118 protein-coding genes (2 of these 118 cut by a window edge) are annotated in these 109,209 nt (G+C 63.9%); 50 read left to right on the forward strand and 68 right to left on the reverse strand.

Annotated features, from left to right (window positions below; translation table 11 throughout):
• A protein-coding gene (locus tag RTP54_RS11310) for a LysR substrate-binding domain-containing protein (protein WP_312362659.1) crosses the window boundary here: on the reverse strand, positions 1-695 show its 5' portion. It extends 256 nt beyond the left edge of the window; only the first 695 of its 951 coding nucleotides appear in the window; the start codon lies at positions 693-695; the stop codon falls past the left edge of the window.
• A gap of 130 nt (positions 696-825) precedes the next feature.
• Between RTP54_RS11310 and RTP54_RS11315 the strand changes: the two genes are divergently transcribed.
• A complete protein-coding gene (locus tag RTP54_RS11315) occupies positions 826-1,638 on the forward strand; it encodes an aminotransferase class IV family protein (protein WP_312362660.1) in 813 nt (270 codons plus the stop codon).
• Between the two features lie 103 nt (positions 1,639-1,741).
• Complete coding sequence (locus RTP54_RS11320; protein ID WP_112810879.1) at positions 1,742-2,110, forward strand: DUF4180 domain-containing protein; 369 nt, start codon at positions 1,742-1,744, stop codon at positions 2,108-2,110.
• A 63-nt stretch (positions 2,111-2,173) separates the two neighbouring features.
• On the opposite strand, the gene RTP54_RS11325 is transcribed toward RTP54_RS11320, so the two are convergent.
• Positions 2,174-2,944 (reverse strand): siderophore-interacting protein, encoded by a 771-nt coding sequence (locus RTP54_RS11325; protein ID WP_312362665.1) that lies wholly within the window; start codon positions 2,942-2,944, stop codon positions 2,174-2,176.
• 290 nt (positions 2,945-3,234) lie between these two features.
• On the reverse strand, positions 3,235-4,464 hold the full coding sequence (locus RTP54_RS11330; protein ID WP_112810877.1) for a PLP-dependent aminotransferase family protein: 1,230 nt from the start codon (positions 4,462-4,464) through the stop codon (positions 3,235-3,237).
• 332 nt (positions 4,465-4,796) lie between these two features.
• Here RTP54_RS11330 and RTP54_RS11335 point away from each other — a divergent pair, with 332 nt between their 5' ends.
• Positions 4,797-6,425: an arylsulfatase gene (locus tag RTP54_RS11335; RefSeq protein ID WP_112810876.1), complete on the forward strand. Its 1,629-nt coding sequence runs from the start codon at positions 4,797-4,799 to the stop codon at positions 6,423-6,425.
• A gap of 109 nt (positions 6,426-6,534) precedes the next feature.
• Here the strand turns inward: RTP54_RS11335 and RTP54_RS11340 are convergent, their stop codons facing one another.
• Positions 6,535-6,948 (reverse strand): VOC family protein, encoded by a 414-nt coding sequence (locus tag RTP54_RS11340; RefSeq protein WP_112810875.1) that lies wholly within the window; start codon positions 6,946-6,948, stop codon positions 6,535-6,537.
• Positions 6,949-7,290: 342 nt separating this feature from the next.
• Here RTP54_RS11340 and RTP54_RS11345 point away from each other — a divergent pair, with 342 nt between their 5' ends.
• Positions 7,291-7,890 carry a class I SAM-dependent DNA methyltransferase gene (locus tag RTP54_RS11345; RefSeq protein WP_112816228.1) on the forward strand — a complete coding sequence of 200 codons (600 nt, stop codon included), beginning with the start codon at positions 7,291-7,293 and terminating at the stop codon, positions 7,888-7,890.
• Between the two features lie 708 nt (positions 7,891-8,598).
• Positions 8,599-10,116 (forward strand): arylsulfatase, encoded by a 1,518-nt coding sequence (locus RTP54_RS11350; RefSeq protein ID WP_312362670.1) that lies wholly within the window; start codon positions 8,599-8,601, stop codon positions 10,114-10,116.
• A 135-nt stretch (positions 10,117-10,251) separates the two neighbouring features.
• Here RTP54_RS11350 and RTP54_RS11355 read toward each other — a convergent pair whose 3' ends face one another.
• The 5 genes from RTP54_RS11355 to RTP54_RS11375 all read right to left on the reverse strand — a co-directional run bounded on the left by RTP54_RS11355 (position 10,252) and on the right by RTP54_RS11375 (position 13,546).
• Positions 10,252-10,650, reverse strand: coding sequence for a hypothetical protein (locus tag RTP54_RS11355; protein ID WP_312362672.1), 399 nt, complete (start codon positions 10,648-10,650; stop codon positions 10,252-10,254).
• A gap of 99 nt (positions 10,651-10,749) precedes the next feature.
• Positions 10,750-11,061, reverse strand: a complete 312-nt coding sequence (locus tag RTP54_RS11360; RefSeq protein WP_312363241.1) for a hypothetical protein — start codon at positions 11,059-11,061, stop codon at positions 10,750-10,752.
• A 201-nt stretch (positions 11,062-11,262) separates the two neighbouring features.
• Entirely contained in the window at positions 11,263-11,922 is a 660-nt protein-coding gene (locus tag RTP54_RS11365) for a L,D-transpeptidase (protein ID WP_162703626.1), read from the reverse strand.
• A 32-nt stretch (positions 11,923-11,954) separates the two neighbouring features.
• Entirely contained in the window at positions 11,955-12,884 is a 930-nt protein-coding gene (locus RTP54_RS11370) for a glycine betaine ABC transporter substrate-binding protein (RefSeq protein WP_112833118.1), read from the reverse strand.
• Between the two features lie 461 nt (positions 12,885-13,345).
• Positions 13,346-13,546: a hypothetical protein gene (locus tag RTP54_RS11375; protein ID WP_312362674.1), complete on the reverse strand. Its 201-nt coding sequence runs from the start codon at positions 13,544-13,546 to the stop codon at positions 13,346-13,348.
• 155 nt (positions 13,547-13,701) lie between these two features.
• Here RTP54_RS11375 and RTP54_RS11380 point away from each other — a divergent pair, with 155 nt between their 5' ends.
• The 5 genes from RTP54_RS11380 to RTP54_RS11400 all read left to right on the forward strand — a co-directional run bounded on the left by RTP54_RS11380 (position 13,702) and on the right by RTP54_RS11400 (position 15,250).
• Complete coding sequence (locus RTP54_RS11380; protein WP_112810870.1) at positions 13,702-13,989, forward strand: hypothetical protein; 288 nt, start codon at positions 13,702-13,704, stop codon at positions 13,987-13,989.
• A gap of 25 nt (positions 13,990-14,014) precedes the next feature.
• Positions 14,015-14,230 (forward strand): hypothetical protein, encoded by a 216-nt coding sequence (locus tag RTP54_RS11385; RefSeq protein WP_112810869.1) that lies wholly within the window; start codon positions 14,015-14,017, stop codon positions 14,228-14,230.
• Between the two features lie 14 nt (positions 14,231-14,244).
• The gene (locus tag RTP54_RS11390; protein WP_312362675.1) at positions 14,245-14,460 is read left to right on the forward strand and encodes a hypothetical protein; all 216 of its coding nucleotides are present in this window, start codon (positions 14,245-14,247) and stop codon (positions 14,458-14,460) included.
• 101 nt (positions 14,461-14,561) lie between these two features.
• Positions 14,562-14,792 carry a hypothetical protein gene (locus tag RTP54_RS11395; protein ID WP_112810867.1) on the forward strand — a complete coding sequence of 77 codons (231 nt, stop codon included), beginning with the start codon at positions 14,562-14,564 and terminating at the stop codon, positions 14,790-14,792.
• A 59-nt stretch (positions 14,793-14,851) separates the two neighbouring features.
• Positions 14,852-15,250: a hypothetical protein gene (locus tag RTP54_RS11400; RefSeq protein WP_312362676.1), complete on the forward strand. Its 399-nt coding sequence runs from the start codon at positions 14,852-14,854 to the stop codon at positions 15,248-15,250.
• Between the two features lie 145 nt (positions 15,251-15,395).
• Here RTP54_RS11400 and RTP54_RS11405 read toward each other — a convergent pair whose 3' ends face one another.
• From RTP54_RS11405 to RTP54_RS11415, 3 genes are all read right to left on the reverse strand, one after another.
• The gene (locus RTP54_RS11405; protein ID WP_112810865.1) at positions 15,396-15,605 is read right to left on the reverse strand and encodes a cold-shock protein; all 210 of its coding nucleotides are present in this window, start codon (positions 15,603-15,605) and stop codon (positions 15,396-15,398) included.
• 375 nt (positions 15,606-15,980) lie between these two features.
• Positions 15,981-16,277, reverse strand: a complete 297-nt coding sequence (locus tag RTP54_RS11410; RefSeq protein ID WP_312362678.1) for a hypothetical protein — start codon at positions 16,275-16,277, stop codon at positions 15,981-15,983.
• Positions 16,278-16,608: 331 nt separating this feature from the next.
• Positions 16,609-17,010 carry a helix-turn-helix domain-containing protein gene (locus tag RTP54_RS11415; protein WP_312362679.1) on the reverse strand — a complete coding sequence of 134 codons (402 nt, stop codon included), beginning with the start codon at positions 17,008-17,010 and terminating at the stop codon, positions 16,609-16,611.
• Positions 17,011-17,057: 47 nt separating this feature from the next.
• Here RTP54_RS11415 and RTP54_RS11420 point away from each other — a divergent pair, with 47 nt between their 5' ends.
• The gene (locus RTP54_RS11420; RefSeq protein WP_312362681.1) at positions 17,058-18,020 is read left to right on the forward strand and encodes an NAD(P)-binding domain-containing protein; all 963 of its coding nucleotides are present in this window, start codon (positions 17,058-17,060) and stop codon (positions 18,018-18,020) included.
• 70 nt (positions 18,021-18,090) lie between these two features.
• On the opposite strand, the gene RTP54_RS11425 is transcribed toward RTP54_RS11420, so the two are convergent.
• A complete protein-coding gene (locus tag RTP54_RS11425) occupies positions 18,091-18,417 on the reverse strand; it encodes a hypothetical protein (protein WP_112833120.1) in 327 nt (108 codons plus the stop codon).
• Here RTP54_RS11425 and RTP54_RS11430 point away from each other — a divergent pair.
• On the forward strand, positions 18,389-18,874 hold the full coding sequence (locus tag RTP54_RS11430) for a hypothetical protein (protein ID WP_312362684.1): 486 nt from the start codon (positions 18,389-18,391) through the stop codon (positions 18,872-18,874). The two genes, RTP54_RS11425 and RTP54_RS11430, sit on opposite strands and share 29 nt — an antisense overlap.
• On the opposite strand, the gene RTP54_RS11435 is transcribed toward RTP54_RS11430, so the two are convergent.
• On the reverse strand, positions 18,844-19,503 hold the full coding sequence (locus tag RTP54_RS11435) for a peroxiredoxin (protein WP_112810950.1): 660 nt from the start codon (positions 19,501-19,503) through the stop codon (positions 18,844-18,846). The genes RTP54_RS11430 and RTP54_RS11435 overlap by 31 nt on opposite strands.
• Before the next feature lie 379 nt (positions 19,504-19,882).
• On the opposite strand from RTP54_RS11435, the gene RTP54_RS11440 reads away from it, so the two are divergent.
• A complete protein-coding gene (locus RTP54_RS11440; protein ID WP_312362686.1) occupies positions 19,883-21,655 on the forward strand; it encodes an adenylate/guanylate cyclase domain-containing protein in 1,773 nt (590 codons plus the stop codon).
• A gap of 37 nt (positions 21,656-21,692) precedes the next feature.
• Here RTP54_RS11440 and RTP54_RS11445 read toward each other — a convergent pair whose 3' ends face one another.
• The 4 genes from RTP54_RS11445 to RTP54_RS11460 form a co-directional block, all read right to left on the reverse strand.
• On the reverse strand, positions 21,693-23,240 hold the full coding sequence (locus RTP54_RS11445; protein ID WP_312362688.1) for a reverse transcriptase domain-containing protein: 1,548 nt from the start codon (positions 23,238-23,240) through the stop codon (positions 21,693-21,695).
• Positions 23,241-23,721: 481 nt separating this feature from the next.
• Entirely contained in the window at positions 23,722-24,666 is a 945-nt protein-coding gene (locus RTP54_RS11450; RefSeq protein WP_312362690.1) for an MYG1 family protein, read from the reverse strand.
• 166 nt (positions 24,667-24,832) lie between these two features.
• Positions 24,833-25,768, reverse strand: coding sequence for a helix-turn-helix domain-containing GNAT family N-acetyltransferase (locus tag RTP54_RS11455; protein WP_312362692.1), 936 nt, complete (start codon positions 25,766-25,768; stop codon positions 24,833-24,835).
• Between the two features lie 116 nt (positions 25,769-25,884).
• The gene (locus tag RTP54_RS11460) at positions 25,885-26,517 is read right to left on the reverse strand and encodes a LysE family translocator (protein ID WP_112816215.1); all 633 of its coding nucleotides are present in this window, start codon (positions 26,515-26,517) and stop codon (positions 25,885-25,887) included.
• 230 nt (positions 26,518-26,747) lie between these two features.
• Between RTP54_RS11460 and RTP54_RS11465 the strand changes: the two genes are divergently transcribed.
• Positions 26,748-27,131, forward strand: coding sequence for a hypothetical protein (locus RTP54_RS11465; protein WP_112816214.1), 384 nt, complete (start codon positions 26,748-26,750; stop codon positions 27,129-27,131).
• Between the two features lie 469 nt (positions 27,132-27,600).
• Positions 27,601-27,846: a helix-turn-helix domain-containing protein gene (locus tag RTP54_RS11470; RefSeq protein ID WP_112810853.1), complete on the forward strand. Its 246-nt coding sequence runs from the start codon at positions 27,601-27,603 to the stop codon at positions 27,844-27,846.
• Positions 27,847-28,049: 203 nt separating this feature from the next.
• Here the strand turns inward: RTP54_RS11470 and RTP54_RS11475 are convergent, their stop codons facing one another.
• The 4 genes from RTP54_RS11475 to RTP54_RS11490 form a co-directional block, all read right to left on the reverse strand.
• Positions 28,050-28,553, reverse strand: coding sequence for an NUDIX domain-containing protein (locus RTP54_RS11475; protein WP_312362696.1), 504 nt, complete (start codon positions 28,551-28,553; stop codon positions 28,050-28,052).
• A gap of 192 nt (positions 28,554-28,745) precedes the next feature.
• On the reverse strand, positions 28,746-29,765 hold the full coding sequence (gene ilvC / locus RTP54_RS11480; RefSeq protein ID WP_077505830.1) for a ketol-acid reductoisomerase: 1,020 nt from the start codon (positions 29,763-29,765) through the stop codon (positions 28,746-28,748).
• 158 nt (positions 29,766-29,923) lie between these two features.
• Positions 29,924-30,571 (reverse strand): TetR/AcrR family transcriptional regulator C-terminal domain-containing protein, encoded by a 648-nt coding sequence (locus RTP54_RS11485; RefSeq protein WP_112816211.1) that lies wholly within the window; start codon positions 30,569-30,571, stop codon positions 29,924-29,926.
• A gap of 245 nt (positions 30,572-30,816) precedes the next feature.
• A complete protein-coding gene (locus RTP54_RS11490; protein ID WP_312362704.1) occupies positions 30,817-31,704 on the reverse strand; it encodes a LysR family transcriptional regulator in 888 nt (295 codons plus the stop codon).
• Between the two features lie 159 nt (positions 31,705-31,863).
• Between RTP54_RS11490 and RTP54_RS11495 the strand changes: the two genes are divergently transcribed.
• The 5 genes from RTP54_RS11495 (at position 31,864) to RTP54_RS11515 (ending at position 37,658) form a co-directional block, all read left to right on the forward strand.
• On the forward strand, positions 31,864-32,760 hold the full coding sequence (locus RTP54_RS11495) for a DMT family transporter (protein ID WP_112833127.1): 897 nt from the start codon (positions 31,864-31,866) through the stop codon (positions 32,758-32,760).
• Between the two features lie 246 nt (positions 32,761-33,006).
• Positions 33,007-34,353, forward strand: a complete 1,347-nt coding sequence (locus RTP54_RS11500; protein ID WP_312362705.1) for an efflux RND transporter periplasmic adaptor subunit — start codon at positions 33,007-33,009, stop codon at positions 34,351-34,353.
• An 8-nt stretch (positions 34,354-34,361) separates the two neighbouring features.
• A complete protein-coding gene (locus tag RTP54_RS11505; RefSeq protein ID WP_312362707.1) occupies positions 34,362-36,305 on the forward strand; it encodes a MacB family efflux pump subunit in 1,944 nt (647 codons plus the stop codon).
• An 83-nt stretch (positions 36,306-36,388) separates the two neighbouring features.
• On the forward strand, positions 36,389-36,808 hold the full coding sequence (locus RTP54_RS11510) for a hypothetical protein (protein ID WP_312362709.1): 420 nt from the start codon (positions 36,389-36,391) through the stop codon (positions 36,806-36,808).
• A 151-nt stretch (positions 36,809-36,959) separates the two neighbouring features.
• Positions 36,960-37,658, forward strand: coding sequence for a Type 1 glutamine amidotransferase-like domain-containing protein (locus RTP54_RS11515; protein ID WP_312362711.1), 699 nt, complete (start codon positions 36,960-36,962; stop codon positions 37,656-37,658).
• A gap of 14 nt (positions 37,659-37,672) precedes the next feature.
• Here the strand turns inward: RTP54_RS11515 and RTP54_RS11520 are convergent, their stop codons facing one another.
• A complete protein-coding gene (locus tag RTP54_RS11520) occupies positions 37,673-37,915 on the reverse strand; it encodes a DUF1127 domain-containing protein (RefSeq protein ID WP_112810845.1) in 243 nt (80 codons plus the stop codon).
• 77 nt (positions 37,916-37,992) lie between these two features.
• Here RTP54_RS11520 and RTP54_RS11525 point away from each other — a divergent pair, with 77 nt between their 5' ends.
• Positions 37,993-38,916, forward strand: coding sequence for a LysR family transcriptional regulator (locus RTP54_RS11525; RefSeq protein ID WP_312362716.1), 924 nt, complete (start codon positions 37,993-37,995; stop codon positions 38,914-38,916).
• Here RTP54_RS11525 and RTP54_RS11530 read toward each other — a convergent pair.
• On the reverse strand, positions 38,896-39,303 hold the full coding sequence (locus RTP54_RS11530; protein WP_112810844.1) for a GFA family protein: 408 nt from the start codon (positions 39,301-39,303) through the stop codon (positions 38,896-38,898). The two genes, RTP54_RS11525 and RTP54_RS11530, sit on opposite strands and share 21 nt — an antisense overlap.
• 151 nt (positions 39,304-39,454) lie before the next feature.
• On the opposite strand from RTP54_RS11530, the gene RTP54_RS11535 reads away from it, so the two are divergent.
• Positions 39,455-40,204: an SDR family oxidoreductase gene (locus tag RTP54_RS11535; RefSeq protein WP_312362718.1), complete on the forward strand. Its 750-nt coding sequence runs from the start codon at positions 39,455-39,457 to the stop codon at positions 40,202-40,204.
• Positions 40,205-40,387: 183 nt separating this feature from the next.
• Positions 40,388-41,752, forward strand: coding sequence for a P-loop NTPase fold protein (locus tag RTP54_RS11540; RefSeq protein ID WP_312362720.1), 1,365 nt, complete (start codon positions 40,388-40,390; stop codon positions 41,750-41,752).
• Positions 41,753-41,768: 16 nt separating this feature from the next.
• Here the strand turns inward: RTP54_RS11540 and RTP54_RS11545 are convergent, their stop codons facing one another.
• Positions 41,769-42,221 carry an Lrp/AsnC family transcriptional regulator gene (locus RTP54_RS11545; protein WP_112816205.1) on the reverse strand — a complete coding sequence of 151 codons (453 nt, stop codon included), beginning with the start codon at positions 42,219-42,221 and terminating at the stop codon, positions 41,769-41,771.
• Positions 42,222-42,374: 153 nt separating this feature from the next.
• On the opposite strand from RTP54_RS11545, the gene RTP54_RS11550 reads away from it, so the two are divergent.
• Complete coding sequence (locus tag RTP54_RS11550) at positions 42,375-43,358, forward strand: nucleoside recognition domain-containing protein (protein WP_312362722.1); 984 nt, start codon at positions 42,375-42,377, stop codon at positions 43,356-43,358.
• Positions 43,359-43,374: 16 nt separating this feature from the next.
• Here the strand turns inward: RTP54_RS11550 and RTP54_RS11555 are convergent, their stop codons facing one another.
• Entirely contained in the window at positions 43,375-44,061 is a 687-nt protein-coding gene (locus RTP54_RS11555) for a Crp/Fnr family transcriptional regulator (RefSeq protein ID WP_112833132.1), read from the reverse strand.
• 544 nt (positions 44,062-44,605) lie between these two features.
• Here RTP54_RS11555 and RTP54_RS11560 point away from each other — a divergent pair.
• A complete protein-coding gene (locus RTP54_RS11560) occupies positions 44,606-46,228 on the forward strand; it encodes an arylsulfatase (RefSeq protein ID WP_112833133.1) in 1,623 nt (540 codons plus the stop codon).
• 170 nt (positions 46,229-46,398) lie between these two features.
• Here the strand turns inward: RTP54_RS11560 and ftrA are convergent, their stop codons facing one another.
• Positions 46,399-47,481, reverse strand: a complete 1,083-nt coding sequence (ftrA, locus tag RTP54_RS11565) for a transcriptional regulator FtrA (protein ID WP_409517101.1) — start codon at positions 47,479-47,481, stop codon at positions 46,399-46,401.
• A gap of 70 nt (positions 47,482-47,551) precedes the next feature.
• On the opposite strand from ftrA, the gene RTP54_RS11570 reads away from it, so the two are divergent.
• The 3 genes from RTP54_RS11570 to RTP54_RS11580 all read left to right on the forward strand — a co-directional run bounded on the left by RTP54_RS11570 (position 47,552) and on the right by RTP54_RS11580 (position 49,176).
• A complete protein-coding gene (locus RTP54_RS11570; RefSeq protein WP_312362723.1) occupies positions 47,552-47,986 on the forward strand; it encodes a rhodanese-like domain-containing protein in 435 nt (144 codons plus the stop codon).
• Positions 47,987-48,100: 114 nt separating this feature from the next.
• Positions 48,101-48,577 (forward strand): GNAT family N-acetyltransferase, encoded by a 477-nt coding sequence (locus RTP54_RS11575; RefSeq protein WP_312362725.1) that lies wholly within the window; start codon positions 48,101-48,103, stop codon positions 48,575-48,577.
• 158 nt (positions 48,578-48,735) lie between these two features.
• Positions 48,736-49,176 carry a DUF1801 domain-containing protein gene (locus RTP54_RS11580; RefSeq protein ID WP_312362727.1) on the forward strand — a complete coding sequence of 147 codons (441 nt, stop codon included), beginning with the start codon at positions 48,736-48,738 and terminating at the stop codon, positions 49,174-49,176.
• Between the two features lie 73 nt (positions 49,177-49,249).
• On the opposite strand, the gene RTP54_RS11585 is transcribed toward RTP54_RS11580, so the two are convergent.
• From RTP54_RS11585 to RTP54_RS11600, 4 genes are all read right to left on the reverse strand, one after another.
• Positions 49,250-49,615, reverse strand: a complete 366-nt coding sequence (locus RTP54_RS11585; RefSeq protein WP_162704249.1) for a DUF1801 domain-containing protein — start codon at positions 49,613-49,615, stop codon at positions 49,250-49,252.
• A gap of 211 nt (positions 49,616-49,826) precedes the next feature.
• Positions 49,827-51,059 (reverse strand): HlyD family secretion protein, encoded by a 1,233-nt coding sequence (locus RTP54_RS11590; RefSeq protein WP_312362730.1) that lies wholly within the window; start codon positions 51,057-51,059, stop codon positions 49,827-49,829.
• Positions 51,060-51,062: 3 nt separating this feature from the next.
• Positions 51,063-51,512, reverse strand: coding sequence for a hypothetical protein (locus tag RTP54_RS11595; RefSeq protein ID WP_162703607.1), 450 nt, complete (start codon positions 51,510-51,512; stop codon positions 51,063-51,065).
• A gap of 361 nt (positions 51,513-51,873) precedes the next feature.
• The gene (locus RTP54_RS11600) at positions 51,874-53,142 is read right to left on the reverse strand and encodes an NAD(P)/FAD-dependent oxidoreductase (protein WP_312362734.1); all 1,269 of its coding nucleotides are present in this window, start codon (positions 53,140-53,142) and stop codon (positions 51,874-51,876) included.
• Positions 53,143-53,487: 345 nt separating this feature from the next.
• Here RTP54_RS11600 and RTP54_RS11605 point away from each other — a divergent pair, with 345 nt between their 5' ends.
• Positions 53,488-54,834, forward strand: coding sequence for a sensor histidine kinase (locus tag RTP54_RS11605; protein WP_409517102.1), 1,347 nt, complete (start codon positions 53,488-53,490; stop codon positions 54,832-54,834).
• Positions 54,835-54,921: 87 nt separating this feature from the next.
• Here the strand turns inward: RTP54_RS11605 and RTP54_RS11610 are convergent, their stop codons facing one another.
• Complete coding sequence (locus RTP54_RS11610) at positions 54,922-55,434, reverse strand: MarR family winged helix-turn-helix transcriptional regulator (protein ID WP_409517103.1); 513 nt, start codon at positions 55,432-55,434, stop codon at positions 54,922-54,924.
• Positions 55,435-55,582: 148 nt separating this feature from the next.
• On the opposite strand from RTP54_RS11610, the gene RTP54_RS11615 reads away from it, so the two are divergent.
• Positions 55,583-55,978, forward strand: a complete 396-nt coding sequence (locus tag RTP54_RS11615; protein WP_312362738.1) for an Ohr family peroxiredoxin — start codon at positions 55,583-55,585, stop codon at positions 55,976-55,978.
• A 273-nt stretch (positions 55,979-56,251) separates the two neighbouring features.
• Positions 56,252-56,515, forward strand: coding sequence for a hypothetical protein (locus RTP54_RS11620; protein ID WP_112810828.1), 264 nt, complete (start codon positions 56,252-56,254; stop codon positions 56,513-56,515).
• Positions 56,516-56,542: 27 nt separating this feature from the next.
• On the opposite strand, the gene RTP54_RS11625 is transcribed toward RTP54_RS11620, so the two are convergent.
• Entirely contained in the window at positions 56,543-57,007 is a 465-nt protein-coding gene (locus RTP54_RS11625; protein ID WP_112810827.1) for an Lrp/AsnC family transcriptional regulator, read from the reverse strand.
• Positions 57,008-57,206: 199 nt separating this feature from the next.
• Here RTP54_RS11625 and RTP54_RS11630 point away from each other — a divergent pair, with 199 nt between their 5' ends.
• Both RTP54_RS11630 and RTP54_RS11635 read left to right on the forward strand, forming a co-directional pair.
• Positions 57,207-57,926, forward strand: a complete 720-nt coding sequence (locus RTP54_RS11630) for an aspartate/glutamate racemase family protein (RefSeq protein ID WP_312363245.1) — start codon at positions 57,207-57,209, stop codon at positions 57,924-57,926.
• 102 nt (positions 57,927-58,028) lie between these two features.
• Positions 58,029-59,402: an HD-GYP domain-containing protein gene (locus tag RTP54_RS11635; protein ID WP_312362742.1), complete on the forward strand. Its 1,374-nt coding sequence runs from the start codon at positions 58,029-58,031 to the stop codon at positions 59,400-59,402.
• Between the two features lie 75 nt (positions 59,403-59,477).
• Here RTP54_RS11635 and RTP54_RS11640 read toward each other — a convergent pair whose 3' ends face one another.
• The 3 genes from RTP54_RS11640 to RTP54_RS11650 form a co-directional block, all read right to left on the reverse strand.
• On the reverse strand, positions 59,478-59,852 hold the full coding sequence (locus tag RTP54_RS11640) for a glyoxalase/bleomycin resistance/dioxygenase family protein (RefSeq protein WP_112816191.1): 375 nt from the start codon (positions 59,850-59,852) through the stop codon (positions 59,478-59,480).
• Between the two features lie 181 nt (positions 59,853-60,033).
• Entirely contained in the window at positions 60,034-61,314 is a 1,281-nt protein-coding gene (locus RTP54_RS11645) for an NAD(P)/FAD-dependent oxidoreductase (protein ID WP_312362745.1), read from the reverse strand.
• Between the two features lie 396 nt (positions 61,315-61,710).
• Entirely contained in the window at positions 61,711-62,115 is a 405-nt protein-coding gene (locus RTP54_RS11650) for a helix-turn-helix domain-containing protein (protein WP_312362747.1), read from the reverse strand.
• A 160-nt stretch (positions 62,116-62,275) separates the two neighbouring features.
• Between RTP54_RS11650 and RTP54_RS11655 the strand changes: the two genes are divergently transcribed.
• On the forward strand, positions 62,276-63,163 hold the full coding sequence (locus RTP54_RS11655; protein WP_112816188.1) for an NmrA family NAD(P)-binding protein: 888 nt from the start codon (positions 62,276-62,278) through the stop codon (positions 63,161-63,163).
• A gap of 176 nt (positions 63,164-63,339) precedes the next feature.
• On the forward strand, positions 63,340-63,723 hold the full coding sequence (locus RTP54_RS11660) for a VOC family protein (protein ID WP_312362749.1): 384 nt from the start codon (positions 63,340-63,342) through the stop codon (positions 63,721-63,723).
• A 213-nt stretch (positions 63,724-63,936) separates the two neighbouring features.
• On the opposite strand, the gene RTP54_RS11665 is transcribed toward RTP54_RS11660, so the two are convergent.
• The 3 genes from RTP54_RS11665 to RTP54_RS11675 all read right to left on the reverse strand — a co-directional run bounded on the left by RTP54_RS11665 (position 63,937) and on the right by RTP54_RS11675 (position 66,863).
• Positions 63,937-65,151: a multidrug effflux MFS transporter gene (locus RTP54_RS11665; protein WP_312362751.1), complete on the reverse strand. Its 1,215-nt coding sequence runs from the start codon at positions 65,149-65,151 to the stop codon at positions 63,937-63,939.
• A gap of 121 nt (positions 65,152-65,272) precedes the next feature.
• A complete protein-coding gene (locus tag RTP54_RS11670) occupies positions 65,273-65,896 on the reverse strand; it encodes a histidine phosphatase family protein (RefSeq protein ID WP_312362753.1) in 624 nt (207 codons plus the stop codon).
• Positions 65,897-66,110: 214 nt separating this feature from the next.
• Entirely contained in the window at positions 66,111-66,863 is a 753-nt protein-coding gene (locus RTP54_RS11675) for a pyridoxine 5'-phosphate synthase (protein ID WP_112810818.1), read from the reverse strand.
• 418 nt (positions 66,864-67,281) lie between these two features.
• Between RTP54_RS11675 and RTP54_RS11680 the strand changes: the two genes are divergently transcribed.
• Together RTP54_RS11680 and RTP54_RS11685 are read left to right on the forward strand one after the other, a co-directional pair.
• Positions 67,282-68,394 carry a hypothetical protein gene (locus RTP54_RS11680; RefSeq protein ID WP_112810817.1) on the forward strand — a complete coding sequence of 371 codons (1,113 nt, stop codon included), beginning with the start codon at positions 67,282-67,284 and terminating at the stop codon, positions 68,392-68,394.
• Between the two features lie 430 nt (positions 68,395-68,824).
• Positions 68,825-69,505: a MerR family transcriptional regulator gene (locus RTP54_RS11685; protein WP_312362756.1), complete on the forward strand. Its 681-nt coding sequence runs from the start codon at positions 68,825-68,827 to the stop codon at positions 69,503-69,505.
• 123 nt (positions 69,506-69,628) lie between these two features.
• On the opposite strand, the gene RTP54_RS11690 is transcribed toward RTP54_RS11685, so the two are convergent.
• The 3 genes from RTP54_RS11690 to dmeF are packed head-to-tail and all read right to left on the reverse strand — an operon-like array spanning position 69,629 to position 71,161.
• A complete protein-coding gene (locus RTP54_RS11690) occupies positions 69,629-69,805 on the reverse strand; it encodes a DUF1289 domain-containing protein (RefSeq protein ID WP_112816185.1) in 177 nt (58 codons plus the stop codon).
• Positions 69,806-69,828: 23 nt separating this feature from the next.
• Positions 69,829-70,104 carry a metal/formaldehyde-sensitive transcriptional repressor gene (locus RTP54_RS11695; RefSeq protein WP_112810814.1) on the reverse strand — a complete coding sequence of 92 codons (276 nt, stop codon included), beginning with the start codon at positions 70,102-70,104 and terminating at the stop codon, positions 69,829-69,831.
• Between the two features lie 31 nt (positions 70,105-70,135).
• The gene (gene dmeF / locus RTP54_RS11700) at positions 70,136-71,161 is read right to left on the reverse strand and encodes a CDF family Co(II)/Ni(II) efflux transporter DmeF (protein ID WP_312362759.1); all 1,026 of its coding nucleotides are present in this window, start codon (positions 71,159-71,161) and stop codon (positions 70,136-70,138) included.
• A gap of 192 nt (positions 71,162-71,353) precedes the next feature.
• Between dmeF and RTP54_RS11705 the strand changes: the two genes are divergently transcribed.
• Complete coding sequence (locus tag RTP54_RS11705) at positions 71,354-72,028, forward strand: hypothetical protein (RefSeq protein WP_112810812.1); 675 nt, start codon at positions 71,354-71,356, stop codon at positions 72,026-72,028.
• A gap of 47 nt (positions 72,029-72,075) precedes the next feature.
• On the opposite strand, the gene RTP54_RS11710 is transcribed toward RTP54_RS11705, so the two are convergent.
• A complete protein-coding gene (locus RTP54_RS11710; RefSeq protein WP_112816182.1) occupies positions 72,076-73,203 on the reverse strand; it encodes an ATP-dependent RecD-like DNA helicase in 1,128 nt (375 codons plus the stop codon).
• Between the two features lie 394 nt (positions 73,204-73,597).
• Between RTP54_RS11710 and RTP54_RS11715 the strand changes: the two genes are divergently transcribed.
• The 4 genes from RTP54_RS11715 to RTP54_RS11730 all read left to right on the forward strand — a co-directional run bounded on the left by RTP54_RS11715 (position 73,598) and on the right by RTP54_RS11730 (position 76,535).
• Positions 73,598-74,686 carry an AbrB family transcriptional regulator gene (locus tag RTP54_RS11715; protein ID WP_112810942.1) on the forward strand — a complete coding sequence of 363 codons (1,089 nt, stop codon included), beginning with the start codon at positions 73,598-73,600 and terminating at the stop codon, positions 74,684-74,686.
• A 115-nt stretch (positions 74,687-74,801) separates the two neighbouring features.
• Complete coding sequence (locus RTP54_RS11720) at positions 74,802-75,173, forward strand: hypothetical protein (RefSeq protein ID WP_112810809.1); 372 nt, start codon at positions 74,802-74,804, stop codon at positions 75,171-75,173.
• The gene (locus RTP54_RS11725; protein ID WP_112810808.1) at positions 75,157-75,711 is read left to right on the forward strand and encodes an RNA polymerase sigma factor; all 555 of its coding nucleotides are present in this window, start codon (positions 75,157-75,159) and stop codon (positions 75,709-75,711) included. The genes RTP54_RS11720 and RTP54_RS11725 overlap by 17 nt, the downstream gene beginning before the upstream one ends.
• Complete coding sequence (locus RTP54_RS11730) at positions 75,708-76,535, forward strand: anti-sigma factor (RefSeq protein WP_312362761.1); 828 nt, start codon at positions 75,708-75,710, stop codon at positions 76,533-76,535. The genes RTP54_RS11725 and RTP54_RS11730 overlap by 4 nt, the downstream gene beginning before the upstream one ends.
• Before the next feature lie 374 nt (positions 76,536-76,909).
• Here the strand turns inward: RTP54_RS11730 and RTP54_RS11735 are convergent, their stop codons facing one another.
• Genes RTP54_RS11735 through nthA form a run of 3 tightly spaced genes read right to left on the reverse strand, consistent with a single transcriptional unit; the run spans position 76,910 to position 78,559 of the window.
• Complete coding sequence (locus tag RTP54_RS11735; protein ID WP_112816278.1) at positions 76,910-77,299, reverse strand: nitrile hydratase accessory protein; 390 nt, start codon at positions 77,297-77,299, stop codon at positions 76,910-76,912.
• Positions 77,268-77,927: a nitrile hydratase subunit beta gene (gene nthB, locus RTP54_RS11740; RefSeq protein WP_312362764.1), complete on the reverse strand. Its 660-nt coding sequence runs from the start codon at positions 77,925-77,927 to the stop codon at positions 77,268-77,270. The genes RTP54_RS11735 and nthB overlap by 32 nt, the downstream gene beginning before the upstream one ends.
• Positions 77,924-78,559 (reverse strand): nitrile hydratase subunit alpha, encoded by a 636-nt coding sequence (nthA, locus tag RTP54_RS11745; RefSeq protein WP_312362766.1) that lies wholly within the window; start codon positions 78,557-78,559, stop codon positions 77,924-77,926. Before nthA ends, nthB begins: the two co-directional genes overlap by 4 nt.
• Positions 78,560-78,850: 291 nt before the next feature.
• Between nthA and RTP54_RS11750 the strand changes: the two genes are divergently transcribed.
• On the forward strand, positions 78,851-79,876 hold the full coding sequence (locus tag RTP54_RS11750) for a hypothetical protein (protein ID WP_312362768.1): 1,026 nt from the start codon (positions 78,851-78,853) through the stop codon (positions 79,874-79,876).
• Positions 79,877-79,986: 110 nt separating this feature from the next.
• Here RTP54_RS11750 and RTP54_RS11755 read toward each other — a convergent pair whose 3' ends face one another.
• Complete coding sequence (locus RTP54_RS11755) at positions 79,987-80,580, reverse strand: LysE family translocator (RefSeq protein ID WP_112810803.1); 594 nt, start codon at positions 80,578-80,580, stop codon at positions 79,987-79,989.
• Between the two features lie 185 nt (positions 80,581-80,765).
• On the opposite strand from RTP54_RS11755, the gene RTP54_RS11760 reads away from it, so the two are divergent.
• On the forward strand, positions 80,766-81,164 hold the full coding sequence (locus RTP54_RS11760) for a GFA family protein (protein WP_312362770.1): 399 nt from the start codon (positions 80,766-80,768) through the stop codon (positions 81,162-81,164).
• A gap of 114 nt (positions 81,165-81,278) precedes the next feature.
• Here the strand turns inward: RTP54_RS11760 and RTP54_RS11765 are convergent, their stop codons facing one another.
• The gene (locus tag RTP54_RS11765) at positions 81,279-82,193 is read right to left on the reverse strand and encodes an MBL fold metallo-hydrolase (protein WP_312363247.1); all 915 of its coding nucleotides are present in this window, start codon (positions 82,191-82,193) and stop codon (positions 81,279-81,281) included.
• 130 nt (positions 82,194-82,323) lie between these two features.
• Between RTP54_RS11765 and RTP54_RS11770 the strand changes: the two genes are divergently transcribed.
• Complete coding sequence (locus RTP54_RS11770) at positions 82,324-83,232, forward strand: LysR family transcriptional regulator (RefSeq protein ID WP_112816178.1); 909 nt, start codon at positions 82,324-82,326, stop codon at positions 83,230-83,232.
• Positions 83,233-83,348: 116 nt separating this feature from the next.
• Entirely contained in the window at positions 83,349-84,194 is an 846-nt protein-coding gene (locus RTP54_RS11775) for an aldo/keto reductase (RefSeq protein ID WP_312362772.1), read from the forward strand.
• A gap of 203 nt (positions 84,195-84,397) precedes the next feature.
• On the opposite strand, the gene RTP54_RS11780 is transcribed toward RTP54_RS11775, so the two are convergent.
• From RTP54_RS11780 to RTP54_RS11800, 5 genes are all read right to left on the reverse strand, one after another.
• Positions 84,398-84,892, reverse strand: a complete 495-nt coding sequence (locus tag RTP54_RS11780; RefSeq protein WP_112810189.1) for a nucleoside deaminase — start codon at positions 84,890-84,892, stop codon at positions 84,398-84,400.
• Between the two features lie 401 nt (positions 84,893-85,293).
• A complete protein-coding gene (locus RTP54_RS11785; RefSeq protein ID WP_312362775.1) occupies positions 85,294-86,322 on the reverse strand; it encodes an NADP-dependent oxidoreductase in 1,029 nt (342 codons plus the stop codon).
• A gap of 478 nt (positions 86,323-86,800) precedes the next feature.
• On the reverse strand, positions 86,801-87,373 hold the full coding sequence (gene ilvN / locus RTP54_RS11790; protein WP_112810191.1) for an acetolactate synthase small subunit: 573 nt from the start codon (positions 87,371-87,373) through the stop codon (positions 86,801-86,803).
• A gap of 22 nt (positions 87,374-87,395) precedes the next feature.
• Complete coding sequence (locus tag RTP54_RS11795; protein WP_112810192.1) at positions 87,396-89,174, reverse strand: acetolactate synthase 3 large subunit; 1,779 nt, start codon at positions 89,172-89,174, stop codon at positions 87,396-87,398.
• Between the two features lie 696 nt (positions 89,175-89,870).
• A complete protein-coding gene (locus tag RTP54_RS11800; RefSeq protein ID WP_312362778.1) occupies positions 89,871-90,404 on the reverse strand; it encodes an SRPBCC family protein in 534 nt (177 codons plus the stop codon).
• A 437-nt stretch (positions 90,405-90,841) separates the two neighbouring features.
• On the opposite strand from RTP54_RS11800, the gene RTP54_RS11805 reads away from it, so the two are divergent.
• Entirely contained in the window at positions 90,842-92,890 is a 2,049-nt protein-coding gene (locus tag RTP54_RS11805; RefSeq protein ID WP_312362780.1) for a helicase HerA domain-containing protein, read from the forward strand.
• Positions 92,891-93,060: 170 nt separating this feature from the next.
• Positions 93,061-93,861: a transporter gene (locus tag RTP54_RS11810; RefSeq protein WP_312363249.1), complete on the forward strand. Its 801-nt coding sequence runs from the start codon at positions 93,061-93,063 to the stop codon at positions 93,859-93,861.
• Positions 93,862-93,901: 40 nt separating this feature from the next.
• Here RTP54_RS11810 and cax read toward each other — a convergent pair whose 3' ends face one another.
• From cax to miaA, 3 genes are all read right to left on the reverse strand, one after another.
• Positions 93,902-95,002 carry a calcium/proton exchanger gene (gene cax / locus RTP54_RS11815; protein ID WP_312362781.1) on the reverse strand — a complete coding sequence of 367 codons (1,101 nt, stop codon included), beginning with the start codon at positions 95,000-95,002 and terminating at the stop codon, positions 93,902-93,904.
• Between the two features lie 43 nt (positions 95,003-95,045).
• Positions 95,046-95,384, reverse strand: coding sequence for a potassium channel family protein (locus tag RTP54_RS11820; protein ID WP_112810198.1), 339 nt, complete (start codon positions 95,382-95,384; stop codon positions 95,046-95,048).
• A 204-nt stretch (positions 95,385-95,588) separates the two neighbouring features.
• Entirely contained in the window at positions 95,589-96,500 is a 912-nt protein-coding gene (gene miaA / locus RTP54_RS11825; protein WP_312362783.1) for a tRNA (adenosine(37)-N6)-dimethylallyltransferase MiaA, read from the reverse strand.
• On the opposite strand from miaA, the gene serB reads away from it, so the two are divergent.
• The gene (gene serB, locus RTP54_RS11830) at positions 96,499-97,386 is read left to right on the forward strand and encodes a phosphoserine phosphatase SerB (protein ID WP_112816170.1); all 888 of its coding nucleotides are present in this window, start codon (positions 96,499-96,501) and stop codon (positions 97,384-97,386) included. The two genes, miaA and serB, sit on opposite strands and share 2 nt — an antisense overlap.
• Positions 97,383-97,946 carry a GNAT family N-acetyltransferase gene (locus tag RTP54_RS11835; protein WP_312362787.1) on the forward strand — a complete coding sequence of 188 codons (564 nt, stop codon included), beginning with the start codon at positions 97,383-97,385 and terminating at the stop codon, positions 97,944-97,946. Before serB ends, RTP54_RS11835 begins: the two co-directional genes overlap by 4 nt.
• 405 nt (positions 97,947-98,351) lie before the next feature.
• On the opposite strand, the gene RTP54_RS11840 is transcribed toward RTP54_RS11835, so the two are convergent.
• From RTP54_RS11840 to RTP54_RS11895, 12 genes are all read right to left on the reverse strand, one after another.
• Positions 98,352-99,254, reverse strand: a complete 903-nt coding sequence (locus RTP54_RS11840; protein ID WP_312362789.1) for a LysR substrate-binding domain-containing protein — start codon at positions 99,252-99,254, stop codon at positions 98,352-98,354.
• A 539-nt stretch (positions 99,255-99,793) separates the two neighbouring features.
• Positions 99,794-101,233: a DegQ family serine endoprotease gene (locus RTP54_RS11845; protein WP_312363251.1), complete on the reverse strand. Its 1,440-nt coding sequence runs from the start codon at positions 101,231-101,233 to the stop codon at positions 99,794-99,796.
• 358 nt (positions 101,234-101,591) lie between these two features.
• The gene (locus RTP54_RS11850; RefSeq protein WP_112810202.1) at positions 101,592-101,978 is read right to left on the reverse strand and encodes an ACT domain-containing protein; all 387 of its coding nucleotides are present in this window, start codon (positions 101,976-101,978) and stop codon (positions 101,592-101,594) included.
• Between the two features lie 6 nt (positions 101,979-101,984).
• Positions 101,985-102,170 (reverse strand): DUF2065 domain-containing protein, encoded by a 186-nt coding sequence (locus RTP54_RS11855; protein WP_025427670.1) that lies wholly within the window; start codon positions 102,168-102,170, stop codon positions 101,985-101,987.
• Positions 102,171-102,177: 7 nt separating this feature from the next.
• Positions 102,178-103,101, reverse strand: coding sequence for a protease modulator HflC (gene hflC / locus RTP54_RS11860; protein WP_112810203.1), 924 nt, complete (start codon positions 103,099-103,101; stop codon positions 102,178-102,180).
• Positions 103,098-104,207: an FtsH protease activity modulator HflK gene (hflK, locus tag RTP54_RS11865; protein ID WP_112810204.1), complete on the reverse strand. Its 1,110-nt coding sequence runs from the start codon at positions 104,205-104,207 to the stop codon at positions 103,098-103,100. Before hflK ends, hflC begins: the two co-directional genes overlap by 4 nt.
• Before the next feature lie 256 nt (positions 104,208-104,463).
• Positions 104,464-105,000: a dihydrofolate reductase gene (locus RTP54_RS11870; RefSeq protein WP_312362801.1), complete on the reverse strand. Its 537-nt coding sequence runs from the start codon at positions 104,998-105,000 to the stop codon at positions 104,464-104,466.
• Positions 104,993-105,601: a glutathione S-transferase gene (locus RTP54_RS11875; RefSeq protein WP_312362803.1), complete on the reverse strand. Its 609-nt coding sequence runs from the start codon at positions 105,599-105,601 to the stop codon at positions 104,993-104,995. Before RTP54_RS11875 ends, RTP54_RS11870 begins: the two co-directional genes overlap by 8 nt.
• A gap of 145 nt (positions 105,602-105,746) precedes the next feature.
• The gene (locus tag RTP54_RS11880) at positions 105,747-106,541 is read right to left on the reverse strand and encodes a thymidylate synthase (RefSeq protein ID WP_312362805.1); all 795 of its coding nucleotides are present in this window, start codon (positions 106,539-106,541) and stop codon (positions 105,747-105,749) included.
• A 168-nt stretch (positions 106,542-106,709) separates the two neighbouring features.
• Positions 106,710-107,909, reverse strand: coding sequence for an ABC transporter permease (locus RTP54_RS11885; protein ID WP_312362807.1), 1,200 nt, complete (start codon positions 107,907-107,909; stop codon positions 106,710-106,712).
• A 4-nt stretch (positions 107,910-107,913) separates the two neighbouring features.
• Positions 107,914-109,056 carry an ABC transporter permease gene (locus RTP54_RS11890; RefSeq protein WP_312362808.1) on the reverse strand — a complete coding sequence of 381 codons (1,143 nt, stop codon included), beginning with the start codon at positions 109,054-109,056 and terminating at the stop codon, positions 107,914-107,916.
• Positions 109,056-109,209, reverse strand: partial view of an ABC transporter ATP-binding protein gene (locus tag RTP54_RS11895; RefSeq protein ID WP_312362809.1) — the 3' end only. 554 nt of this gene lie beyond the right edge of the window; the window shows 154 of its 708 coding nt (coding positions 555-708); its start codon lies off the right edge, out of view; it ends in the stop codon at positions 109,056-109,058. The genes RTP54_RS11890 and RTP54_RS11895 overlap by 1 nt, the downstream gene beginning before the upstream one ends.

Raw genomic sequence — 109,209 nt, forward strand, 5'->3', positions numbered from 1 at the left:
TGGCTGGTGTCGGTGAAGGCGACGCAACGGCTGTCGTCGAAACCGTCGATGCCGGCGGCCGCCATCCACATCCGCCAGTTCGGCCACAGCATGCCTTCGGTGGTGCACTCGACGTGACAGAGCGTCTGGCCGAAGAGGACGTGCGGCGTCTTCGGCCGCCCGATCTCAGCCAGCAGTTTCGCGCTGGCGACCGGGGCGATCACCGCCTCGAACAGCCGCTCGCACCGCGTCTGTCGGTATCGGCCCGAGCCGAAACGGATGGCGAGATCGATATCGTCGGCATGGAAGTCCCTGACATCGTCGGTGATGTCGAAGGTGAGCTCGACCGTCGGGTTCGCCTTCCGGAACTGCGATAGGCGCGGCAACAGCCAGTTGGTGGCAAAGCGCGGGCTCAGCGACACGCGCAGCTGCTGGGCGCCGCGCGCCATGCGGCGCGCCCGGCCGACTGCCCGCTCAAGCGTTTCCAGCGCCTGCGCGGCCGCCTCGAACAGGACGGCACCCGATGGCGTCAGCTGGATGCTGCGGCTGGTGCGGTTAAAGAGCGTGAGGCCGAGCTGGTCCTCGATTTCCTTGATCTGGTAGCTGACGGCCGCAGGCGTCAGCCCGATCTCGTCGGCCGCGCGCGTGAAGTTCAGATGGCGACCGGCGGCCTCGAAGGTTCTGAGCGCCCGTGTTCCTGGAAGCATTCGGCTCATGATCGTCAAACCTGGCTTGATGATCCAACGAGAACTACTTGTTTTTCTTGAAGCGAGCAATCGCAGATACTGATGATCAGAAACGGCGGCAACCGCCACCGTCACCAAATGGACCCCTGGAGTGATCTCGATGTCTGCCGGCCCCACCTCTTCGACCGTACAACGCAATGGCCAGGCCGCAACCGCGGCCGAGCTTTCGCCGCTGGCCTTTGCCGGCTACGCGCATTTCACCGCCATGCAGGTGCGTGGCGGCCAGGTGCGCGGCCTCGATCTTCATCTCGCCCGCCTGCGCAACGCCTCGCTTGAAATGTTCGGCAAGGCGCTTCCCGACGATCTCGTGCGCGCCCATCTGCGCGCAGCGCTCGCCGCCGCGCCCGCCGACCGTTCCTTGATGGCGACCGTCTACTCGCCGGCCGGAGAATTCACCGTTGCCGGTCCGGATGTCGGGCTCGACGTGCTCGTCACGACAGGCCCTGCGTCATCAGGTCCGAAGGGACCGCTTTCGCTCCTGACCGTGGAGCATGAGCGCATGCTGCCGCGCATCAAGCATGTCGGGGAGATCGCCAAGACCTACTACCTGCGCCAGGCCGTGGCCGAGGGTTTCGACGATGCCGCCTTCTTAGACCGCAAAGGCCGCCTCAGCGAAGCCTCGATCTGGAACCTCGCCTTCTTCGACGGCGACGCCGTCGTCTGGCCGGAGGCCGAGATGCTGACCGGCACCACCATGGGCATCCTGCAGCGCCAGCTGGCCCGGCTCGGCATCGCCCAGCGCACGCAGGCCGTCACATCAGCCGACCTCGCCGGCCTTGCCGGGGTGGTGATGAATTCCTGGACACCCGGCATTGCCGTCAGCCGCATCGACCAGACACCGCTGCGCGACCCCGCGCCTTTCGTCGCACTGCTCCACCGGGCCTTCGAGGCGGAACCGCTGACCTCGCCGTGACGCTGGAACGGGCCACGGACCGCCGCCGCGCCACGGCGGTGGCTTCGCTCGCGCACGCACCCACGGGTTGCAATCCCTCTCTCCCGGCATTATTTCAGACGCCATGGACCAGCTGATCGAAATCGCCAATACCCGCGTACTCAGATGCGCCGACAAGGGCGCTGCGCTGCGCACGCCGGCAGACGCCAACGATTTTCTCGGCGATGCCTGGGGTCATGAAGCCGACATGCTGGCGATCCCGGTCGCCCGCCTCGGCCCGGATTTCCTGAACCTCAGCACCCGTGTCGCCGGCGAGGTTTTCCAGAAATTCGTCAACTACCGCATGCGATGCGCCATTGTCGGCGATGTCGGCCAGGCGCTTGCCGAAAGCAAGGCGCTGCGCGATTTCGTGCGTGAAACCAACAAGGGCAATGCGCTCTGGTTCGTGGACGATCTCGACGATCTGCGCCGCAGGCTCGAGGCTGCGGCCTGATCGACCGTACCGATGGCCGGGGCGCCCCCGCAAGGGCACGCCGGCGACCATGGTCCGGCGGCGTTACTCGAACTTTTCGGTGCTGTCGGCCTTGCCCTTTACCCAGTAGCCCGATGCCTTGATCCAGCGAAGCGGATAGCCCCGCTCTTCGGTCAGGTGCGCGCGGATCGCCCGCGTCACCGAGGCTTCGGCCGCGACCCAGACAAAGGTGTCGGGTTCGATTTCGACGGTGCGCAGGACGGCGAGAAGCGCCGAGGCGTCAGTCGCCTCGCCGAGGGGACGATAGGCCCAGTGGCATGTGAGCGCGGCCCGCGTCTCGAACGTCTGTTGCTCGCCCGGGTCGGCCACGGCTGCAATGCTGGTGATGCGGGCGGCGGCCCCGGCCTCCTCTATCCGCCGGCCGATCGCCGGCAGCGCCGTCTCGTCGCCGATCAGCAACCAGCGCTCGACATTGGAGATGACGGCCGAACCGCGCGGGCCGCCGATATTGAGGACATCGCCCGGGCGGGCACTCATCGCCCATTGCGTGATCGGCCCGGCCTCGTGCAGGGCGAAATCGATGACCAGCGAGCGTTTTGCGCTGTCGTAGCGGCGCGGCGTATAGTCCCGCCGTTCCTCCGTGCCGTCGGCCGCGGGCACGATGATCTTGACGTGATCGTCGGCGCCCAGGCTGACGAAATCGGCAAGGTCTTCGCCCGAAAGCGTCAGGCGCAGCATGCCGGGGGTGATGCGCTCGGCATCGGTGACCACAAGCGAACGGCGCTTGAGTTCATGACGCACGCGCTCGATCTTCGGGGCCGTTGCATCGTGGGGAGAGGTCTGGGTCGTGTCCATCGGTATCCTTTTGGGGCTCGTTGATCTCGATCCGCAGGACACAGTCGCGCAGATCGAAGCCGCTTGAGCCGTTCGATCATACGCGTTGAGTGACGTTAACGCTTACGTGGCCGGACAGCGCCCGGCCATTTCGGTCGTTGTAGCCGACATGTCGGCTCGGCGCAACGTGCTCGCCCGCCGCCATGATGTGGCAGGAGACCGTAACGGTTACGCAGCCATCTCCGGCCAAAAGAAAAGGCGCGCCCGCATCAGCGGCCGCGCCTCGCAACGAAAAACCGTGTCGTCGGCGATCAGGCGGCGAGCGCTGCCACTTCGCCGCGCACGAGATCGCCGAGGCGGCGGATGCCCTCGTCGATCATCTTGTCGTTGGCGCAGGAGAACGACACGCGCAGCGTGTTTTCGCCGGAACCGTCGGCAAAGAAGGCGCGGCCGGGCACGAAGGCGACCTTGGCCGTCTCCAGCGATTTGGCGAGCAGCGCCGTGCCGTCCATGCCCTTGGGCAGCGTCACCCAGACGAACATGCCGCCTTCCGGCTTGGTCCAGCTCACGCCATCGGGCATGTATTTCTCGAGCGCCGCCAGCATGGCGCTGCGGCGGTGCTTGTAGACCCGGTGGATCTTGGCAACCTGGGCATCGAAGCCGCGCTCGGCCACCGTGCAGATCGCCATCTGGTTGATGGTCGAGGAATGCAGGTCGGCCGCCTGCTTCAGCAGCACGAGCTTCTTGATCACCGTTTCCGAGGCGCAGACCCAGCCGACGCGCAGGCCCGGCGCCAGCGTCTTGGAGAACGAGCCGCAATAGACGGTGCGGGTGTGGTTGATGTCGCCCTTGCGGGCGATCTCGAGCGCCAGGATCGGCGGGATCGCCTCGCCGTCGTAGCGAAGCTGCTGGTAGGCCGCATCCTCGATGACGGCGATGTCGAGCTCTTCGGCGAGATCGAGCACCCGCTCGCGCCCTGCCCGGTCGACGGTCTCGCCCGTCGGGTTGGAGAAGTCGGCCGAGAGATAGGCGAACTTGACGCGGCCGCCGTTAGCCTTCGCGGCTTCGGCATAGGTCGCGGGCGTGCGGTTGCCGCCCGGGTTCAGCTGGTCGTAATGCGGCTCATAGGCGTTGAACGCCTGCAGCGCGCCGAGATAAGTCGGCCAGGTGACGAGCGCCGTGTCGTTGGGCGACAGGAACAGCTTGCCGATGTAGTCGAGACCCTGCTGCGAACCGGAGGTGATGAAGATGTTGTCGACGGTTGCGGGAATGCCGAGCTTTTCCATCTGCTTGGCCAGCCATTCGCGCAGCGGCTTGTAGCCTTCGCTCACGGAGTACTGCAGGGCAGCGCTGACGGCCGGGCCGGAAAAGATCTCGGCATAGGCGTCCTTGAACTCCACATCGGGAAACAGCTCGGGATCGGGAATGCCGCCGGCAAACGAGATGATGTCGGGGCGGTCCAGCAGTTTCAGCAATTCGCGGATTTCCGAGGCGCGCATCCGGCCGGAGCGCGTCGCGAATATATGGTCCCAGTCGAGCATTGGGTGGTTTCCTCAAGGATTTTTGGTGCGGAGGAGCGTCTTCAGGCTCTGTCGCGCATGCATTGTCTTTGTCCTTCGACAGGATCACGGCGGCTAATTTATGTCAATGTTGTTGACCTAAATCGCGCAATTTTCTGCCTGTCTGCCCTTCACTTTGCGACACTTTGCAAACGTTGCGTGATCGATCCTTCCGCCCGCCGCGACGGGCGCCGTAGCCCTGGCGTTACTGTTACATCCTTGTCCGTTACACGCGCCGGGCGCAGACTTCCCCCGTACCTCGACTGCAAAACCGGGCCAAGATTTCGATTTTCAACGACACGGAGAAAGACGCCATGAGCACGCATCCGGAAGATGACGATCAACGCGAGAACGGGCATCCCCTGGCCGTCAGCCGGCGCAATCTCCTGCTTGCCGGAAGCGCCCTTGCGGCAACGGCCCTGACCGCGACAGGCGGCACGAGACCGGCGAGCGCCCAGCAGTCCACATCAGCCGCCGCCGGCGGCGCCAAGCCGAACATCCTCATGATCATGGGCGACGATATCGGCTGGTTCAATCCGAGCATCTACCATCGCGGCATGATGGGCTATCGCACGCCCAATATCGACCGCATCGGCAACGAAGGTGCGATGTTCACCGACTGGTATGGCGAGCAGAGCTGCACGGCCGGTCGCGCCGCCTTCATCACCGGCCAGTCGCCGATCCGCACGGGGCTGACCAAGGTCGGCCTGCCCGGCGCAGATCTCGGCCTGCAGGCCGAGGATCCGTCGGTCGCCGAATTCCTCAAGGCGCAAGGCTATGCCACCGGCCAGTTCGGCAAGAACCATCTGGGCGACAAGGACGAGTTCCTGCCGACCAACCACGGCTTCGACGAGTTCTTCGGCAACCTCTACCACCTCAATGCCGAGGAGGAGCCGGAGAACCCGGACTATCCGAAGAGCCCGGAGTTTCGCAAGCGCTTCGGCCCGCGCGGCGTCATCCACTCCTATGCCGACGGCCGGATCGAGGACACCGGGTCGCTGACGAAGAAGCGCATGGAAACGGTCGACGGCGAGTTCCTGGCCGCCGCACTCGACTTCATCGATCGCCAGCACAATGCCCAGAAGCCCTGGTTCTGCTACTTCAACTCCACCCGCATGCACGTCAACACCCATCTGAAACCGGAATCGGAGGGCAAGACCGGCAAGGGCGTCTATGCCGACGGCATGGTGGAGCATGACGGCATGGTCGGCGAGCTCCTGAAGAAGCTCGACGATCTCGGCCTCGTCGAAAACACCATCGTCGTCTACACCACCGACAATGGCGCCGAGGTGATGACCTGGCCGGATGGCGGCAACACGCCCTTCCGCGGCGAGAAAGCAACCAACTGGGAAGGCGGCTACCGCGTCCCCACCTGCATCCGCTGGCCGGGCGTCATCAAGCCGAACACCGTCTACAACGACATGTTCTCGCACTACGATTTCATCCCGACCTTCTGCGCGGCCGCCGGCGAAACCGACATCGTCGAAAAGTGCAAGACGGGCTACCAGGCCGGCACCAAGAGCTTCAAGGTGCATCTCGATGGCTACAACCTCCTCCCCTATTTCAAGGGCGAGGTGAACGACGCACCACGGCGCGAATTCCTTTATTGGAACGACGATGGCGAACTCGTCGCCGTGCGCTTCCAGGATTGGAAGGTCGTGTTCAAGGCGCAGGAAAGCACGGGTATCGGCGTGTGGCGCGACGCCTTCACCACGCTGCGTGCGCCCAAGCTCTTCAACCTGCGCGCCGACCCGTTCGAGCGCGGCGATGAATCGATCGAATACGAAAAGTGGTTCTTCGACCGCGCCTTCGTCGTCGTGCCGTCGCAGGCGATCGTGGCGAAATGGCTGGAAAGCTTCAAGGACTTCCCGATCCGCCAGAAGCCGGCAAGCTTCAATCTCGACGACGTCATGGACAAGCTGTCCGGTTCCGGCAGCAAGTAACGCTGCCTCGCGCCGTCCCTACCATGCCCGTTGCCGACCTTCGGCAGCGGGCATGGTGCCTCTAAAGCCCCCGAGATCCGTCGCGAGGACAGCGCGCAGCGACGAAGGATCACGACGGAACGGGCACGCCGGGCGCCTGCGGCTCGCCGATCTCGATGGGCGGTTCGCCGATCTCGATCGCATGCCCGTCCGGATCGTAAAAGCGGAACACCCGCTGCCCCCAGGCCTGTCGTTCGACGGGATGGATCAGCTCCACATGCGGCGCGATGGTGGCGAAGGCCAGATCCACATCGTCATCCTCGAAGTAGAGCAGCAGGTTTCGTCGCCCGTAGGGCTCGCTGCCCTCGCACGCCTGCCGCCAGATCGTCTGTTCGAGCGCGCTTGCCTCATGAATGGCAAAGCCGGAGGCAAACAAAACGAAACTGCCGAAATCCTCAAGGATCTCCAGGCCGAGCCGGTCGCGATAGAATTGCTTCGAGCGCTCGATGTCGCGAACGAACGGTATCGGATTGATAAAGCGCATGAACGTCCTCTCGTGACATCGGCTTTCGTGGCTTCGGCATTCGTGGCACGGACTTGCTGGCGCGCGTGGCGGCGCGCCAAAGCCTGCGATCACGGCCGAAGTTGCCACGGCTTCGCGCAATCCTCAAACAGGCGGCCCGACCGCACGACATCATGACGCAGCAGGTGCCCGCACCTGAACGCCGCGGAATTTCGGGGCTACAATTGCGCACATGGCCGATTCGACACGGGCTATATCAGCCATTTTCCCACGCCAGCCGTTTGGCGCAACATTGGCGCAATCAGGCTTTGGCATGGGTGGCGCGCAAATCGCAGGACGCAGCCGCAAGGAAGGAAAAATGCCATGACGACGAGCAGCAACGACACCATGGCCTTTTACCGGGACAACGCCGAAACCTATGCGATGCGAGACCGCAAGCCGCCCGCCGATCGCCTGGCCACGTTCATCGCCCGCCTTTCGCCCGGTGCCGCCGTGCTCGATCTCGGCTGCGGTGGCGGCCATGACAGCCTGCACCTGATCGAGGCCGGGCTCGATGTCACCGCCTGCGACGGATCGGAGCAGATGGCCCGGGCGGCCGAACAGCGAATTGGCCGCAAGGTCGAGGTCGTCACCTTTCAGCACATCGAATGGAGTGAGCGGTTCGACGCCATCTGGGCGGAAGCCTCGCTCTTGCATGTGCCCCGGGCCGAATTGCCGGACGTGCTGGTGCGCCTCCATCGGGCGCTGCGGCCGGGCGGCCTGTTGCAGGCAAGCTTCAAGGCCGGTGAGCGCGAAGGCCACGATCGCTTCGGCCGTTATTTCAACTACCCCTCGCCCGCCTGGCTTCGCACCTGCCTGGAATGGGCGGACTGGTCGGATATCCGCATCGATGAGGCTGACGGCGGCGGCTACGACAACGAACCCACCCGCTGGCTGCATGTCGGCGCGGTCCGCGCCGGCTAGCGCCCCGAACGATAGCGGGAACCTTCAAGGGGCGACGGCCCGGGTGCATGCGCCCGCGCGGTAGCGGCCAACCGCGGATGACAGGTCGCGTTCGCCCGCTCTTCAGGCCGCGGAACACCGGCTAGCGGCAGCGCGCCATTGCAAAGACAGCATCGGCAAACCTGCGCTTGCCGGCCGAAGCTTAGCGTGCCCTATCAGGCCTCGCGGCTAAAATAACTCAGGATCAGAAGCGTGCAGATTGCGGCAACGATCAGCGCGTCGAAAAGTGCGAAGTGCTCAAAGAATGAGAACATGGCATTTCCTCCTCTCAACTAAACCTATGAGAGCACATAATTCTCCATCTTGAAAGATCAATTCGCAGATATACTGAATTCCAAAGAAAACACACCGGAAATAATCTTGCATTGCAACATTATTATTTCTGCGCCGCACAATACGGACGAAGCCTCGCATCCGTTGGCTAACCCCTTGAAACCGCCGCGCGCGCCGGCGCCCGACAGATTGCGGGCAAGTCCGGCGTCCAGTTGCACGCTCATAGGGCCGGTTTTGTCCGCCAATCCGTGCGTTCGGGTGCATCGCCAATGCGGCGTGCGACCTCCCCGGTACACCCCTTGATGGCGATTGACGCCGCTACCGCAAGACGCAGATATTAGCCATATCGAATAGACAATTGCCGGCCAGGCGGGCTCGATTTGCGGGGAGTGAAGGATGGCTGAAATGCAGGAAAAGCACGTGGGCCCGAATGCCTGCGCACGCGAGAGCAGCGGATGCGACCGGAGCGGCCTGACGCGGCGCGAGGCGCTGATGAGCGGAGCAGCCTTCGCGGCTGCCTTGGGCATGCCGACCGCTCTTGCCACACTCTCCGCGGACAGCGCCCTTGCGAGCGGCACGGCACCGCCGAACATCGTCTACATCATCGCCGACGACCTCGGCTGGGCCGACGTCGGCTTTCACGGTTCCGATATCGCGACGCCCAACCTCGACAGGCTCGCCAGCACGGGCGTGACCTTCGAGGAATTCTACACCCAACCCATGTGCACGCCGACGCGCGCCGCGTTTCTGACCGGCCGCTACCCCTTGCGATACGGCCTGCAGACCGGGGTGATACCATCGCCGGGCGCCTACGGGCTGGCGCTCGACGAGGTACTTCTGCCTCAGGTCATGCAGGCTGCCGGCTACAGGACCGCGCTCGTCGGCAAGTGGCACCTCGGCCATGCCAAGGTCGAGTATTGGCCGAAGCAGCGCGGCTTCGACAGCTTTTACGGTGCGCTTGTCGGTGAGATCGACCACTTCAAGCACGCCTCGCACGGTGTGAAGGACTGGTATCGGGACAATGCCCCGCTCGAGGAGACCGGTTTCGACAACAGCCTTTTTGGCGACGAGGCCGTGCGTGTCGTCGAAGGTCACGATCCATCCGCCCCGTTGTTTCTCTACCTCGCCTTCACCGCGCCGCACACACCGTTTCAGGCGCCCGTTGCCTATCTCGAGCGCTATCGGCACATCCCCGACGAAAACCGTCGCGCCTATGCGGCCATGATCGCGGTGCTCGACGATGGCGTCGGCCGGCTGATGGCGGCGCTCGAAAAGCGCGGAATGCGTGACAACACGCTTGTTGTCTTCCACAGCGACAATGGCGGCGTGACCAGTGCTCTCTTTGCCGGCGATAGCAAGGTCGGCGGCGGGTTGCCGGCGGACAACGGCCCCTACCGTGACGGCAAGGGCACGCTCTACGAAGGTGGCACCCGCGTCGCGGCCCTTGCCAATTGGCCGGGCAAGATCAAGCCGGGAAAGGTCGCCGGCATGGTGCATGTCGTCGACATGTTCCCGACGCTCTCAGCCATAGCCGGCGCCGCACCCGACACACAAAAGCCACTCGATGGCATGAACCTGTGGCCGGCGATCAGCCAGGGCCAGCCCTCGCCGCGCACGGAGCTCGCCTACAATGTCGACCCGCTCGGCGGCGCGGTGCGCAGGGACAATTGGAAACTCGTGTGGAAGGCGACATTGCCGCCCAGGCTCGAACTGTTCGACCTTGCAGCCGACCCCTCGGAGACGAAGGATCTCTCGACCGACAATGACGAGCAGGTGCGCGAACTCCAGGACTGGATCACCCAACTTGCCGACGAGATGGTCCCGCCGCTTCTGCTCATGGACGCCGCGCGGCTGACCTTCTATGCGCCGCCGGTCGTCGCCGACCCCGCAACCCTCTTCGGCCTTGGCGACTGACCGGGCCTTTCACCTTGTCGGTGGGTTGGCTCGAAGGACACAGATGCTGGTACGCTCGTCCGTGCGCGCATGCACGTGTCGCTGTCGCCGCCTGATCACGGCCGACGAGTGCACTTTCTCCGGCAGGTTGCCGGACTAGTCGTGCCATCGATCGCTCCGCCTCTGGAATCCTCCCGCGAATGCATAACCGCATCGTATCCGCGCAGTCAGCGTGGATCGGTCGATCCAGGCCTGGATTTCGCTCGTCATGGCGCCGAGGAAGACGATGTCGGTGAGAGAGGCAACACTGTGCAAGCCGGACATTTCGGGCCATCCCATGGCGATGTCGTGATGACCGATCCAGGCAGCGGCATTGACATAGTCGATCACCCCGCGCGCTGTCCCTTCCGAAGCGTGCACGAAAAATCTGTAGGAAAGGACGCCGGGATCGCCTTCGGCTTCGACCCGCCGCGCCAGCACGTCGATCGCACGGGCAAAATGCTCGGGCGGAGCGTTCAACCGATACGAATTCAGGATGGTGAGCCGCTGCTCCATGATGATTGCCTCTCCCTTGAGAGATCAAATGGCCATCATCGCGGGGATGGCATCGACCCCACGGTCATGTCTGCCGTTCGGCGAAACCCGCGGTGGCGATCAAGCCACCGGCTGCACCGATTTCACGCTGCCATTGGTGTCGACGATGCAGTTGAACTTGCGCCCGCCCGCGTCGAGGTCGACGCTGTAGGAGGTCGCATCCAGCTGGCGCGAGCTTGTCGGCAGCACCTTGCTGCTGTCGACCTGGGCGGTGCCCGCAGCCGCGTTGGCGCAGATCAGCTGCAGGTCGGCCGGTGCCGTCTGCAGGCTCGTGCGCGCCATTTCCTCGGGCTTGGGCGGCGCCGACTGGCAGCCGCCGAGAAAAGCAAGGCCGATGCCGGCCGCCAGTACCAAGCGTTTTGAACGCATCATCCCCTCGATCACCAAAAATCTCCCCTTCGGATCCTGTGGTTCACTCCCCTGCCCGTCTTGAGCCCCTGAGGCAGGCATTCGGCATGGCTGTTTCATGCATCTTCCAGGTCCCGCCGACAGCAGCAGCCGTCGCGACAGGCATGCGGCGTGCGGCGTGTCAGCGCCACGCCTGCCCGCCCGGTCGGTCCGTCAAACGCGCCTTCAAACGCCCTTGTAGAGGGCTGCCCCCTGCATCAGCACGATCACCTTGGCGCCGACCTCGATGCGCGAATGCAGGTCGGTGACGTCGTCGTTGTTCATGCGGATACAGCCGGACGACACGTCGAGCCCGATGGTCCAGGGCTCGACCGTCCCGTGGATGCGGTAGATCGTGTCCTGGTCGCCCTCATAGAGGTAGAGCGCGCGGGCGCCGAGCGGGTTGTCCGGCCCGCCGGGCATGCCGGCCGCCCATTTGGCCGCGTTCGGATCGCGCGCAACCATTTCGGGCGGCGGCGTCCAGGTCGGCCACTCGGCCGTGCGCCCGACGCGCACGATGCCGGCCCAGCCGAACCCCTCGCGCCCGACGCCGATGCCGTAGCGGATCGCCTGCCCGCCGGGCTGGACGAGATAGAGAAAATGCTGGTTGCCGTCGATGATGATCGTGCCCGGCTTTTCCGCCGTGCGGAACGGCACCACCTGCCGGCGAAACGCCTCCGGCAACTGGTTGTTGCGGGCATAATATTGCCGCGCTTTCTTCTTGTCGTAGTTCACCCATTTCTTGGTGCGGGCGTCGTAGATCTGGGTCTGCGCCAGCGCTGCCGGCGGCCCGAAACACACGGCCGCGGCCAGCACCACCAGCCCGAGCTTTCGCGTGCGCGTCATGAAGCTGGTGGCTTTTCGATCCGGTGTCGTCTTCATGGCTTCGCCCACCCGTCGATACGTGCCGCGTTGTCATCAACCCATTTCTTCGCGTAGTCGGCCGGCGCCTGGCGCTCGACCTCCAGCGCATAGCTCATTTTCGTCACTTCCTCCGGCGAGAAATCGACCTGATCGAGGAACTTGGCGATGTCGGGATGCTTCTTGCCGAAGACGGTCGCGTAGGCGATCTGGAAATGGGCCGCGTCCCAGGAGGTCGCAGCCGTGGATTTGCTGATCCACAGGGGATCGTTGGCGCCGACGATTTTCCACTTGGCCGGATCGTGCGGCGGCTCGGCGATACGGGCGATCTTGTGCAGCTCGAACACGTGGTGCGGCGCGTAGCAGTAAAACACCATCGGCCGTGCGGTTGCGATCGCCGCATCGACGCCGGCCATCGCCACCTCCTCCTCCGCCTCGTAGAGCGTCAGGTTGGCGCTGTAGCCATAGCTGTTGGCCCGGGTGCGCTCGATGCCGGTGGAAAGCCAGGTCGGCGCGCCGATCCACAGTTCGCCCTTGCCGTCGCCGTCCGTGTCGAGGATCCTGGTCTTTTCGGGATCGCTGAGATCGGCGATCGTCTTGATCGTCGCTGCCGCCTCCGGCGTGGCGCAAAGGCCCTGCCAGGCCGGCACCGCATGGGCGCCGAGCGTCGCCACTTTCTTGTCGGTCACGTATTTCTTGACGATGTCGCCGAAATTCGGCTGCCAGACCTCAGGCTGGATATCCACCTCGCCGGTCTCGAAGCCGACGAAGGCGTTGAGCGTGCCGAGCTCCTTGACCTCGGCGTCGAGGCCGAATTTCTTGGCGATGCTGACCTTGAGAATGTTTGCCGTCGCCTGGCCGGACGGCCAGTTGGGCATGGCGATGACGAGATCGGCCGCCAGCATCGGGCCGGCGGCACCAAGCCCGAGCACCAGACTGACAGACATGCAGAACTTCGAACGTCTCTTCACAGTCCCCTCCGAGCAGTTTCGACCGATCGACCTGAATGACTTGCGAATGCGTATGACTGGCGAATGCGTATGAATGGCAGTGCGGAACGCGGATGTCGCCTGCTGCCCGTCGAATGCAACTGTCCCCGTGGCGGGCCGCTTGACGGCCCCGGCAGCGCTTTCGCCGCCCTGTCTTCTTTGGCCGGCAGGATGCCTACAGGATCGACATCCGTCAACGCCCGGCTGTAACGGACGTTGAAAGGACTGTGAATTTCCCGGTGACCACTGATTGTCGCCGGAAACGACAGACTATTTCATCGCGGGTACCGTCTCCCATGCATGACGCGACAAGCTGTGAGAACGCAACGCGTTTGCCGAAATTCGTGATTACCTTGCGTTCGGCGCAATTAAGGCCCACAGTGGCTCATCGACATTGGCCAGCTTGGCTTTTCGCGGCGTCAGAGGCTTTCGACCCGCCATCTCTTCCCATTTTCGAGCGCTGAAGTGCGCGCGCCGCTCGCGTTTGCTCCCACGCCCTGTTCTGACATGATCGCGGTTGCGATCATGCGTTTTGACGGCAATGCCGCCTTCGTTGTCTTGCCAATGGCCGCCGCACGATAAGGGTCGATGTGCGGGCGCACGGGCAGGTCGGACATCATATCGATCTTTCCCGGACAGGCGGTTCGGTTCGCGATCTGGAAAACACGAAAAGGGCGCAGCGCCGCCCACAACCTGCGGCTCCGACGCGGCCGTTCGCCAAACCAGTCGTCATGTCCACAATGCCGGATACATCCCGGCGTTAGAAGGAGACGTCATGTTCAACCGCACCAAGCACCGCACCGTCCACTTCAGCGAGCCCTTCCGATTGCCTGAGGTGGAAGGAATGCTGGCTGCGGGTGACTACGAGGTGGATGACGACGAGGAATTGATCGAAGGCATTTCATGGCTCGCCTATCATCGCGTCGCCACCTTCATCAAGTTGCCGCCCACCGCCGACAATGACCATCGCATGCGCATGGTCGCCATTGCGCCGGATGAACTCGATCGCATTCTCGCGATCGACCGCGCAAAACACGATTTCGCCCCGTCGACGCAAGCCTGAACCCAAGCCCTGGAGGTCAAGAGCCATGTCTGCACACCGTTTCGAGGTCGGATTGTCGGTCCGCCTCAGGGACCGCACGCACATCTCGCCGAATGCGGCGGAAACCTATCGCATCACAGCCATCATGCCCCCGCGCGACAGCCAGCCCCAGTACCGGATCCGCAACGACGAACTCGGACAGGATCGCGTCAGCAAAGAGGAAAACCTCGAGCCGATCGAATGGGGCATGCCGCGCCACTGACACAAGGAAACACCATGACCTACTACGGAAAACTGAGACAATTGCTCCAGTGGAAGGGCGCGCCCGCCATGGCGCCCATCGCCAGGCCGCCCGTTGCCAAGCCGCCCCGCCGCCATCCATCTGTCAAAACGCTGCACCACCTTTCTCATGACGAGCAAAAAGGCGTGAACGAGAGCCTGGTGAAATTGCGGCGCGGTCGCGAGACATTGGAGCGAAATCGCCTCTTGTAGGCTAAAACCGGCAGGACGCGGACCGGGGACCTGCGATCCCGAACGCGTTTTGCGCGGCAACGGCCACATGTGCGAGGAACGAGGAACGAAGGAAGGTAGACATGCCCTGGCCTCTCGCAGAAACGACTGACACCCTGAGCGACGCGCAGGCCGACATGTTGCGTCGCGTCTTCGAGGCCGTTTGCGTCGAACACCAGATCCCGCGGGAGGACGTGCGGGCCGAGCACCTCGCCCGATTTCTGATGGCCGCGTTCAGCGGGCCGCTTTCGACGGAGAAATCCCTGCTGGCCGCGACCCGTTCGTTTTATCTTCGCCACATTGCCGAGCCGTGAGCATCCGTCGCGCCCAAGCAAATGACGATCGCGCTGCCCGGCAGCCGGAGAGAAATGTCATGCGTCGCATCCTTCTGGGGCTTGCTCTTGCGCTGATCTGCGCATCCCCCGCCCTGTCGGCCTGTAACGACGACCTGCTGACAATCTCGAACTGGTCGATAAAGCCGATCGACAGCCACATGAACGAGCTTTCATTCACGCTGCGCTCCAGTGCTGAAAAAGGCATCAGGATGCTCGATGCGCAAGTGCGCTTCACCGACCGACTGGGCGCCACGATCGGTCCGCTGACCATCCAACGGGATGTCGCCATTCCTGCCAGCGGCAGCTTCACGGGCACGCGCGTCTGGGGACCCTTCACCATCGAGCGGCTCTTGGACGTCAATGCGGAAGACATCACTGCCCACACATGCGTGCATGCCGTGGTTTACGATGACGGTTCGACGGAAGTATTCGAGTGATCATGCAAGTCGGTACAGCCTGCACCGTCAGCGCGTTGAACAGCGCGCATAGAAAAAGGCCGGGAAATCCCGACCTTCTCGATATCGCCTCAATGGCCAATGCCAGTACATCCGTGGTCAAGGACCAGAGACGAAATTGGGGTGCTTACGCAGCAGACAGGTTGTCGGCGGCGTTCTTGCCCGAACGTGCATCGCGAACGATGTCGAAACGGATCTTCTGGCCTTCGACGAGCGAGCTCATGCCGGCGCGTTCAACAGCAGAAGCGTGAACGAAAACGTCGGTCGCGCCGTCGTCCGGAGCGATGAAGCCAAAACCCTTGGTGGTGTTGAAGAACTTTACGGTTCCAGTGATCATAGGAATTCCTTTCAATCAAAAAATTCGCCGCCCGGATGCTTCCCGGGTGAGGCAGTCAAATCGATTTTGATAGGAAAGGTCAGCTTGAACGCCGGTAGGCGAGAAAACAAAGCTCAGCAAGCAAGATCGATGACGGCTCCTTTACAGGCACATTGTGTTCTTAGCAAGGAGCTGCACGGACTGTGGAAACACGGGTGGATGACCGCGACAGGCCAATCAATGGCCGGCATGCCCCGGAAGACGGCGGATATGGCCGGTTCACCGGATGCGGCTCAAGCCGATGGCGCACCGGTCCGCGATACCGCCTCGGCCGTTTGCCTGACGGAGCGGGCCTTGCCTGAGCGGCCCACCCGCCGCAGCGACGTGCCCCCAACGCTATTTGATGGTGCAGACACCGTTGGCGCCGCCCTTGCCCGTATAGGAGACGGAGGGCGTGCCGTCGGGGTTGATGCTGAGCGAGATCGTCACCCCGGCGCCCTTGGCCTCGAAGTAGTTGTCGTTGAACTTCTTCAGCTTGCCTTCCTTGCCGTTGATATAGATCGGCCCGCCCTGGTCGGCGTGAACCTCGATCTTGCCCGGGCATGTGGCGTTGACCAGCGGAATGCCGGCGACCGCTTCGCCGGCCACGGCAAATGCGATGATTGCGGCAGCGGCGGGCAGATACATCTTCATGACACTCTCCATGGGGACCGTGGTCGGCTGAGCCGGGCGCAAACCCGACGCCCCGGATCGTGACACGATGGAGATGGGTGTCAAGCGCCGGATGGTCGCCACAGGGTTGCGCTGAAAGCATGGGGGGCTTCGATGCACGTGGCCGTGGCCAGACGAGAAAAGACCCGCCGCGGTCAGCACGCGACGGGTCTTTGGCAGATGCGGATCACCGACGTGGGAGGCTCGCCGGGATCACGTGAACCACTCGACTGGGAGGCGATCGGGTGGTTCGCATTGCTCTTGGCAAAGGTCATTGCCTTGCATGACCTGGATACTAGCCGAGCCTTCGCGCTCAAGGTGTTCCCAGGGTAACACCCGCAACGAATTCATCACGCGAGGTGAGCCCCGCCATCGCCTCGACACCGGCCGGCGAAGGCTTCGCGCCTTGCCCGGCCGCCTCCCCCCAGCGACACAGGGCAGCCGCCGCCACGTTCAGCGCCGCGCCGCGGTCGGTCAGCGAATAGACGACCTTCGCGGGCGTTTCCGGATAGACCGTCCGCTCGACCAGGCCATCCGCCTCCAGCTCGCGCAGCTGCTGCGCCAGCATCTTCTCGCTGATCGCGGGTATGGAATGGCGCAGCCGGCCGAACCGGCGTGCGGCCTTGCCGAGTTCGCACAGGATATCGGGCTTCCACTTGCCTTCGATGGCCTTGAGCGCGGCAACAAGGCCGCAATTGTCCGTGGTCAGCTGCACGTGCATCTCCTTACCTCAGGGTAACCACTTACCGGCGCGTTCGTATTGTGCGCACCGGGCGCCACCATACCTCTGGCCAGCGACGGCAAAACGAACGTCGCGGCAATGGATGGATATGGAGATTGGCAATGAAGCCTTCAATCAGTGTTTTGGGAATGGGACGCATGGGGTCGGCGCTGGCGCGCGCCCTGCTTGAGGCAGGCTATCGCACCACGGTCTGGAACAGGACGGCGCAGAAGACGGCCCCCCTCGCGGCGCTCGGCGCCAGCGTCGCGCCGTCGGTGCGCGAGGCGATCGACGCGGCCGAGATCATCGTCGTCAATGTCAGCGACTATGGCGCCACATCCGCGCTTCTGCGCGGCAGCGACGTCGCCCCGGGGCTTGCTGGAAAGGTGATCGTCGAGCTGACATCCGGCACGCCGGATGGCGCGCGAGAAACCAGCCGATGGGCGAAGGCGCAAGGGGCCGGCTATATCGACGGCGCCATCCTGGCAACGCCGGACTTCATCGGCACCGAGGCGGGCACGATCCTGCTTTCCGGCGCGCCCGAACTCTACACCGGGAATGCCGAGGTTTTTCGCGCGCTCGGCGGCAACGTCCAGCACCTTGGCGCCGAACCGGGGCTTGCCAACGCGCTCGACAGCGCCGTGCTCGCGCTGATGTGGGGCGCGCTCTTCGGCGGGCTGCACGCGATCGCCGTGGCTGAAGCCGAAAAGATCGACCTTGGCGAACTCGGCCGCCAATGGACGGCAACGGCCCCGGTAATCGAGGGCCTGGTCGGGGACCTGATCCGGCGGTCGAATGCCGGACGGTTTGCAAGCGACGCGGAAACGCTGTCTTCGGTCTCGCCGCATTACGGCGCCTTCCAGCATCTGAAAGCCCTGATGCAAGCGCGCAGCATCGATCGCACCGTCATCGACGGCTACGACGTCATCTTCCGCCGGGCGATCGCCGCGGGCCACCTGCACGATGACTTTGCCGCCCTCTCTCAGTTCATGAGAGCGGCGTAGGGACCGGTTCGACGGAGCCTCGCGCCTCTTGCAGGCGGCGGTGGCTCCGTCAGTCCGCAACCGGGCTTCCCTAGCCGGCGGTCGCGGCCGCTTCCGAGACGATGCCCTTCGATACCACGCAGCGCCAGGGCACATTCTTCGGGCCGACGCCGATCATCACGACGGTGCTTGCACCCGATGGCTGCGCACTCAACACCGTGACCGTGCTCTTTGCCTGGCGGCCGACCATGGCAAGGCAAGCCATTTCGTCGGTCTTGTCGCCGGTGCCGGCCGCATCGGTGCTGGTGTTGGCCGTTGCCGGCACCGGTGCCGGCTGCTCGAGCGGCTCGGTCTTGGAGCAGGCGCCGAGCACCGGCGCCAGGAACGCGATGGAAATGATCGTCAAAAGTTTCTGCATCGGGCCATTATCCTCCTCATGGGCTCGAAACGGGAACGGCGACAGGCAGCCGCAGTTCCGGCAATCGGGGATGGCACGCGAAAAACAAAAACTGGCGGCCGCATCGCCCCTCCGGTCGATGCGCCCGTCTCGCCACTCAAATCGTCACTTGCCCCACCCCTCCGGCGACCGAACGCAAAGCCCCGACGCCCGAACCGGGCATGAGGCCGACCTCGATATCGCTGGCACTGGTCGATCCGGCGGCCTCGCCGCCTCGACCGCCATCACCATGCGCTCGCCGAAGGCGCCATATAAAGACGATGACATCGCCGGTCGCAAGCGCCAGTTCGCGCAAAGTGCCGCCGGCGGCCGAGTTTTCCCGGCAGCGAGCCGCCCCTGGCATCCCGCGGTCGGCCCGCAGGATGCAAGTCGGGCAGTGATTCGCGATTACTTCGGCTGCGGCACGATGCGGATATAGGGTTTTGGCGCGCGCCAGCCTTCCGGATACTTCTGCTTGGCTTCATCGTCGCTGACAGAGCCGGCGATGATGACGTCCTCGCCGTTCTTCCAGTTCACCGGCGTCGCCACCTTGTGCTTGGCCGTCAGCTGCAGCGAATCGATCACCCGCAGCACCTCGTCGAAGTTGCGGCCCGTGGTCATGGGATAGATCAGGATCAGCTTGATCTTCTTGTCCGGCCCGACCACGAAGACGTTGCGAACGGTCTGGTTGTCGGCGGCGGTGCGCTGCGTCGGATCGCCCGAAACCGGCGCCGGCAGCATGCCGTAGAGCTTCGAGACGTTGTAGTCGACGTCGGCGATCATCGGGAAGTTCGGCTCTGCCCCTTGCGTTTCGGCGATGTCGGCCACCCAGCCGGCGTGGCGGTCGAGCGGATCGACGGATAGGCCGATGATCTTCACCCCGCGACGGTCGAATTCCGGCTTGATCTTGGCCATGTAGCCGAGCTCGGTGGTGCAAACCGGCGTGAAATCCTTCGGATGCGAGAACAGGACGGCCCAGGAATCGCCGATCCAGTCATGAAACTGGATCTTGCCTTCCGTGGTTTCCGCCTGGAAATCCGGTGCGATGTCGTTGATTGCAAGTGTCACGATAGACCCCATCATTTGAATTGTCTGGCCTTGGCCATACACGGCGGCGAGTGTGCCATTTTTGGTGCGATAGGCAACTTCTAAAGAAGAGGTAGGCAGACGGCACGCGGTGGCCACGCGGCTGTGTTAATCTATCTCATACCGAGCCGTTTTGGGATCAGGGCCGATTGCGCGGCCCGCCCCGGCGCGAAGCATGGTGCACAGAAAGGTTGCGACGTCGCCAGCGGCCCACACCGGGCCACCTGCGCGGCCGGGCGATTTCGGCTTCCGGCCTGCCCGGCGACGGGGCTTGCGCCTTCTTCTCGTCGGGGACCGAAAGCGTTGCGGCGAAGGCAGTCCATTTCAGTACGGGGTTGGCATCGGGTCGGAGCGGGCGTTGATGAGCGATACCAGGAAAATTGCTGCCATCCTTGTCGCCGACGTCGTCGGCTACAGCCGGTTGGCCGGCGCCGACGAGGAGCGCATCCTGGCGCGGCTGCGCACGCTGCGCAGCGACCTGATCGACCCGACCATCGCCATCCACAACGGCCGCATCGTCAAGCGCACCGGCGACGGCAGCCTCATAGAGTTCCGCAGCGTCGTCGACGCGGTGCGCTGCGCCATCGAGGTGCAGAGCGCGATGCTGGAGCGCAATGCCGGCGTCCCCGAGGACCGGCGCATCGAGTTTCGCATCGGCATCCATCTCGGCGATGTCGTCGAGGAAAGCGACGGCGACCTGATGGGCGACGGCGTCAACATCGCCTCGCGGCTCGAAGGCATTGCCCGCCCCGGCGCAATCTGTCTTTCAGAGGATGCCTATCGCCAGGTAAAGGCCCGCCTCGACCTGGCGGTGACCGATCTCGGCGACACCCGGCTGAAGAACATCGTCGAGCCGATCCGCATCTATGCGCTGGAAATCGGCCCCGCGCGCGCGGCGGAAAGCCCCGCCCCCGCGGAAACCCCGGCGCCGAGCGCCTACCTTCAGCCGGAAAAACCCGCGATCGCCGTGCTCGCCTTCGACAACATGAGCGGCGATCCCGAGCAGGCCTATTTTTCCGACGGCATCAGCGAGGACATCATCACCGACCTCTCCCGCCTGTCGGAGCTGCATGTCATCGCCCGCAACTCGTCCTTCGTCTACAAGAATGCGGCCATCTCGGTGCCGGAGGTGGCCCGCGCGCTCGGCGTGCGCTACGTGCTCGAAGGCAGCGTGCGCAAGGCCGGCAACCGGGTTCGCGTCACCGCGCAGCTGATCGACGCCCAGGATGGCGGCCATGTCTGGGCCAACCGCTTCGACCGCGATCTCACCGATATCTTCGCCGTCCAGGACGAGTTGACGCGCGAGATCGTCGAGGCGCTGAAGATCCAGCTGACCGGCGGGGACCGGACCCGGCTCGCCGGCCGCCGGCCGGTCGACGTCAGGGCCTACGAGCTGCTCCTGCGCGGCCGCGAGCAGGCGTCGGTGCACACGCGGCTTGCCAATCCCGCAGCGCGAGGCCTCGCCGAAGCGGCGATCGCCATAGAGCCCGACTATGCGGCCGCCCATGCGCTGATCGCGTTTACCCACGTGCTCGACTATATCAACGATTGGAGTTCCGATCCCGAAGTGTCGCTTGCGACCGGCCGCGCCCTTGCCGAACGGGCCGTCGCCATGGCGCCAGACGAACCCTATTGCCACTGCGCGCTTAGCATCGCCTGCATGTGGATGCGGGAACTCGACCAGGCGAAAAACGACGCGCATCTGGGGCTGGCGCAGGCACCCAATTCGGTACAGCTGCACATGGCGCTCGCCCACGCCCTGATTTTTTCCGGCGACCCGAAGGCCGCACTTTCCGAACTCGACATCTCGATGCGGCTCGACCCGCTCTATCCCGAAGTGCTGCTGCAGTTTCTTGCCGACGCCCATTTCTCGCTCGGCGCCTACGAGACCGCGATCCTCGCGATCGAGGCGCGGCTAATGCGCAACCCGCAATCGGAAACCGCCTTCGCGCTGCTGGCCTCCTGCCACGGCCATCTCGGCCACAACGACCAGAGCCGCCAGGCCTGGACCCGCGCGCTGGAACTCAATCCCGATTTCTCCATCCCCCGCCGCCGCCGCATCCTGCCCTTCCGCAACCCGGAGGATTTCGAACGCCGGGTGGACGGCTTGAGAAAGGCTGGGCTGGTGGAGTGAGGCCTAGAGACGTCGGAGCCGCGATGCTGACAACGCGCTAGTAGTCGAATAGATCTTCGAAATCGGTATAGAAACCATAGTTTGGCGCTTGAACGTACTCTAGCCCAAATGTGAAGAAGTGTTTTCGCGCAGCCCGCCACCCCCTGACAAGACTTGGCATCCTCGGTTCAGGTACATCTCCGCCTCGCCATGCGGCAAGATTAAGCCATGCTCCGGTTGCCAGCTCTTTATTGGAAGGAGTGGGACATTGGGAACCGTAATTCACTGTAAGGATTTGGTTACGCTTTTTCATGGCGCGGCGTACAACGCTCAAGAGCCATCCATCAATAGCCAGAAGCGGCGCTGGATCGTCCAGAAGACAATAGAACCCCATTATGCCCTTCATTCTCGGAAGCCGAGTACCCTTATGAATGAATCCATCAAGATCGGCCTCCGCTAATCCACCATACAGTGAGCGTCTAAGCTCGTAAATTAGACCAAGAAGGTCCCAATCATAGCTCAACGGCGCAACATTCGCACGTGACCGATTGTAACCAACGTCCAAATAATGAATTAAGTAAAGATTGATGAGTCGTGAAGCACGGCTCTTTATTCTCTCAACTGTCTTCTGTGGCATAGTCAAGCCTGCGGGACCGAAGCGATACCCAAGATAGTCGAAATATGGGTACGTACGAAGCTCTTGCTGAGAGTGCGATATTACAGCAATCCCAGGTGATTTTTTGGCATTTAATATTAGACCACTTGTACGACAGTGTGAAACGAAGCAGCGTTCTAGTTCTTGCGCTTCATTATAGCCGCTACACAAGGCAACTACATCATCGGCGAACCGAACGAACCGGCCAGATGAAGCAGCAAGCTTCACGTCCAAATCATGGTTAGAAAGATTTGCGAGCAAAAGCGAAACTGAGGAGCCTTGAGGGGTTCCTTTTTGGCGGCGCTCAAATGGGCCAGTAAAACAATTGCCATGGGCGGAGTATTTATGATGGATGAATGTCTTGAATATGTAACGCTCGTGAGGCGTTAAACTAATTTGCGATTCGTCGTCGATTTTCTTTTCGAGATACCATGCTGGTATGTTATCAAAGTATTTCTCAAAATCGATCTGAACAGAGAACAGCTTACCATCATGATCATATTCCTTGAGTGCGAGAATCGCATCGAAGACATTTTTGTCCGGATGATAAGCATAGGAAGAAGGCGAAAGGCGCTTTGTGTTTCGTCCCCTAGCGCGCCTCAGCACCACATTAGCCAACGCCGCATCAGGAATTGAAAAGGCCATGATTGACCTTTTTGTGCCGTCTGGCTTTGGAATCTGGTAATTTATTGCAGGACTAGGTTCATATGTTCCCTGTAATACTTTGTACCAGATCGTCTTAGCTAGGAAATTTGCATTACGGGAGCAATACTTTGGGTCGAAATGCCTCGGCTTTGACAATCCCGGCCGCACGGTGGGAATTCCCGCATTGATTCCAGTACGCTTTTCAAACTGGCGCCTATACTTATCTTCCGATTTCACTTCTCGAGCTTGTTGCAGAAAGGCCTTTTGAGCGAGGCGCTTAATTTCTTGCTTAATTGCGTTCTGCATGGCCCCTCGAAGAAGTTCGGCGGTGAGGGCCAAGAGTCAGGGATTCTGATAGACTTTTGGCCCACCTTCACGTCAACTTTTTCAAGCCAACGCGCCATCGGCACCTTAGGTGCCCGGTACTTTGCCCCCACCGCCTCGGCTACTACGCCAGTTCCCGCAACTTATTGGGGAGTTTCTGATCAGTCAATAGTGGTCAAAGACAAAGACATAAGCCTACTTTAGGTGGAATCTCGCTACGATAGCGGAGACCTATTCGAAGGTTCGCGCTGGGCACACAAAACGGCTATGTATTTTCAGTAAACACCGACTCTAACGTCCTCCCCAAGCATGTAAAATTCTTGCCGGTACTGCAGTCTGGGATGGAGAGGGCGATCGTAAAACACTCAGGCCGACGTCGAAAACATCAAATCGACAACGACGCCAATCTCAATTTGCGAACGCCCTTTTTCTGGATTGGACCGCACCCGATGAGGCACGCCACCTACCCAGCCATCTGGCTTTGCGCCACAGCCAAAGCCTCCACCACCGCCAGTTCCGCCATCGCCAGCGCCGCCTCACGGGTCTTGGCGGCGGCGATGAAGCGGCCGTTGTGGCAGAATGTGGCGCCCGTCACGCCGCAGGCGGCTTCGAGCGCTTCGTTGGTAAGGCCCGCCCAGGCGGCCGGCAGGTCGGCGCGCAGTTCAAATCCCTCGTCGGCGCGGCGGATGCCGGTCAGGGTCCAGTCCTTGTCGCGCGGGTGGACGACGAACAGCAGGTGGTCGGCGCCTGATTTCACGATAGCAGGACGGAAAGGCATGCCCATCGGCAGCTCCAGCACGCGGCCCTCGCCGGTGGCGACGATCGCCTGGTGCACGACGGCTTCGGCGCGTAGCTTGGCCGCGCTGCGCCCGACGCTCGCCTCGACGAAGCTGCGGGCGATCGCAAGCGCTGCATGGAAGGCGCGCTCGTCGGCATCCGGGTCGGTCTCGTCGAAGACGGGCTTCAGGGTTTCCAAGAGCGCCGGCAGCGTCAGGCCGGCAAGCGGCCCGGCGATCGAGGGGCTGAGCGCGCCATTGTCGACCAGATCGACCGGCAGCACGAAGCTACGGTCGAAGGAAGCGTGCACCCCCTCGACATGGGCTTCCGGCACGGCGGAGGCGACGAGATAGTCGCGGCCGTAATGCTTCCAGATCAGGCCGAAGGAGCTGTAAGGCTGGCCGTCGTCGCGCAGCGGCGCGCCACGCTGGTGGTGATCGAAGATGCGCGTGTCGGCATCATAGGCGCCGCCGACGTCGTAGATGATCCGGTCGAAGCCGGGCGTGATCCATTCGGGCGCGCGGCTGCGCACGATCTTCGCGTCAGGGAAAAGCCGGGTCAGGATGACGCTCGACATCAGCTCATCGGCATGGAAGCCACCGGAATGGGTGACGAGGAATTCTGGGGTCATGCCGGGATGCGCCTTGTGATTCTTTGATGGGTCTTTCGCCGGAGCGGCGTTTGCGGTGGTCACCAGATAGCCCTTGGCGCGGGCCTTCTCAACCCACCCCCGGCTTTTTCCGGCGCTGGCGGCCTTCCGTCCTGGCGCGCGGCGCCCGCGCCTGCCGCCTCGCGCCTCAGCGCTCGCGGAGATCCAGCGACCAGGTCTGGCCGACCAGATCCTTGCCGAAGGAATGGTGCGGCGCCTCTTCGACGAGGATGAAGCCGGCGCGCTGGTAAAGGCGCCGGGCGGGGGCGAGCACGCTGTTGGTCCACAGCGACAGCGTATGATAGCCGACGCTGCGGGCGCGCTCGATGCAGGCGGAAACCAGCGCCGCCCCCACGCCGCAGCCGCGCGTGTCCGGCTCCACATAGAGAAGCCGCAGCTTGGCGACGCCGGGCTTGTCGCCCGCCACCAGAAAGACCGAGCCGACGATGCGGCCGTCGATCTCGGCGATCCAGGCCGCCTCGCGGGCCGGATCGAAGGATTTGACGAAATCGGCAAGGATGCCGGCCGCCAGCGCCTCGTACTCCTGGTTCCAGCCGTGCTCCTCGACATAGAGGATGGTCTGGCGGTGGATGATCCAGCCGAGATCGCCGGGCTTCAGATCGCGCAGATGCAGTTCGCCACCGGTTTTCTTCGAAAGCACGTCGCTGACGATGCCGGTGGCGGCGATCAGCCGCCTGCGCTCGGCCGGCGCCAGCGTGTCGAGCAGCGCGCCAATGGCGGTGCGGGTGTTCTCTTCGAGTGCTGCGAAGGTCTCGCGCCCGAGGGCGGTGAGCGAGATCGGCTGGCGACGGCCGCCCTGCGGATGCTCCGCCTTTTCGAGCAGCCCGCGATCGGCAAAGCGCTTCAGCGTCCGGCTGAGCTGGGCGCGATCGACCTGAAGGATCCGCATCAGATCCGCCGCTGTCAGCGCCTGAGCGTGGGCAAGTTCATAGAGGATGCGCGCCTCGGTGAGCGTGAACGGGCTCTGGTCGAGATGGGCGTTCAACAGGCCGAGGCGGTTGGTATAGAGACGGTTGAAGGCGCGCAGTGCGGCGACATCGGAGTGATCGTTGGTGAGCGTCATCGGGATGATCCAGCATTAAGTTGACTCAATCAACAACGATTTGTTGATTGAGTCAACATGCCTGATCGGCGCGACAAAGCTGAGCGGGCAGACCGCAAACGCCCCCCGCGGTCGCGTCAGGCCCGCTCGCCGAACGCCAGCCTGCAGGCGAGCCCGGCAAAGACGCTGGCGAGCAGGTATTGCGGCAGCTTGCGCAAGCGCCCGGGCATCGAAAGGCCCCTGCGGATCTGGCCCACAAGCAGGATCACGGCGCCGTTGACGATGAGACCGATGCCGTTCAGCACCGTCGCCAGCACCAGCGTCTGTGCGACGATCGAGCCGTTATCCGGCCGCACGAACTGCGGGAAGAGCGCCAGAACGAACAGCGCCATCTTCGGGTTGAGCAGGTTGGTGATGAGCCCCTCCCCGAAGATGCGCCGAAGCGGCATCCGCTTCAGCTTCGCGCTCGGTGAAAAATCGAACGCCCTGGAGGCAAGCGTCTTCCAGGCGAGGTAGGCGAGATAGGCGCAGCCGGCCCAGCGCACGATCTCGTAGGCGACGGGCACGGTGGCGATCAGTTGCGACAGCCCGAAGGCCGCGGCGAGCGCATGGCAATAGGTGCCGAGCACGATGCCGGCGAGTGTCAGAAACCCCGCGCCTTGCCCCTGGCTGACGCTGCGCGACGCCAAGAGCAGCATGTCGGGACCCGGCGTGGCGGTGAGCACCAGGGCGGCGGCGGCAAAAAATGCGAGTGTGGAGAAATCCGGCATGACATCTTCCTTTGAGGTGGCCGGAATTTCGGTTTAGCCGCTTTTGCGGGAATAGCAAGGCCCGAGCGGCGGCCGCCTCACGCGCCTTCTTCATCAGGGGATGGCACCCGCACAGGCGCGCCGGCGCTGCGCCATTCCTCAGCGCCCGGCAACGTGACAGACCCAGGTTGCATGCAGTAACACCCAAACGTATAGGATGTCGAAACATTCTTATCGGGGGTTGAAATTCGATGACATTTTCCTTCAAGGCATTGCTTGCGGCCACGGTGATCGGCCTTGCCCTTATGCCGGGGCTCGCCAGGGCCGAATCCCTCGCCCAGCTCGAAAAGCAAGGCTACAAGGTCAGCAAGCTGACGAAAAACAAGGCCGGCTCGCAAGGCTGGGTGGCGTCGAACGGCGACAAGCGCTTTTTCTGCCGCATGAATGTCAGCATCGCCGTCGTCAGCAAGAAGGAACTGGTCAGCATCACGACGGCCGGCCGACTGATCAAGCTGGACCGCGCCACGTTCGAAGCATCCTTGGGTGGTCCCGATCCGTCTCTCCCGCTCTGGAGCGACCTCCAGGCCGGCCGGGTCAAGGCCCCACACGTGAAGGGCTGCACGCCCCTTCGCTGATCGCCGGGCCGGGCTTGCCTCAACACGTCTGGCGCAGGCCCGGTGCCCGATCGATACCGCCCCTTCGCGCGACCAGTTGCATGATCATGCAGGCTCGCCCAGCCCCTTGCGCCTGCCGGCCGCGACCGTGCGAAACCCTGGATGCCGCAGCAACGGTCGAAAATGACCTTTTCGCCGTGAATCTCACCGCATGGGCCTTGTCCGCGTCGGTTTTTCGAGCTTTTTCCTGGGGCGCTCAAGGCACCATATCATAAGGTTTCCAAACGATTTTTCGCCTCGGCGGCGGCGTCCACGCGCCGGCTCTCCCCACTCTGTCCACGCAAAAATGCCGGGGCCAGCTTGCCTTGGCGGTCGCCCTGGCTATATTAGCGATGCCTGAACGCCACTCATTATTCGAGTCGCACGATATTTTCGGGCCCCCTTCACCCGACGAAACTCCTTGTCGGTGGACGAACGAAGGAGACACTTCATGTCCTTTAAGAAAAATCTGAATAAGGCTACCGACGCCACCGTATCGCGCGTCAGCATCGGAGCCGCCGTAAAGCGTTCGCGTGAATCCCACGGTTACACTGTCGACGAAATGTCGGTGACCACTGGCCTGACGGAAACCGAAATTTCCAAGGTCGAACTCGGCGCCGATACCGATCCCGTCAAGCTCCAGCGCATCGCCGCTGCCTTGCAAGTCTCGCCTGCCACCTTCACCGCCACGCCGTAAGCGGCGGTGCCGGACACCGTGTCCTCGACGGGCATCGTGTCCATCCCGGGCGCAGCCCACTCGCATATGCACAAACGACGTCTCATTTTCTTGCAGCCAGGCTCATCTGCACTGCATCAAGCGGAGACTCTGAACTGAAATCGGCCCTTGCGGCCAGCGGCTCAAAAGCGAAAGCCGGGGTTCTGCCCCGGCTTCCTTCGTTTTTACCGGGCGCTCGGCTCGTGGTTCGCGCTCGTCGCCACCGACATATCCTCCACCGCCTCGCCCGTGACATCGAACAGCGCCGAAGCGGGGTAAGGCAGCGCAAGCTGCGGCATGTCATCCAAGGCGAAATAGGCAAGCGACCGTGTCTCACTGTCAGACCACGACCCCAAGTCTTCAACGACATGGCATCGAAACAAGGTGACGACGCATTCGACCTGATGGCCATTCGGATAGGTATAACGAAAGTCGCGCCCACCGAAGACGCCGAGAATGGCGCTGGGCGTGACAACAAGCCCGGTCTCCTCCATCACCTCGCGAATGACGGCCTGCTGCGGCGTCTCGCCGGGCTCGATCGTGCCTGCAGGCAGGCTCCACCCCTCGCCGGACGATTTTTCCTGCATAAGCAGCTTGCCGGCGCGATCATGAATGACGGCGGCGACGGAAGGCAGCAGCAGCAGGCGGTTTCCGATCAGGCTGCGCAGCTCCGTCAGATACGATCCCATCATGGCTTTCCCTCGGCGTTCATGCCCTCGTTATGCGCCGGGAAGAATGGCGCCGGTGAGGCGCTACGGCTGTCTCTTGATCTTCGGGGTAGCCGCCTTTGGCGGCACGCCCCGATCATCGGACACTCCCGCCTCAAACAGAAAAGCCGGGGTTTTCACCCCGGCTTTTCCTATTCGACCGTTCGCTAAGGCTTAGTTCTTCGCCTTGTCGACCAGCTTGTTCTTGCCGATCCACGGCATCATGCCGCGCAGCTTGGCGCCGACTTCTTCGATCTGGTGGTTGTCGTTGACGCGGCGGATGCCCTTGAAGCGGGCTGCACCCGACTTGTATTCCTGCATCCATTCCGAGGTGAACTTGCCGGTCTGGATGTCGGTGAGGACGCGCTTCATTTCAGCCTTCGTTTCAGCCGTGATGATGCGCGGGCCGGTGACGTATTCGCCCCACTCTGCCGTGTTGGAGATCGAGTAGTTCATGTTGGCGATGCCGCCTTCATAGATCAGGTCGACGATCAGCTTCACTTCGTGCAGGCACTCGAAATAGGCCATTTCAGGCGCGTAGCCGCCTTCGACCAGCGTTTCGAAGCCGGCGCGGATGAGCTCGACGAGACCGCCGCACAGAACTGCCTGTTCGCCGAAGAGGTCGGTTTCGCACTCTTCCTTGAAGTTGGTTTCGATGATGCCCGAACGGCCGCCGCCGACGCCGCAGGCGTAGGAGAGCGCGAGGTCAAGGGCGTTGCCCGAAGCGTCCTGGTGAACGGCAACGAGGCAGGGAACGCCGCCGCCCTTCTGGTATTCGCCGCGAACCGTGTGGCCCGGGCCCTTCGGTGCGATCATGACAACGTCGAGCGTCGCCTTCGGCTCGATCAGGCCGAAGTGAACGTTGAGGCCGTGGGCAAACGCGATGGCAGCGCCGTCGCGGATGTTGCCGGCGATGTCGGCCTTGTAGATTTCAGCCTGCAGTTCGTCCGGCGTCGCCATCATGATCAGGTCTGCCCACTTGGCAGCTTCAGCGACCGACAGAACGGAAAGGCCATCGGCCTCGACCTTGGCAGCCGTTGCCGAGCCGGGCTTCAGCGCGACGCGGATTTCCTTGGCGCCGGAATCCTTCAGGTTCAGCGCGTGGGCGCGGCCCTGGCTGCCGTAGCCGACAATGGCGACCTTCTTGGACTTGATGAGGTTGATGTCGGCATCACGATCGTAATAGACGCGCATTTGAATGGTCCTTCCCGTTAGTTGTCTGTTGTTTGCGCTGCACGACATCTGAACCGATCGATCCAGGCATCACCCAGCAATTCCGTGTTCTCGCAGAAACCTTTGCGCCCAGAGGCACGCGGCCCTGCAATTCCAGTTCGGCAGCGGTCCTCGCGCCGTTAAACCGTCTTGCCGTAGAGCGTGAGAAAGGCGCTGACCGCCTGCTCCGCCTTGCGGCCGAAACCTTTTTTCATCTCGCCGGCCTCTTCGCCGAGCAGCATCTTCAGATGCCAGTCGGAAACGACCAGCCCGTAAAGCGCGCCATAGGCCTCGTCGGCGTCGTCGAAGGCCAGAAGCCCCGCCTTGCGGCCGGCCTCGAGCAGGGCTGCCGCCCGCCGCCCGATCTGCCGGCGGCCGCGCTCCTGCAGCATGTGGCCGAGCTTGGAGCCTTCGCGGCTCGCCTGCCCGATCGCCAGCCGGTTGAGCGCCAGCGACACGTCACCGGCGAGAACCTCCAGCAGGTCCTTGGCAAACACCACCAGATGCCGGCTGAGGCTTTCCGCGTCGAGCGCGCTTGCGGCAACGTCCTGCGTGCGCACCTTGCTCGCCTGGAAGCCGATCATCGCCGACAACAGCCCGTCGCGATCGCCGAACCACTTGTAGAGGCTTTCCTTCGAACAGTTGGCCGCCCTTGCCACACCCGCCGTCGTCAGCGCCTTCTCGCCGCCATCGACCAAAAGACGCAACGCCTCTTCGAGAACCACGCCCTGACGCTCGGTCAGGCCGTTCCCGGCATTCGCCTCTCTTGTCGCAGCAACGCTTTGCACCTGGCTCCACCCAATTCAGTACCGTACGGTACGGTTCGCATTCTTCTAGTGAAGCCCGCCGGAAGCGTCAAGACGATTTTGATGGAAGGGCAAAATTTTGGCGGCGGCGGACGAAGGCGTGACCGTTGCGGGCATGGAGCACGGATGAATGCGCCGGATTGACGTCCGGTCTCCTTCCATCACGTACCGGCACAAGCAGGCTCGCCCGCGCTTGACGTATCGGGCCCGGCTGGGCACGCCCGCCGTCAGCCGGCGAGCGCCAGCCCGCCCTGGCGGCCGACATCCCTCTCGATTTCGCCGACCAGGCTGTCGAGCGCCGGATTTCTCGACTTGCGCGCACGCCTGACCACATAGGCGAGCGAGGGTGGCTGCGGCAGCCGCTCGGTCATGACCTGCATCTCGCCGCGGATATGGCGGTCGCTCAGAAGCGCCACGCCCATGCCCGCATTGACGGCAGACACGATGCCGGCGGCGCTCGAGCACTCGAAGACGGTTTCGAGAACGGCATCGTCCTTGCCGATGTCGAGCGCCCATTGTCGATAGAAGCACTCGTCATGAAACGACAGGAACGGGATCGGGCCGCCCTCGGCAAGCATCAATTCGGGATGCTTTACCCAATGCAGGCCTTCCCGGAAGAGAACCACGTCGGTTGGACGCACCTCATGGCCAAAGACCTGAACGATCGCGGCATCGAGCTCGCCGCGCTCCAGCATGGCGCGAAGCACCAGGCTCATGCGCACCTTGGTGCGCACGTTGACCCCGGGATGAAGCCGCTTGAAGCGGCCAAGCATGCGCGCGAGATCGGTGCAGGCCGTGTCTTCGGTGAGCCCGAGCGCAAGCCGTCCCGCAAGCGGGGTCTTTGAGAGGCTCAGCAGCGCCTCGTCGTGCAGCCCGACGATGCGCGCGGCATAGTCCAGCAGGTCCTCGCCTGCGGCCGTAAACATCGGCGCGCCCGACTGGCGACCGAGCAGCGCGCAGTCGAGGCTGACTTCAAGCCGCCTGATCTTGTGGCTCACGGCCGACTGCGACAGGCCGAGCGCAGCGGCCGCCCTGGTGATGCCGCCATGGTGGCGAATGGCGCAAAGCGCCCGCAAGGCGTCGATCTCGAGGCGCCGGCTGTTCAGTTCGTTCATGGCCATGTCCGTTTCGTTCTCTTCGGGAAGAGCATAGCACGGACCGCGCCACTCATGACATCCGTTCGCGCATTGTCATGCCTCCATCGAAATATGTCATGTGCACGCATCCTGCGATCCGCCTATCGGTAGGACACATTCCTCGCGATCGAGACCTTGATGACCGACATTTCGCTTGCCTCCGCCAATACGAGCCGCCATCCGCTGCTCTGGCCCTTCCTCGCCACGCTTTTGATCATCGGGTGGAGTTCGGGCTTTGTCGGCATCCGCTATGCCAATCAGGAGGCAAGCGTCATGCTGCTCCTTTTCTGGCGAACCCTGCTTTCGGGGGTGATCCTTCTGCCGTTCGCGCTGGCGATCGGGCCGCGCCTCACCCTGCGTGCGGTCAAGGATCAGGCGCTCTTCGGCATCATGGCCGTGTTTCTTTATCTGGGCGGCTTCGCGCTGGCGATCGAGCAGAAGGTGCCGACGGGCCTGGTCGCGCTCATCGCCGATCTCCTGCCGCTGGCAATCGCCGCACTGTCGCAGCCGGTGCTCGGCGAGCGGCTGACCCGGCGGCAGTGGCTCGGCACCGCGATTGCCGTCCTCGGCGTGTTGATCGTGTCCTTCGACAGCCTCAGTTTCGGCACCGCGCCGATATGGGCCTACGGGCTGACGGTGGGCTCGATGCTGATCTTCGCCGTCGCCTCCGTGCTGCACAGGCGACGCAAGACCCAGGCCATGCCCGTCCATCAGAGCCTTTGCATCCAGACGCTGATGGGCTCGGTTCTCTTCGGCCTCTGCGCCTTGACGCAAGGCAGCCTCGCGCCGCCGATGACGCGCGATTTCGCGGTGGGCATGCTCTGGCTGGTGCTGATCGCAACCTTCCTCGCCTATGCGGTCTACTACACCAGCCTGCGGCTCTTCCCCGTCGCCAAGGTGAGTGCCGCAATCTATCTCAGCCCGCCCGTGACCATGCTTTGGGCCTGGATGCTGTTCTCAGAACCGCTGACGGGCGCGATGTTCGCCGGGCTCGCGGTGACGCTGGTCGGCGTGTGGATGACGTCGCGCGGCTGAAGGGGAATCTCGCAAGGCTCAACGGGTGCAGGCCCGCCTCGGGCGCTGGTGCGCCTCTGGACCGCAACGACGCGACTAGGCACACCACGCATCATGGCAGATGAGCCATGAAGTCCGGACCCAACCGCCACCGAAACATTACAATAATATAATGATCTCAATGCTTCACGGCCCGGCCGTTTGTGCCTATTTGCTGCTAGGATGATTTGCGCCTGCGATGAAGGCGCGCAAAAGCCGGGAATGGGCATGAACAAGACAGGCAAGACGGCACGCACCGAGAGCACGCAGCGCGACGACGCGACGCCCAATGTCACCTTCATCCCGGGTGCAGCGCCTGTCCGGCGCAAGCGGCGCACGCGCTCCTGGCTCTGGGTTCCGGTCGTTCTCGCCGTCGTCGGCGCCGGCTACTACGGCTGGACGCGGTATGCCACGACCCCGACTGCCGCCGCCATGGTCACGCAAGCGGTGGCGCGCGGCGATATCGAAAACAGCGTGACCGCCGTCGGCACGCTCGATGCCATCAAGTCGGTCGATGCCGGCGCACAGGTCTCCGGCCAGCTGAAGGCGCTGCATGTGGACATCGGCGACAAGGTCGAGGCCAATCAGCTGGTGGCCGAAATCGACCCCGCCACCATCGAAAACCGCATCGAGATCGACCAGGCCGAGCTTTCCAATCTTGAGGCGCAGCTGATCTCGAAGAAGGCCCAGCTCGTGTTGAAGCAGGCCAATATCGACCGCCAGCGCAATCTGGTCGCCGTCAACAGCATCGCCCAGTCGACGCTCGACCAGGCGGTCGCCGATCTCGCCGCCGCCGAGGCCGACGTCAACGCCATCGAGGCGCAGATCCGCAAGCAGCAGGCGACGCTTGCCGGCGACAAGGTCGATCTCGGCTACACCAAGATCTTTGCGCCGATGGGTGGCACCATCGTCGCCAACCCGGCCAAGGAAGGTCAGACGCTGAACGCCAACCAGACGACGCCGACGATCGTCACCATCGCCGATCTCTCGACCATGACCGTGAAGGCGCAGGTGTCGGAGGCCGATGTCGGCAAGCTCAAGGTCGGCATGGACGCCTATTTCACCCTGCTCGGCCAGCCGGGAAAACGCTTCGAAGGCAAGCTGCGCCAGATCCAGCCGATGCCGGACACCGCCAACAACGTCGTGCTCTACTACGCCCTCTTCGACGTGCCCAACCCGGATGGCGAGCTGATGATGTCGATGAGCGCCCAGGTGTTCTTCGTCCAGTCGGCTGCCAAGGACGTGCTGGTGGTGCCGAGCGCGGCATTGCGCATGACCGGCGAAAAGGGCGCGGGCCAACGCTTCGGCCAGGGCAGCGACAAGCGCGCCGATCCCGCCGGCGCTGCCGGCGGCAAGGCGGCCGCTACCCGCGCAAGCGCCGAAGTGACCGTCGTCACCGCCTCGGGCGCGCTGGAAACCCGCGCGGTCGAAGTCGGCATCCGCAACCGGGTCAATGCAGAAATCAAGAGCGGCCTGAACGAGGGCGACACCGTCGTCGTCGCCACCGGCTCCGATACACCCGCCACCGGCGGCCGTGGCGGCCAGCGCGGCATGCGCATGCCGCCGATGTTCTGAGTTCGGCCATGACCCCGCTCATCTCGCTCCGGCACGTCAGCAAGACCTATTTCAACGGCGATCTCGCCGTGGAAGTGCTGCACGGCGTCTCGCTCGACGTCGAGGCCGGCGAATTCGTCGCGATCATCGGCCAGTCCGGTTCGGGCAAGTCGACGCTGATGAACATCCTGGGCTGTCTCGACCAGCCGACCGAGGGTGACTATCTGATCGACGGCGAGCGCGTCTCGGGCTTCGACACCGACGAGCTGGCGGCCCTCAGGCGCCGCACCTTCGGTTTCGTCTTCCAGAGCTACAATCTCATTCCGACCGCAAGCGCCAAGGAAAACGTCGAGGTCCCGGCGGTCTATGCCGGCATGTCGGCGCGCGACCGCCATGATCGTGCGGAAGCCCTGCTGCACCAGCTGAAGCTCGGCGAACGGCTCGACCATCGGCCCAACCAGCTTTCCGGCGGCCAGCAGCAGCGCGTCTCCATCGCCCGTGCGCTGATGAACGGCGGCCGCGTGGTGCTGGCCGACGAGCCGACCGGCGCGCTCGACAGCCAGAGCGGCTCCGACGTCATGGCGCTGTTGCGCGACATGAACGACAAGGGCCACACGGTCATCGTCATCACCCATTCGCGCGAGGTCGCCGAACAGGCCGACCGGCTGATCGAGATCCATGACGGCCGCATCGTCGCCGACCGCACGAAGAAGAGCCGTGCCAACCCGGAGGCCGCCCGGGCGCTGAGCCGCACGGTCAGCGAAGGCTCGGCCGCCATCGCCGACGTCACCGAAGCCATCAAGATGGCGTTTCGGGCGCTTCAGGCCAATCTGTTCCGCACCGTCCTCACGCTGCTCGGCATCGTCATCGGCGTCGGCTCGGTGGTCGCCATGCTGGCGATCGGCACCGGCGCGCAGGATTCCGTGCTCAACCGCATCTCCTCCATGGGCTCCGACCTGCTCGTGGTCAGGCCCAGCATGGCCAACTTCCGTGGCAGCGCGGGGGGAAGCAACGTCACGCTGGTGCCGGCCGATGCCGACGCCATTCTCGAGGTGCCGAACGTCGCCTTCGCCGTGCCAGAAATGACCAGCAACGTGACGGTGCGGCGCGGCAATGTCGACTACCAGACCAGCGCCAACGGCACCGTGCCGCAGTTCACCACCGCCAAATCCTGGAAAATGCAGCAGGGCGAGTTCCTCACCCAGGATGACATGGACAGCTATGCCCCGGTCGCCGTCCTCGGCCAGACCGTGGTCAAGACGCTGTTTCCCGATGGAGACAGCCCGCTCGGCCAATATGTGCTGGTCAACAAGATCCCCTTCCAGGTCATCGGCGTGATGGCGGAAATGGGCGCCACCTCCTTCGGCAACGACCAGGACGACGTGGTGCTCGTGCCGCTGACAACCGGCAGCATGCGCCTCTTCGGCCAGCGCAATGTGCGCACCATCACCGTGCAGGTGAAGGACGCCGCCGCCATCGACATCACCCAGCAGACGATCCAGGCCCTCCTGAACCAGCGCCACAAGCGCGAAGACACCCAGATCACCAACATGTCGTCGGTGCGCGAGGCCTTCACCGAGACCTCCAACACGATGAAGCTGTTTCTCGGCTCCGTCGCTGCCATCTCGCTGCTCGTCGGCGGCATCGGCGTGATGAACATCATGCTCGTCTCGGTCAGCGAGCGCACCCGCGAAATCGGCGTGCGCATGGCAACCGGCGCGCGCCAGCGCGACATCCTCCTGCAGTTCATCATCGAGGCTCTGGTGGTCTCGGCGATCGGCGGCACGCTCGGCGTCGTCCTCGGGCTTGGCACCGGGGCGCTCGCCGGCCAGTTCGGCATGCCGGTCTCCTTCACGCTCGGCCCGGTGGCGCTGGCCTTTGCCTGCGCCTTCCTCACCGGCCTCGTCTTCGGCTTCCTGCCGGCCCGCAACGCCTCGCGCCTGCAGCCGGCGGTGGCGCTGAGTGCCGATTGAGGGATCCGCGCGAGGTGATCCGATGGACAAAACGCGAGGCACCACCGAAGATGGTATTTTGCAGCCTCTAGGTGTGATTCGCGATGTGGAAGATCTTTGCAGTGCTCTATAGCCTGGCCTTTGCTTTCGGCCTGGTCGTCGTCGGCTATCTGATCGCGCTCGACGCTCTGGCCGGCATGACGTCCCTCGGCTGGATCGTGATTTCCGCGAGCATGGTCATGGCGCTCGGCACGGCAATTGGCCTCACCGCCTACGCCTTCAATCTGAACGTCCCTCCAGCCGAACTCTGGCGCCCATTCAGCTGGCTTGCGGGGGCGTGGGCGCTGTTTGCGTCCTTTATCAGCTTCACGAAATTCCTGTCGGCGGCCGCCGTTTCGTCGGGCAACGATCTGATCACCAGTGTTCTCGGACTGTTGCTCATGCTTGCCGTCCACGGTTTCAGCTGGCTCGGCGTCTGGCGCTACGGCCAACGTGTCTCACGGCAGGGCGCGCCTGCGCGCTGATGCGCGGCGGCTTTGCGACAACGGCATCTCCGTGCCAAATGCTGACGGCATTACGGGCAGCATCTAGGTTCCATGCCCGACGATGACATGTTGGTCCGCACTGCCAAGGATGGAAGGGTGACCGTTGCCGGAATCCGGAAAGGCAGGACAGTTGGTCAACCTCGTCCTCTATAGCGACCAGATCCACCCCGCCACTTCGGCGATCGACCGCAGGCTCGTCGACATGCTGAAGGCACGAAGAGCCGGAAATCGGCTGGCCTATGTCGCCTCCGGCCCCGAGCCGGATCGCAGCTTCTTCCAGAGCGGCCAGGCCTATTACGGCCGATCCGGCCTTGATCTCCAGCTGTTCGTCGATCTCGAAGAACCGCATTCGAAGGAGGAGATCGCCGCACTCTTTGCCTGCGACGCAATCCATCTTGCGGGTGGACATACTGGCGGCTTTCTCGAACGGCTGAAGCGAAGCGGCATGATCGGGAGGCTGCGGGATTGGGCACGCTCGGGCGGCGTCCTGATCGGCGTCAGCGCCGGCGCCATTCTCATGACCCCGACGATTGCGACGGATGCCCTCTTCATCGCACGAAGGCCTGAGGACATAACCGATGGCGATGCGCTTGATCTCACGCCGTTCGAGTTCTTCCCGCATCTGAGCGACGACGCCGCGTACCTGCCCGCGCTCCTGCGCTACAGCACGCACACGACACGGCCGATCGTCGCCTGCAACGACAGCGACGGCATCGTCGTGACAGGCGGGCGGATCGAATGTGCAGGAAATCCGCTTTGGATTTCCGGCGGCATCGTGCGCGCGCAGGGCGAGATCGCGCTCGACGGTTTTACGATCGCGCGGCCCTGAGCTTGCCGCACCTCCTAAAGCGCGCCGGCGCGTGCGGCCTGCGCCTGCTGGACCGAGGCTACGACCAACCGCGCAGCAGGCACGCGCTGCTCGCGTATTCCAGCCGTCGCCTCCGCCGGCGTCACGCCGATATCGACAAGCCGCTCCGCGTCGAGCTCGCGCAGCTGCTGCAACTGCCAGATCCGCGAGCGTGGTGAGGCGGAGAGATAGAGGGCGAGTTCCCTGAGCATGGTGATCACCAATCCTTTGTTGTTCATCACGCTCGTATTGTGCGGGGCGCTCGCGTATAAATGAAGCTTTGGCGTTCTATGCAAAGCATAAGGATTTCTTTGGCATGCCGTCGCTCGATCTCGATTATCTCAAGACCTTCGCGCTGGTCGCCGAGCTCGGCAGTTTCTCTGCCGCCGCAGAGCGCCTGGGGCTGACGCAGCCGGCGATCAGCCTGCAGGTGCGGGCGCTGGAAAGGCAGCTCGGCGTCCGACTGGTCGAGCGCGTCGGCCGCACGGCCAGGCCAAGTGCCGCGGGGGAGGAATTGCTGGCGCATGCCGGCCGCATCGAGGCGGCGGCCAGCCAGGCCATCGAAGCGGTGGCGCGCCATGCCAAGGGCGTTCTCGGCCGCGTGCGCGTTGGCACGGGCGCCACCCCGTGCGCCTTTCTGCTGCCGCCGCTTCTCGCCGATCTCAAGCGCCGCTTTCCCGACCTCGACATCACCGTGACCACGGGCAACAGCGCCGACATCGTCAGGGCCGTCGATGACAATCTGCTCGACATCGGGCTGGTCAGCCTGCCCGTCACCGGCCGCATTTTCGAGATCACGCCGCTCTTCGACGAACGCTTCGTCGCCATCGCGCCTGCGCAAACCGCCCTGCCCGAGACAGTAACACCCGAGACCCTGGCGCAGCGGCCGCTGATCCTCTACGAACCCGGCGCCAATACCCGCCGGATCACCGATGAGTGGCTGGCAGCTGGCGGCACCGCCATCAAGCCGGTCATGGCGCTCGGCAGCGTCGACGCGATCAAGGAAATGGTCGCCGTTGGCCTCGGCGCGGCCCTCGTTCCGGAAATCGCGCTGCGCGCCACCGATCGGGAACGCCTGGTCGTGCGGCCGCTGTCCCCACCGCTGTCGCGCCGTTTCGCCCTCGTGCTTCGCCGCGACAAGCGCCTCGACCGGGCGCTGCGCGAAACGCTCAATGCCCTGAAGACGCTGGCGGGACCCGGAACGGAACTCTGCAAGGGGTCAGAGATGTCGGACCTCTGACGGCGTCGAACCCCAGGCATCGTTGAGCCCGTCGAAATAGGTGACAGGCGCGGCGGCCAGTTCGTCGATATCGACGCCATCCAGACAGGCGACATTGATGTTGTAGTAGGTGTGACCGGTCATGTTCGGGGTATCGACCCGCTCAAACGGACGCACGCTGCAATGGCTGCAGAAGAAATGATGGGCAACCGGATTGCGACCGCGATAGTCCGTCAGCGCCTCTTGACCAGCGACGAGCCGAAAGGCTGAAGGCTTCACCGCCACCGACCAGAGCCGCATCTTGGTGCAGAGCGTGCAGTTGCACTTGCCCGTCCCGGCGCTGATATCGACATCCGCCTCGATGCGAACGGCGCCGCAATGGCAGCTTCCGCTGTAGGTTTTCAGCATGCCGTTCCTCCTCATGCGCCGCGCGACGCAGCGGACTATGCCACAGCCGCAGCCGGTCGAATATGCACGGCGCCCTTGCCGATCGGAAATCGGGTGGGCGCCCGTCCGTGCCGCAGATACTCAAGGGCCCTCAACCAAGAGGAGCAAGTTCATGTCCATGCTGCACAACAAGATCGTTATCGTCACCGGCGCGTCCTCGGGCATCGGCCGGGCGGTCGCCAGGCTCTTTGCCGCCGAAGGGGCGAAGGTGGTTTTGAACGCCCGCAGTGAAGCACCGCTTGCCGCGGTGGTCGAGGCGATCCGCGCCGAAGGCGGCGAAGCGATCGCAATCAGCGGCGACGTCACCGAGGAAGCCACCCATGTCCGGCTGGTGGAGGCTGCGCGCGAGCGCTTCGGCGGCCTCGATATCGCCATCAACAATGCCGGCTCCGTCGGCGCCATGCGGCCCGTCGCCGAGATCACCGCGGCCGAATGGCAGGAGACGCTTGCCACCAACCTCACCTCGGCCTTTCTCGGCGCCCGCCACCAGATCCCGGCGATGCTGAACCGCGGTGGCGGATCGCTGGTCTTCACCTCCACCTTCGTCGGCACCAGCGCCGGCATTCCCGGCATGGCCGCCTATGGCGCGGCGAAAGCCGGCCTGATGGGGCTCGTCAAGGGCATCACCGCCGACTATGGCGCAAGCGGCGTGCGCGCCAACGCCCTGCTTCCGGGCGGCGTCGACACGCCGGCGGGCGGCAGCGCCGAACAGAAGGAGTGGGCCGCCGGCCTGCATGCCATGAAGCGCATCGCCCAGCCCGACGAGATCGCCCGGGCCGCCCTGTTCCTGGCAAGCCCGATGGCCAGCTTCGTCGCCGGCTCCGCCCTCTACGCCGATGGCGGCAACGCCGCAGTGAAGTGAGCGGGCGCGAAGGCCTTTCCGTGCCGGGGCAAGTTGCCCCGGCACGTATCAATCGCCAGGCACAAGTCACTCACCGCTCAGCACGTTTAATCCCATGCATAGTGGAATTCAGCGAAGGGTGAACGCTTGCCGGCTTCACCGCTAGGTGGCAATCTCGTGCGGCAAATCGTTTGGAGGTTGAGAATGAGAGTATATCCCACGCCCGTGGAGGTTGGCGATGAAGAAGGTTTTGCAACAGGAAAAGATCTCTTCGGCAGAGCAGCGCTTGCGAGCGGCATGTCCCATCTTGTGGCTACAGTGGAGGACCCTCTAGTCATCGCGTTTGACGGACAATGGGGCTCGGGAAAAACCACATTCCTGAAGATGTGGGCGGGCGAGCTACGCAAAAGCGGGCACCCAGTCATCTTTTTTGACGCCTTTGAAAATGACTACGTGGAAGATGCCTTTGCCGTGTTGGCACGTGAAATCGTGGAACTGGCAGAGGGAAAGACCTCTTCGAAAAGCCAAGTTGTTCAGAGCTTCAAGGAGAAAGCAACCCACCTGGGTGCGGTATTGCTCAAAGGTACAGCAAAGGTTGGACTAAAAGTTGCCGTCCGGGCCGCGACGGCTGGTCTCGCGAATTCGGATGACCTTAAGGACATCGGAGCAGACATTGGCAACGAGGTAGAGAACACTGCAGAAGCCTACATGGACCAACTACTCGATCAACCGCGAAAACAAAAAGAAACTGCTGCAAGCTTCCGCGATGCTTTGGCTAACCTGGCTAGTGCATTAACACCACCGGCAGAGGGCGAGCAGCAAAAGCCGCTTATTTTCATTCTTGATGAACTCGACCGCTGCAAACCGCATTTCGCGTTGGCGCTTTTGGAACGCATTAAGCATTTCATGGCAGTGCCCAACGTCCACTTCGTGCTCGGCGTTCATCTTACGCAACTTCAGGGTTCAGTTAGGTACGCCTATGGCAACAACATCGATGCTGCGGCCTACCTTCAGAAATTTATCAACCTCACCATTCTCAATGTCGAAGGGAGCGAAGGTCGAAGAAGTACGGACCTCCACAAATACGCAAACCATTTGGCAACGAACCTCGGAATCCGTTCCAACCGAGAAAGCCCACTTGAAGCATCGGCAGAAACAATAATCCGGCTCGTTCAGCACGAGCAGATGAGTTACCGAACCCTGGAGCGGGCTTTCACGGTTCTTGCTCTAGCCATTGGGCTCACACCGGAGAACCAACTTCAACTCGGTGCGATCATGGGCGGGTTAGTGATGATGAAACTGCTGCGTCCTGACCTGTTTAAGAAGGCTAAACAGAGAAGGCTGACGCTGGAGGAAGCAAGGACATTCCTTAGATTTGAGCCAGATGAACACCGGGAAAAACAGATGGGCTGGGAGGAGGAATGGTGGACGTATCTGCTGGCGGATGTTGTGCCCGACGACCTTAAGGAGTTCGGAAAATCGCTTTCCTTCCGCTACCACTTTAGCGATAGGGCAGACGTTGTGAAGTACACCGCAAACAATGTCATTGATCGCCTTGCGCCTGCCTAGTTTGGTATGTCGGAGCTCACACCGGTATTTCCGTCGTCTCCTTGCCCGTGCGGATCACGAAGGTGGTGTAGTAGCGCGCCACATTGCTCTCCTCGCGAAACAGCCGCTCGGTCAGCGCGTCGAGTTCTTCCATGTCCTTCAGCCGCAGCATCAACAGCGCGTCCATCGCCCCGCTGACGCTATAGGCCTGGGTGACGGCCGGCTCCCTGGCGACGAGGTCGAGGAAGCGGCGCACATATTGTTCGCCGTGGCGCTCCAGCTCGACCGTGATGATCGCCTTCACCGATCTGCCCGCCTTGGCAGGATTGAGCAGCGCGACGACGCGGTCGATCACGCCTGTCGCGTTCAACCGCCTGATGCGACGCAGGCAGCTCGACGGCGAAAGCCCGACTTCGGCGGCGAGTTCGGCATTGGTTCGCGCGGCATCCTTTTGCAGGAGCGCCAGCAGCTTTCTGTCGATCCGGTCCATGTCATCCCTCCATAGCCGTCGCGCATCACCGCGCCCATCGTATGCGCGCATCAAGGCGCCGTGCAATTTTATTGCACAAACTCGCATATTTTGACCACAACTGCGAATGGCTCCGCGCTAGTCCTTGGACAACACATTCAAGGAGACATCGCCATGACCGTTCTCATCCTCCTGCACCGCAAGACGCTCGCGACCCTGGAAGTCTACTGGGACCTGGTGCGCATCATCGTGCCGGTCACCATCGCCACCCACATCCTGCAGGAGCTCGGCGTGATCCGGGCGATCGCGCCGGCCTTCGAGCCGTTGATGACCGTCGTCGGCCTGCCGCCGGAATTCGCCTTTGCCTGGCTGACCGGCCTGCTGGTCGGCATCTGGGGTGCCGTCGTCGTCGTCTTCGCGCTGGTGCCGGTCTCGGAGCTTTCGACCGCCGACATGACCGTGTTTTCAGCACTCATGCTGGTGGCGCACGCGATCCCGATCGAGCAGCGCATCATCCAGAAGGCAGGACCGAGTTTCCTCGTCACCGGCGCCATCAGGATCGGCGGCGGCCTCGTCTTTGCCGCCCTGCTCCACCAGGTCTTCGCGCTGACCGGCTGGCTCGCCACACCGCTTGATCCGACATGGATCCCGGCCAACGAGGGTGCCGGCTGGATCGCCTTCGCGCTCGGCACGCTGAAGACGCTCGCCACCATGCTGGTCGTGCTCCTCGCCCTCAGCTGGACGATCGAGATCCTCAAGATCGTCGGCATCCTCGCTTGGATGAACCGGGGCATGGCGCCGCTCTTCCGCCTCGCCGGCATCAAGACGGACACGGTGCCCTTTGCCGCCGTCGGCGTGCTTCTCGGCATCTCCTATGGTGGCGCGCTCTTGATCCGCGAGGCGCGCGACGCCAATGTCGCACCCCGACAGGTGTTCCTCGCCTGCGTCTTCATGGGTTTCGGCCATAGCCTGGTCGAGGACACGCTGGTCGTCGTGGCACTTGGCGCGGATTTCACCAGCGTCTTCTTCGGGCGGCTTGCCTTCGCCATCGTCGCCACGGCCCTGATCGCAAGGATCATTGGCGCGGCACCAGACGCCGTGTTCTTCAAATCGTTCTTCCGCAAGGACGGCGACCGGCTGGCGCCATCGGAAGCCTAGGCGTCAGATCGGGACATCAGCCGACGAAGTGGCGAAGCTTGGCCGGTGCCTGAAGGGTGATCGCCCTGTATCCGAGCGAAATCAAGCCACGCTCGGCCAGATGGCGAAGGACCAGGCTGACAGTCGGGCGGGAGAGATTGCTGAGCGCCGCCAGATCGTCCTGCGTCAGGATTGCGCTTGCCGGCTGATCGCCGCACTCGCGGCACCCGGCAACCCGCAGAAGCACGGCAGCGCAACGCCGCTCATTGTCGCGAATGAGCACATCGGCCAGCGCCTGCACCGCCAGCCTTGCACTCTCGAGCGACAGCAAACTCAGCCATCGCCACATTTCGGGCTTACGCTCGAGCAGGCTCTGGAGGGCGGCCTGGGGCATTCTTGCAACCTGGCACCGTGTCTGTGCGGTCACCGAAATCATCCGGGGCTGGCCATTGGTGACGGGGAAAATCCCGAACCAGAAGGCTGCGCCGGCAATGTGGATCAGCGGCCCATCTGACGACCCGACGGCCGAATAGACGCAGGCGGCACCGGAGACGATACCGAACATGCCGCCGCTCTCGTCGCCACCATGGGCGATCGCCTGCCCCGGATCCAGCTCGTAGCAGAGGCAGGCGTCCAGGATTTCATCTTGAAACGCCTTTGGGATCCGGCTCAACCAGCCGGTATTGGCAAGATAAAACGCAGCTTCCGATGGTATTGTTCGCAAATGAAATCCCCCGCCCCAGGGCCCAATTGTATAGTCTCAGACAATTTTTCGACAACACAAGGATAAAGTCGGAGCGGAAGCTACCCAGAATTACGGGTGAGCATTCCGACGTCTCATTGCGACGATTGAGGAGGAACGTCATGCCGGAGACTTTGCACCACTCTTCCATGGTCCTATCCGCTTGCGGCTGAACGTCAGTGCCCGCGGCGGTCGCATCGCTGCAATCTGACGCCGCGACTAAGAGCACGCCCATGCGCTCGCAGCTCCCTGGCGTTCATGCGTATTTTAACTGTTACGTACTTACGCGAACCGGGGGATTTGTGTCTGGTTCGGGCATTCTCGCTGCATCTCGCAAGCGTGGCCCGGTGGCAGCGATGAAATGCCCGCCGCCGTCATGCCGGGGCGTTGAAGAGAGCGGGCCCGGCCAGCCGCTTGCGCTGCGGCGCGAGCATTGCCTCAAGCCGGCACCGGCCCGGTGCCTGTACAGATCAAAAACGTTCGCAATGCCATCGACAATCCCGGACACCAATGAGGAGTACGATTGATGAAGGCCTTAAAGCATATTCTCTCTTGTTCACTGGCAGCCTCATTCACCCTGCTTGCCAACACGTCCCACGCCCAGGAAGCCAAGGGCTGGGACCGCACCGTCAGAACAGCCGATTATCTCGAGCCGGTCATTCCCCGTCCGGCCCAGGAACAGTCCGCGCTCGACCGTCTGCGCGAGTTTGAAACGAGAACCGGGCGCAAGCCCAACATCCTGATCCTGCTCGTCGACGATCTCGGCTATGGCGACCTTGGCGCCTTCGGCGGCGGAGCCATGCTCGGAGCACCGACGCCGAACATCGACAAGCTGGCAACCGACGGGCTGAAGCTGACGTCGGCCTATGCAACGCCGGTGTGCACGCCCTCGCGCGCGGCACTGATGACGGGCCGCATTCCGGCGCGCAGCGGCCTCACCCGCCCGCTGCTGGCCAGCGACCATCCGACCAAGAACCCCTGGGCCGACGAAGTTTCGGCTGCGAAACTGTTGAGCGAGAACGGCTACGTCACCGGCCTTTCCGGCAAGTGGCACATCGGCGAAGCCAAGGGCATGCAGCCGCAGGACGTCGGCTATGACGAGTTCCACGGCTTCCTGTCTGTTGTCAGCGAATACACCCAGTATATGGACAGCCGGAAATATTCGCAGCTGATGCTCGACCCGCAGCGCCTGGAGACGTTCAAGAGCCTCAGCGAGTACAACGGCGTGGTCGAGGGCAAGAAGGGCGGCGACCTCAAGATCGTCTACCCGCTCGAAACCCAGAAGCAGATGGGCAATGTCGACCAGGACTTTGCCAACTGGTCGGTGGATTTCATCAAGCGCGCGGCCAAGGACAACAAGCCGTTCTACCTGATCCATGCCTTCGCCAAGGTCCATTTCGACAACTACGCCGGCGATGGTTATGAAGGCCGCAGCCCTGCCAAGCTGCCCTATCGCGACGCCGTGGTCGAAGTCGACGACATCGTCGGGCGCCTGACGAAAACCCTCCAGGAAAGCGGACAGGCCGACAATACCTTCGTGTTTTTCACCTCCGACAACGGGCCTGAGGAAGACAGCTACCCCGACTCCGGCTTCACGCCGTTCCGCTCCGGCAAGGGAACGACCTGGGAAGGCGGCGTGCGCGTGCCAGGCATTGCCTACTGGCCGGGCATGATCAAGGGCGGACGCATCAGCGACGGCCTGTTCGACCTGATGGACCTGTTCAACACATCGCTGGCGCTTGCCGGCATCAAGGACAAGATCCCGACGGAGCGTTACATCGACGGTGTCGACCAGAGCAGCTTCCTGCTCGCAGACGATGGCCAGACATCCCGCCAGGCCGTGTTCTCCTACAATCAGGCTGATTTCTCGGCCATCCGCTGGGAGAATTTCAAGGGCTACTTCAAGGTCATCCAGTACGATCAGCCCTTTGCCAATATCAGCATGTCGACCTTCGTGCCGGTCGGCGTCGCCCCCTGGATCTTCGATATCTATCGCGACCCCAAGGAGCGCATTACCCGCAGCAACGGCGACTATGAATGGCTCTACGGCCCCATTCTGCAGCTGCAGGCCCAACACGCCGCGACCTTCGTCAAATATCCGAAGAAGGATATCGGCCTGGGGATCGGTGGCGGCGGCGATCCCAAGTAACCGTCCCGGTTACAAATAACCGATTGCGGAGAAAGGCCCCCATCGCCATCGATGGGGGCCTTTTCGTCGACCGTGTGGGCAGTGGCTGCACACCGCGCCGCTGCGCAGTCAGATGAATGCTACGGGAATTTCCGGCGCCAACCTGCAGCCCGCGGCCAAAGCAGGACAGATCATCGTGCACCCGCCATTGCAGGCGCGTCGGCAGGCGCATCGCCGGCAGTGGGCATCCGCCCGAACGTCGCGCGGTAGGCGGCAGGCGTCGTCGACAGCTGCTGGCGAAAGTGGTGGCGCAGCGTCTGGGTCGAGCCGAAGCCGGCAATGTCGGCGATCTGCTCGATACCGAACGTGCTTTCCTCCAGCAATTGCCGCGCCCGCGCCAGCCGCTCGCCGAGCAGCCAGCGCGCCGGCGTCGTGCCGGTGGCCGCCTCGAAGCGGCGCAGGAAGGTGCGCTCGCTCATGCCCACGGATCGGGCGAGAACCGCGATCGGGAAGTCCTTGCCGAGTTCGGCACGCATCCGGTCGATCAGCGGCCCGAGGCGCGCGCTCTCGTGCACCTCGGGCACCGCCCTTTCGATAAATTGCGCCTGCCCGCCATCGCGGTGCGGCGGCACAACGAGACGGCGCGCCACCCGGTTGGCCGCCTCGCTGCCGAAGTCGCGGCGGATCAGGTGCAGGCAGAGGTCGATGCCGGCGGCACTGCCCGCCGACGTCAGCACCGTGCCGCCATCGACATAGAGCACGTCGGGCACCACCTCGACATCGGGATAGAGCGCCTTCAGCTTGTCGGTGTAGCGCCAATGGGTCGTGGCCCTGCGCCCGGACAGAAGGCCCGCGGCCGCCAGAACGAAGACGCCGGAGCAGATGGAAAGCACCCGCGCGCCGCGGGCATGGGCTGCCCTCAGCGCCTCGCACAGCGCCTCCGGCACGGGCGTATCGGCGCCGCGCCAGCCGGGCACGATAATGGTTCCGGCCTGCGCCAGCAGGTCGAGCCCGCCGTCCGCCATCATCCGGATGCCGCCGGTGGCCCTCAGTTCCCCCGGCTCGATGGCGGCAACGGCAAAGCGATACCAGCCCTCGCCCATTTCGGGCCGCGGCAGGCCGAACAGCTCCACCGCCACGCCGAACTCGAAGGTGCAGAGACCATCATAGGCGAGCGCGACGACAAGGGGGTTGGCGGGTGCCGGATTGGCGGATGATTGTGAAGCGGCAAACGGTTTTGGCATGATCTTGAGCATATATGGCAAACTTGCCATCTGCCAGCGTTTTCCGCGCGCTGCTACATCTCTCCGCGTCAACGCCGAAAGCCCGCAGCCACAGGAGAGCATGATGAGCTACGTCACCGAAACCCCAGCCGCAGCCCCCGAGATCGCCATTGCCCATTTCGCCGGGCGCTTGAGCGTCGAAACCGATTGCGCCGATGTCGCCCACGCGCTCCAGAGCGGCGAGCAGGATTTCGTGCTGCTGCACGCGGTCGGAACCGAGGCTGCCTATGCCCGCCGCCATGTGCCCGGCGCGATCCACCTGCCCCACCGCGAAATCACCGCCGAGCGCATGACCGCCTGGCCGGCCGGCACCCTGTTCGTCGCCTATTGCGCCGGGCCGCATTGCAATGGCGCCGACCAGGCGGCGCTGAAGATCGCCCGCCTCGGACGGCCGGTGAAGATCATGATCGGCGGCATCACCGGCTGGGAAGACGAAGGCTTTGCCTTCGCATCAGGTGCTGCCCCCGGCGAACCGAAGCAGGTGCTGGCCGCCTGACGACGGCAAGGATGCGACGGACGGGCCGCCGAATGGCGGCCTTGGCGGATGCGTCGAAACACGCCAAGGTAGCCGCTACGACCACCGCCGCCCCCCACGCCCTCGAGGAACCCGATGACGCACACGCTTTCCGTCCGCCCGTTCGACCGCAGCGACGTGCCCGAGGTGCTCGCGCTGATGCGCGGCCTCGCCGTGTTCGAGGGCTATATCGACGCGTTCGCGGTCACCGAACAGGACCTGATCGACCATGGCCTTGGTGATGCCCCGCGCTTCGGCGTGCTCGCCGCCGAGGTCGACGGCCGTGTCGTCGGCATCGCCGTGCACTATGTCATCCCCTGGACCTATGACCTTAAGCCGACCTTGGTGCTGAAAGAGCTGTTCGTCGAGGAAGGCGCGCGCTCGTCGGGCGCCGGTGCCGCGTTGATCGCGGCGCTCAAGCGCCATGCCGCCTCGATCGGCGCTCCGCGTATCAACTGGACCGTGCTTGCCGGCAATGAGCCGGCCAAGCGCTTCTACCGTCGCCATGGGGGCGTGGCCGACGAGGTCTGGCAGCCCTGGACGATGGCGGTGCCTCAGGGTGGCGAAGGCTGAAGGCGGATGATGCCCGACGATGCAATGCCTTGATTTGGATGCGATTTGAGGCATTGTGCCTTCTCGGTTGCGCCAGGTTCGACCGCGTGCGCGACCAGGCTCGACGGCGGCCGTTCCGCCGGGCCGGAAGAAGCCGGGAAGCGGAGGAGCGAGCCCCCATGAATGCATCCGAACATATCGACCAGCTGATTGCCGACCTGAATGCTGACACCGGCGACTGGCGCGGCAAGACGCTCGCCAGCCTTCGCAAGAGCATCCTTGCGGTCGACAAGGATATTGTCGAGGAATGGAAGTGGATGGGGAGCCCGGTGTGGTCGCTGGGTGGCATCATCGCCGTCGGCAACGCCCACAAGGACAAGGTGAAGCTGACCTTTTCGCATGGCGCCAGCCTGCCCGACCCCGAAAACCTGTTCAACAACGGGCTCAACGGCAAGGTCTGGCGGGCGATCGACCTGTTCCAGAGCGACGAAATCGATGAGCCGGCTTTCCAGAACCTGATCCGTGCCGCCATCGAATTCAACAGGGCCAAGGCCGACGCAAAGAAGAAGAAAGCGCCGGCGGGCAGCCGGGCAAAGGCGGCAAAGAGCAAGGACACCTGACGCGATGCGCCTCGCCGTCAGCGCGGCAGCGCGATCCTCGAAATAGCAGCGCGCCCGGCGACCGCAATGCGCCTCAGGCGAGGTCGATCTTCACCGCCTGCCCGATATAGTCGGCGAGAGCCTCCGCGTTGAATTCGTCCAGATTGCGCACGAAGACATTGCGGTTGACCTTGCCGAGGCCCTGAAGCAGGCCGTGGCGGTCGTCGATCAGCACGCCCTTCGCGAAGGCGAAATTGACGCCCTTCTTGGTGGGGCTGATCCCGATGATATCGCGCTTCAGCCTGTACACCGGTATGCCGTAATAGGCCTCGGTGCCGCCGCGCATGCCTTCCTTAAGCTCAGGCGCCACCTTGCGGATCAGTGCCCGGAAAGCCTCGACAACGGGCCGATGCTCGGGCTGCACCTTGTCGTCGATGAATGCATCCACTGCCTTGTCCATGCGGCTCATCCCATCTTGCGGGCAGGCACGGCGCCGGCCGAAACAATGGATTTTCAGAAAACGGGAGCATCCCGTCAAGCCGCAATCAGGGATTGGCGACATCGGCCAAGACCGGATGTCTTCCCGCTTCGAGCGCGATCACGGCAACGCACTGCCGTCCCGCTCCCGCCCGTTTCCTGACGCAAGACTGCCCGCGGATTTTTCTCGAAACCTAGTGTCCGCCAAGCACCAGCGTCTGCACCGGCAGCATCAGCGCCTGTATCCGCAGGATCATGGCGTGGACGAGGCCCACGGCATCGACCCCGTGCAGATAGGCCCAGCGCACGGTGCTGATCCCCGGCTCGTCCAGTTTGTCGTGATTGCTGGTGTAGGCATTGGCGATGCAGCTGCTGCCGGGCGGCACGTCATCAAGCACCCCGGGATAGAGCGGCTCCATCACCACGGTCAGCGTGCCCGGTTGAGAGATCTGCGTGACGTCGACGAGCTGGTCGCTTGCCCGGATCTGGCCGGCCGCGATCACGTCCTGCACTTCGGTCACGACAAGGGGGATGATGGTGAAGGGCTTGCCGATGCAGGTGGCCTCGCCGATCATGCCGACCTTCATCACCTGCGCCTCGATCTGCCCGAAGCCGGCGACAAGTCGCGCGCGGCCCGCGTCTTCCGGAACCAGAACGCCCGCTGGCCGCAACAATGGGTTGACCACCTCGCCGATCCTGAGGGTGAATTGCTGCAAGGTGCCGGACACGCCGGCACGAACCGTGGTCTTGCCGATGTCGACTTCGGCCTGCGTCAAGTTGGCTTCGGCCGTGGCCTTTTGTGACGGCAGCAACGAATTGATCTTCGTCTCCAGTGTCTGCTTGCTCGATACGGCGGCCGTGAGCGCGCCCTTTCGTCCTTCGAGTGCCACTTGCCGGCGCTCGATTTCACGGCGGGCGACGACGTTGGCGTTGAGCCGGTTCAGCTCGACCTGGGTATCGTATTCGTCTTGCGCCTGCTTCACCGCGGCTTCCGCCTGGACGATCGCGCCGTCGGCGGCGACAAGTTCCGTGCGCGTCACGGCCATCTGGGCGTCGACCTCGGCAATCTGGCGGCGGGCAAGTTCGGCGGTCGCCTCCTCCTCGGTGCTATCCAGCTTGAACAGCGGCTGGCCGGCCTTCACCTTCTCGAAACGGGTGGCGTAGATCTCCGAAACGCGGCCGCCCGCCTCCGGCAGGATCGCCACGGTGCGGAATGCCGACGTGACGTTCTTGGTCGACGGGTGGAAGTAGAAGATGAGCGTGATCAGCGAGATCGTCAGCACGATGCAGGCGGTAATGCCCCAGCGCAACTCGAACCAGACGGAATAGATGGTGATCTCGCGGCCAAGCCGCTTGCCCTGTCCATAGCGGCGGAAGAGATAATCCGGGAAGATCGTCAAAAGCGAGCAAAGCAGAAACTCGAACATGGATCATGCCTTCCCTTCGATCGACGGATGAACCGGCACGGCCGGTCCGTGCGCCGTTTCCGGCCCGTTCCCCTCCACCACATCGCGCTCCGGCACCGTCGGTGGGTCCGCCTTGCCGGCAAGACGCTCCAGCGATCGCGCAATCGACGACAGCGGGGAGGAAAAATCGGGCAGGTCGATCAGGGCCAGGAGCAGCGCTGCCCCCCAGAGAAGGTTGTTGTGGGTCAACAGCGAGAGCAACGCCAAGACCGCCACCAGTTCGAGCTGGATCTTGTTGGTCTTGTGCGCCATGACCTCCGGCAGGGAGTGCAGCCGCAGATAAAGTGTGCCGAGACCGAAAATCGCCACGAGCAGGAAAACCGCGACGACATTGAGCAGCACATCCGTCTGGCCGGGCGCCGTGATGAACGCTGGAAGGTGATGGACGGCAACGGGATGAACGGCCTCGGACATCATGTCTCCCCAACAGCAGGCTGAATCAGCATGTGAGGAGATTAGCACAGTCTCATTAAATGCAAGGGATAATTGCAGAAAATCTTCCCGTGGCACATCGATGGGCCGTGCCTGACGTCACGTCACCCCAGAGAGCGAGATGCCGATAGCGGCCAGGTCCGAGTGCGCTTGAGCCCAAGGCGAAGGGTGTTCCCGATGTCTGTGCCCCCCGATGGCTTTTCCCGCTCATTTGCCGGGCGGCAGGCTCGTAGAGACACGGTCGGGCCAACGCGCCAGGGAAAGAACGGCCTGCGGCGCACGGGGTCGGCATGTCGACGCGGGATCTCCCGATCCGCCGCACAGGTGGCCGCCGCGGTCGGCCTCAGTCCTTTTCCCTCAGCGTCTCCTTCTGGGTGATCAGCCGGGCGCTGTGCTGGCCGCTGAGATAGGTCCAGAACCAGCTCCAGGCGACGGCAAAGCGGCTGCGGGTGCCGATCAGGAAGTAGATGTGGGCGATGCCCCAGATCCACCACGCAAGCGCGCCCTTGAGCTTGAAGCGGCCGAAATCGATGATCGCCGCCCGCCGGCCGATCGTGGCCAGGCTCCCCTGATGGCGATAGCGAAAATCGCCGGGCGATTTTCCGCCTGAGAGGCGCGCGCGGAGGACCTTGGCGACGTAGGCGCCCTGCTGCTTGGCGGCGGGTGCTATGCCCGGCACCGGCTTGCCGCCGTCATAGGTGACGGAAGCCGTGTCGCCGATCACGAAGATATCGTCATGGCCGGGCGCCTGGAGATCGGCGCCGATGATCGCGCGGCCGGCGCGGTCCTCGGCTATGCCGAGCCAGCGGGCGGCGGGCGAAGCCTGGACGCCGGCCGCCCAGACGAGCGTGCGGCTGGCGACGAACGTGTCGCCTATCGTCACCCCTTGTGCCGTGCAGGCCGTCACCGGCGTACCGGTGCGCACCTCCACGCCCAGCCGCTCCAGTTCGCGCCGGGCATAGTCGGACAGGTCCTCGCTGAAGGCGGCCAGAATGCGCGGCCCCGCCTCCACCAGGATCACCCGGGCCTTGCGCGTGTCGATGCGGCGAAACTCCGACGGCAGCGTGCTGTGCGCCATCTCGGCGATGATGCCGGCAAGCTCGACGCCAGTCGGCCCGGCGCCGATGACGGTGAAGGTCAGGAGCGCCTCGCGGATCGCAGGGTCTTCCTCGAGCTCCGCCTGTTCGAAGGCGAGCAGCACCCGGCGACGGATGGTGGTCGCATCCTCCAGCGTCTTCAGGCCCGGCGCCACCGGTTCCCATTCGTCATGGCCGAAATAGGCATGGGTGGCGCCGGTCGCGATCACGAGCGTATCGTAGCCGATCGCCTGCCCGCCCTTGAGCAAGACCGTCTTGTCAGCGGCATCGACGCCGGTGACCTCGCCGAGCAGCGTCGTCACTTCCGGCCGGTCGCGATAGAGGTTGCGGATCGGCCAGGCAATTTCGGAGGTGGCGATCAAGGTGGTCGCGACCTGATAGAGCAGCGGCTGGAACAGGTGATGGTTGCGCCGGTCGATCAGCGTGATGCGCACCGGCGCGCCCGCAAGACCGTTGACGAGCTGCAGCCCGCCGAACCCTCCACCGACGACGACGATATGATGCCTGTCCTGCATGGTGCTGATCCTGATTTGACGTTTCTCAAATGTGGAGCACGCGCGCGCCAACACAACCTCCGGCTTCGCATGTCGCCCTTGCAAAATCGGGCATGGCGCTTGGCGCAGCCCTGCAATAGGGTGGTGGACTGCGATGCTCTTCGCCCGCGCATCAAACGCCGCCTTCCTGCTCATCCTCCATCTCGTCCGGCTCTGATGTCTGCCTGATGCTGGCAGGCGCCTGCGCGTAATGTCCGCACAATCTAGTGTTTGCAAATCTCGTCATGCAGAAAAAAGCGGCATCAGCCGCTCGAACGGGTGTCAGCGGATACGCCGCACGGCCTTTCTATCAATGGGATGCAGATGGTGAGAAAGCTCTGGCCCCGGTCCCTCAAGCAACGGTTGATCGCGCAGCTGCTGGTGCTGCAGCTGGCGATCCTTCTCCTGTTCGGCCTCTCCTTCGTCACCCTCCTGGTCATGGCCGACGAGGGCGGCGTGCTTATCGGCCCGGCACCGGTCGAGACGGCGTTTTCAGCCATCGAGCGTGGGCAGGACGGCACGCTCGCCTTTGCGCAAACCGTCGCGCTGGCGGATGTGCGCGCCAGGCAGAAGGATTTCTGGTTCATCGCCCGCAGCGACCGCGGCGAGATCCTTCAGCTCGGCTCGGTGCCGGAAATCTACAAGGGCATCAGCCAGACGCTCAACCGGATGACCTATTCCGATATCCGGGATGTCGGCGATCCCTCGCCCTATCTTGCCGTGCTCAGGCGCCGCTCGAGCCCGGCCGGCGACTTCACCGTCTTCGGACAGGGCGAACTTTTAAGCGCGCCGTTCCTGATCCTGACATTTTCGAGGTTGTCGCTCGCCCCGATGCTGGTGCTGCTTGCGATCGTCACGGTGATCGGAGTCCCCCTCATCGTCAACCGGGCGATCAGGGGCATCGCGCAGCTGGCGCGCGAAACCGACGGGATCGATATCGCCAGGCGCAGCTACAGGCTGACGGAGACGGCCATTCCGAGCGAGGTCCGCCCCCTCGTCCAGGGCATCAACGGCGCGCTCGGCCGGCTCGACCTTGCCTATGATCGCCACCAGCGTTTCATCCTCGATGCGGCGCACGAGATCCGAACGCCGGTGGCGATCCTGCAGGCACGGCTCGATAAGCTCGCACCGGGCGCCGATCGCGATCGGCTGATGGCCGACTGCGAGCGGATCTCGGGGCTCGCCGAACAATTGCTCGACCTGCAGCGGCTCGAAGCCAATGCCGGGCCGCTCAAGCCGGTCGATCTCGTTACGCTCAGCCGGGATGTTGCAGCCGAGCTTGCGCCGCTTGCAATCGACCAGGGTTACGAGCTCTCCTTCGAGCCGGAGGTCGAGCACGCGCCGATCCAGGCAGACGCGGCGTCGCTGACGCGCGCCATCACCAATCTGATCCAGAATGCCATCGAGCATGGCGGAAACCAGGGTTCGATCGTCGTGCGGGTAAAGAGCGGTTTCGCAATCGAGATCAGCGATGACGGGCCCGGCATCCCCGAAGCCGAGCGGGAGCGTGTCTTCGAGCCATTTCATCGGCTGAAGCCGCGTGATCGCGGCGCCGGTCTCGGCCTGAACCTGGTTCTCCAGATCGTAGAGCGCCACGGTGCGCAGATCCGCATTCTGGCCTCGCCGAGCGGCGGAGCCTGCTTCCGGCTGACTTTTACCGAACTCGCGGCCTGAACGGCGGCAGATCGCCGGCACTCGCCCAAACGAAAACCGGACCTTGTGCCCCAGGCTCTCTAGACGAGCCCGCAGCAGCTGCCGCCCTCACCCCTTTGCTGGACCTGGCTGCGTCGCCTTCAGGAGATTGTCGCGCAACGTCGCCACCGTCTTCTGCACGACCGGAAAGTCGTCTCCAAGACCGGTTGCCTCTGTCAGCGGCGCGCCGGGGTCGAGTTCGACCAGCGCCCGCCCGGCCGGCGTCAGCGTCACGCGCACCTGGCGTTCGTCGGCCGGATCGCGCCGGCGCTGCAGGTAGCCTTCGGCCTCCAGCTTCTTCAGGATGGGCGTCAGCGTGTTGGATTCCAGGAAGAGCTTTTCGCCAAGCGTGCCGACCGTCTGCTCGTCTTCCTCCGAAAGCGCCACCAGCGTCACATATTGCGTGTAGGTCAGGCCGAGCTTGTCGAGGATCGGCTTGTAGGCGCGACCGAAAGCCAGATTGGCGGAGTAGACGGCAAAGCACAGGAAGTTCGAAAGCGACCTGCCGCCGGCCGCTGTCTGCGCTGCGGGCGTTTGATCGGTTTGCGCTGCATCTGCGGTCGGGGACGTGGGCATCGGCATAACCTCTTTCAATGTGCTGTTCACCGCCTCATTATATAGATCGCATCCGATTAAATCGCAACACTGTTGACATGGCGCAGCAACAGGACTATTAACAGCGCATCCGATTAAAGCGGATACGATCAAACAAACCATAAAGGACACCATCATGACCGAGAAGCTTCTTTTCACCGGCAAGACCCACAACACCGGCGGCCGTAACGGCGGCATCGAGAGCCAGGACGGCATGCTTGCCCTCAAGCTGAGCCAGCCCCACCCGGCCGCCGAAAACCTGTTCGGCGCCGCATGGTCGGCCTGTTACATCGGCGCGATCGAGGTCGCCGCCGCGCAGAAGAAGATCAAGCTTCCGGCAGGCCTTGCCGTCGACACCGAGATCGACCTCAACGTCAATGACGGCTCCTATTTCCTGCGCGCCCGCCTCAACGTCAGCCTGCCGGATCTCGACCGCGACGTCGCCCATGACCTGATCCACGCCGCCCACGCCATCTGCCCCTATTCCAAGGCAACCCACGGCAACATCGACGTCGAAACCAACCTCGTCTGAAGCACACCAACCGGACGAAGGCATTGGGCCGGGCGATCGGTGCCAGTTGCACGCGTGCCTGCCCACCAGAGCATGGCGGCCCCGGACGGGGCCGCCCAAACCCACGGCATTACGAACGGCCCCCGGCGTCAGGCTTTCGAATTAATCCGAAGCGGTGGCCGGCCTATCTTTCGGATTGCCGGCAGAAAACAGCCACATTCATGAAGGCACAAAAGTCGAAGGCTGGAGATAAAGGTGACCGGATTGCACCGCTGATCCGCAAGGGAGGATGTCATGCCGACCATCATGGTCCATCACGATGTCAAGGACGCCAGCCACTGGCTGGCATCGCCGCGCCGCAAGGAAGTCTTCGGACCGATCGGCGTCACCAACATCAGGACATTCGTCGATCCGCAGAGGTCCAACCGCGTCGGTCTGGTCATGGATGTCGCCGACATGGACAAGCTGAACGCCTTCATGCAGACGAAGGCGGCGGCGGATGCGATGGAGTATGATGGCGTCCTGCCGGAAACCCTCGTCATCCTGATCCAGTCCTAGGGACGTCCCGCCCGCGAAGCGCGCCGTCTACTCCGCATAGTCGACCGGCACCGCCGTACCGCTCTTCAGGATCTCCATCGAGATCGAGGCGGAGACGTCGAACAGTTCCACCTTGCGCACGATCTGCTTGTAGACGACGTCGTAGTGCTCGACCCGCGGCAGCACCACCTTGACTATATAGTCGTAGTTGCCGGTCAGGCGATGCGCCTCGACGATCTCGGGAATGTCGCTGATCGCCCTGCGAAACGCCTCGATCCACTCATCGGAATGATGCGCGGTCTTGATCATCGCGAACACGGTGGTCGGCACGCCCATGCGCTCCCGGTCGAGAACGACGATCCGCCGGGCGATGTAGCCCGCCTCCTCCAGCCGCTGGATGCGGCGCGAACAGGCCGAAAGCGAAAGGTTCACCCGGTCGGCCAGTTCGCCGACGGGCATGCTTCCATCCTGCTGCAACAGCCCCAGGAGCTTCCGGTCTCTCTCGTCGATCACGCGCACCTCTCCCATGTGATTTGCTATCTACGCCTCAAGTTTGCACCAGAGGCGAACCCTGCGCAAATGATTTGCGCCAACCCGCATTTCCAGCACCCTCAAAGCGCACCATTGCGGATCGGGATCGGGCATAGTCTCCCCCATGGCAAAACAAGCGGCCGCCTCGACGCGGACGCCGACAGGAGCAGACAGGAAGATGATGCAGATGCGCAAGATCGGCCTTATCGGCGGCATGAGCTTCGAAAGCTCGGTGGTCTATTATCGCATGGTCAACGAGGCCGTGCGCGAGCGGCTGGGCGGGCTGCATTCGGCCGAGGTGCTGCTGCACTCCGTCGACTTCCAGTCGATCGTCGACCTGCAGAAATCGGGCCGCTGGGACGATGCCGCGGCAAGGCTCGCCGACGTGGCCCGCGGACTGGAAAGGGCCGGCGCCGACTGCGTGCTGATCTGCACCAACACCATGCACCTGATCGCCGACGCGGTGCAGGCGGCAATCGACATTCCCCTGATCAACATCATCGACGAGACGGCCCACCGTCTGAAGGCCGCCGGCATTCGCAAGCCGCTGCTGCTTGCAACCCGTTACACCATGGAGCACGGTTTCTACGCCGAGCGCATGAAGAGCCACGGCATCGAGGTGATGGTGCCGGATGCCGACGGCCGCACGCTCACGCACAACGTCATCTTCGATGAGCTATGCGCCGGCAAGGTGCTCGGCACGTCGCGCCGGGCGCTGGTCGAACTGATCGACAAGGCAGAGGCCGAAGGGGCCGACGCCGTCATCCTCGGCTGCACCGAGATCTGCCTGATCCTCGACCCGAAGGCGCTGCCGCTGCCGGGCTTCGATTCCACCGCGATCCACGCCGACGCCGCCGTCGAATTCGCCCTTGGCCGGGAAGATGTCCGCCGGGCCGCATAGGGCCGGCCTTGAGCGCCTCCCGCCGCCCACACTAAGCGGGCCTTAACCCCTTGGCAGCTAAGGATCGGCTGCAGGGATTGGGGATTGGGGATTGCGGGACGCATGGCAGGAATTTCCGGGCTTGAACGCCGGCCGCAGACGCTGCGGCTGGCGGAGATCGTCAGCGCGCTCAGCTACGCGCTTGACCTCACGGACGGCCAGCCGGCCGGCCATAGCGTGCGCTGCTGCTGGATCGGCATGCACCTCGGCGAAAAGCTCGGCCTTTCCGACGCGGAGAAACACGATCTCTATTACACGCTGCTCTTGAAGGATCTCGGCTGCAGCAGCAACGCAGCCCGTATCTGCAAGCTGTTTGCCACCAGCGACCATAATTTCAAGCGCAACGTCAAGCTGATCGACAACAGCCTCACGCAGGTCCTCGGCTTCATCGCCGCCAACACCGCCGTGCGCTCCGGCCTCGCCGTCAAGCTGCGCACGGTGCTGAAACTGGCGATCAGCGGCGGCAAGATCGACCGCGAACTGATCGAAACGCGCTGCGAACGCGGCGCCGAGATCGCGCGGCGCATGCGTTTTTCCGAGCCGGTCGCGCAGGCCATCCTCGACCTCGACGAACATTGGGACGGACGCGGCCAGCCGCTCGGGCGCAAGGGCACGGAGATTTCGCTCTTGGCGCGTATCGCGCTTCTCGCCCAGGTCGTCGATGTCTTCTTCATTACATCAGGGCGCAACGCAGCCTGCCGCGAAGTGCGGCGGCGTGCCGGAAAATGGTTCGATCCGGATCTCGCGTCCGTCTTCAAGGACGTCGCAGCCGCCCCGGATTTCTGGTCGGCGCTGGCCGATCCGCAACTGGACAGCCGCGTCTTCGCGCTAGAGCCTGCCGGGTTCGCACGCGATGTCGATGAGGACCTGCTCGACGACATCGCCGACGGCTTCGCCCAGGTCATCGATGCCAAGAGCCCGTTCACCAGCGGTCACAGCAAGCGGGTTGCGCTGTTTGCCGACCTGATCGCCACCGAGCTCGGCTTCAGCCGCGCCCGCAAGCGCTGGCTGGTGCGCGGTGCGTTGCTGCACGACATCGGCAAACTCGGCGTTTCCAACGAGGTGCTGGACAAGCCGGCCAAGCTCGACCCGCAGGAATGGTCGGCGATGAAGAGCCACCCCAATCTCGGCGCCGCGATCCTGGAGCGCATCGACGCCTTCAGGAGGCTCGCCACCATCGCTCGCAACCATCATGAGAAGCTCGATGGCAGCGGCTATCCCGATGGGCTTACCGGCAGCGCGCTCGACCTCGAAACGCGCATCGTCACCGTCGCCGACATCTTCGATGCCCTGACGGCCGATCGACCTTACCGGGCTGCCATGCCGGCCGCAAAGGCGCTCGCGATCATGGCCGAAGATGTCGGAACCGGCCTCGATCCCACCTGTTTCGATGCGCTGACCCGCGCCCTGCAGGGGCTCGAATCGAAGGCCGCATAGCGTCGCGAAAAGGGACCGATAACAGAGAGATACGAGACTTTCGCGACTCATTTTACGAGCGGCGAAACGACCCGCTCATGCCGCCTGCGCGCCACCGCGCGGCCCGCGCAAACCGATGCAATTGCCCCAGGGGTCGCGCACCTGGCACATCCACAGATCGTCCTCGATTTCGAGCGGTCCGCGATAGAGCGGAGCGCCGATGGCGTTGAAATGCGAAAGCGCCCGATCGAAATCCTCGACCTGCCAATAGACGACCGAGCCGGCAGCACCGCTTGCCACTTTCTCGTCCGCCGGCACGATTTCCAGATGGATCGAGCCGATCTTCAGATACTCGAAATCGAAGGCAGGCAGGCGCTGCCGTTCGGCGCGCGGAAAGGCGCGCTGGTACCAGGTAAGCCCTGCCTCCACGTCGGCGACATGCACGAGAATGGCGGACACACAATCGGGCATGGGAAGACCTCGTCATCGGGGTGAATCGGGGCACGGCATCGCCGGAGAGGGCTGACCGTATACAGCCCTCCGACGCCAAGCCCAATGCCTCTCGCCTGTCCCGATGGATATAGCCCGACACGGTAAATTGCCGTGCGAAACGCCAGGCGGATAGCGGATGGCTCTAAAACGGCTCTCGGGTTCAGGCCAGTGATGGCGCCGCCTCTATCACGCGCGGCCGAGCGAATTCGGCCGCGACCGCAGCCCAGTCGCATTCCTTCAGGCCGGCAGCTGCAAAGGGGTCGATCAGCGTGCCCGAGACGATCGAGGCAAGCAGCGCCGGCGCCGGCGCAACGCGCGCGATCGTCGCCACCAACCGGTCTCGCACCCAGGCAAGGGCAGCTGAATCCGACTGATAGAAGGGCGTGAAGGCCAAAGACAGCATCTGGAACAGCCCAATGTGGTAACGCCGCGCCCGGCCATAGGCGGCAAGCGCTGCGTCAACGTCGTCGTTCAGCGACAACACATGCGCAAGCGTGGCCGCGTCGATCAGCGCCATGTTCGCACCCTGACCGAGTTGCGGACTGGTCGAATGGGCGCTGTCGCCGACGAAGACGACGCGGCCCGCCACCGGCGGACGCATGGTGCGGTGGCAATAGCGCGCCAGCGACAGCTGGTCCCAATCCTCGATCTGGTCGAGCAAGGGGCCGCAGTCGGGCCAATGGGCGCGAATGCCCGCCTTCCACGTCTGCAGACCCGCCCGCTTCACGGCATCGGCATCGCCCACCTTGACGCTCCAGAAGAAGGCGACGCGCTCGCGGTCTTCGGGCTCTGCCCGGCCCGCCGGCAGGATGCCGATCATCACCTTGGCGCGGTCGTAGCGCTGCGTCAGCGCGGTCGGATCATGGGCAAGGCCGTCGCTGTCGAGCGTCGCCCAGAAGGCGCCATAGGCAAGCTCCCGCACTGTGGGTGCCGTTGCGGCCTGTGCCGCGATTGCCGAGCGGGCGCCGGTGGCGTCGATGACGAGGTCATACGCTCCGGCCACACCGCCCGAGGCATCCTTCAGCACGGCCTTGCGCCCCGAGGTCGTCGCCGCCGTCAGCGTCACGCCGGTGCGAACGGAAATGCCCGCCGCAAGGACGGCCGCGTGCAACAGGCCGAACAGCGCGGAGCGCTGCACCCCCAGCCCAAAGCGGCCGCCGGCCAGCGCGTCGTAGCGCACGTCGAGCACCGTGCGGCCGGTTTTCGCGTCGGCGCCATAAAGCCGGTCGATCCGGCGGCCGAGGCCGAGCATCGGCTGCAGCAGGCCAAGCGCGCTCAGCACCGTCAGGCCGGTCGGCTGCAGCATCAGCCCGGAGCCAACGGGAGACGCTTGCCCGAAGCGCTCGATGAGTTCCACCCGGTGGCCCTGCCGCGACAAAATCAACGCCGCCGCCAGCCCAGCCGGGCCAGCACCCGCAATGCCGATATCCAATGTCTTCATGCGTTCCCGGCCTGGCGCGATCGAAGCGCTGCGTCAATTTCCACGGCAAACTATAGGGAAAATCAAGGCGCTACGGCAAGAACGCATGGCCGAGGCATGACGTCGCGCAGAACGTCGGCGGGCGTGGTCGGACGCGTCCGCCCTCATCCGCCTGCCGGCACCTTATCCCCGTATACGGGGAGAAGGACCATCGCGGCACCCGCTCGTTCGGCGACAGCGCCTCTCGTTTGCCTGCCATCTGACGCAAGATGCCAGGTGAAGATGCAACCGCCGATCTCGTCCCCTCTCCCCGCTTGCGGGGAGAGGGTGAGGGGCAAACCCGAGGAAAACGCCACGCTGCGCCCAAGGGTAAGACAATTGAACACGGGCCCTGCGGCCGGCCAGATCGACGCGGCCTCAAGGGGCGGCGTCATACACATCGCGGGCCGAGCGGATGGCGCCGTGGTTGGCCACCGACCAGTCGACGAAATGTTTCAGCAATCCCAGAAGCGAGCGCCCGAGATCGGTGAGCGCATATTCCACGCTCGGCGGCTGGGTCGGAAACACGGTGCGGCTGATATAGCCGTCGCGCTGCAGGTCGCGCAGCGTCTGGGTCAGCATGCGCTGGGAAATGTCCGGGATCAGCCGTCGCAGCTCGGAGAACCGCAAGTCACCGTCGGCGAGCGACAGGATCATCAGCGAATTCCACTTGCCGCCGATATTGTCCATGACGTCGCGCACCGGACAGTTCTCGACATCCATCGGCACGCCGCAAACCATGGCCACGCGCTTGCCCTTCACATCACCGGTCAGCTTGTTCATCGCACGGTACCCTTTTTGTAACCACAGCAGGAAAAACTGCCTCCTTTACAGTTCTTACCAGATTACTAGATTAGAGCAACTCTCAAAAAGAGACCACGAACCGGCAGCGCTGCCTTCCTCCCCAAGCGTCGGCTGGCACCACAGAGAAAAAGGAAAAGACATGTCCGATACATTGCTCGTGACCGGCGCCACCGGCCAACTCGGCAAGCTCGTGCTCGATGCGCTGCTCGCATCCGGCAAGGTCGAGCCCGCCAACATCATCGCCACCAGCCGCGATACGGCCAAGCTCTCCGATTACGTCGGCAAGGGCGTGCAGGCGCGGGTCGCCGACTTCGACGACCCGGCCTCGCTCGACACGGCCTTTGCCGGCGCCGACCGTATCCTGATCATCTCCACCGACGCGCTCGACCAGCCGGGCAAGCGCCTCAGCCAGCATCTGGCCGCCGTGGCCGCTGCCAAGAAGGCCGGCGCCAAGCATATCCTCTACACCTCGATGCCGAGCCCGGAGACCTCGGTCATCCCGTTCGCGCCCGACCATCTCGGAACCGAAAACGCCATCAAGGCGACCGGCATCCCCTACACGATCCTGCGCAACGGCTGGTACATGGAAAACCTGTTCATGGCGCTGCCGCATGCGCTGGAGACCGGGCAGTGGTACTCGTCCTCGGGCAACGGCCGCCTCGCCCACCTCGCCCGCGCCGATGCGGCAAAGGCTGCCGCCGCCGCCCTGCTTTCGGCCGGCAGCGAGAGCCGCACCTATACGCTGACCGGCCCCGAGCTGCGCTCGACCGACGAGATCGCCGCACTGGTCGCGAGCGCGGCCGGCAAGCCGCTCGACGTCGTGCACATTTCCGACGAGGCGCTGGCCGGCGGCCTGAAGGGCGCGGGCCTGCCCGACTTCCTCATCCCGATCGTCGTCTCCTTCGACGCCAACACCCGCGAAGGCCATATCGACATGGTGACCGGCGACGTCGCGACCCTGACGGGCGCCGCACCGCTGCCGTTGACCGCCTTCCTCGAAGCGAGCAAGGCAAGGCTTGCCGGCTGAGCGGCCGGAAGATGAAGAGGCCCGGCGTTCGCGCCGGGCCTCCATCGCCCGGCAGGCTTGCGCCGCGCCAGCCCGGAAGCGCGCGCGAGGCGGGGCCTATCACGACATATGTTCTTGTTATGTTCCTTGATTGCGGCTATTGAATCAGCCAATCAACACCGCAGGGAGCGAAGAGCATGAGCATTTATGTGACGGTGGGCGCTTTGGACGCCGACAAGTCCAATTCCTTCTACGATCAGGCCCTGGCGACCATCGGATGGTCGAAGCATATCGAATTTCCCGGTTGGCGCGCCTATTCCGAAGGCGGAACGGGCAAGGGCACGGTCCTGTGGGTCTGCCAACCCTTCAACGGCGCACCGGCCAGCGCCGGCAACGGGTCCATGGTCGGTTTCATGGTCAAGTCACGCGCGGAGGTGGACGCATTCTACCAAGCGGCGATCGCCCATGGCGGCGCGGATGAAGGCGCCCCGGGCGCGCGCCCCCACTATGGCCCCGACTGGTATGCCGCCTATATGCGCGACCCCTCAGGAAACAAGATTTCCGTCGTCTACAACGGCTAGGCATTTCCGGGGAAAACTATGTCGCGATTTTCCATCCGGAAAAGCGTAACAGCGGCTTAGAGCGTTTCTGTGTTCAGTCTAAGCCGGAAACGCTCCAAACTCTTTCGGCTCACGCGAAATCTCGTGCATGGCGCGTCCGGGGCTCAAGGGGCGCGGAGGCTGCGCGACGCCACCGTGCGGCCCTGCCCCACCAGGCCAGGAAGGCGTGATCGCCTATCGCACCGCCTCCACCGGCGCGGCATCGGCGCGCACCGCGATTTCGGCAAGCGCAAGCGCACCGACGCCAGCCAGGAAGAAGCCGGCCGACAGGTTCAGCGTCGATCCGTCGTAGAAGGCGCCGACCGCGATCGCAAACAGGGTCGCCACAAGGCTCGATCCGGACGCGATCAAGGACGCGCCGAGCCCTGCGACCTGCCCGAGTGAGCGCATCGCCATGGCATTCAGGTTTCCGAACAGCACCCCGATCGCGAAGAATGCGGCAAAACCCAGGAGCATCAACACGGCAAGCGGCGGCCGTCCGCCCCAGGCAATCGACGCCGCCAGCATCACGAGCCCGGCCGCTGCCAGGCCGATAAAGCCGGCGCGCGCCATCGCCTGCGCGCCGTGGCGCTCTACCAGCCGGGCATTCAGGAACGAGGCGAGCCCGATGCCGGTCGCAAGCATCGCGAAATAGAGCGGGAAGGTCTGGCCGATCCCGTAGACGTCGAGGAACAGGTCCGCCGCCGTGCTGAGATAGAGAAGCTGCGCGCCGAAGACGAGCCCTGTCGCCACGATCAGCAGCGTCACCCGCGCGCTTGCAAGGATCCGCCGCCCGTTTGCAAGGAGGAGCCGCGGGCGAAAGGCGATGCGCCTGTCGGCGGGCAAGGTCTCCTTCTGCCTGAGCACCAGCCACACCCCGAGAAGGCCTGCAACCAAGAGATAGACCGCAAAGACGCTCCGCCAGCCTCCGAGCGCGATGATGCCCTGCGCCAGGGCCGGCGCCAGCATCGGAACGAGAATGAACAGCGTGAACATGAACGACATGACCCGGGCCATGGCGTCGCCCTCGAACTGATCGCGGATCATGGCGCGCGTGGCGATCTTCGGACCGGAGACGCCGACGCCCTGCAGGAATCGCCCGAGAATGACCACCTCCAGCGAGCCCGCCAGCATGGCAATGACGGTGCCGAGCGCATAGACGCCAAGGCCGAGAACCAGCGCCCTCTTCCGCCCCATCGCGTCGGAGAGCGGCCCCAGCAGCAATTCGCCAAAGGCCATGCCAAGGATGAACAGCGAGATGATGTGCTGGGTGGAAAGCGGCGGTGCCGCGCCGACATCGGCGCCGATCTGGCGCAGTCCCGGCAACAGCGCATCGATGCTGATCGAGGTGAGCGAAGTCAGGAGGGCATAGAGAACGATGCGTTCGCGAAAGCTGGTCGAGGATGTCATCGGCTGCACATGTGGGAGAAGAGAGGCTCGACCTATAGCAGTCTTGCGGCGGGATGCGTGCGGCTTTCGCCACCTTCGGCTGCAAATTTCCGGCCGCTGCCTAACACAATCTCTCCCGCACTCAACCCGTCAGGTGCGAAACATCCGCAAGGCTGACGACCGCCCGGTTGCGGAAGAAGTCGTCCTGGCGCAGATGGGTGATGCTGCCGGATTTCGCCGGAAAGCTCAGGAACCCGCAGGCTTCGATCGGGACCTTCATCCAGGCGGCCAGCACCAGTGTCAGCGTGAAGCCATGGGTGACGATAACATGCGTCTCGCACGGCCGCGCGACGATGGCGTCGACCCGGGGGTAGACACGGGCGGCGACATCCCGTCGGGTTTCCGCGCCATCGATCCCGCAGGGAAAGTCGAGCCGGTCGTCGTCCGGCGCCGGCGTGTAGCGCGCATCGAGCCAGGCCTGGGGTTTGCCGCCGGCCACGCCATAGCTGATCTCCCTGAGATCGGCGGTTTCCGTCACGGGCTGGCCGAAACGCCTGGCGATGGCCGCTGCCGTCTGGGCGGCCCGACGAAGATCGGAACTGTGGATCTCCACCTCTTTGCCGCCGACGAGGGCCATCAGCCGCTCGGCCGTCGCCGCCGCGTCCTCATGCCCGCGCGCCGTCAACTCGGTGTCGTACCATCCGCCCACCTTGTCCTCCTCATGATGGATGGACTGCGTGTGCGTGACGACGAAAATCTCTTTCATGGCGGGCGCCTCGTGAGGGTCGATTCGTGAGGGTCGGTTCGCGTAGGAATGCGCAAGGAAGCAGGCGCCAACCGCTTTGGCACCAACGCAACACTGCATCAGGCGGGGATCCGGCATGCGGCCACGGGCAGTGCAACCGCAGCCAAGCGCTGGCCCACCGTTACGATCGGCCGCCGCCATCGGCGGCCGATCGTAAGACCTGCTGCGGATCAGCTCACACAGTCTGGCCGCAGGCGCGGCGGAAGCGGCGCACGGTCTCGGCCATGCCGTATTCCAGCGCATCCGCCGTCAGGCCGTGCCCGATCGAGACTTCGGCGATATTGGGAACATGCTTGACCAGCAGTGGCAGGTTGGCGACCGTCAGGTCGTGGCCGGCATTGACCTCGAGCCCGAGGCTGGCGGCGATTGCGGCCGTCCGGCCAAGTGCCGCGGCAATCTCTTCGGCCTTTTCCGGGTCATCGTAGCAGCCACCATAGGGGCCGGTGTAAAGCTCGATGCGGTCGGCACCGGTTTCCCTGGCGATGCGTAGCGCTTCGGCGTCCTCGTCGCCGTCGGCAAACAGCGACACGCGAAAGCCCTTCTTCTTCAGCCGGCCGACGACGCTGCCGAGAAGATTGTGGTTCTTGCGGAAGTCCCAGCCATGATCGGATGTCGCCTGCGCCGGATCGTCGGGCACCAGCGTCACCTGCTCCGGCTCGTGGGTTTCGACGAGACGCAGAAACTCCTCGTTCGGATAGCCCTCCATGTTGAACTCGGTCGACGAAAATTCATCGTCGATGAGATCGCGGATCGGCTGCAGGTCGGAAAAGCGCACATGGCGCTGGTCCGGGCGCGGATGCACCGTCAGCCCGCTCGCGCCGGCTTCAAGGGCAATGCGGCCGAGCGCGGTGACGGACGGCCAGGGAAGATCGCGCCGGTTGCGCAGCATGGCAACGGCATTCAGATTTACAGACAGTTTTGCGGGCATGTCGGAACTTTCCAGAGGCGGGCAATGTCAATGCAATGTTCTACTGCATAATGGCGCAAATCGAAAATGGTTTGAACCAAGATTATGCAGCAATTCCAAGGAGTAGATCGAGCGACGAAAGCTCGCTTTCCGCACAGCGTGAAATCGGGCCATCTCTTGACTGAACCTTGACATTAGTCACGCCTAACATGCAAAACATTGACTGCGTGCAGGTTGAAGCGGGCACTCCGCTACATTCTGCCACAGGAAATGGTCGCGATTTTTGCGTTTATTTCAGATAAATCTCAAATTTGGCGGCAACTGTTCATGACATCGGGTTTTTTTGAGCCTAAATTTCCGAATCATATCGAAAAGCGGCAGCCTGCCCTTCGATCCCTTTCATAAAGTTTCGCGGCGAATGAACCTGGAGCAACAATCGATGATGACGGTCGAAAGACCCTGCGACGAGACGATACGGCAGAGCCTTCGCCGGATCATCGAGAGCAAGGCTTTCGCACGCTCCGAACGGCTGCGCGCTTTCCTCGGCTATGTCGTCGAAAAGGAGATGAGCGGCGAAGGCCCGCAGCTGAAGGGTTATTCGATCGCCATCGACGTCTTCGATCGCCCGCAGGCGTTCAATGCCGACAGCGATCCGCTCGTCAGGGTGCATGCCGGCAAGCTGCGCAAACTGCTCAAGGCCTATTACGAGACCGACGGCGCCGACGACGAATGGCATGTGATCATTCCCAAGGGCACCTACGTTCCGGAATACAGCCGCCAACGCATCGCCACGGCCGCCCCGGCAAAACCCCAGGCGAGCCAGCCGAAATTCACGAGAAAGCGCCTTCCGGGCCAGAATTCGGCCTGGCCGCCGGCACCGCTGTCCTCGCCGCTGGCCGTGCTGTCCGTTCTGCCGCTGCTGCTCTTTGCGCCGCTGCCATCGCCGGAACTGACGCTTGATATCGACGCCCAGGCCAAGCTCTTCAACAGCCGCTATTCGGTCGAGCGGGTGTTGCCGTCCGTCAACGTCACGATAGCCGGCGAAGGCAACAGCGACGTCAAGGCTTTCGCCACGGCCCTTCGCACCGCTGCCCAGCGTCACCGGACGCTGGCGCGCGCCACCGATGGCGATTCCGGTCGGCCGGTCTCGCGCAACGCGGCATTGTCGTTCTCCGTCGAGCTTGCCTTCCAGGACGAGCCGACAGCCGGCGTGCGGATCACGCTGAAGCATGACGGCGAAGGCGTGCCGCTGAGGCAGGATTTCATCACCACGGAACGGCTGAAAAGCGAACCGGACGTGCTGTTCGAGAGCATGTCGCTGGCCTCCGAGCTGTTTTCTCTCGATGGCGAGATCTACACCCATGCGAGCGAGGAGCAGATCCAGAGCCCGCTGATGGACTGCATGACGGCAACCGCGCAGTACCGCAAGCTCCTGAGCCGCGACACCTTCGAAAAGGCATGGTCCTGCCAGAAGGCGCTGGCGCCGCTGCGCGGCGATGAGCCTCTGTTCATCCTCAGCGCCAACAGCCCGCTCAAGGTCATCGGTCACTGAAAGCCGCCAAGGCGGAAGCAGGCATCGCGTCCGCGCCGTTAAGGCGCGCACGCATCGCCCGAACCAGCATTTCCCCTGCAATATTAAAGACTATTCATATACGCGATTCGCGTATACGGTGTGCTCATGCGTTGGGAATTGGTGCCTGGTTGCTCGTCAGGCAAGCACGATTGTCCGCAGTAACCGCGCGTTTGCGCGGTGTGCCCCAGCCGAGCAGCATGCGCCATCGTCGACGACCGACGGTTGCATGGGAGCGCCCCGCGGGTCTCGCTCCGATCACACCGCACGGGCGCGGCAGGTTCCCGATGCCTGCGGCATAAATCCGTAAATCGGCAGCGATATCCGGATCGGTTGTGCCGCAAATCGCAGCGTCACGGCCCCTTGCGCGCCTTGGGAAAGGCGTTGGGGCCGTCAATCGGGGACAATCGATATGCCGCGAGACTACATGAAATACGAGGGCGTGCTGGCGGCGCCCGAGCGTGTCGGCTACCTGCCCAAACTGCCCCTTCCCCATCACGACCCCTCGAGCCCGCTCGCCATCGCCGACATGGCGGATGCGTTCGGCGTGACCCATCGCACGCTGCATTTCTATGAGGAGAAGGGCCTGCTCATTGCCGCGCGCCTCGGCCCCATGCGCGTCTATGGCCCTGATCATATCCGGCGCATGGCCGTCATCAATGCCTGCCGCGAAATCGACATGCCGATCGCAGCGATCCAGGAGCTGCTGTCGAGCCTTGCCGGCGCCGACACGCAGATGGAGGCCGACCGTCTGTTCAAGGAGGCGCTGCTGTCGAGACGGCGCGAACTCGCCGCCCAGCAATCCAACCTGCGCCGCCAGATGCAACGCATCGCCGAACTGCTGGAAGACGGCGCCGAGCACGGCGGGGCCTCGCCCGACGAGAGCGAGCACGTCCACCTCACGGCGATCGAAAGCGAGTGCCTGACCTTCATGGCAGAAGGCTACCCCGCCTCGCGCATCGCCCGGCTGATGGAGATGGATCTGGCGGCATCGCTCACGCTCGAGGCCGGCATCATCCGCAAGTTCAACGCCCACAATCGTTTCCAGGCAATTGCCAAGGCGGTGCTGTCGGGAATGATCACCCCGGAGTAGCCACGACGGCGCTAGCCGTGCAGACATGACGAACATTCAGCCGCCCTTGCGGCCCCGCCTTTTGGGCGCTGCAACGTCAGAAGGGGGAACTGCGCTTTCCGGCGGGCAACCGGAACGGATAGCTCAGGCTTTTGACAGCCGACGGAGCCGAAGCCTGAGTTCGTTGGCAAGCGCCGTCTTGCGAAATGGCGTCAGCTTTCGCCAGGCCCTGATTTCGTCGACGGTGCGGCCACATCCGACACACCACTTCTTGACCGGGTCGAACTGACAGACGTCGGTACACGGCGATCGATCCTTCATGGCGCCTGACAATATCCTTTGCGTTATTTCATGTAGGCCCTGACGACGTCGATAAGCTCGGCCGCTGCGTCGTCGCGCTCCTTCTGGCTCAAGCCCTCGGCCGCCAGATGCAGCCGGATGTGATCTTCGATCACTTCGCCCATCAGCCCATTGACCGCGCCGCGCACCCCGGCGATCACCTGCATGACCTCGGCGCAGCCTTTCTCCTCCTCGAGAAGGCGTTCGACGCCCTCCATCTGTCCGCGGATGCGGCGAACCCGGTTGATCAGCTTTTGTTTTTCGCGCGCGGTGTGCGTCATGGAATTAGGCTCCCGATGTGGTCGTGACTGGCTACGCCGCCCGCGCCTCGACCTCAACCGTTACATGCGACAAATCCGAAATCGCCGAGAGCTTTTTGCGGTAATGGGACGGTGCCATGGGCATCTCGGCGACGATGGAAACGATGGCACCGTGGTGCCCCGGCCCCAGCTGCCAGACATGGAGATCGATGATCTCCGCGCCCTCCGCGGCGATGATCTCGCTGATTTCCGCCGGCAGATCCTCGCCATCGGGGATGTAGTCGAGCAAGACGCCGCCCGCATCGCGGATCAGCCCCCATGACCATCGGGCGATGACCAGGGCGCCGACGATGCCCATTGCCGGATCGAGCCAGATCCAGCCGTAGAGGCTGCCAAGCAGAAGCGCCGCGATGGCGAGCACGGATGTCAGCGCATCGGCGAGCACATGAACATAGGCCGCGCGCAGGTTCTGATCCCTGCCGCCGCCATGTCCATGCGCGTGCCGATGCGAATGCGAATGCCCGTGATCATGACCATGGGAATGGCCGTCCCTCAGCAGCAAGGCGCAAACGACGTTGACCACCAGGCCGACCACGGCGATGCCGATGGCTTCCCTGAAGTCGATCGCGATCGGCGCGCTGAAGCGCTGGATGCTCTCCCAGCCGATCAGCATGGCGACGATCGCAAGGATGATGGCGCTGGCGAAACCGGCGAGATCGCCGATCTTGCCCGTTCCGAAACTGAAGCGCGCATTGCGGGCGTGCCCGCGGGCAAAGAGATAGGCAAGCGCCGCGATCAGCATCGCAGCCGCGTGGGTCGACATGTGCCAGCCATCGGCGACGAGCGCCATCGAGCCATAGACATTTCCAGCGACGATTTCGACCACCATCATCGTGGCGGTGATCGCGATGACGGCCCATGTGCGTCGTTCGTTGCGCTGATGGTCATCCCCGAGGAAGACGTGGTCGTGAGCCGCGTGCAAGACCCTCGCCTCGCCCGCACCATGATCATGGTGGTGATCATGGCCGTGCGGATGCGGATGGGCGTTGCCGTGATGGTGACTGTGGGACCCTGTCATGTCGCCTGCTCCTCAATTTAATATAGGAGGGTATACTATATTTTCACGCACGACAACAGCTCGGGAGCCCCCCGCCGATCTGCGCCATAGTGGCGAGCGCCTGCATTTGTCCCCCGTTCGGCGACAATGGGATGTCTTAAAAGTCACGCGCATGATAGGAGGCGGGCTCGACAACAGACATGAGATACCGCGATGCTTCCCTGGATCCAGCTCGACCGCGCAACCATTCCCGGCGATGGCGACGAATTGCGCCTGAAGCAGCGTGGTCAGGAATTCTCCATCATGCTCGGCTCGACGGAGCTGATGAACAGCCGGCTCAGCGGCTCGGAAGAAGCCCTGGCGACGCTCAGCCATGAGCGGATCGCCGGTCGCAAGAACGCCTGCATGCTGATCGGCGGGCTCGGCATGGGCTTTACCCTGCGCGCCGCGCTCGGCGTGCTGCCGGCCGATGCCCGGGTGGTGGTGGCCGAGCTTGTGCCTGCGGTCGTCGATTGGGCGCGCGGGCCGATGGCGGATCTGCACAAGGGCACGCTCGACGATCCCCGCGTCGAGATCCACATCGGCGACGTCGGCGCGCTGATCCGCGCAAAGACGGCAGCCTATGACGCGATCCTGCTCGATGTCGACAATGGCCCCGACGGTTTGACTAGGCCTTCCAACGACAGCCTGTACAACCACACCGGCCTTCGGGCCGCCAAGGCGGCGCTGCGTGCAAACGGCGTTCTTTCCGTCTGGTCGTCCGCGCCCGACGCCGCCTTTACCCGTCGCCTGCGCGAAGTCGGCTTTGCCACCGACGAGGTCAACGTGCGCGCCAACGGCAAACGCGGCGGCGCCCGCCACGTGCTCTGGATGGCGACGAAGAAGTAGGCGACCCCACGGAACGCGGCGTCGGCCCGAGCGCCGCGATGCTGACCTCAGCGAACGATCGTCAGGCGCTCGGCGGCACGCGTGATCGCGGTATAGAGCCAGCGCTCGCGGGTATCGCGAAAAGCCCAGCTCTCGTCGAACAGCACGACGTTGTTCCACTGCGAGCCCTGCGCCTTGTGCACCGTCAGCGCGTAGCCGAAATCGAACTCGTCGTAGCGCTTGCGCGTCGACCAGGGGATTTCGCCCTCGACATCCTCGAAGGCTGCCTTCAAGAGCTTGATCTTGGCGGCACCGCGATCCATGTCGTCGTCCTCGGGACGGATCATCAGGTTGATGCCGGGCTTGACCGTTTCCTTCGACGAACTCATCACCTGCCAGAGCGAGCCGTTGAGCAGCCCCTTGGCCGGGTCGTTCCTGAGGCACACCAGCTTGTCGCCCGATTGCGGGTATTCGCTGGTAAAGCCTTTCAGTTCGCGAAGACGCTGGTTGTAGCGCCGCCGCGTCTTGTTGGTGCCGACCAGCACCTGGTCGGCCTCCAGCACCAGGTCCTGGTTGACCTGCCCGCGGCCGATCACCTGGGTGGTGCCGTAGTCGCCATGCGCGATCTCGTTGCCTTCGCGCACCTGCATCGCCAATCGGATGATCGGGTTGTCGCGCGCCTGGCGGTGGATATCGGTCAGGAGATAGTCGGGTTCCTGGTTGGTGAAGTAGCCGCCGCCCGTCACCGGCGGAAGCTGGCCGGGATCGCCGAGCACCAGGATCGGCGTGCCGAAGCTCATCAGGTCCTTGCCGAGCGCCTCGTCGACCATTGAGCATTCGTCGACGATGATCAGCGCCGCCTTGGCGACCGGGCTCTGGCGGTTGATCGAGAACATCGGCGCGATCGAGGTCTTGCCGGTTTCCTCGTCGGAAACCTCCTCTTCTCCGCGCGGCCGGTAGATCAGCGAATGAATGGTCTTGGCGTTGCTCGCCCCCTTGGAGCGCAGGACCTGGGCAGCCTTGCCGGTAAAGGCCGCAAACAGCACGTCGCCGTCCACGTGCTCGGCGAAATGGCGCGCGAGCGTCGTCTTGCCGGTTCCGGCATAACCGAACAGCCGGAAAAGCTGCGAGCGGCCTTCCTTCAGCCATTGCGAAACGGCCTTGAGGGCCTCGTCCTGTTGCGGAGCAAATTGCATGACGCGAAGTGTCAGGATTCGGGGTCGACAAGCAAGCCCGGATTTCTGAGCCTCCCGGCCGTAACCGTGGCCCGCAAGCCGCGCCGGCGGCGCAAGCCATGTGAAATCCCGCGCCGGATCAACACGATATCGCTTCGAAGGTGCATGAGGCTGGCTTGCAGATGGCTCGGCTCCAGCAGCCGTGAATGCGCCGGCCGCCCGGCCGTCCTGACTCGCAGGCCATCGCCTGTGGCACTTTCTTGCCCTATCGCCCGCCTGCCGCTTGAATGGCTACGTGCAATGCTGCTAACGAGCGATTGCGCGACATATAGCCCCATTGACGGGATGGCCCGCGCCAAACTGATCAGGTCCGCAGCAGGAATAGCTCCGCCTGAAGCAATGCCGGAGAATGCCCTTGACGCCCGACCAGCCCGCCACGCCTTCCCCTTCGGCACCCGTCGGTCTTGGCCGCCTCGCACCGGCCCTGCAATGGCTGCTTCTGACGCTGGTTTCCGGGGTGTTCGCGGTTGTCATGGAGCTGTTCGGCATCCCCGCCGGCCTGTTGATGGGGCCGATGCTGGCCGCCATCCTCTTCGGCATGAACGGCTGCACCATCCGCCTGCCCAAGCAGCTCTTCTTCTGCGTGCAGTTCATCCTGGCGATGATGATCGCCGGCGCCATGACGCCGGGCATGCTCGTCACCTTTTCCGGCAACTGGCCGCTGTTCCTCTGCGTCATTCTCTCCGTCATCGCCGTCAGCACGCTTTGCGGCTGGGTGATCACCCGCATGCGCATCCTGCCGGGCACCACCGCGATATGGGGTTCGTCGGCGGGCGCCGCGTCCACCATGCTGATGATGGCGGACGCCTATGGCGCCGATGCGCGCCTTGTCGCCTTCATGCAGTATCTGCGCGTCATCTTCGTCGCCAGCACCGCGACCATGGTCGCCCATCTCTGGGTGACCGGCCCCGAAGCGGAGGTGGCGATCGTCTGGTTCGAGCCGGTCTCGCTGCTGCCGTTCCTGGCAACGCTTGCCGTCGGGCTTGGCGCCGCCTTTGCCGGGCGCATGCTGCGCGTGCCGGCAGGCGCCTTCCTCCTGCCGTTCCTCGTCGGCGCCGCGCTCAATATCTCCGGCGTCATGACCACCGAGCTGCCGCAATGGCTGCTGGCGCTCTGTTTCGCCCTGCTCGGCTGGAACATCGGCCTCGGCTTCACCCGCTCCATCCTCGCCCATGCGCGCCGCGCTCTGGTGCCGACGGTGATCTCGATCGTCGTGCTGATCTCCTTTTCCGGCCTGCTCGCTCTGCTTTTGATCAAGGTTGCCGGCATCGATCCGCTGACGGCCTATCTGGCCACCAGCCCGGGTGGTCTCGATTCCATCGCGGTAATCGCTGCCTCGAGCAATGTCGACCTGTCCTTCGTCATGGCGTTGCAGACCGCCCGGCTGATGATCATCACCATGATCGGCCCGGCGCTCGCCCGCTTCGTCGCCGACCGCGCGTGAGAAATTCGTGACGGTGCAACAAGACCGGGAATAAATCCCGTTCTCATCGTGTCTCTCTATCGGACCCGCGCGCCTGCGCACTCCGTTAGAAACACCTTGAGGAAGGAAAGCTCCCATGAGAACGTTACAGCTCGCCATCGCCATTTCCCTTGTCGCCGGCAGCGCCCTTGCGGCCCCGCCGGTCAAGACGGTCGAAACGGCGAAGGGCAATGTGCTCGCCGCCGCCAACGGCATGACGCTTTACACGTTCAAGAATGACAAGAAGGGTGAATCGACTTGCTACGAATCCTGCGCCACCAACTGGCCGCCCTTCATGGTCGAAGGTGACGCCAAGGCGGAGGGCGCCTTTACGATCGTCGACCGCAAGGACGGGGCCAAGCAATGGGCGAAGGACGGCATGCCGCTGTACTTCTGGATCAAGGACAAGAAGATGGGTGACGCGACCGGCGATGGCGTAAAAGGCGTCTGGGATGTCGTCAAGCCATGACCGCATGAGCGAGGGTGCGGAGGCGAGTGCCGCCGCGCCCGACCGGTTCGAGGAGGACGTGCTGGCGCTGATGCCGGCACTCAGGCGCTATTCGCGCAGCCTTGTGCGCTCGGACCCCGATGGTGAAGATCTGCTGCAGGATTGCGTCGAGAAGGTTCTGGCGCGCCGTGCCCAGTGGCGCGGCGTCAACCTGCGCGCCTGGGCCTTCACCATCATGACCAATCTCAGCCGCAACCGTCACCGGCACACGGCGCTGCACCCCGAAGTCGAGCTCGACGACACGCTCGGCCTGCAGGCGGAAACCCAGGCGAGCGATCCGCTCGAGCGCTCGCGGCTCGAGCGGGCGCTCAACGGCCTCTCGGCGGAAAACCGCTCGGTGCTGATGCTGGTGGTGATCGAGGGCTACCGTTACCAGGACGTGGCCGAGATGCTGGCCATTCCGATCGGCACGGTGATGTCGCGCCTGTCGCGCGCGCGCCACCAGCTGGCCGAAGCGATGAAGGACGACAACGTGATCAGCATGCGGAGACCGAAATGACGGACGAATGGAACACCGTCTCCGAAAACGACCTCCACGCCTATGTCGACGGCTTCCTGAACGAGGCGGACAAGGCGCGGGTGGAGCAATGGCTTGAGCGCAACCCGGCACGCGCCGAGGACATCCGGCAGTGGCAGGCCCAGGCGGGCGAACTGCGCGCGATGTTTTCGACCTATGCCCGCAGCGACGAGCGCGATCGCGCGCTCTTGAGCCCAAAGACCAACCCGGACGAAGCCACGGCTTCGGCGAACCGATGGAACGCTGGCCTCGCCCGTCGCATCGCAGCCGGGCTCCTGTTGTTTGTGGCCGGCGCGCTGACCGGGCTCTATGCGCCGCATATCCTCGCCCCCGGCCGATCCGATCGGGTTGCCGAGGTCGCCGAAAGCCTGCCGCGCCAGGCGCAGTCGGCGTTCCTGATCTATGCGAGCGAAGTGCGTCACGCCGTCGAGGTCGGGCCGGACCAGCAGACCCATCTCGCCAACTGGCTCGGCAAGCGCCTCGATCATCCGCTCAACATCCCCGACCTGTCGAAGCTCGGTTTCTCGCTGGTCGGTGGTCGGTTGCTGCCGGTCAACGGCAAGGCCGGCGCGCTGTTCATGTATGAGGACGCAAGCGGCCAGCGGCTGACCGTGCTTCTCGGCCGCAACCCGGACAACCGCGAAACCAGCTTCCGCATCGACAACAGCGGCGGCGTCGAAACCTTCTACTGGATCGACGGCCCGATCGGCTATGCCGTCACCGGCGAGGTGCCGCGCGCGCTGCTGCAAAAGGTCGCCGACGAATGCTACCGCCAGTTCGAGGGCGCCGGGGAGGCAAAGAGCTGAGTTTGGTGAGCCCCGGCTGACGAATGGCCGATCCTGCCAATAGCGTAGGATATCAGGGCTTTACGTGGCCATTTGCGTCAGCGGTTCACGTTGCGTGACGCAGTCCGTGTTGCTCCGGCCTGCCTGCTTCCTTTCGCAAGCGCAGAACCTGCCCCTCATCCGGCCTGCCGGCCACCTTCTCCCCGCCTGCGGGGAGAAGGAAACGCGCGGCACCCGCTCGCGTCCAAACAGGCTAATCTCGGTCCGCAAGATCTCTAACCGCAAATGCCGCAACGGGACGCAGCCGCAGCGCGCGTCCCCTCTCAACGCTTGCGGGGAGAGGGTTAGGGGCAAACCCGCTCGCCCTGAGAAAATAGGCAATTCGGCTCGCGCCCTCACCGCAGCGGATCGTTCTCGATCACGATCGGATGCCCGTGCGGCGTCGCTTCCGCGGCGCGCTGCCAGCTCTTCGTCAGGGTGTCCAGCTGCCCGCTGGAGGTGATCGAAAGCTCGGTAACGAGGCGCGACAGAGCGGCGACCCAGCAGTCGAAATAGTCGCTGGCATCGGCCTTGCGGCCCGGCCTGTAGAGCTCGGCCGAGAGCGCTTCGGCCCATTCGGTCCAGGAAAACACGCCCTTTTCGTGCAGCCGGACGGTCATGGCAAAGGCGGACGCCTGCCAGGGCTCGGCAAAAACGGGATCGCCTTCCGGTGATTTCGGCAGTTCCGCCGAGGCTGCAAGCGGCGATGTCGTATTACAGGTGCTCAAGATAGCTCTCCCAGGCATCGATCGAGACCGAAAGCGTCGGGTCGGCGCCCTCGCCCCAGATCTCGGCCCCGTCGAAAACCACGGTATAAAGCCACTGCGCGTTCTCGCCGCGGCCATGGGCGTTGTCGTCGGGAAAGACGAAGGAGCCCTGCACTGCCTCGACAATGCCGGTCTTGGCGCGCGCATAGCGCGGCAGCCGCGTGTGGGTGGTCGGATTGAAGTTCCGGGTACGCACCCTTTCACCGACGACGAAGCGCGGGGGCTGATCGACAGGCCGGTCGCAGGGACCGCCTTTGGCAAGCACCGCCGGCACCATGTCCGCCTTCAGCACGCGCTTGGGGGTCGCACCCTTTTCGAGCATGTGGCCGCCATCGAGCTCGCCCTGCGTGACGAAGCCGTGGCGCTTCAACAGCGTTTCCAGCGCCCGCGTCCAGATCTCGTAATAGCTGGCCGAGAGATAGGTCGCCGGGGCCAGGTTTTCGCGCGCATGCCGGCTCTCGTCGATCGTCCATGCGCCAAAAGCGCCGCAGGAGAGCGTCACGCCAAGCGCGCGCTTTTCCCATTCGGCATGAAAATAGGGCTCGTTCGGCTCGGGCGCGACCGGGCCCATGCCATGCTGGCCGCCAAGATCGTGCGGCCCGTTCATCGCAGCGCCTCCGGTGACAGCGCAAGCCCGGTGCCGATCATCGCATCGCGGGTAACAAGGTCGGCAAGCTGCGCCTCGTCGAGACCCTCCGTTCCTGCCGGCCGTTCCGGCACCACGAGATAGCGCAGCTCCGCCGTCGAATCCCAGACGCGAATGCGGGTGTCCTCCGACAGTGTCAGCCCGAACTCCGAAAGCACCCCGCGCGGATCGATGACCGCCCGCGATCGATAGGGCGGCGCCTTGTACCAGACCGGCGGCAGGCCAAGCACCGACCAGGGGTAACAGGAGCAGAGCGTGCAGACGACGAGATTGTGGGTGTCGGCCGTGTTGAAGACGGCGCGCATGTGCTCGCCCTGCCGGCCGGTATAGCTGAGGCTGGCGATCGCCTCTGTCGCATCCCGCTTCAGCCAGTCGGCGAATGCGGGATCGACCCAGGCCTTGGCCACGACGCGCGCACCGTTGCGCGGGCCGATCTTCGTCTCGTAGGTCTCGACAATGGCATCGATCGCCGCCGGGTCGATCAGCCCCTTCTCCGTCAGCACCGTTTCGAGCGCCTTCACCCGCGCTTCCATGTCGGTGAAATGGTTGTCGTGATGATGGTCGTGGCTGTGACCATGATGATGTTCGGACATTGCCTGGCTCCTCGCAGCACGGCGCCCCATGGGCGCGCAGATCGTGCCGCTGCCTCCCTGTGGCAATAGTCGTAGCGAATAAACGCCGATTTCGAAATCGATTTTACCAGCGGCCGCGGACCAGAATTGTCACGGTAACAAGTCCGGTTCGACAGCGACGAAGACATGATTGCAATCCGCGACCACCACAAGTCGACGGTTGCGTTAAGGTCTTCGCACACCGGGTGATTCGACGCGACGGCCCTGCTGGCGCGGCGGATCCGGGACGAGGCATGAGGGAACGGACAGCGGATGACGACACCAATCGAAAGTGCTTTCCCATCCCGTGCGATCAGGATCGTTGCGCCGTCGTTTTCCCTCGGCTTCTTTTTCTTGCTACTGGCACTTTTGCCGTTGCCGTTCGCAGTCGGGCTGCTGCGGCTGCCGATCGACGAGATCAGGCGCGATTACGCCATCAGCCAGAACCCCGTCCTCGTCAGCGGCGCAGAGATCTGCACGGTCGATTGCGTGGGTGGCAGCGGCGAGCCCCCGCTCTGCAGGACGCAGGTTCGCTTTCAGCACGATGGCCGGCCTGAAGAGCAGGTCTTGGCCACCCGTTCGCTCGGCCAGCCCGGCGCTTGCCGGCAGGGCAACATCACCATCGCCGGCGACAACCCCGCGCATATCAGCCTCACCCATGATTATAGCAGCATCATGCGGTCGACCGCGCAGCGACTTATCCTCGGCGCCGGCCTTGCGCTGTTCAGCCTCGTCATGTTGGCCAAGGCGATACCCGTTCTCCTTGCCCGCCGCGTGGCCGGCCGGCGGTACCTGCTGAAACCGGTCATCGTCGATCTCAGCGGCAGCCAGGTGCTGCGCTACACGACGAGCCTTCCCTTGGCGCGCGGTGCGATCAAGACAGCCTATACCCGAATGAAACCGGGCGAGAACCCGCTATACCTCCGGCCGACGGCCGACAACGGCACGCCGCCGACAGCCGCCTTTGCCGCTCACGACTACCCTGCCCTTGCCGTTGTCGCTGAAGGCGTCTCGTTGCCGATCCTGCTTGACGACAAGCTGACGCGGCTTGAACTGAGCGCGCCGGAGCGCAAGCGCATTCGGGCGGCCATCGACGAAACGATCGGGTCTACCGCCGGAGACATCGTAACCCCTGCTTCGGTGCGGGAGAGGCTCATCCGGCCATTGTTGAGACATCGGCCCCTCGATGGACCGCGATTGTCGCCCAAATGGGCACACCGGCTTGCCATCAGCGGGGCCGCTGTGGTCGCGATCCTGATCGTTCTGGTAACGTCCTGGCTCGACGTTTTCAGCGACTGACGACCTAGCCAAGTCCGCATGCCATGGACTGGCGCCAGTTCGGCGTGGCGAACGCCTTGCCTGCCGTGACCGGCCCCTTCCGGCGGGTGCCGGCAAGGCCCCGATTTTTGCTATTTCAGCATCGGCCAAAGGCTGATGACGAGCAGCACCGCCATGGTGATGTTGAACCATTTGAGCCGTGTCGGTTCCGACAGCCATTGCCGAAGCGCCGAGCCGAAGCCCGCCCAGGTCGACACGCTCGGCACGTTGACGAGCGCAAAGACGAGGCCGACGACGAGCACGCTCATGAGATAGTTGGCACCGCCCGTATAGGTCGCCATCGCCGAGACGGCCATGACCCAGGCCTTGGGGTTGACCCACTGGAAGGCGGCGGCAGACAGGAAGCTCATCGGCGTGGCACCGGCCTTGCCTTCGGCGAGGGAGCGCGACGTGCCGATCTTCCAGGCGATCCAGACGAGATAGGCGCCGCCGGCGAATTTCAGGATGGTATAGAGCAGCGGCACGGAATGCAGCAGCGCGCCGAGCCCAAGACCGACGGCGATCAGCAGCGAGAAAAAGCCGGCGCCGATGCCCAGCATGTGCGGGATCGTTCGCACGAAGCCGAAGTTCACGCCCGAGGCAAACAGCATCATGTTGTTCGGACCCGGCGTGATCGACGTCGTGAATGCGAACAGAAACAGCGCCAGAAGCGTATCGGCCTGCATGGTCTTCCTCCTCGTGAATTAGGTCAACATAGCTGACCTAATTGCGGCGCGAAGCCGCAGACTTGTCACGGTGACAAGATCGGCCGACGCCCTGCGCGATACAAGCCTGCCCGCGGCCGAAAATTGCCAAGGCCGTGCGGTCTCGGATAGACAATTGACCGGCTCGATCATGGAGGAGGCACAGCATGGACCAGTTCACGGGCGGGTGCCGGTGCGGCAGCGTGCGGATCGTGGCGACGGGCCGCCCTTACCGGGTGGGCATTTGCCACTGCCTGGACTGCCGCAAGCACCATGGCGCGCTTTTTCACGCATCCGCGATCTTTCCGCAGGACGCGGTGGCTATCACCGGCGAGACGCGGGACTATGCCGGGCGGTTCTTCTGCCCCCGCTGCGGCTCCTCCGTATTCTCGCGCTCCGGTGACGAAATTGACGTGAACCTCGGATCGCTCGACGCCCCCGATCAGCTGACGCCGACCTATGAACTCTGGACCGTGCGTCGCGAGGCATGGCTGCCGCCGTTCCCGCAGATGACACGATACGAACGCGATCGTGACGAGACCAGCCGCTTCGAGAGCGGGGTGTAGATCGGGCGGGGCATCATCCAACCGACCCCACGATCAAAACAGACGGCAAGGCAAGGAACCACGGCGATCCGCGCGCCTGAAAAGACGCGCGGATCGCCGTGGCATCGGATGGGATCAGCCCCACTTCATCTCGCCCTTGGCCACCTTGGCGCCAAGCTCGAGCGAGGAGACGTCGGCAAGATCCGGGTAAAGCGCGACCATGGCGGCGATCAGTTCGGCGCTGTCCTTTGCCTTGGCTTCCGCCGCGTTGAAGGCGATGAGATAGTCGCGGGTAAACAGGATCGCCTCGACGCCATCCGGCCCGCCCTCGACCTTGTGCGCCGGCACGGCGATTGCCGGTTTGCGCGCCGCCATGGCGTCGAGCGCTGCGATCCATGCCTTGCGATCCTCCGCCGTCGGCTCGTCGGCCACCCAGACATGGCTGCCGGAATAGACGAGCACGCCGCCGAAGATGGCGTTGAGCGAAGGCACGTGCAGGTAGCGGCGATCCTTCATGCCCTCGACGGTGACGATGTCGATCTGATTGCCTTCGAGCGACAGCGAGGAAAGCTCCGATGGCGCGGGGATGACGACATCGGCCAGCACCTTCGGTCCGTTGTCGCCGAGCTGCGGGCTCCAGGTATCGAGCTTCGTCTGGACATTGGCGTTGATCGCCGCAACCGTTGCCGGCGCCGCCATCACCTTGGCCTCCGGGAACGCCTCGACGACGGGCCGCAGGCTGAAATAGAAGTCCGGATCGCTGCAGCTGACATAGATCGTCGTCAGCCTCTTGCCCGTCGCCTTGATCGCCTCTGCTACGGCCCTGCCATCGGAAAGCGTGAAACCGCCATCGATCAGGATCGCTTCTTTTTCCCCGGTCAGGAGCACCGGCGTGCGGCGGAAACCGGCCTCGCCCGCCTGGAAATAGGTCCAGTCCAGCTTCGATGCGGCCCTCGATGCGGCTTGGGCCGTAATGCTGCCGGCCGGCTGCAGGAGCGCAACCGCGCCGACGGCTGCGGCCGTCTTCAGTGCGGCGCGCCGCGTCATCAGGATGTGCATGGGTTCTCCTTTGCATGAACCGGTGATGTCGGCGCGACAATGCCGAGCGAAACCCGCTTGAAAAAGCCCGACGGTTCGAACAGATTGTCTGATAATTTCAGACAATTGCCAGGAAAACCAATTGACCGTCAATCTGAACCGGCTATCCCACTTCGTCGCCGTCGTCGAGGCGGGGTCGTTTACCGCCGCGGCCGAGAAGCTCGGCCTCGCCAAGGCCGCCGTCAGCCACCAGGTCGCCCAGCTCGAGAGAGAGCTCGGCACGACGCTGCTGATCCGCACGACACGCCGGCTGCGGCCGACGGATAGCGGCCTGAGGTTCTACGAGCGTTGCGTGCTGATCCTGCGCGACGCCGACGAGGCGGTGGGCGCCGTCTCGCAGGAGGCCGAAGTTCCAAGCGGCACGCTGACGCTGACAGCACCGCTCGATTACGGCATGCGCGTCGTCGTCGACGCGGTCGCGCTTTATGTGGCGCGTTATCCCGCCCTGCAGGTGGACCTGTCCTTCAACGATATCGTCTTCGACATGATCGAGAAGCGGCTGGATATCGCCATCCGTGCCGGCTGGCTGGTCGATTCCAGCGAGCGGGCGCGGCGGATCGGCACTTTCGAGCAGTATCTCGTGGCATCGCCCGCCTATGCCGCCCGCCTCGGTGCGGTCACGCATCCGCAGGCGCTTTCGCGGGCGCAGTTTATCGCCAACGGCGCGCTGAAGGCGCCGCTGAACTGGACCTTCTCCCATGCCGATGGTGAACAGGCGCCGGTGGTCGGCAGCAGCGTCGTCGCCGTCGACAGCACGGACGCCGCCTATTGCTGTGCCCTTGCCGGCATCGGCCTTGCCGTGCTGCCGGATTATCAGGTGCGCAACGACCTTGCCGAAGGCCGTCTTGTGCGCGTCCTGGCCGATTGGACGCTGCCCTCGGGCGGCATTCACGTCGTCTATCCGCCGTCGCATTATCGCCCCGCCCGCGTGCGCGCCTTCGTCGACATCCTGCAGAAGCTGGAAAAGGAGCGCGGCCGGTCAGCCACCTGAGACGGCGTATCCGTCGCCTGCAAATGACACCTCGAAAGACGGCACGGTTGCGCTAGATTGCACGCGAGCGACACCCGCGCCAGATCCCGCACCGCCTGCCAGAACGAGGAAACCGAATGCACGATCCGATCCCCACCACCACGCTGATAGACGGCCGGACCGTGCCGGTTCTCGGCCAGGGCACCTGGCGCATGGGCGACGAGCGCGCACGCGCCGCCGACGAGGTGAAGAGCCTGCAGGCGGGCCTCGATCTCGGCATGACGCTGATCGACACCGCAGAAATGTATGGCAACGGCGCCTCCGAGGCGATCGTCGGCCAGGCGGTCAAGGGCCGGCGCGACGAGGCTTTCATCGTCAGCAAGGTGCTGCCGTCGAACGCCAGCCGCGATGGCACCGAGGCTGCCTGCGAGCGCAGTCTGAGGCATCTCGGCGTCGACCATATCGATCTCTATCTGCTGCACTGGCGCGGCGGGTACCCGCTCGCCGAGACGGTTGCCGCCTTCGAAGCGCTGAAGAAGGCCGGCAAGATCGGCGCCTGGGGCGTTTCCAATTTCGATGTCGACGACATGGAGGAACTGCTGGCGGTGCCGGGCGGGCAGAACGTTGCCGCCAACCAGGTGCTCTACAATCTCCAGCGCCGCGGCATCGAATTCGATCTCCTGCCCTGGTGCCAGAAGCGCGGCGTCGCATTCATGGCCTATGCCCCGCTCGATGGCAGCGGACTGCTGCGCAATCCCGATCTCGTCCACATCGCCAAGGCGCATCAGGCAACCCCGGCGCAGATCGCGCTCGCCTTCCTCAAGACCCGCCCAGGCGTCATCTCGATCCCCAAGACAGGTTCCGCCCAGCGCACCCGCGAAAACCGCGAGGCGATGGACATTCACCTCACCGCCGAAAATCTCACCGCCCTCGACCACGCCTTCCCGCCGCCGAGGCGCAAGCGGTCGCTGGAGATGAGCTGAGGGCCGTGTGCTTGCACCGCGCGCGTCGCGTCCGCCGCAACCGGCCTGCCTTCGCCACCGACAGGCAGTGACATCGCTGCTGCCGGCTCGACGCGCCTCAAGCCGGCAGCGTGCTCGGTTTTGAAAGGCGGCTTGGTCCGCGTGCCAATCCGGCGAGCGGAAGCGGGCGATCAATGGCTGCCGTTGCCAGGCGCAGAAGGGCCCTAACGGCCGGACCAGTATTCTTCATGGAGTTTCGCGGCTTCCGCCGCGAGCATGGGGCCGACGACTTCCGTCGGGCGCTGTCCGGCGGCAAACACGACGTGGCAGGGCAGATCGAGCGTCGGGTTTTCCTCGCTCTCGCCAATCTGTTGTTTCATCTCCTTCTCCGACTGGCCAAACACGACGCGCCCAATGCCGGCCCAATAGATCGTGCCGGAGCACATGGCGCAGGGCTCGGCGGATGTGTACATCGTGCATTCGGCAAGGAAATCGAGGCCGTAGGCCTTGCCGGCGCGGGTCGCCAGAAGCCGTTCCGCATGCGCCGTGCGGTCGCCCCCTTCCGAGCTGTAGCCATTGCCCTGCTCCAGCAAGACATTGCCGTCGCGGTCGGCGAGAATGGAACCGAAAGGGTGGTCCCCACCTTCGCGCGATCGCCGCGCCACGTCGAAGGCCTTGCGCAGAAGGGACTCATCGTAGGGCCGAATGGTGCTTGCCATTGGTGCGCTCCTGAGAATGATCGCGGGTTCATTGAACATCGATATTTGCCCGATCACGGAAAGGGCAATTTGTGTTCTCGGCCATGCGGTAGCCTGCCAACCTCCAGGTGTTGGCTGCCTGCCATCCCCGATGAACAGACATCGCGGACGGATGTTGATCCTTTTTGACAGGCGCAGCAAGACCGATCGGAAGGTGCACGCCCGTCGGACAGGCATCGAGAGACCGGCGGCAGTTGCGACCGGATGGCGCAAACGCGAGGTCAAGCCCCTTGCTCTGCCTGCGGGGTGCGAGCGGACCCACCCGCATGGCGCCAGAAAAACCAGACGAGGGTCAGCCGATGTCCGCTGGCCGAACGTCACATGCCCTGCGGGTGGCCCTTCCCTGCGTCGGCACCGGTCCGTCAAGCGCGCGGCAGGATCTCCACCACCACCTTGCCCTTGGCGCGGCCGGATTCCAGATAGGCAAAAGCTTCGGCAACGTCCTTGAACGGGAAAACGCGGTCGATCACCGGCTTGAGGGTCCCGGCATCGATCAGAGCGGCGAGTTCGGCAAGCTCGCGGCCATCAGGATGCATGAAGAGGTAGCGGTAGGTAACGCCATGTTTGCGGGCGGCCGCGCGGATCCGGTAGGACGCCAGCCAGAAGAGCGACTGCAGGAAGACGCCACGGCCGAGGTCCTTTCGCGCCGTTTCCGGCTCGGGCATGCCGGCGATGGAAACCACCTTCCCGCCGCGCCTGACGACGCCGAACGACGTCAGAAGAGTTTCGCCGCCGAGCAGATCGAAGACGCCGTCCATGTCGCTCAGCCGATCCTCGAAGCGTTCGCTCGTGTAATCGATCACGCTATCGGCGCCGAGCGCCTCGACGAGCGCGCGGCCGCGCGGCGATGCCGTCGTCGTGACCTCCGCGCCCAGCCATTTCGCCAGCTGGATGGCAAACGTGCCGACGCCGCCGGCGCCGCCCGGAATGAAGACCCGGCTGCCCGGCCCCACATGAAGCTCGTCGCGAAGGGCCTGCAACGCGGTGAGGCCGGCAAGCGGCACGCCGGCTGCCGTAGTGAAATCGATCGATGTCGGCATTTTGGCCAGCATGTTTTCCGGCACCACGGCATATTCGGCAAGGCCGCCCATGGCGCCCTTGGGCATGCGCGCAAAGACCCGGTCGCCCGGCTTGAAGGACGTGACGCCGTCTCCGAGCGTCTCGACGACGCCAGCAAGCTCGTTGCCCATGACGACAGGCAGCGGGTAGCGCTGGACGACCTTGAGCATGCCGTCCCGCGTCTTGTAGTCGACGGGATTGAGACCAGCCGCCTGCACCCGCACGAGCACGTCGCCGCGCGTTGCGCGCGGCCGCGGCACCGCGCGCAACGCGGTTGCTTCGGGACCACCGTATCGTGTCAGAACAAACGCCTGCATCGTCGTGGAGCTCATCCGGCACCTGATATCTCTGGGGTTTCTGTCCCTGATTAATCGGCGAGAAGCGCAGGCAAAGTCAACGCAACGAATGGAGTCGATTGCTTCCATCAGGACTTCGCCCTCGCCTCATCCGCCCGGTGAGGAACCCCTCATCCGCCCGGTGAGGGGCATCCCTCATCCGGCCTGCCGGCCACCTTCTCCCCGCTTGTGGGGAGAAGGACACGCGCGGTAACCAGCGGGCAATGATACGCCGCCGCCACTGCAGCTATGGCTTTTAGAGGTCAGAAGCGGTGCGGCACACTCGACACTATCCCCTCTCCCCGCCTGCGGGGAGAGGGTTAGGGTGAGGGGCAGCCCCGGCACGAAGCATAAGGGGCGATCCCCGCTAAAAGCACAAAGGCAGCCCCGCGTGATGCGTGGGGCTGCCCAAGTTTGCTGCGCGATGGTGGCTATGGGCGCAAGGAGGACCGGAGTGGCCCTCGCCTGCCCAAAATCACATGCCCTGCGGGCCGCGGTTCATCGCGGCGATGCCGGTGCGGCAGACCTCGATGAGGCCGAGCGGCTTCATGATGGCGATGAACTGTTCGATCTTCGCCGGCTTGCCGGTGATCTCGAACACGAAGTGATCGATGTTGGCGTCGATGACCGAGGCGCGGAAGGCATCGGCGAGCCGCAGGGCCTCGACACGGTGATCGCCCGAGCCGTGCACCTTGACGAGTGCCAGTTCGCGCTCGACCGGGCGGTCATGGCCGAGCGTGGCGGCGCGCACCGTCAGGTCGACGACGCGGTGGACCGGAACCAGCCTTTCCAGCTGGTTCTTGATCTGGTCGAGCACGTGCGGCGTGCCGCGCGTGACGATGGTGATGCGCGACAGATGCGCCGCATGTTCCGTTTCCGAAACGGTCAGGCTCTCGATGTTGTAGCCGCGGCCGGAGAACAGGCCGATGACCCGGGCGAGAACGCCCGGTTCGTTGTCGACGAGAACCGAAAGCGTGTGCGTTTCGGCGACTTCGGTTTCCTTGGCGATGAAATAGGCGGAACCGGTCGGTTGAAGGTGTGCGCTCATTTTGTTGTTTCCTGTCCCTATCTCAAACCAGCTGGCGGCCCTTGGCGTCGATCGCGTTGGCGACCGCTTCGTCCGTGGCCTCATCCGGCAGCAGCATCTCGTTGTGCGCCTTGCCCGACGGGATCATCGGGAAGCAGTTGGCGAGGTTGGCAACGCGGCAATCGAAGATGACGGGCGCCGGCGTGTCGATCATCTTGCGGATCGCCGCGTCGAGTTCGCCCGGCTTGTCGCAGCGGATGCCGACGCCGCCATAGGCTTCGGCCAGCTTGACGAAGTCGGGCATCGCCTCGGTGTAGGAGTGCGACAGGCGGTTGCCGTGCAGCAATTGCTGCCACTGGCGCACCATGCCCATGTACTGGTTGTTGAGGATGAAGATCTTGACCGGCAGGCCGTACTGGACGGCGCAGGACATTTCCTGGATGCACATCTGGATCGAGGCATCGCCGGCGATGTCGACGACGAGGCTGTTGGGATGCGCAACCTGCACGCCGATGGCGGCCGGGAAGCCGTAGCCCATGGTGCCGAGACCACCCGAGGTCATCCAGCGGTTCGGCTCCTCGAAGCCGAAGAACTGGGCAGCCCACATCTGGTGCTGGCCGACTTCGGTGGTGATGTAGGTATCGCGGCCCTTGCTCAGCTCATAGAGCCGCTGGATCGCGTATTGCGGCATGATGACGTCGTCATTGGCGGCATAGGCGAGCGAATTGCGCGCGCGCCACTTGACGATGCCTTCCCACCATTCGGCAAGCCGCGCCTTGTCGTCGGCCTTCTTGGCCGCGCGCCACAGGCGAACCATGTCTTCGAGAACCGAGCCGACATCGCCGAGGATCGGCACGTCGACGCGCACGTTCTTGTTGATCGACGACGGGTCGATGTCGATGTGGATCTTCTTGGAATTGGGCGAAAAGGCGTTGAGGCGGCCGGTGATGCGGTCGTCGAAGCGCGCGCCGATGCAGACCATGACGTCGCAATCATGCATCGCCATGTTGGCTTCGTAGGTGCCGTGCATGCCCAGCATGCCGAGCCAGTTCTTGCCGGAAGCCGGATAGGCGCCGAGCCCCATCAGCGTCGAGGTGATCGGGAAATTGGTGAGTTCGACCAGCTCGCGCAGCAGCGTCGAGGCCTGCGGGCCGGAATTGACGACGCCACCACCGGAATAGATGATCGGACGGCGGGCCGTGCGCATCAGTTCGACGGCTTCCTCGATCTTCTTCAGATCGCCCTGCGTCTTCGGCTGATAGCTCTTCTGGGCCGGAACGGCCGACGGCGGCGTGTAGGTGCCGGTCGCAAACTGCACGTCCTTCGGAATGTCGACGACGACAGGGCCCGGACGGCCCGACTGCGCGATGCGGAAGGCCTCATGGATGATGCGGGCGAGATCGTTGACGTCGCGAACCAGCCAGTTGTGCTTGGTGCACGGACGGGTGATGCCGATCGTGTCGCATTCCTGGAAGGCGTCGGAGCCGATCAGCGAGGTCGGAACCTGGCCGGAGATGCACACGAGCGGGATGGAATCCATCAGCGCGTCCTGCAGCGGCGTGACCGCATTGGTGGCGCCGGGACCGGAGGTCACCAGCATGACGCCGACCTTGCCGGTCGAGCGGGCATAACCTTCAGCCATGTGGCCGGCGCCCTGCTCGTGGCGAACGAGGATGTGCTGGATATCCTCCTGCTGGTGGATTTCGTCGTAGATCGGAAGCACGGCGCCACCGGGATAGCCGAAGATATGCTCGACGCCATTGTCCTTCAGTGCCTGGAGAACGATCTCCGCGCCTGTCATCTGGTTTTCTGTACCGCTCATTGACTTGCTTCCGTCCCTTTTCCCAGTTGGGTGCTTAGCTTGTTTGAAGGCATAAAAAAAGGCCCCGTCAGGAGCCTCGTTTAGCGCATGGGTGGCTATCGCCGGATGGTTACACCATCCTGCCCATGCGCCGTCCCACCACAAGAATAATCGCAAAATTTATCATGGGACGATTTGATAAACACAAAGCGCTAAAGCGTCAACGCTTTTTCCGGGAGATATCGGATCGCCCGCTTTCCCGCCGGCACGACGCCCGGTGCGCCTTCACGCCACCGGCGACAATCCACTCCGTTTACCATATTGATCCACATAAATTTAAGGGGGTCTGGCGAAGATGACCGTGCTGCATGATGCAGCGCTAAAGACAAGGCAATGATATGCTTGACCTCACCGTCCTCTCGCCGCTGGTGATCAGCGCGGCCGCAATCTATCTCTTCTTCCGCTGGGTCGTGTTCGACATGAACTCCCATCAGTAAAGCGGATGCACAAGAGCCGGCCCCGGCCGTTTCCCGGCCGCAGCATCGCCGCTCGCCGACATCCGCTTCCGCCCGCCTCGCCTGCGATCCCGACGGGATAGCGCCCGCATCTTCGCACGCCTTCGCTTGGGCCCGCCGCGGCAAGGCAAGTCGGCGCAAGGTTGGCGCCCCGTCCGTGACACCCGCCTGGGGCACGGGCCGGAGCGCAGCCCATGCCCGCTCAGGCAGGCAGGCGCTTGTCGTAGTCCTTCATCAACCGGCTCCAGCCGTCCCAGAAGGCATCCGGCTTCGTGCCCGTCGCCCGGGCGGCCAGAACATCGAGATGCATGTGCCAGCCGGCCCCGAACATCAGCATGGTGGCGCGGTCGGCGATGCTGCGATGGGTCACGGTCAGGAGAACCCTGTTGCCCACCGGCTCCAGCTCGAAGGAAACGTCGCCGCTGCCGGCCCAGCTGATCGAGAGTTTTCTTGGCGGGTCGAGTTCAGTGATCCGGCTTGCCATCCGGTGCTCCTCGGGAAATCCCGCCGGGCGCTCGCCGGGTGGGTCGGTGAGCTCGTCATTGCGCCAGACCAGCTCGACAGGCGCACCGGTCTTCATCTCCATGGTGCCCGCCGCCAGCCACTGCGCGCGCAGATCGCTTTCGGTCAGATAGGCCCAGATCCGCTCGATCGGGCCCGGCAACAGCCGCGTCAGTTTCAACGTATCGGGCTCGCTCAGCACGCCATAGGCGTCGAGGGGGGCGAGATCATTCATCTGCTGTCTCCTTGCTGGTCCTGTTGCGCTTCGGTCTAAACGTTCTTTGGTATCGACCGGCCCGACATCCGCCCGGCCACTGCTCTTCGAACGATCGGTCGCCATGGGCCGCGGCACCCGCACGCCAAGCACCCCTTCCAGCCTGTCGAGACAGTCGCTCCAGAAGCGTTCCTGCGCATTGGGCATATGATCGGGATGAAAGGTGAACATCGGTTTCGGTATCCATAATTCAACCATTTGGTTGAATGTACGCCTGCGACGCCCGATAGTCAACCGATTGGTTGAACGTCTGCATGCATGAGCCCGGCGCCCGTCGGTATTTTGCGGACGATCGTGCGGCAGCGGCCACCAAACCTCTCCGATATGGGACAAATACCAGAAACCACTTGTTAAATCCCCGGCGCTAACATGAAGGACCGTTGTGCCGGGGATATGCGTTGCTGAACAATGATCTTCATTCCTCGATCCGTGCCGGAGAGCAGGATCGCCGCGACGGCCTGAAGCCCGGCAACCGCTTTCTCGGCCGCGTTGTCGCGTGCAGCGGTTCGCGCGCGACCATTGCCGCCATCGCCGAAAACGGCGAGACCTCGTTGACCGAGCTCTGGTCGGTCGGCCGGCTCATTTCGATCACCGTCGGCAGGAACCGCGTGGTTGCCCTCGTCTATTCCATGCAGACGGCCAGCAACGAGTGGGGCGAAGACGCCAACAACATCTTCCGCATCGAGGTCGAGCTGATGGGCGAGGTCCATCCCGGCCCCGGCGGCCGCGAGGAATTTTCCGCCGGCATCAGCGTCTACCCCTATCTCGGCGCCGTCGCCCACCGCATTCGCGCCGCCGATCTCGCCCGCATCTACGATTCCGGCCAGACCGATTGCGCCATCATCGGCAAGCTCACCCAGGATGAAAGCCTCGACGCGACGATCCATGTGCCCTCGATGCTGGCAAAGCATTTCGCCATCGTCGGCACCACCGGCGTCGGCAAGTCGACCGCGGTCACGCTGCTCCTCAACAAGGCGATTGCAGCCGATCCCAAGCTGCGCGTCCTGATCCTCGATCCGCACAACGAATTCGCCGCCGCCTTCCCGGAGCTTTCGGTCGTCATCGATCCCGATACGCTCGACCTGCCCTTCTGGTTCTTCCGACTGGAAGAATTCGCGGAAGTCATCTTCCGTGGCCGTCCGGCGGTGCCCGAAGAGCTCGATATCCTGCGCGATGTCATCCCCGACGCCAAGAAGGCCTTCAAGGGCAGCGGCGAGTCCGGCCTGATGCGGCGCCAGACGGAAAAAAGCTCGGTGACCGCCGATACGCCCGTGCCCTATCGCATCGCCGACCTGCTGGCGATGATCGATGAGCGCATCGGCCGGCTCGAGGGCCGAAACGACAAGCCCTATCTGCGTTCGCTCAAGGTCAAGATCGTCTCGGCGATCAACGATCCGCGCTACCATTTCATGTTCTCGTCGAACACGATATCCGACACCATCCAGGACACGATCGCCAAGGTCTTCCGCATTCCCGGCGACGGCCGGCCGATCGCGACCTTCCAGCTGGCCGGCATCCCCTCCGAAGTCGTCAATTCCGTCGCCTCGGTGCTCTGCCGCATGGCGTTCGAAATCGGCCTTTGGAGCAATGGCGGCATCCACATGCTGGTCGTGTGCGAGGAAGCCCACCGCTACGTGCCCGCCGATCCCTCGCTCGGCTTCCTGCCGACGCGCCAGGCGATTGCCCGCATCGCCAAGGAAGGCCGCAAATACGGCGTCTCGCTCGGCATCATCACCCAGCGTCCGGGCGAACTCGACCCGACGATCCTGTCGCAGTGCTCGACGGTCTTTGCCATGCGGCTTGCCAACGACCGCGACCAGGACATCATCCGCTCGGCCATTCCCAACTCGTCGATCTCGACGACCAGCTTCATCTCGTCGATCGGCAACGGCGAAGCCATCGCCTTCGGCGAGGCGGTCGCCGTGCCCATGCGCATGCGCTTCGACCGCGTCAAGGAAGAGCGGCTGCCGCGCGCCCACGGGATCACCGACAAGGTCGACGAGGACGCGCCGCCAACCGTTGACATCCGCTCGATCGTCAACCGCATGCGGGCAATTACCGGCCCCAACATTTCCAGTTTCCAGCAGAGCTATCTGGCCGCCACCGTCACCGGCGAGCAGGAAGAGCGGGCCTGGGCGGCCGAGCTCGGCCCCGAAGCCCGCGACGAGCCGGTGGCTACAGGCTTCGAGGAGGCAGAGCCCGAGATCGAGCCCTACCGCCCCGACATGCTGCCGCGCCCGCCCGAGCCGACAAACCCGCAGCTCGAGCGCTTCAACCAGATCCGCCAGCAGCTTCTGACGGAGACGCCGGAGCCCGCCGCCGGCTACCGGTCACAGCCTGCCGCCGACCCGACCGCGGTGCGCCCTGCGCCCGAGCCGCGACGCGAGGGTTCGCTGCGCGAGAGCCTGCTGAAGCGGCCGCTGAGCAGCATCATCCGCAAGCCCTGACGCCGGGCAGCCTCGCCGCCCGTCAGGATACGGGCGTCACGCGACGGGCCAATTGCCCCATGTTTTCTTGCCGTTGCTAAAATACCGCGACGCCGCCACACTCCCCAGAGGAAAGAATCACGTCCGTCTGCGCGGGGGTTGGCGCGTGGCGGCCGATCAAGGGGCTGATGATGCGACATGCGGGATTGAAGTACGCTGCGGCCCTGTCCGCACTCTTTGCGACGGCTGCACAGGCACAGGATTCCAACCAGGAACTGGCCAAGAAGCTGTCGAACCCGGTCGCCTCGATGATCAGCGTTCCCTTCCAGATCAACTATGACCGCGGCTACGGCCCTAATGACGGCAACAGGACCACCGTCAACATCCAGCCGGTCATTCCCATCGCGCTGAACGCGGACTGGAACGTCATTTCGCGCACCATCCTGCCGGTGACCTCGCAAAACGACATTGCCGGCCCGAGCGGTTCGCAATTCGGGCTCGGCGACACGCTGCAAAGCTTCTTCTTCTCGCCCGCCAAGCCCACCGAGAGCGGCATCATCTGGGGTCTCGGCCCGGCCTTCCTGATCCCGACCGCGACCGACGACCTGCTCGGCGGCGAGAAATGGGGCATCGGCCCGACGATCGTCGTGCTCAAGCAGGAGGGCGAGTGGACCTATGGCGCGCTCGCCAACCACATCTGGTCGTTCGCCGGCAGCGACGAACGCAACGACGTCAGTTCCACCTTCCTGCAGCCGTTCCTGTCCTACACCACGAAGGATGCCTGGACATTCACGCTCAACACAGAATCCAACTACGACTGGAAGGCCGACGAGTGGACGGTGCCGATCAACTTCAACGTCTCCAAGCTCTTCACCATCGACAAGCAGCCGATCAGCCTCGGCGCCGGCCTGCGCTACTGGGCGGCAGCCCCCGACAACGGCCCGGAGGGCCTCGGCGTCCGGGTGACGCTGACCTTCCTCTTCCCGAAATGACGTCAGCGCCCGGCGTCGCCACGCCTGCTTCCACGCCAGCCTAGGTAAGCTTGGGCGGCAGCAGGTAGAGCGTCATGGCGAAGATCAGATAGACCATCAGCATCAGCACGCCGACGAACCACGTGGCGCGGCCGCTATTGGTGACGATGAAGGCGGTCATCGTCGCGACAAGCACCATGATCACCGCGCCCGGCCAGAATTGCAGGTCCATCGGCGTCGGGCCGATGACATAGCTGATGAGGACGAGAACGGGCGCGACGAAGAGCGCGATCTGGGCGGCGCTGCCGAGCGCGATACCGACGCTCAGGTCCAGCCGGTTCTTGCGCGCCCCGGAGAAGGCCGAGGCCATTTCCGCAGCGGCACCGACCAGCGCCACCACGATGAAACCGACAAAGGCCGGCGTCATGCCCAAGGTCTCCGCCGCCTGCTGCACCGATTCGACGAAAATCTCGCTGACCAGCGCCACCATCACCGTCACGCCGGCGAGCGTGGCAAGCGCAACGTTCAAGGGCCACACATCCTCGCCATCGCTGGCGGCATGTTCGGCGCTGGAGAAGATTTCGCGATGGGTCTTCAGCGAGAAAAAGAGGCCGAGGCCGTATGAGAGGATCAGCAGGATTGCAAGGCCAAGGCTGAGCTGCCGCATGAAATCGGGTGCCGCCGCCACGCTGTCGGCCCCGGCCATGGCCGAAGGCACGATCAACGCGATCGCCGCGAGAAACAAAAGGCTCGTCTGCAGCCGGGCGCTCGCCTGGTTGTAGTCCTGAACGTGGAACTTCAGCCCTCCGAGCAGGAACGATGCGCCCAGCATGAAGAGCGTGTTGCTGACGATGGCACCGGCGAGCGACGCCTTGACCAGCGTGTATTGGCCGAGCCGCAGCGCGGCCAGCGCGATGATCAACTCGGTCAGATTGCCAAGCGTGGCATTGAGCAGGCTGCCGACGGTGTCGCCGGTCTTGGCGGCGACGGCTTCCGTCGCATGGCTCAAAAGCGTCGCCAGCGGAACGATCGCCAGAACCGAGAGCAGGAAAAGCAGCGTGTGCGCATCGGGCCATGCGACGTGGACCACCAGCACCAGGGGCGCCAGCACCAGAAGCCAGAGGATCGGTGTATGCCGAATTTCTTTCCAGAGCCGCCCCATGTTACCCCCTCGCCCAGGTTTTCAGCCAACGGCCGTGCCGCCATCAATCCTTGCGCTTCTCGTCCGCCGCATCTGCCGTCGCGCGCAATGCCTGCACGCTCACCGCGGCGACGAGGCCGGTCAGCACGATCCCCGTAAAGCCGATCACGATCGCCAGCACGCGCGATGACAGATGCTTGGGCACCAGATCGCCGTAACCGATGGTCAACCCGGTGACGAAGGTGAAATAGAACGCATCGACGAGCCGCCATTCCTCCACGCGCCCGATGACGACGCCGCAACCGACCATGATGCAAAGAACCCCGGACAGAACGGGCCAGACGACACCAAGCTGGCGGTAAAGCTCGACAAAGAAAATCCGCCTCGTATTCCTTGACCCCATCGGACCTCGCCCGAAACCGACGACAGCCGATCCGCTACGACCATTTGACCGGCCGGATCGGTGGCCAGGTCGGCGGATTGCCGGCGACTGGACTGCCGTTGCGGCCCAGCTTGCAATTTAGGGTGATCTAATGCGGATGGATGTCAACTCTGTAACGGTAACGACGGGCGGCGGCCATCGCCAGCGGCACCACCTTGCGCGCGTTCAGATAACCGCGGCGCCGCTTTCGACGCGCTGCCAGCTGTCATCCAGCTGGTTGCGAAACCAGGTCATCTGCCGCTTGGCATATTGCCGGGTTGCGGCCGAGCCGGTCTCGATCACCTCGGCTTGCGTGATCTCGCCGCGCAAAAGTGCGGCAATCTGGCTGACGCCGATCGCCTTCATGACCGGCATGGCCGGATCGAGGTTCAGCGCCGTCAGCGCCCGGACCTCGTCGATCGCCCCACCCGCCAGCATCAGGCCGAAGCGGCGGTTGATGCGATCGTGCAGCACCTTGCGGTCCGGCAGGACCACCAGCTTTCGCGCCCGATTGGGATTGATGATCTCAGGGCCGTTCTTCTGCTGGTAGACACGGATCGACTGACCGGTCGCCTCGACCACTTCGAGCGCACGCACGATGCGCTGGCCGTCTCCGGGTTTCAGCGCCTCGGCCGTCTGAGGATCTTGGGCGGCAAGCACCGCATGGAGCCCCTCCGGTCCTTCGGTCTTCAGCCGCTCGCGCAGCCGCTCGCGGATGTCGGCCGGAACTTCGGGCATGTCGGCAAGGCCGCCGGTCAGCGCCTTGAAATAGAGCCCGGTGCCGCCGACGAAGACGGGCAAGCGGCCACTCTCGCGCAGCTTGCCCACCAGCGCTTGTGCCTCGCGCAGCCACGCCCCGGTCGAATAGGCGTCTCCCGCCGGCACATGGCCGTAAAGACAGTGCTCGACGCCACCCATATCGGCCGCGTCGGGGCGCGCCGTCAGCACCCGCAAGGTGTCGTAGACCTGCATGCTGTCGGCGTTGATGACCACGCCGCCATGCCGGCGCGCCAATTCGACCGCAAGCGCGGACTTGCCGCTGGCGGTCGGCCCGGTTATCAGGATCGCGTCCGTATCGGTTTCAAGGTTGTTGTCCATGGCTCTCGTTGCCACGCTTATCGCCAATCCGTCAAATCCTGTTCTGACGCCAGCGCTCGCGGAAGCCGCCGCTGACGCCGTCAAGGCATCCGGTCTCTACTGGCTTGCCGATGGCGTCGCCTGCGACCTGGCGCTCACCGATGGCACCGACGCCTTCGCCGCCGAAGCGGCGCTGCGCGGCGCGCTCAATGGCCTGCCCGTCGATGTCGCAGTCCAGGACGCCGACACAAGGCGCAAGAAACTGCTGATCGCCGACATGGATTCGACCATGATCGGCCAGGAATGCATCGATGAACTGGCGGCCGAGGTCGGGCTCAAGGACAAGGTCGCCGCCATCACCGCGCGCGCCATGAACGGCGAGATTGCCTTCGAGCCGGCGCTGATCGAGCGCGTCGCGCTGCTGAAGGGCCTGCCGTCCAGCGTCGTCGGCGAGGTCATCGCCCGGCGCATCACGCTGACGCCGGGCGGCCTTGAACTCATCGCCACCATGAAGGCGAAAGGCTATTACACCGCGCTCGTATCGGGCGGCTTCACCGTCTTCACCGGCCCGGTTGCAGACATGCTCGGCTTCCAGGAAAACCGCGCCAACACGCTGATCGAGAAGGACGGCACCCTGACCGGCGAGGTCGCCGAACCGATTCTCGGCAAGCAGGCGAAAGTCGATGCGCTCATCGACATCGCCGGCCGCCTCGGCATCTCCACCGACGAAGCACTGGCCGTCGGTGACGGCGCCAACGATCTCGGCATGCTGCAGCTCGCCGGCAGCGGCGTCGCCCTGCACGCCAAGCCGGTGGTCGCCGAACAGGCGAAGGTGCGTATCGACCATGGCGACCTGACGGCCCTTCTCTACCTGCAGGGCTATCGCAAGACCGACTTCGTGCGATGATCGTCTCGGAAACCGAACGGCTGCGCATCCGCGCCTGGAAGGAGACCGACCGCGATCTCTTCTTCGAGATCAACAACGACCCCAAGGTGATGGAATTCTTCCCCCATCGCCGCAGCCGGGAGGAATCCGACGCCCTGTTCGACCGCGTCGGCCGCGGCATCACCGAGACCGGCCTCGGCTTCTTCTCAGTCGCCCTGAAGGCGGACGATCGCCCGATCGGCTTCTGCGGCCTCGCCTATACCGACCTCGAGCCTTACCTGCCAAAGGGAACCGTCGAGATCGGCTGGCGGCTGGCCGCTCCGTTCTGGGGCAAGGGCTATATCACCGAGGCGGCGCTCGACCTCCTGCGTTATGGCTTTGAAGAAAAAGGTCTTCGCGAAATCGTCTCCTTCGCCATTCCCGAAAACACCCGCTCGACGGCGGTGATGAAACGCATCGGCATGCACCGGGACCCGGCGCGTGACTTCAACCACCCGCGCATCCCCGCCGACAAGCCGGAGCTCGTGCGGCATGTGCTCTATGCGATGACACGGGCGGACTGGCAGGCCGAGCGAGCCTAGGCCCGATGATCGCGCACCCTCTCCGGTAAGGCTTATCGCACGCGCTCCATCCGCATGGCCCTGGCGCTTGTCACTTGGCGCCCGCCCCTCACTGTCCTGCCGGACATCTCTCCCCGCCTGCGGGGAGAGAGACGCTGGGCGCACCCACCGCGCCCATCCGCAACGCGAGCGCATCGCCGATCCAGCCGTATCGCCACATGCGCTTCGGATTGGCAAGGTCGATGCGGCACGCCTCCTCGCAGTGGAGGAATCGCCAAACAGGTCGGTCCGCCTGCAATAATCGAGAAGCCGCTGCAGGACGAGACGGTCACCACTTGCGTCCTTCTCCCCGCCTGCGGGGAGAAGGTGGCGGCAGCCGGATGAGGGGCATCGCCAGGCTGAGACATGCGGACCGGCGGCACCTGTTCAATTCCCCCGCCCCGCGCCCGGATACGCCCGCTCGACCCAGGCGACGAAAGCTTGCGCCGCTTCCGACAGCGCATCGAACCGCCGCGCCACCAGAAAGAAAGCACCATAGGGCACGGAGACGTCGAACGGCTGCAGCAGGCGCCCGGCCGCAAGCTCGTCGCGCGCATGGTCGCGGTCGATCAGCCCGACGCCGTTGCCGCGCAACGCCGCCTGCAGCACCATGGCGCCATCGGTGAAGATCGCGCCGCGCTCGATGCGAACCGGCCCGGCGCCCGCGGCCGTAAACCATTGCTGCCATGCTTCGCGATTGTCTTCGTGCAAGAGCGGATGCTGCATGAGATCGACCGGCGTCGAAATCGGTCGACCGGACCCGGCCAGCTCCGGCGCGATCACCGGGATCATCTCGACACCGCCCAGCCGGCGCGCCTCGACGCGCGGCCAGGAGGAAAGGGTGAGACTGTAACGAATGGCGATATCGGCGTCGCCGCTTCGAAAATCGGTGAGCCGCGGGTCGGCATCGATCACCAGATCGATCTGCGGATGCTCGCTCTGGAACTCAGCCAGATGCGGCACCAACCAGCATCCGGCAATGGACGGCTCGGCGCTGACCTTCAATGTCTGGCTCGCGCGACGACCGGAAAGCGCCTCGAGGCTGTCGCCGACCATGTCGAAGGCCGACGTCAGCACCGAAAGCAATGTGCGCCCCTCCGCCGTCAGGCGAACGCTGCGGTGGCGCCGCTCGAACAGCGGCCGGCCGACGAGATCTTCCAGTTCGCGGATCTGCCGGCTGATCGCAGCTTGCGAGACGAACAGCTCGGCAGCGGCCAGCGTGAAGCTTTCGAGCCGGCCCGCCGCCTCGAAACTCCGCAACGCTGTCAGGGGCAGCCGGCCGCGCTTCATGCATAACCTCAAGTCATCCGAAAGCGACAGTAAACTCGTTTGAGCGCCGGCGGCAAGTGCGTTGAAATGGCGGGACAGAAAGGAGGATCCGGCCATGTATGCCATCCTCGAAACCCTGATCGACGCGCTTCGCCTGATGACGTTTCAACCGCCGGCGCGCCGCAGATGCTGTGGCGGTTCAGATCCGGCAGCAGCCGCCGACCAGGGCATAAGCAACACCTGACCGCCCGGCAATACCGCGCGGCGGCATTGCTGCCAGGCGCAAGGCTGAAATTCGCAACGATGAGCAAGCAGGATCATGAAACAGCCGGACAGGCTGATGCGACCGCAACGCGCCGGGATCTACGCGGACCATGATCAGAGGACAAGCGCGTCCGGCTGGAACGTGATCCGCACCGGATCATTTCGAAGCACGGTGCGACGCAGATCGGGCGCGAAAGCGATCCTGAATCGAAATCTCAACGACCGGAATCGCCCTGCGAAAAACGGGCGCGATGGGCCTGAAAGGATTCAGGAAATCGCCATCGCGCCGCGTCGTCCTACTCCATCCGCACGGTGACGAAGCGCAGCTCGCCGGTCTTGTTGGACAGCATCAGCAGCGCGTTGCGCCGGCCGTCGGACTTCAGCTCCTCGACACGATCGGAGACGTCGTCAGGCGTATCCATCGCCTCCTGGCCGACCTCGACGATGACGTCGCCCGGCTCGACCCGGCGCTCGGCCGCGGCCGAACCTGCCTGCACCTCGGCGATCACCACGCCTTCGACATCGTCGGCAATGCCGAATTTCTTGCGGCTCTCGGCATTGAGCGTCGTCAGCTTCATGCCAAGCACGGTGTCGGAGGCCGGCATCTCTGCGGCGGGCGGCTGGTCGGTCTTCTTGTCTCCACCGCCTTCGTCCGTCGTGGTCGCCGCGGCATTGGCGATACCCTCGCCATCCTCGAGCCGCCCGAGCGTGACCTTGACGGTCTGCTCCTTGCCGTCACGGATGACCACGACGTCCACAGCCTTGCCGACGCCGCTTTCGGCGACCGCGCGCGGCAGGTCGCGCATCTCGGCAACATCCTTGCCATCGAACTTTATGATGACGTCGCCGGCCTTGATCTCACCCTTGGTGATCGGCCCGCCTTCGATGATGCCGGAGACCAGCGCGCCGCGTGGCGAGGCCATCTTCAGGCTTTCGGCAATATCGTCGGTCACCGGCTGGATGCGCACGCCGAGCCAGCCGCGCCGCGTCTCACCGAAGTCCTTCAGCTGCAGAACCACATTGGCGGCAAGCTCGGTCGGGACAGAGAAACCGATACCGATCGAGCCGCCTGTCGGCGAAATGATCGCGGTGTTGATGCCGATGACCTCGCCCTGCATGTTGAACAGCGGGCCACCGGAATTGCCGCGGTTGATGGCGGCGTCCGTCTGGATGAAATTGTCGTAGGGGCCGGCATTGATGTTGCGGCCGCGTGCCGAGATGATGCCAACGGACACCGAGCCGCCGAAGCCGAACGGATTGCCGATCGCCATCACCCAGTCGCCGATGCGCATCTTGCGGGAATCGCCAAAGGGCACCGCCTTCAACGGCACCTTCGGCTCGACCTTGAGCACCGCAAGGTCGGTCTTGGTGTCCTTGCCGACGAGCTTGGCCTTGAGCTTGCTGCCATTGGCGAAGATCACCTCGATATCGTCGGCGCCCTCGATCACATGGTTGTTGGTGACAATCACGCCGGCGGGATCGATGACGAAGCCGGAGCCGAGCGAATTGACGGTGCGCTGGCGGTTACCGCCCTTGTCGCCCTGCCCCTTGAAGAATTCGTCGAAGAAGTCCTGATAGGGCGAGCCCTCCGGCACCTGCGGCGTCGGCGCATCGTCGTCGTTCTTGACGCGCTGGGACGTCGAAATGTTCACGACGGCATCAAGCAGGCCGGCCGCAAGGTCGGCGACGGATGCGGGGCCGTTGCTCGGTGGACGAACGGCCGCCGTCTGCGCCATCGCGACATTGGACAGAAGCAGCGTGGCTGCCAGCGCCAGGGCGCCGAGTGATTTCGATCGAGTGGACAATTCGCGGAGCTCCTCACATTGTCTCGGCGGTGCGATACCTGAAAGGGTAGCGCGTCATGCGATGCTGCGCAGCCCCGGGCGCCCGACAGGGAGCATGGGTCGCCGCAGCGACGTTGGTTCATCCCGCATAATCGCTCCGATCACCGGTTGGGCCACCGGGGAATTATGCGCGTTGGCGACAGCGACGTGGTCAAGGGTTCGCAGTCCCGCCGATCTTCCAGTGAAGATACGGCGGAATTCAGAAGCGTCCAGACACGATTTTCTGATCCGTCCGAAAGAACCGAAGCAATCAGATGGTGATCTCGTGCCCGTGTTCCTTCAGAGCCTGCACCGCCTTGTCGAGATCGGAACCGGCAACGAAGATGTAGTCGGTGCTGAAAGTCGAATTGGCAAAGACGCCGATGCCGGCGTTCGACAGCGGCCGAAGCACCGAAGCGAGCACGCCCGGCACGTCGAAGCTGAAATGCTGTTCGATGCGGAAGCAACGCCAGCCGAGCGAACTCTGGGTGCTTGATGGCACGCGCGCAGCGCGGCACACGAGGGTCATTTCCTCGCGCGAGCTGGACACGGTCCAGAAACCCGGTCCCGGCAGCCATTCGGGCATCTGGGAACCGACATTGAGACGGGTGATCGCATATTCGGCGTCGACCAGCCGGATCAGCAGTTTATGTGGCATTTCGCATTATCCTCGAAGCAACCAGACAAGTCCGACCCCGGCGGCAACGGAAAATACCCCGGCCAGTCGAAGCTGATGCTCCGGGACATACGGCAAACGCTTCGCCAATTCCACTAAAACCAAAGGGGCCAGTGCGTACACCAGCCCCTCGATGATCAGGAAAAAAGCAATCCCGGTCAGAAAGTCGGACATTGTCCGCTTAGTTCCCGGTCACCGGTTGCGTCGTTGTTGCAGCCGGCAGCTTACCTTCCGAGTCGTTGAAATAACGGAAGAACTCCGAATGCGGCGACAGGACGAGTGTCGTGTCAGAGCTGCCGATCGACTGCGTATAGGCGGTCATCGAACGGTAGAATTCGAAAAACTGCGGATCGCGTGCAAAAGCGTCGGCAAAGGTCCTCGTCCGTGCGGCTTCGCCTTCACCGCGCAGGATTTCCGATTCGCGCTGGGCGTCGGCGACGATCTCGACGACCTGACGGTCGGCGATGGCGCGGCGGCGCTGGCCGGCTTCGTTACCGCGGGCGCGGATCAGTTCGGCTTCCGCCAGACGCTCGGCCTTCATGCGGTCGAAGGTCTGCTGCGAGACTTCCTGCGTCAGGTCCGTGCGACGGATGCGAACGTCCTCGATGTTGAGGCCGAGCGATTCCGCGTCGGTCTTCAGGTCGGCGCGAACTTCGCGCATCATCGATGCACGTTCGTCCGACAGGGCGGCTTCGAAGCCGCGCAGACCGTAGACGCGACGCAGCGATGCGTCGAGACGGGTGCGCAGACGCGCTTCGGCGGAATCGCGGTCACCCGAAACGGTTTCGCGGAAGCGGCGTGGGTCGGCGATCTTGTAGACGACGAAAGCGTCGACTTCATAGAACTTGCCGCCCGAGACCTGGACGCGGATGTTGTCGAGATCGAAGCGAAGCGCCTGTGCCTCGACATACTGAACGCGGTCGGCATCCATGAAGGCGAAGGGCAGCTTGAAGTAGAGGCCCGGCTCTGTCTTGACGTCCTGGATCTGGCCGAAGCGGACGACGATCGCCTGCTGGCGCTGGTTGACCACGAAGATCGACGAGTACAGACCGACGAAGACGACGGCGAGCAGGATCAGGATGATTGAAGTACGATTGTTGATCACTGTGCGCCTCCCGACTGTGCCGGCCGACCAATTTCATTCAGCGGCAGATAGGGCACGACGCCCTGCCCGTTCTTCTCGTCGATGATGACCTTCTTCGACTTGCCGAGCACGCCTTGCATCGTTTCGAGATAGAGACGCTTGCGGGTTACGTCAGGCGCCTTGGAGTATTCGTCATAGACCGAGATGAAGCGCTGGGCCTCACCTTCCGCTTCCTTGACGACACGATCCTTGTAGGCGGCTGCCTCTTCGCGGATCTGCGCGCCCTGGCCGCGGGCCTTGCCGAGGATCTGGTTGGCGTACTGGTTTGCTTCTTCGACGAAGCGGTCTTCGTCCTGCTCGGCGCGCTGCACTTCGTCGAACGCGTCGGCGACTTCACGCGGCGGAGCCGCATCCTCGATCGCGACCGTGTTGACGGAAACGCCGGTGTTGTAGCTGTCCATCGTTGCCTGGATCGTGCTCTTCACGTCGGCTGCAATCGCCTGGCGATTGTCGCGGAAGATGTCCTGGGCCGGACGACGGCCGACCACTTCGCGCATGGCGCTTTCGGCGACGCGCTGCAGCGTGTCCGACGGATTTTCGACGTTGAAGAGGTAGGACTTCGGATCCGTGACCGAGAACAGCACCGAGAACTGAACGTTGACGATGTTCTGGTCGCCGGTCAGCATCAGGCCGGCATTGGACTGACCGCTGTTGCGGCCGCCGATGTTCTGCTGCTGCTCGGTGATCTTGACGAACTCGACGGTTTCGAGCGGCCAGAAGTGATAGTGCAGGCCCGGCATCGAGATCTCGTCCTTCGGCTTGCCGAAGCGCATTTCGACGCCGCGCTCATCCGGCTGGACCGTGTAGATCGAGTTGATCAGGATGAAGCCGACGATCAGCAGGCCGACGATGGCAAAGACGCCGCCGTTGAAGCCACCGGGAACGACGTTCTTCAGTTGGTCCTGGCCACGGCGAATGATCTCTTCCAGATCCGGCGGGCCGCCTTTGCCGCCGCCGCCACCGCGCGGGCGGTTCGGCCCCTGGCCCCATGGACCCTGATTGCCTCCGCCGCCGCTGCCGCCGCCGCCCCAAGGGCCGCCGCCGCCATTCTGATTGCTCCAGGGCATCAAAACCTCTCTTTTAAATACTGCTCACGATGAACTGCCGCGCGAATGCACGGACGTCCACGATGTGAACCCGTTATAGGTATGACATGCATCGCTTTCAACGCGATAGGCCAGAGTTCACCGTAAATGGTTCAAAATAGTTGACGAATGGCGCATTCGGCGCCGCACGTCGACTATGCCGCACCAGGGCGACGTGACACGGCAACCGCGCGGCCGGAGATTCTCCATCGCGTGTTGCCGATGGTGCGGGCCGGCGTCAACCGGCGCTGCGTCGGCGCCACGTCACGAAGTGCATCGCGTGGCTGTCCTTTTCGCCTTGCGGCAGATCCTCCTCGAACACCTTGTCGAAGATTGCGGGATCGATCTGAGGAAAGCGCGCGTCGCCTTCGATATCGGCAGGAACCTCGGTGATATGCAGGATATCCGCCACGCCGATCGCCTGGCGATAGATCTCGCCGCCGCCGACGACGCAAACCTCGTCGGCGCCGGCTGCCGACGCTTCGCGCCGGGCCGCGACGAGCGCTTCTTCCAGGGAATGGGCGACAATCGCGCCCTCGGCGGAAAACTCGGCGCTGCGGCTGATGACGATGTTCGCGCGGCCCGGCAGCGGCCGGCCGATCGAGGCCCAGGTCTTGCGGCCCATGATCACGGGCTTGCCGAGCGTCAGCGCCTTGAAGCGCTTGAGGTCGGTCGGGAGCCGCCACGGCAGATCGCCCTCGCGTCCGATGACGCCGTTTGCGGCAACCGCGGCGATGAGGGAGATTTTCGGCTGGTTGGTGCTGGTATCAGTCATGGAACCCATTCGGTTTGCTGTCGATTTCGCTTGCCCTGACATTGGCGGCCCGGTCCGTCACCACGTGGATGTAGCGGTCGACGACCTCGCTCTCGGGCAGGATCTTGCGCATCCATTGCAGCGCGCTCGCCAGGAGGAGGTCGGCGGCACTCATCGTCGCGCCGAGCAGATAGGATTGCCGGCCGAGAACGTCGATCACATGGGCGCACATCTCGCTATAGAGCCGCGCCTGCGCCGGATTGTTGATCGTCGCCCCGGTCATATGCGCGAGCGCCGTCGGCTCGATCACGCCGGCATAATAGGCAAGCCAGGAGAGATAGGCGCCGCGCTCGGGATGACCCGGCGCCCGCCCGAGGCTGCATCCGGGATGAAGGTCGGTCAGGTACTGCACCACGGCCACCGTCTCCCAGATCAGCACGCCGCCGCCGTGCAGAAGCGCCGGCACCTGTTTGTGGGGATGCGGATTGTCGTCGTCGGGCGCGCCGGAACCATCCCAGCGCCGGATCGAGACGTAGCGGATCTCATAGTCCGCACCAAGCTCCTCGAGCAGCCAGACGATGCGCGATGAGCGCGACCTCGGCGCATGAATGAGCGTCAGCATCGAAACCTCCCCGTAGCGTCGGGCACGGCGCGAACCGACGCCGCAACGCTTGAATGACCCGAGAGACGGCAACCCCTACGGCCTGCCGCGTTCACACGCATGGCTTTATCGACGGCTCCGCCGCCCCGCCGGAACCGGCCGCCGGTCAGACGGCAATCGGCGCCTTGATGCTTGAATCGGCTTCGTAGCCGACGAGGGTAAAGTCTTCAAAACGGAACGAAAACAGGTCCTTGACCTCAGGGTTGATCCGCATGGTCGGCAGCGTCTTCGGTGTGCGCGTCAGCTGCAGCCGGGCCTGGTCGAAATGATTGTGGTAGATGTGCGCGTCGCCGAAGGTGTGGACGAAATCGCCAGGCTCAAGCCCGGTCACCTGCGCCACCATCATCGTCAAGAGCGCATAGGACGCGATGTTGAACGGCACGCCGAGGAAGATGTCGGCCGAGCGCTGGTAGAGCTGGCAGGACAGCTTGCCGTCGGCCACGTAGAACTGGAACAGGCAGTGGCATGGCGGCAGTGCCATCTCGTCGACCAGCGCCGGGTTCCAGGCCGAAACGATATGCCGGCGTGAATTCGGATTGGTCTTCAGGCTTTCGACGAGGCCGGCGATCTGGTCGATATGCCGACCGTCCGGCGCCGGCCAGGAGCGCCACTGGTAGCCGTAAACGGGGCCGAGGTCGCCGTTTTCGTCCGCCCATTCGTCCCAGATTCTGACGCCGTTGTCCTTGAGATAGGCGATGTTGGTCTCGCCTTTCAGGAACCACAGAAGCTCGTGAATGATCGAGCGCAGATGCAGCTTCTTGGTGGTCAGCACCGGAAAGCCTTCCGACAGGTCGAAGCGCATCTGGTAGCCGAAGACCGAGCGTGTGCCCGTCCCGGTCCGGTCGCCCCGGTCGGTTCCCTTGCTCATCACATGGTCGAGGAAGTCAAGATATTGCTGCATGGTCTGGCGCCGCCGATTCGTGTTGTCCCAAATTTAGGGTGAAGCCGGCAGCAAACCAATGTCTCCGGGATGTTTATCCCGCAAAATCGGCCACACCCCGTATCCTGTGCGCAGGAAACCGGGTGTGGCATCGCGCCATCTCCGATCGATCGCGCGCCGGGTTCTCCGTCACCCGCGTGATCGCAAGGCCGTCGCGAGCGGCAGCCGTGTCGCGGCGATCGCCGGCAAGGCGCCACCGACGACGCCGATCGCAAGCCCCAGCAATCCGGCTCTCAGCATGACGTCGCCGGTGACCGCCAGCTGGAATGCCATACGCGCATTGTTGCCGCCGATCGTGCTTGCCTGCCAGCCGTTGAAGGCAAGCCATGACAAAGCGAGGCCAAGGAGAACGCCGACGGCTGCAAGCAGCACCGCCTCGATCCAGGTTGCCGCCGACGCCGACAGGCGGCTGAAACCGAGCGTTCGAACGGTCGCGATCTCCACGGTGCGATCGGAAACGGAGTTCATCATGGTGTTCAGCGCGCCGGCGGTGGCGCCGATTGCCATCAACAGCGCGAGCGGCCATCCGAACAGCCGGATCAGCGAGGCGGTGCGCTCCGACTGCGCGGCATAGAGATCGGCTTCGGATACGGCGATCAACGGCGTCGTCGTGATCGCCGCAAGCTCGCGCGTCAGGACCGCAAGAGCTGCGGGCTCGGCGAGCCGCATCCGCAGGCTCTGGACCTGGCCCTGCCGATCGAAAGCGGCACCGACCGTATCGAGGTCGGCCCATATCTCGGATTCGAAGGCGCTGCCCTGCGCGGAGAAGGTCCCGACGACGCGCCAGTCGACGGTGCCGAGCCGCACGCTATCGCCGGTGCGCAACCCGAACTCGCGGCCAAGGCGATCGCCGACGACGATCTCGCGCGCGCCGGGCGCAAAGAGCCGCCCACCCGACAGGGAGACATGGTCGCGTATCGCCGCACCTGCGGCGTCCATGCCCCGCAGCGCCAGTGTCCGTCCGGCATCGGTGCCGACCGGTTTCACCTCCACCGTCACGACCATTTCGCGAGACAGGACGAGCGCGCTATCTTCGAAGCGCTTGACGCCGATATCGCCCGTCATCGCCTGCAGCGTGCGGATGACCGATGCGGGAATATCGGAGCCCGTCTCCTGGTTTGTGCCGCCGCCCAAAACGACGGCGACCGAAGGCGAGCCCGCGCTCTGCAGCGCCGTTTCGAAGCCCTTGGCCATGGCGAGAAATCCGGCAAGGACGCAGACGACGAGCGCGACGGACAGAACCATCGAGAGGGAAATGGACAGGCGCCGCGGCAGGCTGAAGACGTTGGCGCGCGTCATGACGAATGTTTGTCTAAGGATGGAAGACATGGATCTACCTCTGCCTGAAAGCGGCGATGACAGGTGTTCTGAGCGCGTTGATGGCCGGAAGAGCCCCGGTCGCAAGACCGAGAATGACGATAATGACGACCGCCCGCGCCAGAACAGGCATTGAAAAGAAGAGACCGAGAGCCGGATCGCTAAAGCTCACGGCAAGCTTGGCAAGCCCGAGGCCGGCGCCTCCTCCCACCACGACGATGAAGAGGGTTTCGGCGAGGATCAGCCCCATCACCTGCGCGCCGGAAAAGCCCAGCGTTTTCAACACGCCGATTTCGAAGGTTCGCTCCCGCACGGCAAAGACCATGGTGTTGATGACGATCATCAGCAGGGTGACGAAGGCGGCGCTGACGACAAGATCGACGATCAGGCCGACATCGGCATATTGCCGCAGAAAGGCTTCCAGGAACTGCTTTTCCGATTGCGTCCGGGTCGGCGCGGCAGAGTTGGCGAACATCTTGTCGATGCGCGCGGCAAGATCGCCGGCCGAGGCGCTCGCCTGTGGGCGCACCACGAAAGCGTCCACCGTATCCCGGTTGCGGGCGCGCGCCGCGTTCAGATAGTCGTAGTCGGCGATCATGAAATAGGTATCGGTTGAGGCATTCTCGCCCTCGAAGATGCCGGCGATGCCGAAGGACCAGTCGCGGCTGCCGCCGCGCTTTGCCATGTCGAAACCGGTCACGGTCACGCTCTGACCGACACGCCACCCTTGCGCTTCGGCAAGCGCCCGGCCGACGAGCACCCTGTCGCGCTGCGCTGCCAGCGCATCGACGAGCTCCGGCGTCAGCCCGAGCTCCTTCCCGCTCACGGCCATGAGACGCTGCGGGTCAAGGGCGCTGACGGCAACGACATTCTTCTCGACTGCAACGAACCCGCGCATGCGGCTCGTGTAGTTGATCGCCGCCACGTCCGGATCGGCCGCGATCCGGTTCATATGCGCCATCGGCAAGGGCTGCGCACGGCCGGCCGCACTCATGACGCCGAGGATATCGTCGCTTGCCGCCGACGTGCCCTGGCTGCCGCTGACGAAACTCGCCGTCAGGCCGTAGATCAGGAACGCGACCGAGACACACAGCATGAGCAAGGCGGTGCGCAACGGCTTCCGCCAGGCATTCTTCCGGGCCAGATCGAACAGGGTCATCAGGCAGCCCTCCGCTCTTCGATGAATGTGCCCTTGTCGAGATGCAGCGTCCTGTTGGCATGAAGCGCTGCCTGCGGGTCGTGCGTCACCATGACGATGGTCTTGCCGAATTCCCGGTTGAGCATGCGCAGCATCGCCAGCACCTCGTCGGCC

Origin of the sequence: Ensifer sp., assembly GCF_031989085.1 — a bacterium.
GTDB lineage: Bacteria > Pseudomonadota > Alphaproteobacteria > Rhizobiales > Rhizobiaceae > Ensifer.

Coding starts and splice junctions, on each gene's coding strand:
- RTP54_RS11710 (WP_112816182.1), bottom strand. CDS start 73,203: ATGCAATTTGCTCCGCAACAGGACGAGGCCCTCAAGGCCGTTTCGCAA.
- RTP54_RS11635 (WP_312362742.1), top strand. CDS start 58,029: ATGGCAGGAATTTCCGGGCTTGAACGCCGGCCGCAGACGCTGCGGCTG.
- RTP54_RS11665 (WP_312362751.1), bottom strand. CDS start 65,151: ATGACATCCTCGACCAGCTTTCGCGAACGCATCGTTCTCTATGCCCTC.
- RTP54_RS11840 (WP_312362789.1), bottom strand. CDS start 99,254: ATGAAGCGCGGCCGGCTGCCCCTGACAGCGTTGCGGAGTTTCGAGGCG.
- RTP54_RS11760 (WP_312362770.1), top strand. CDS start 80,766: ATGGACCAGTTCACGGGCGGGTGCCGGTGCGGCAGCGTGCGGATCGTG.
- RTP54_RS11595 (WP_162703607.1), bottom strand. CDS start 51,512: ATGTCCGAGGCCGTTCATCCCGTTGCCGTCCATCACCTTCCAGCGTTC.
- RTP54_RS11530 (WP_112810844.1), bottom strand. CDS start 39,303: ATGCTGAAAACCTACAGCGGAAGCTGCCATTGCGGCGCCGTTCGCATC.
- RTP54_RS11475 (WP_312362696.1), bottom strand. CDS start 28,553: ATGGGATCGTATCTGACGGAGCTGCGCAGCCTGATCGGAAACCGCCTG.
- RTP54_RS11430 (WP_312362684.1), top strand. CDS start 18,389: ATGGAAATGATCGTCAAAAGTTTCTGCATCGGGCCATTATCCTCCTCA.
- RTP54_RS11540 (WP_312362720.1), top strand. CDS start 40,388: ATGAGAGTATATCCCACGCCCGTGGAGGTTGGCGATGAAGAAGGTTTT.
- RTP54_RS11725 (WP_112810808.1), top strand. CDS start 75,157: ATGTCGTCAAGCCATGACCGCATGAGCGAGGGTGCGGAGGCGAGTGCC.
- RTP54_RS11385 (WP_112810869.1), top strand. CDS start 14,015: ATGTCTGCACACCGTTTCGAGGTCGGATTGTCGGTCCGCCTCAGGGAC.
- RTP54_RS11360 (WP_312363241.1), bottom strand. CDS start 11,061: ATGATGCGTTCAAAACGCTTGGTACTGGCGGCCGGCATCGGCCTTGCT.
- RTP54_RS11340 (WP_112810875.1), bottom strand. CDS start 6,948: ATGCGCTTTATCAATCCGATACCGTTCGTTCGCGACATCGAGCGCTCG.
- RTP54_RS11460 (WP_112816215.1), bottom strand. CDS start 26,517: ATGCCGGATTTCTCCACACTCGCATTTTTTGCCGCCGCCGCCCTGGTG.
- RTP54_RS11620 (WP_112810828.1), top strand. CDS start 56,252: ATGCCGACCATCATGGTCCATCACGATGTCAAGGACGCCAGCCACTGG.
- RTP54_RS11615 (WP_312362738.1), top strand. CDS start 55,583: ATGACCGAGAAGCTTCTTTTCACCGGCAAGACCCACAACACCGGCGGC.
- RTP54_RS11335 (WP_112810876.1), top strand. CDS start 4,797: ATGAGCACGCATCCGGAAGATGACGATCAACGCGAGAACGGGCATCCC.
- miaA (WP_312362783.1), bottom strand. CDS start 96,500: ATGGACAACAACCTTGAAACCGATACGGACGCGATCCTGATAACCGGG.
- RTP54_RS11450 (WP_312362690.1), bottom strand. CDS start 24,666: ATGACCCCAGAATTCCTCGTCACCCATTCCGGTGGCTTCCATGCCGAT.
- RTP54_RS11880 (WP_312362805.1), bottom strand. CDS start 106,541: ATGCAGCAATATCTTGACTTCCTCGACCATGTGATGAGCAAGGGAACC.
- RTP54_RS11525 (WP_312362716.1), top strand. CDS start 37,993: ATGCCGTCGCTCGATCTCGATTATCTCAAGACCTTCGCGCTGGTCGCC.
- RTP54_RS11835 (WP_312362787.1), top strand. CDS start 97,383: ATGATCGTCTCGGAAACCGAACGGCTGCGCATCCGCGCCTGGAAGGAG.
- RTP54_RS11680 (WP_112810817.1), top strand. CDS start 67,282: ATGATGACGGTCGAAAGACCCTGCGACGAGACGATACGGCAGAGCCTT.
- RTP54_RS11855 (WP_025427670.1), bottom strand. CDS start 102,170: ATGTCCGACTTTCTGACCGGGATTGCTTTTTTCCTGATCATCGAGGGG.
- RTP54_RS11775 (WP_312362772.1), top strand. CDS start 83,349: ATGCACGATCCGATCCCCACCACCACGCTGATAGACGGCCGGACCGTG.
- RTP54_RS11800 (WP_312362778.1), bottom strand. CDS start 90,404: ATGAATGATCTCGCCCCCCTCGACGCCTATGGCGTGCTGAGCGAGCCC.
- RTP54_RS11550 (WP_312362722.1), top strand. CDS start 42,375: ATGACCGTTCTCATCCTCCTGCACCGCAAGACGCTCGCGACCCTGGAA.
- RTP54_RS11645 (WP_312362745.1), bottom strand. CDS start 61,314: ATGAAGACATTGGATATCGGCATTGCGGGTGCTGGCCCGGCTGGGCTG.
- RTP54_RS11440 (WP_312362686.1), top strand. CDS start 19,883: ATGAGCGATACCAGGAAAATTGCTGCCATCCTTGTCGCCGACGTCGTC.
- RTP54_RS11590 (WP_312362730.1), bottom strand. CDS start 51,059: ATGTTCGAGTTTCTGCTTTGCTCGCTTTTGACGATCTTCCCGGATTAT.
- RTP54_RS11650 (WP_312362747.1), bottom strand. CDS start 62,115: ATGAACAAGCTGACCGGTGATGTGAAGGGCAAGCGCGTGGCCATGGTT.
- RTP54_RS11785 (WP_312362775.1), bottom strand. CDS start 86,322: ATGAGCTCCACGACGATGCAGGCGTTTGTTCTGACACGATACGGTGGT.
- RTP54_RS11455 (WP_312362692.1), bottom strand. CDS start 25,768: ATGACGCTCACCAACGATCACTCCGATGTCGCCGCACTGCGCGCCTTC.
- RTP54_RS11735 (WP_112816278.1), bottom strand. CDS start 77,299: ATGCCTGGGAGAGCTATCTTGAGCACCTGTAATACGACATCGCCGCTT.
- RTP54_RS11365 (WP_162703626.1), bottom strand. CDS start 11,922: ATGACGCGCACGCGAAAGCTCGGGCTGGTGGTGCTGGCCGCGGCCGTG.
- RTP54_RS11505 (WP_312362707.1), top strand. CDS start 34,362: ATGACCCCGCTCATCTCGCTCCGGCACGTCAGCAAGACCTATTTCAAC.
- RTP54_RS11820 (WP_112810198.1), bottom strand. CDS start 95,384: ATGGGGTCAAGGAATACGAGGCGGATTTTCTTTGTCGAGCTTTACCGC.
- RTP54_RS11520 (WP_112810845.1), bottom strand. CDS start 37,915: ATGAACAACAAAGGATTGGTGATCACCATGCTCAGGGAACTCGCCCTC.
- RTP54_RS11355 (WP_312362672.1), bottom strand. CDS start 10,650: ATGGAGCAGCGGCTCACCATCCTGAATTCGTATCGGTTGAACGCTCCG.
- nthA (WP_312362766.1), bottom strand. CDS start 78,559: ATGTCCGAACATCATCATGGTCACAGCCACGACCATCATCACGACAAC.
- RTP54_RS11890 (WP_312362808.1), bottom strand. CDS start 109,056: ATGACCCTGTTCGATCTGGCCCGGAAGAATGCCTGGCGGAAGCCGTTG.
- RTP54_RS11600 (WP_312362734.1), bottom strand. CDS start 53,142: ATGCAGGACAGGCATCATATCGTCGTCGTCGGTGGAGGGTTCGGCGGG.
- RTP54_RS11610 (WP_409517103.1), bottom strand. CDS start 55,434: ATGCCGATGCCCACGTCCCCGACCGCAGATGCAGCGCAAACCGATCAA.
- ilvN (WP_112810191.1), bottom strand. CDS start 87,373: ATGAGCGCACACCTTCAACCGACCGGTTCCGCCTATTTCATCGCCAAG.
- RTP54_RS11875 (WP_312362803.1), bottom strand. CDS start 105,601: ATGCTGACGCTCATTCATGCGCCGAGGTCGCGCTCATCGCGCATCGTC.
- RTP54_RS11470 (WP_112810853.1), top strand. CDS start 27,601: ATGTCCTTTAAGAAAAATCTGAATAAGGCTACCGACGCCACCGTATCG.
- RTP54_RS11410 (WP_312362678.1), bottom strand. CDS start 16,277: ATGAAGATGTATCTGCCCGCCGCTGCCGCAATCATCGCATTTGCCGTG.
- RTP54_RS11845 (WP_312363251.1), bottom strand. CDS start 101,233: ATGGCGCAGACGGCGGCCGTTCGTCCACCGAGCAACGGCCCCGCATCC.
- RTP54_RS11500 (WP_312362705.1), top strand. CDS start 33,007: ATGAACAAGACAGGCAAGACGGCACGCACCGAGAGCACGCAGCGCGAC.
- RTP54_RS11425 (WP_112833120.1), bottom strand. CDS start 18,417: ATGCAGAAACTTTTGACGATCATTTCCATCGCGTTCCTGGCGCCGGTG.
- RTP54_RS11405 (WP_112810865.1), bottom strand. CDS start 15,605: ATGATCACTGGAACCGTAAAGTTCTTCAACACCACCAAGGGTTTTGGC.
- RTP54_RS11675 (WP_112810818.1), bottom strand. CDS start 66,863: ATGCCCGCAAAACTGTCTGTAAATCTGAATGCCGTTGCCATGCTGCGC.
- RTP54_RS11490 (WP_312362704.1), bottom strand. CDS start 31,704: ATGAACGAACTGAACAGCCGGCGCCTCGAGATCGACGCCTTGCGGGCG.
- RTP54_RS11345 (WP_112816228.1), top strand. CDS start 7,291: ATGACGACGAGCAGCAACGACACCATGGCCTTTTACCGGGACAACGCC.
- RTP54_RS11755 (WP_112810803.1), bottom strand. CDS start 80,580: ATGCAGGCCGATACGCTTCTGGCGCTGTTTCTGTTCGCATTCACGACG.
- RTP54_RS11795 (WP_112810192.1), bottom strand. CDS start 89,174: ATGAGCGGTACAGAAAACCAGATGACAGGCGCGGAGATCGTTCTCCAG.
- RTP54_RS11535 (WP_312362718.1), top strand. CDS start 39,455: ATGTCCATGCTGCACAACAAGATCGTTATCGTCACCGGCGCGTCCTCG.
- RTP54_RS11580 (WP_312362727.1), top strand. CDS start 48,736: ATGAATGCATCCGAACATATCGACCAGCTGATTGCCGACCTGAATGCT.
- RTP54_RS11465 (WP_112816214.1), top strand. CDS start 26,748: ATGACATTTTCCTTCAAGGCATTGCTTGCGGCCACGGTGATCGGCCTT.
- RTP54_RS11885 (WP_312362807.1), bottom strand. CDS start 107,909: ATGTCTTCCATCCTTAGACAAACATTCGTCATGACGCGCGCCAACGTC.
- RTP54_RS11670 (WP_312362753.1), bottom strand. CDS start 65,896: ATGAAAGAGATTTTCGTCGTCACGCACACGCAGTCCATCCATCATGAG.
- RTP54_RS11510 (WP_312362709.1), top strand. CDS start 36,389: ATGTGGAAGATCTTTGCAGTGCTCTATAGCCTGGCCTTTGCTTTCGGC.
- RTP54_RS11810 (WP_312363249.1), top strand. CDS start 93,061: ATGCGACATGCGGGATTGAAGTACGCTGCGGCCCTGTCCGCACTCTTT.
- cax (WP_312362781.1), bottom strand. CDS start 95,002: ATGGGGCGGCTCTGGAAAGAAATTCGGCATACACCGATCCTCTGGCTT.
- RTP54_RS11380 (WP_112810870.1), top strand. CDS start 13,702: ATGTTCAACCGCACCAAGCACCGCACCGTCCACTTCAGCGAGCCCTTC.
- RTP54_RS11400 (WP_312362676.1), top strand. CDS start 14,852: ATGCGTCGCATCCTTCTGGGGCTTGCTCTTGCGCTGATCTGCGCATCC.
- serB (WP_112816170.1), top strand. CDS start 96,499: ATGGCTCTCGTTGCCACGCTTATCGCCAATCCGTCAAATCCTGTTCTG.
- RTP54_RS11495 (WP_112833127.1), top strand. CDS start 31,864: ATGACCGACATTTCGCTTGCCTCCGCCAATACGAGCCGCCATCCGCTG.
- ftrA (WP_409517101.1), bottom strand. CDS start 47,481: ATGGCAAGTTTGCCATATATGCTCAAGATCATGCCAAAACCGTTTGCC.
- RTP54_RS11850 (WP_112810202.1), bottom strand. CDS start 101,978: ATGCCACATAAACTGCTGATCCGGCTGGTCGACGCCGAATATGCGATC.
- RTP54_RS11320 (WP_112810879.1), top strand. CDS start 1,742: ATGGACCAGCTGATCGAAATCGCCAATACCCGCGTACTCAGATGCGCC.
- RTP54_RS11780 (WP_112810189.1), bottom strand. CDS start 84,892: ATGGCAAGCACCATTCGGCCCTACGATGAGTCCCTTCTGCGCAAGGCC.
- RTP54_RS11570 (WP_312362723.1), top strand. CDS start 47,552: ATGATGAGCTACGTCACCGAAACCCCAGCCGCAGCCCCCGAGATCGCC.
- hflK (WP_112810204.1), bottom strand. CDS start 104,207: ATGCCCTGGAGCAATCAGAATGGCGGCGGCGGCCCTTGGGGCGGCGGC.
- RTP54_RS11640 (WP_112816191.1), bottom strand. CDS start 59,852: ATGCCCGATTGTGTGTCCGCCATTCTCGTGCATGTCGCCGACGTGGAG.
- RTP54_RS11330 (WP_112810877.1), bottom strand. CDS start 4,464: ATGCTCGACTGGGACCATATATTCGCGACGCGCTCCGGCCGGATGCGC.
- RTP54_RS11730 (WP_312362761.1), top strand. CDS start 75,708: ATGACGGACGAATGGAACACCGTCTCCGAAAACGACCTCCACGCCTAT.
- RTP54_RS11705 (WP_112810812.1), top strand. CDS start 71,354: ATGCTTCCCTGGATCCAGCTCGACCGCGCAACCATTCCCGGCGATGGC.
- nthB (WP_312362764.1), bottom strand. CDS start 77,927: ATGAACGGGCCGCACGATCTTGGCGGCCAGCATGGCATGGGCCCGGTC.
- RTP54_RS11585 (WP_162704249.1), bottom strand. CDS start 49,615: ATGGACAAGGCAGTGGATGCATTCATCGACGACAAGGTGCAGCCCGAG.
- RTP54_RS11695 (WP_112810814.1), bottom strand. CDS start 70,104: ATGACGCACACCGCGCGCGAAAAACAAAAGCTGATCAACCGGGTTCGC.
- RTP54_RS11720 (WP_112810809.1), top strand. CDS start 74,802: ATGAGAACGTTACAGCTCGCCATCGCCATTTCCCTTGTCGCCGGCAGC.
- RTP54_RS11870 (WP_312362801.1), bottom strand. CDS start 105,000: ATGACTGATACCAGCACCAACCAGCCGAAAATCTCCCTCATCGCCGCG.
- RTP54_RS11690 (WP_112816185.1), bottom strand. CDS start 69,805: ATGAAGGATCGATCGCCGTGTACCGACGTCTGTCAGTTCGACCCGGTC.
- ilvC (WP_077505830.1), bottom strand. CDS start 29,765: ATGCGCGTCTATTACGATCGTGATGCCGACATCAACCTCATCAAGTCC.
- RTP54_RS11315 (WP_312362660.1), top strand. CDS start 826: ATGTCTGCCGGCCCCACCTCTTCGACCGTACAACGCAATGGCCAGGCC.
- RTP54_RS11375 (WP_312362674.1), bottom strand. CDS start 13,546: ATGATGTCCGACCTGCCCGTGCGCCCGCACATCGACCCTTATCGTGCG.
- RTP54_RS11750 (WP_312362768.1), top strand. CDS start 78,851: ATGACGACACCAATCGAAAGTGCTTTCCCATCCCGTGCGATCAGGATC.
- RTP54_RS11350 (WP_312362670.1), top strand. CDS start 8,599: ATGGCTGAAATGCAGGAAAAGCACGTGGGCCCGAATGCCTGCGCACGC.
- RTP54_RS11545 (WP_112816205.1), bottom strand. CDS start 42,221: ATGGACCGGATCGACAGAAAGCTGCTGGCGCTCCTGCAAAAGGATGCC.
- RTP54_RS11660 (WP_312362749.1), top strand. CDS start 63,340: ATGAGCATTTATGTGACGGTGGGCGCTTTGGACGCCGACAAGTCCAAT.
- RTP54_RS11655 (WP_112816188.1), top strand. CDS start 62,276: ATGTCCGATACATTGCTCGTGACCGGCGCCACCGGCCAACTCGGCAAG.
- RTP54_RS11575 (WP_312362725.1), top strand. CDS start 48,101: ATGACGCACACGCTTTCCGTCCGCCCGTTCGACCGCAGCGACGTGCCC.
- RTP54_RS11395 (WP_112810867.1), top strand. CDS start 14,562: ATGCCCTGGCCTCTCGCAGAAACGACTGACACCCTGAGCGACGCGCAG.
- RTP54_RS11370 (WP_112833118.1), bottom strand. CDS start 12,884: ATGTCTGTCAGTCTGGTGCTCGGGCTTGGTGCCGCCGGCCCGATGCTG.
- RTP54_RS11390 (WP_312362675.1), top strand. CDS start 14,245: ATGACCTACTACGGAAAACTGAGACAATTGCTCCAGTGGAAGGGCGCG.
- RTP54_RS11685 (WP_312362756.1), top strand. CDS start 68,825: ATGCCGCGAGACTACATGAAATACGAGGGCGTGCTGGCGGCGCCCGAG.
- RTP54_RS11560 (WP_112833133.1), top strand. CDS start 44,606: ATGAAGGCCTTAAAGCATATTCTCTCTTGTTCACTGGCAGCCTCATTC.
- RTP54_RS11445 (WP_312362688.1), bottom strand. CDS start 23,240: ATGCAGAACGCAATTAAGCAAGAAATTAAGCGCCTCGCTCAAAAGGCC.
- dmeF (WP_312362759.1), bottom strand. CDS start 71,161: ATGACAGGGTCCCACAGTCACCATCACGGCAACGCCCATCCGCATCCG.
- RTP54_RS11630 (WP_312363245.1), top strand. CDS start 57,207: ATGCAGATGCGCAAGATCGGCCTTATCGGCGGCATGAGCTTCGAAAGC.
- RTP54_RS11325 (WP_312362665.1), bottom strand. CDS start 2,944: ATGGACACGACCCAGACCTCTCCCCACGATGCAACGGCCCCGAAGATC.